This is a genomic window from Streptomyces uncialis (genome assembly GCF_001905345.1).
GTDB lineage: Bacteria > Actinomycetota > Actinomycetes > Streptomycetales > Streptomycetaceae > Streptomyces > Streptomyces uncialis.
On the sequence record NZ_LFBV01000002.1, the window covers coordinates 172,766 to 288,108 of the forward strand.

At 71.3% G+C, this 115,343-nt stretch carries 89 protein-coding genes and 4 pseudogenes (1 of these 93 cut by a window edge); 55 read left to right on the top strand and 38 right to left on the bottom strand.

The window, feature by feature from the left end; genetic code table 11:
* The 13 genes and pseudogenes from AB852_RS09150 to AB852_RS09210 form a co-directional block, all read left to right on the top strand.
* Positions 1–89 carry the final stretch of a MarR family winged helix-turn-helix transcriptional regulator gene (locus AB852_RS09150; protein WP_245876695.1) on the top strand. It extends 496 nt beyond the left edge of the window, so 89 of the gene's 585 nt are visible here — the last part of the coding sequence; its start codon lies beyond the left edge, outside the window; the stop codon is at positions 87–89.
* A 322-nt stretch (positions 90–411) separates the two neighbouring features.
* Positions 412–1,701, top strand: a complete 1,290-nt coding sequence (locus AB852_RS09155; RefSeq protein WP_073785913.1) for a M24 family metallopeptidase — start codon at positions 412–414, stop codon at positions 1,699–1,701.
* A gap of 491 nt (positions 1,702–2,192) precedes the next feature.
* On the top strand, positions 2,193–3,290 hold the full coding sequence (locus AB852_RS09160) for an ABC transporter substrate-binding protein (RefSeq protein ID WP_079184453.1): 1,098 nt from the start codon (positions 2,193–2,195) through the stop codon (positions 3,288–3,290).
* Positions 3,291–3,292: 2 nt separating this feature from the next.
* Positions 3,293–5,095, top strand: coding sequence for an ABC transporter permease (locus tag AB852_RS09165; protein WP_073785918.1), 1,803 nt, complete (start codon positions 3,293–3,295; stop codon positions 5,093–5,095).
* A gap of 8 nt (positions 5,096–5,103) precedes the next feature.
* A complete protein-coding gene (locus tag AB852_RS09170; RefSeq protein ID WP_073785920.1) occupies positions 5,104–6,210 on the top strand; it encodes an ABC transporter ATP-binding protein in 1,107 nt (368 codons plus the stop codon).
* A gap of 306 nt (positions 6,211–6,516) precedes the next feature.
* Positions 6,517–7,305, top strand: coding sequence for a CoA transferase subunit A (locus AB852_RS09175; protein WP_073785922.1), 789 nt, complete (start codon positions 6,517–6,519; stop codon positions 7,303–7,305).
* Positions 7,305–7,958 carry a 3-oxoacid CoA-transferase subunit B gene (locus AB852_RS09180; RefSeq protein WP_073785924.1) on the top strand — a complete coding sequence of 218 codons (654 nt, stop codon included), beginning with the start codon at positions 7,305–7,307 and terminating at the stop codon, positions 7,956–7,958. Before AB852_RS09175 ends, AB852_RS09180 begins: the two co-directional genes overlap by 1 nt.
* Before the next feature lie 13 nt (positions 7,959–7,971).
* Positions 7,972–8,499, top strand: a pseudogene (locus tag AB852_RS09185) (3-oxoadipyl-CoA thiolase); the annotation flags it as partial.
* 3 nt (positions 8,500–8,502) lie between these two features.
* Positions 8,503–9,267 carry a protocatechuate 3,4-dioxygenase subunit beta gene (pcaH, locus tag AB852_RS09190; RefSeq protein WP_079184455.1) on the top strand — a complete coding sequence of 255 codons (765 nt, stop codon included), beginning with the start codon at positions 8,503–8,505 and terminating at the stop codon, positions 9,265–9,267.
* Positions 9,264–9,812: a protocatechuate 3,4-dioxygenase subunit alpha gene (gene pcaG, locus AB852_RS09195; RefSeq protein ID WP_073785926.1), complete on the top strand. Its 549-nt coding sequence runs from the start codon at positions 9,264–9,266 to the stop codon at positions 9,810–9,812. Before pcaH ends, pcaG begins: the two co-directional genes overlap by 4 nt.
* Positions 9,793–11,316, top strand: a complete 1,524-nt coding sequence (gene pcaB, locus AB852_RS09200) for a 3-carboxy-cis,cis-muconate cycloisomerase (protein ID WP_073785929.1) — start codon at positions 9,793–9,795, stop codon at positions 11,314–11,316. Before pcaG ends, pcaB begins: the two co-directional genes overlap by 20 nt.
* Complete coding sequence (gene pcaDC, locus AB852_RS09205; RefSeq protein ID WP_073785931.1) at positions 11,313–12,482, top strand: bifunctional 3-oxoadipate enol-lactonase/4-carboxymuconolactone decarboxylase PcaDC; 1,170 nt, start codon at positions 11,313–11,315, stop codon at positions 12,480–12,482. Before pcaB ends, pcaDC begins: the two co-directional genes overlap by 4 nt.
* The gene (locus tag AB852_RS09210) at positions 12,482–13,666 is read left to right on the top strand and encodes a 4-hydroxybenzoate 3-monooxygenase (protein ID WP_073785933.1); all 1,185 of its coding nucleotides are present in this window, start codon (positions 12,482–12,484) and stop codon (positions 13,664–13,666) included. The genes pcaDC and AB852_RS09210 overlap by 1 nt, the downstream gene beginning before the upstream one ends.
* Before the next feature lie 45 nt (positions 13,667–13,711).
* On the opposite strand, the pseudogene AB852_RS09215 reads toward AB852_RS09210, so the two are convergent.
* Positions 13,712–13,885, bottom strand: a pseudogene (locus AB852_RS09215) (IS5/IS1182 family transposase); the annotation flags it as partial.
* Positions 13,886–15,178: 1,293 nt separating this feature from the next.
* Between AB852_RS09215 and AB852_RS09220 the strand changes: the two are divergent.
* From AB852_RS09220 to AB852_RS09300, 17 genes are all read left to right on the top strand, one after another.
* Positions 15,179–16,780: a nitroreductase family protein gene (locus AB852_RS09220; RefSeq protein WP_079184456.1), complete on the top strand. Its 1,602-nt coding sequence runs from the start codon at positions 15,179–15,181 to the stop codon at positions 16,778–16,780.
* Positions 16,781–16,813: 33 nt separating this feature from the next.
* Positions 16,814–18,010 (top strand): acyl-CoA dehydrogenase family protein, encoded by a 1,197-nt coding sequence (locus tag AB852_RS09225; protein ID WP_143201197.1) that lies wholly within the window; start codon positions 16,814–16,816, stop codon positions 18,008–18,010.
* Entirely contained in the window at positions 18,003–19,454 is a 1,452-nt protein-coding gene (locus AB852_RS09230; RefSeq protein ID WP_178390973.1) for a class I adenylate-forming enzyme family protein, read from the top strand. The genes AB852_RS09225 and AB852_RS09230 overlap by 8 nt, the downstream gene beginning before the upstream one ends.
* Before the next feature lie 37 nt (positions 19,455–19,491).
* Complete coding sequence (locus AB852_RS09235) at positions 19,492–19,752, top strand: phosphopantetheine-binding protein (RefSeq protein ID WP_073785939.1); 261 nt, start codon at positions 19,492–19,494, stop codon at positions 19,750–19,752.
* Positions 19,753–19,764: 12 nt separating this feature from the next.
* On the top strand, positions 19,765–20,748 hold the full coding sequence (locus AB852_RS09240) for a hypothetical protein (RefSeq protein ID WP_073785941.1): 984 nt from the start codon (positions 19,765–19,767) through the stop codon (positions 20,746–20,748).
* Positions 20,745–21,467, top strand: a complete 723-nt coding sequence (locus tag AB852_RS09245) for a 4-hydroxy-tetrahydrodipicolinate reductase (RefSeq protein ID WP_073785943.1) — start codon at positions 20,745–20,747, stop codon at positions 21,465–21,467. Before AB852_RS09240 ends, AB852_RS09245 begins: the two co-directional genes overlap by 4 nt.
* Positions 21,468–21,768: 301 nt before the next feature.
* Positions 21,769–23,682, top strand: a complete 1,914-nt coding sequence (locus tag AB852_RS09250; RefSeq protein WP_073785945.1) for a non-ribosomal peptide synthetase — start codon at positions 21,769–21,771, stop codon at positions 23,680–23,682.
* Positions 23,682–29,441: a type I polyketide synthase gene (locus AB852_RS09255; protein ID WP_079184458.1), complete on the top strand. Its 5,760-nt coding sequence runs from the start codon at positions 23,682–23,684 to the stop codon at positions 29,439–29,441. Before AB852_RS09250 ends, AB852_RS09255 begins: the two co-directional genes overlap by 1 nt.
* Positions 29,438–30,313 (top strand): 3-hydroxyacyl-CoA dehydrogenase family protein, encoded by an 876-nt coding sequence (locus AB852_RS09260; protein WP_073785947.1) that lies wholly within the window; start codon positions 29,438–29,440, stop codon positions 30,311–30,313. The genes AB852_RS09255 and AB852_RS09260 overlap by 4 nt, the downstream gene beginning before the upstream one ends.
* A gap of 63 nt (positions 30,314–30,376) precedes the next feature.
* Positions 30,377–30,646 (top strand): acyl carrier protein, encoded by a 270-nt coding sequence (locus AB852_RS09265; protein WP_218623243.1) that lies wholly within the window; start codon positions 30,377–30,379, stop codon positions 30,644–30,646.
* A gap of 26 nt (positions 30,647–30,672) precedes the next feature.
* Complete coding sequence (locus tag AB852_RS09270) at positions 30,673–31,887, top strand: acyl-CoA dehydrogenase family protein (protein WP_073787583.1); 1,215 nt, start codon at positions 30,673–30,675, stop codon at positions 31,885–31,887.
* Positions 31,884–32,957: an HAD-IIIC family phosphatase gene (locus tag AB852_RS09275; protein ID WP_073785949.1), complete on the top strand. Its 1,074-nt coding sequence runs from the start codon at positions 31,884–31,886 to the stop codon at positions 32,955–32,957. The genes AB852_RS09270 and AB852_RS09275 overlap by 4 nt, the downstream gene beginning before the upstream one ends.
* Positions 32,954–33,727 carry a thioesterase II family protein gene (locus tag AB852_RS09280; protein WP_073785951.1) on the top strand — a complete coding sequence of 258 codons (774 nt, stop codon included), beginning with the start codon at positions 32,954–32,956 and terminating at the stop codon, positions 33,725–33,727. Before AB852_RS09275 ends, AB852_RS09280 begins: the two co-directional genes overlap by 4 nt.
* Positions 33,724–34,461, top strand: coding sequence for a 4'-phosphopantetheinyl transferase family protein (locus tag AB852_RS09285; RefSeq protein ID WP_079184459.1), 738 nt, complete (start codon positions 33,724–33,726; stop codon positions 34,459–34,461). Before AB852_RS09280 ends, AB852_RS09285 begins: the two co-directional genes overlap by 4 nt.
* 6 nt (positions 34,462–34,467) lie before the next feature.
* A complete protein-coding gene (locus AB852_RS09290) occupies positions 34,468–35,106 on the top strand; it encodes a LysE family translocator (RefSeq protein ID WP_073785955.1) in 639 nt (212 codons plus the stop codon).
* A gap of 5 nt (positions 35,107–35,111) precedes the next feature.
* The gene (gene hisC / locus AB852_RS09295; RefSeq protein ID WP_073785957.1) at positions 35,112–36,221 is read left to right on the top strand and encodes a histidinol-phosphate transaminase; all 1,110 of its coding nucleotides are present in this window, start codon (positions 35,112–35,114) and stop codon (positions 36,219–36,221) included.
* A 149-nt stretch (positions 36,222–36,370) separates the two neighbouring features.
* A complete protein-coding gene (locus tag AB852_RS09300) occupies positions 36,371–36,985 on the top strand; it encodes a YbaK/EbsC family protein (protein WP_073785959.1) in 615 nt (204 codons plus the stop codon).
* A 279-nt stretch (positions 36,986–37,264) separates the two neighbouring features.
* Here AB852_RS09300 and AB852_RS09305 read toward each other — a convergent pair whose 3' ends face one another.
* The 4 genes from AB852_RS09305 to AB852_RS09325 all read right to left on the bottom strand — a co-directional run bounded on the left by AB852_RS09305 (position 37,265) and on the right by AB852_RS09325 (position 40,687).
* On the bottom strand, positions 37,265–38,155 hold the full coding sequence (locus tag AB852_RS09305; RefSeq protein ID WP_073785961.1) for a transporter substrate-binding domain-containing protein: 891 nt from the start codon (positions 38,153–38,155) through the stop codon (positions 37,265–37,267).
* A 24-nt stretch (positions 38,156–38,179) separates the two neighbouring features.
* Positions 38,180–38,977 carry a hypothetical protein gene (locus tag AB852_RS09310; protein ID WP_073785963.1) on the bottom strand — a complete coding sequence of 266 codons (798 nt, stop codon included), beginning with the start codon at positions 38,975–38,977 and terminating at the stop codon, positions 38,180–38,182.
* Complete coding sequence (locus AB852_RS09315) at positions 38,974–39,438, bottom strand: hypothetical protein (RefSeq protein ID WP_073785965.1); 465 nt, start codon at positions 39,436–39,438, stop codon at positions 38,974–38,976. Before AB852_RS09315 ends, AB852_RS09310 begins: the two co-directional genes overlap by 4 nt.
* 307 nt (positions 39,439–39,745) lie before the next feature.
* Positions 39,746–40,687 (bottom strand): erythromycin esterase family protein, encoded by a 942-nt coding sequence (locus AB852_RS09325; RefSeq protein WP_073785967.1) that lies wholly within the window; start codon positions 40,685–40,687, stop codon positions 39,746–39,748.
* 156 nt (positions 40,688–40,843) lie between these two features.
* Between AB852_RS09325 and AB852_RS09330 the strand changes: the two are divergent.
* The 3 genes and pseudogenes from AB852_RS09330 to AB852_RS09340 form a co-directional block, all read left to right on the top strand.
* Positions 40,844–41,095 (top strand): annotated as a pseudogene (locus AB852_RS09330) (cupin domain-containing protein); the annotation flags it as partial.
* A gap of 117 nt (positions 41,096–41,212) precedes the next feature.
* Positions 41,213–43,030: a protein kinase domain-containing protein gene (locus tag AB852_RS41485; protein WP_073785969.1), complete on the top strand. Its 1,818-nt coding sequence runs from the start codon at positions 41,213–41,215 to the stop codon at positions 43,028–43,030.
* Positions 43,031–43,262: 232 nt separating this feature from the next.
* The gene (locus AB852_RS09340) at positions 43,263–43,484 is read left to right on the top strand and encodes a DUF6480 family protein (protein ID WP_073785971.1); all 222 of its coding nucleotides are present in this window, start codon (positions 43,263–43,265) and stop codon (positions 43,482–43,484) included.
* Between the two features lie 839 nt (positions 43,485–44,323).
* On the opposite strand, the gene AB852_RS09350 is transcribed toward AB852_RS09340, so the two are convergent.
* From AB852_RS09350 to AB852_RS09360, 3 genes are all read right to left on the bottom strand, one after another.
* Complete coding sequence (locus tag AB852_RS09350) at positions 44,324–44,719, bottom strand: hypothetical protein (protein ID WP_143201198.1); 396 nt, start codon at positions 44,717–44,719, stop codon at positions 44,324–44,326.
* Between the two features lie 428 nt (positions 44,720–45,147).
* Positions 45,148–46,140, bottom strand: coding sequence for an endonuclease/exonuclease/phosphatase family protein (locus tag AB852_RS09355; protein ID WP_073785977.1), 993 nt, complete (start codon positions 46,138–46,140; stop codon positions 45,148–45,150).
* A gap of 187 nt (positions 46,141–46,327) precedes the next feature.
* Positions 46,328–46,732, bottom strand: coding sequence for a MerR family transcriptional regulator (locus AB852_RS09360; RefSeq protein ID WP_073785979.1), 405 nt, complete (start codon positions 46,730–46,732; stop codon positions 46,328–46,330).
* A gap of 93 nt (positions 46,733–46,825) precedes the next feature.
* Between AB852_RS09360 and AB852_RS09365 the strand changes: the two genes are divergently transcribed.
* Both AB852_RS09365 and AB852_RS09370 read left to right on the top strand, forming a co-directional pair.
* Positions 46,826–48,328, top strand: coding sequence for an amidase (locus tag AB852_RS09365; protein ID WP_218623244.1), 1,503 nt, complete (start codon positions 46,826–46,828; stop codon positions 48,326–48,328).
* Positions 48,325–48,582 (top strand): hypothetical protein, encoded by a 258-nt coding sequence (locus AB852_RS09370; protein WP_073785981.1) that lies wholly within the window; start codon positions 48,325–48,327, stop codon positions 48,580–48,582. The genes AB852_RS09365 and AB852_RS09370 overlap by 4 nt, the downstream gene beginning before the upstream one ends.
* Before the next feature lie 226 nt (positions 48,583–48,808).
* Here AB852_RS09370 and AB852_RS09375 read toward each other — a convergent pair whose 3' ends face one another.
* Entirely contained in the window at positions 48,809–49,414 is a 606-nt protein-coding gene (locus AB852_RS09375) for a GOLPH3/VPS74 family protein (protein WP_073785983.1), read from the bottom strand.
* 336 nt (positions 49,415–49,750) lie between these two features.
* On the opposite strand from AB852_RS09375, the gene AB852_RS09380 reads away from it, so the two are divergent.
* Positions 49,751–50,026 carry a hypothetical protein gene (locus AB852_RS09380; protein ID WP_073785985.1) on the top strand — a complete coding sequence of 92 codons (276 nt, stop codon included), beginning with the start codon at positions 49,751–49,753 and terminating at the stop codon, positions 50,024–50,026.
* A gap of 245 nt (positions 50,027–50,271) precedes the next feature.
* Positions 50,272–50,808 (top strand): hypothetical protein, encoded by a 537-nt coding sequence (locus AB852_RS09385; RefSeq protein WP_143201199.1) that lies wholly within the window; start codon positions 50,272–50,274, stop codon positions 50,806–50,808.
* Between the two features lie 106 nt (positions 50,809–50,914).
* Here the strand turns inward: AB852_RS09385 and AB852_RS37730 are convergent.
* From AB852_RS37730 to AB852_RS09395, 3 genes and pseudogenes are all read right to left on the bottom strand, one after another.
* A pseudogene (locus tag AB852_RS37730) lies at positions 50,915–51,222 on the bottom strand (transposase); the annotation flags it as partial.
* A 48-nt stretch (positions 51,223–51,270) separates the two neighbouring features.
* Positions 51,271–51,717: a hypothetical protein gene (locus AB852_RS09390; RefSeq protein ID WP_073785987.1), complete on the bottom strand. Its 447-nt coding sequence runs from the start codon at positions 51,715–51,717 to the stop codon at positions 51,271–51,273.
* Positions 51,718–52,173: 456 nt separating this feature from the next.
* Complete coding sequence (locus AB852_RS09395; RefSeq protein WP_073785989.1) at positions 52,174–53,142, bottom strand: helix-turn-helix transcriptional regulator; 969 nt, start codon at positions 53,140–53,142, stop codon at positions 52,174–52,176.
* Between the two features lie 157 nt (positions 53,143–53,299).
* On the opposite strand from AB852_RS09395, the gene AB852_RS41305 reads away from it, so the two are divergent.
* From AB852_RS41305 to AB852_RS09405, 3 genes are all read left to right on the top strand, one after another.
* Positions 53,300–53,431 (top strand): hypothetical protein, encoded by a 132-nt coding sequence (locus tag AB852_RS41305; protein WP_266504771.1) that lies wholly within the window; start codon positions 53,300–53,302, stop codon positions 53,429–53,431.
* An 89-nt stretch (positions 53,432–53,520) separates the two neighbouring features.
* Positions 53,521–54,786 carry a YcaO-like family protein gene (locus tag AB852_RS09400; protein WP_073785992.1) on the top strand — a complete coding sequence of 422 codons (1,266 nt, stop codon included), beginning with the start codon at positions 53,521–53,523 and terminating at the stop codon, positions 54,784–54,786.
* Positions 54,779–55,783, top strand: coding sequence for a GNAT family N-acetyltransferase (locus AB852_RS09405; RefSeq protein WP_143201200.1), 1,005 nt, complete (start codon positions 54,779–54,781; stop codon positions 55,781–55,783). Before AB852_RS09400 ends, AB852_RS09405 begins: the two co-directional genes overlap by 8 nt.
* A 267-nt stretch (positions 55,784–56,050) precedes the next feature.
* Here AB852_RS09405 and AB852_RS09410 read toward each other — a convergent pair whose 3' ends face one another.
* The 10 genes from AB852_RS09410 to AB852_RS37735 all read right to left on the bottom strand — a co-directional run bounded on the left by AB852_RS09410 (position 56,051) and on the right by AB852_RS37735 (position 72,468).
* Positions 56,051–57,307 (bottom strand): MFS transporter, encoded by a 1,257-nt coding sequence (locus tag AB852_RS09410; protein WP_073785996.1) that lies wholly within the window; start codon positions 57,305–57,307, stop codon positions 56,051–56,053.
* Positions 57,308–57,668: 361 nt separating this feature from the next.
* Positions 57,669–58,430, bottom strand: a complete 762-nt coding sequence (locus AB852_RS09415; protein ID WP_073785998.1) for an SDR family NAD(P)-dependent oxidoreductase — start codon at positions 58,428–58,430, stop codon at positions 57,669–57,671.
* 214 nt (positions 58,431–58,644) lie between these two features.
* Complete coding sequence (locus AB852_RS09420; protein WP_107499190.1) at positions 58,645–58,887, bottom strand: acyl carrier protein; 243 nt, start codon at positions 58,885–58,887, stop codon at positions 58,645–58,647.
* A gap of 45 nt (positions 58,888–58,932) precedes the next feature.
* Positions 58,933–60,180: an aminotransferase class I/II-fold pyridoxal phosphate-dependent enzyme gene (locus tag AB852_RS09425; protein ID WP_073786000.1), complete on the bottom strand. Its 1,248-nt coding sequence runs from the start codon at positions 60,178–60,180 to the stop codon at positions 58,933–58,935.
* Positions 60,177–62,147 (bottom strand): condensation domain-containing protein, encoded by a 1,971-nt coding sequence (locus AB852_RS09430; RefSeq protein WP_073786002.1) that lies wholly within the window; start codon positions 62,145–62,147, stop codon positions 60,177–60,179. The genes AB852_RS09425 and AB852_RS09430 overlap by 4 nt, the downstream gene beginning before the upstream one ends.
* Before the next feature lie 10 nt (positions 62,148–62,157).
* On the bottom strand, positions 62,158–63,435 hold the full coding sequence (fabF, locus tag AB852_RS09435) for a beta-ketoacyl-ACP synthase II (RefSeq protein WP_218623245.1): 1,278 nt from the start codon (positions 63,433–63,435) through the stop codon (positions 62,158–62,160).
* Positions 63,432–65,129 carry a thiamine pyrophosphate-binding protein gene (locus tag AB852_RS09440; RefSeq protein ID WP_073786004.1) on the bottom strand — a complete coding sequence of 566 codons (1,698 nt, stop codon included), beginning with the start codon at positions 65,127–65,129 and terminating at the stop codon, positions 63,432–63,434. Before AB852_RS09440 ends, fabF begins: the two co-directional genes overlap by 4 nt.
* A complete protein-coding gene (locus AB852_RS09445; protein ID WP_073786007.1) occupies positions 65,126–67,783 on the bottom strand; it encodes an aldehyde dehydrogenase family protein in 2,658 nt (885 codons plus the stop codon). The genes AB852_RS09440 and AB852_RS09445 overlap by 4 nt, the downstream gene beginning before the upstream one ends.
* A 574-nt stretch (positions 67,784–68,357) precedes the next feature.
* The gene (locus tag AB852_RS09450) at positions 68,358–70,121 is read right to left on the bottom strand and encodes an immunity 49 family protein (RefSeq protein ID WP_178390974.1); all 1,764 of its coding nucleotides are present in this window, start codon (positions 70,119–70,121) and stop codon (positions 68,358–68,360) included.
* 241 nt (positions 70,122–70,362) lie between these two features.
* Positions 70,363–72,468 (bottom strand): S8 family serine peptidase, encoded by a 2,106-nt coding sequence (locus AB852_RS37735; RefSeq protein ID WP_143201201.1) that lies wholly within the window; start codon positions 72,466–72,468, stop codon positions 70,363–70,365.
* A gap of 807 nt (positions 72,469–73,275) precedes the next feature.
* Here AB852_RS37735 and AB852_RS09465 point away from each other — a divergent pair.
* Positions 73,276–74,550 carry a glutaminase gene (locus tag AB852_RS09465; protein ID WP_073786011.1) on the top strand — a complete coding sequence of 425 codons (1,275 nt, stop codon included), beginning with the start codon at positions 73,276–73,278 and terminating at the stop codon, positions 74,548–74,550.
* Between the two features lie 72 nt (positions 74,551–74,622).
* Here AB852_RS09465 and AB852_RS09470 read toward each other — a convergent pair whose 3' ends face one another.
* From AB852_RS09470 to AB852_RS09495, 6 genes are read right to left on the bottom strand one after another with little or no spacing between them, the layout of a single operon-like run.
* On the bottom strand, positions 74,623–75,804 hold the full coding sequence (locus tag AB852_RS09470) for a cytochrome P450 family protein (protein ID WP_073786013.1): 1,182 nt from the start codon (positions 75,802–75,804) through the stop codon (positions 74,623–74,625).
* Positions 75,801–76,778 carry a class I SAM-dependent methyltransferase gene (locus AB852_RS09475; RefSeq protein WP_245876696.1) on the bottom strand — a complete coding sequence of 326 codons (978 nt, stop codon included), beginning with the start codon at positions 76,776–76,778 and terminating at the stop codon, positions 75,801–75,803. The genes AB852_RS09470 and AB852_RS09475 overlap by 4 nt, the downstream gene beginning before the upstream one ends.
* A gap of 2 nt (positions 76,779–76,780) precedes the next feature.
* A complete protein-coding gene (locus tag AB852_RS09480; protein ID WP_073786017.1) occupies positions 76,781–84,070 on the bottom strand; it encodes a non-ribosomal peptide synthetase in 7,290 nt (2,429 codons plus the stop codon).
* Positions 84,067–84,639 carry a DUF6875 domain-containing protein gene (locus AB852_RS39615; RefSeq protein ID WP_178390975.1) on the bottom strand — a complete coding sequence of 191 codons (573 nt, stop codon included), beginning with the start codon at positions 84,637–84,639 and terminating at the stop codon, positions 84,067–84,069. The genes AB852_RS09480 and AB852_RS39615 overlap by 4 nt, the downstream gene beginning before the upstream one ends.
* Positions 84,633–85,901: an FAD-dependent oxidoreductase gene (locus AB852_RS09490; protein WP_073786019.1), complete on the bottom strand. Its 1,269-nt coding sequence runs from the start codon at positions 85,899–85,901 to the stop codon at positions 84,633–84,635. Before AB852_RS09490 ends, AB852_RS39615 begins: the two co-directional genes overlap by 7 nt.
* Complete coding sequence (locus tag AB852_RS09495) at positions 85,898–87,550, bottom strand: non-ribosomal peptide synthetase (RefSeq protein WP_073786021.1); 1,653 nt, start codon at positions 87,548–87,550, stop codon at positions 85,898–85,900. The genes AB852_RS09490 and AB852_RS09495 overlap by 4 nt, the downstream gene beginning before the upstream one ends.
* Positions 87,551–87,945: 395 nt before the next feature.
* On the opposite strand from AB852_RS09495, the gene AB852_RS09500 reads away from it, so the two are divergent.
* The gene (locus tag AB852_RS09500) at positions 87,946–88,899 is read left to right on the top strand and encodes a ParB/RepB/Spo0J family partition protein (protein WP_245876697.1); all 954 of its coding nucleotides are present in this window, start codon (positions 87,946–87,948) and stop codon (positions 88,897–88,899) included.
* Here AB852_RS09500 and AB852_RS09505 read toward each other — a convergent pair.
* Both AB852_RS09505 and AB852_RS09510 read right to left on the bottom strand, forming a co-directional pair.
* Positions 88,807–90,162 carry an MFS transporter gene (locus AB852_RS09505; RefSeq protein ID WP_073786025.1) on the bottom strand — a complete coding sequence of 452 codons (1,356 nt, stop codon included), beginning with the start codon at positions 90,160–90,162 and terminating at the stop codon, positions 88,807–88,809. The genes AB852_RS09500 and AB852_RS09505 overlap by 93 nt on opposite strands.
* Positions 90,159–91,313 (bottom strand): sulfatase, encoded by a 1,155-nt coding sequence (locus AB852_RS09510; protein ID WP_073786027.1) that lies wholly within the window; start codon positions 91,311–91,313, stop codon positions 90,159–90,161. The genes AB852_RS09505 and AB852_RS09510 overlap by 4 nt, the downstream gene beginning before the upstream one ends.
* A 174-nt stretch (positions 91,314–91,487) precedes the next feature.
* Between AB852_RS09510 and AB852_RS09515 the strand changes: the two genes are divergently transcribed.
* From AB852_RS09515 to AB852_RS09545, 7 genes are read left to right on the top strand one after another with little or no spacing between them, the layout of a single operon-like run.
* Complete coding sequence (locus AB852_RS09515; RefSeq protein ID WP_073786029.1) at positions 91,488–93,152, top strand: B12-binding domain-containing radical SAM protein; 1,665 nt, start codon at positions 91,488–91,490, stop codon at positions 93,150–93,152.
* Positions 93,153–93,155: 3 nt separating this feature from the next.
* A complete protein-coding gene (locus AB852_RS09520) occupies positions 93,156–94,175 on the top strand; it encodes a sulfotransferase family protein (protein ID WP_073786032.1) in 1,020 nt (339 codons plus the stop codon).
* Positions 94,172–94,915 carry a class I SAM-dependent methyltransferase gene (locus tag AB852_RS09525; RefSeq protein ID WP_073786034.1) on the top strand — a complete coding sequence of 248 codons (744 nt, stop codon included), beginning with the start codon at positions 94,172–94,174 and terminating at the stop codon, positions 94,913–94,915. The genes AB852_RS09520 and AB852_RS09525 overlap by 4 nt, the downstream gene beginning before the upstream one ends.
* 2 nt (positions 94,916–94,917) lie before the next feature.
* Positions 94,918–95,370 carry a rubrerythrin family protein gene (locus AB852_RS09530; RefSeq protein WP_073786036.1) on the top strand — a complete coding sequence of 151 codons (453 nt, stop codon included), beginning with the start codon at positions 94,918–94,920 and terminating at the stop codon, positions 95,368–95,370.
* Positions 95,367–97,298 (top strand): methyltransferase domain-containing protein, encoded by a 1,932-nt coding sequence (locus AB852_RS09535; RefSeq protein ID WP_073786038.1) that lies wholly within the window; start codon positions 95,367–95,369, stop codon positions 97,296–97,298. The genes AB852_RS09530 and AB852_RS09535 overlap by 4 nt, the downstream gene beginning before the upstream one ends.
* The gene (locus AB852_RS09540; protein WP_073786040.1) at positions 97,291–98,544 is read left to right on the top strand and encodes a sulfotransferase family protein; all 1,254 of its coding nucleotides are present in this window, start codon (positions 97,291–97,293) and stop codon (positions 98,542–98,544) included. The genes AB852_RS09535 and AB852_RS09540 overlap by 8 nt, the downstream gene beginning before the upstream one ends.
* Positions 98,519–99,472 (top strand): dimethylarginine dimethylaminohydrolase family protein, encoded by a 954-nt coding sequence (locus tag AB852_RS09545; protein ID WP_245876699.1) that lies wholly within the window; start codon positions 98,519–98,521, stop codon positions 99,470–99,472. Before AB852_RS09540 ends, AB852_RS09545 begins: the two co-directional genes overlap by 26 nt.
* A gap of 19 nt (positions 99,473–99,491) precedes the next feature.
* On the opposite strand, the gene AB852_RS09550 is transcribed toward AB852_RS09545, so the two are convergent.
* On the bottom strand, positions 99,492–99,902 hold the full coding sequence (locus tag AB852_RS09550; protein ID WP_073786043.1) for a DUF6027 family protein: 411 nt from the start codon (positions 99,900–99,902) through the stop codon (positions 99,492–99,494).
* Between the two features lie 74 nt (positions 99,903–99,976).
* Between AB852_RS09550 and AB852_RS41310 the strand changes: the two genes are divergently transcribed.
* The 3 genes from AB852_RS41310 (at position 99,977) to AB852_RS09560 (ending at position 103,242) form a co-directional block, all read left to right on the top strand.
* Positions 99,977–100,108 (top strand): hypothetical protein, encoded by a 132-nt coding sequence (locus AB852_RS41310; protein WP_266504843.1) that lies wholly within the window; start codon positions 99,977–99,979, stop codon positions 100,106–100,108.
* A gap of 749 nt (positions 100,109–100,857) precedes the next feature.
* Positions 100,858–101,085, top strand: coding sequence for an MbtH family protein (locus AB852_RS09555; protein ID WP_073786045.1), 228 nt, complete (start codon positions 100,858–100,860; stop codon positions 101,083–101,085).
* A gap of 300 nt (positions 101,086–101,385) precedes the next feature.
* On the top strand, positions 101,386–103,242 hold the full coding sequence (locus AB852_RS09560; RefSeq protein ID WP_143201202.1) for a KedN5 family methylcobalamin-dependent radical SAM C-methyltransferase: 1,857 nt from the start codon (positions 101,386–101,388) through the stop codon (positions 103,240–103,242).
* A gap of 165 nt (positions 103,243–103,407) precedes the next feature.
* Here the strand turns inward: AB852_RS09560 and AB852_RS09565 are convergent, their stop codons facing one another.
* From AB852_RS09565 to AB852_RS09590, 6 genes are all read right to left on the bottom strand, one after another.
* Complete coding sequence (locus AB852_RS09565; RefSeq protein WP_073787593.1) at positions 103,408–104,112, bottom strand: TetR/AcrR family transcriptional regulator; 705 nt, start codon at positions 104,110–104,112, stop codon at positions 103,408–103,410.
* Complete coding sequence (locus AB852_RS09570) at positions 104,109–105,848, bottom strand: ABC transporter ATP-binding protein (protein ID WP_073786047.1); 1,740 nt, start codon at positions 105,846–105,848, stop codon at positions 104,109–104,111. The genes AB852_RS09565 and AB852_RS09570 overlap by 4 nt, the downstream gene beginning before the upstream one ends.
* Positions 105,845–107,662 (bottom strand): ABC transporter ATP-binding protein, encoded by a 1,818-nt coding sequence (locus AB852_RS09575; protein WP_073786049.1) that lies wholly within the window; start codon positions 107,660–107,662, stop codon positions 105,845–105,847. Before AB852_RS09575 ends, AB852_RS09570 begins: the two co-directional genes overlap by 4 nt.
* A 69-nt stretch (positions 107,663–107,731) precedes the next feature.
* Entirely contained in the window at positions 107,732–107,941 is a 210-nt protein-coding gene (locus AB852_RS09580) for a hypothetical protein (protein ID WP_143201203.1), read from the bottom strand.
* Between the two features lie 334 nt (positions 107,942–108,275).
* The gene (locus AB852_RS09585) at positions 108,276–109,085 is read right to left on the bottom strand and encodes a PIG-L family deacetylase (RefSeq protein ID WP_073786053.1); all 810 of its coding nucleotides are present in this window, start codon (positions 109,083–109,085) and stop codon (positions 108,276–108,278) included.
* A gap of 369 nt (positions 109,086–109,454) precedes the next feature.
* A complete protein-coding gene (locus tag AB852_RS09590; RefSeq protein ID WP_073786055.1) occupies positions 109,455–109,904 on the bottom strand; it encodes a hypothetical protein in 450 nt (149 codons plus the stop codon).
* Positions 109,905–110,030: 126 nt separating this feature from the next.
* Between AB852_RS09590 and AB852_RS09595 the strand changes: the two genes are divergently transcribed.
* A complete protein-coding gene (locus AB852_RS09595; RefSeq protein WP_073786057.1) occupies positions 110,031–110,672 on the top strand; it encodes a nucleotidyltransferase domain-containing protein in 642 nt (213 codons plus the stop codon).
* 159 nt (positions 110,673–110,831) lie between these two features.
* Here AB852_RS09595 and AB852_RS09600 read toward each other — a convergent pair whose 3' ends face one another.
* Positions 110,832–113,321 carry an XRE family transcriptional regulator gene (locus tag AB852_RS09600; RefSeq protein ID WP_342748470.1) on the bottom strand — a complete coding sequence of 830 codons (2,490 nt, stop codon included), beginning with the start codon at positions 113,319–113,321 and terminating at the stop codon, positions 110,832–110,834.
* A gap of 274 nt (positions 113,322–113,595) precedes the next feature.
* Between AB852_RS09600 and AB852_RS09605 the strand changes: the two genes are divergently transcribed.
* Together AB852_RS09605 and AB852_RS09610 are read left to right on the top strand one after the other, a co-directional pair.
* A complete protein-coding gene (locus tag AB852_RS09605) occupies positions 113,596–113,820 on the top strand; it encodes a hypothetical protein (protein ID WP_073786061.1) in 225 nt (74 codons plus the stop codon).
* 262 nt (positions 113,821–114,082) lie between these two features.
* Complete coding sequence (locus AB852_RS09610; protein WP_079184463.1) at positions 114,083–115,186, top strand: RICIN domain-containing protein; 1,104 nt, start codon at positions 114,083–114,085, stop codon at positions 115,184–115,186.
* Positions 115,187–115,343 lie beyond the last annotated feature (157 nt).

Below are 115,343 nucleotides of genomic sequence, written 5' to 3' on the forward strand. Positions count from 1 at the left end.
AGATGCTCCGGACGCTGGACCCCGACGAGCGGCGGCAGCTCGCCGGTCTGCTGAAGAAGCTGGAGACCCGGCTGCGCGACCTGGACTGACCGGCCTCCCGGGGCCGTCCGGCCCGGCCCCGGCCTGCGTGACGTGCGGCGATCCGTCGCGCCACGGAGGCCGGGCCGCACGGGATACACACGCAACAACTTAACTAAAAGCTTCTTTGACCTAAGCCTTGTGGGTCCCGGACGGCGGGGTCTATGGTCTCGGCAACGCAGATCAACCCTCCAGGTCATGAGCCCGCGACCGCCGCACACGACGGCATCGGCCGACCTGACGGACATCCGACCATGAGGGCTTGAGCCCATGCCCCGCCGTCCCCGCCGAGTGCGCGGGTGACCGTTCGAGGGGCTACGAAGGGAGCCATCCGTGCCGACTCCGACCATCGCCGGGACCACCCCGGGGACCGCACCCGCCACCGGGACCCCGGAAGGGGAACCGCACGACGAGCGGGCGTTCCGGATGCGCCGCACCCAGGAGTTCATGGACGCCCATGAGCTCGACGGCCTGCTCGTCTTCGGCGCCGACCGCAGCGACCGCTACGACGCCGGCCAGTACCTCTTCCGTGACCGCCGCTACCAGCACTTCGTCGTCCCCCGGCACGGCGAACCCACGATGGTGGCCTTCGCCGCCCAGGTCGCGGCGCAGCACCAGCTCACCCGGGAACGCGGTCTGGAGACCTGGATCGAGGACATCCGCGTGGGGTCCGCGCCGGAACTCCTGCCGCGGATCGCGCGGGAGAAGCAGCTCGGCGGCGGCCGGCTCGGCGTCATCGGCGCCGGGTACGGATCGCCGTTCTACCCGGGCGGCTGGGTCTCCCGGTCCGTCTGGGACGCGATCGGCGAGGGACTGCCCGACGCCACACTGCTCGACGTCACCCGTGACTACGGACTGGTGATGGCCCGGCGCAGCGACGAGGACCTGGAGCACATCGCCACCGCCGCCGCGGCCGGGGACGCGGCCGTCGAGGCCATGATGGCGCTGGCCGCGCCGGGCCTGGACGAGACGGAGCTGTACGCCGAGGGTGTGGCGACGATGCTGCGCAAGGGGATGCGTGTCACCTGGATGCTCTTCCAGACGGGCCTGGACAACTACGCCTGGGGGGAACCCACCTGGCTGACCCGCCCGGAGCGCGCCCGGCGGCTGGAACGCTCCGACATGGTGTGGGCCGAGATCTTCCCCAACTACGCCGAGCTGAACACCCACGTCAACATGAGCTTCACCCTCGGCACGCCCCCGGCCGAGACGCTGCGCTGCGCGGAGGTCGCCCGCGCGTCCTACGAGGCCGGTGTCGCCGCGGTACGGCCCGGCGCGTCCTTCGCCGAGGTGTGCGCGGCGATGGAGGTGCCGCTCACCGAGGCCGGGATGTGGCATCTGACCCCGCAGTTCGCCTCGCTGAACCCGCTGCTGTCCGGAGGAGGCTCGGCCCTCGGCATCCGGGACCACGTCGACTCCTTCGCCGGCGCCTACCCGCACGCGGACGGGCACCCGGGCCCCTTCTTCGACTTCGAGATCGAGCCCGGTATGACCTTCTCCCTCCAGCCGGACGCCCGGCTCGGCAGGCGCGGCGCGATCGTCGGCGGTGTGGTGGCCGCGACGGAGTCCGGCTGCCGTGAGTTCAACACCGTCTCCACCCGGCTCAACTCGGTCGAGGTGTAGGCACCGGCCACGGCGTCCGGTCCCCGCTCCAGCGCCTCGGCCGGCGTGCGGGCGTAGGTCACGGCGACCGGCCCCTTGGTGCGGCGCCCCCGACCGCGTGCCCGGGACCGTTCGGCCCGGGCGCGCGGAGCAGGACCGTCGCCCACCCGAACCCTGATGATCCGGCCTGGTTCAACCCGTTCCGGTCGGATACGATCCGCTTCGACCGGCCATACGGTCACCACCGCCACCCCGCGCACCACGCCACCGGCGCCGTCGATCCGGCGATCCGGCCCGGCTCTCCTCCGCGCCCCGGCCGTACGCGCGGCCCCTCCCGGCCGGGTCTGCACCGGCCGACCCCGCGCCCTGGGCCCCACGCCCGCACCCTCCGGCGGCCCCACGCCCCGGCCCCCCGCAGTCGGACCTCGTACAGCCGGGTATCCCCGCACCCCGGTCCTTCCTCCCTTCCGGCCGGACTGCCCGGCCATCCTCCCGGCAAGGTGGTATTGCTCATGACAAAGCGGCCTGTATCGCTCGATCGGCGCGCCCTTCTGCACGGCATGGCCGCGGTGGGGGCCGGCGGTCTGTTGGCTGCCTGCGGCGACGGCTCCGGCTCCCCTTCCAGCAAGGCCGGTTCCGGCGGGAACCTGCCCTCCTCCCTCAGACCGCTGGCCGACAAGGCGGCCAAGGAGGGCGAGATACGGCTCTTCATCAGCACCGACTCCCGTACCCCGGCCCACGCCAGGAAACTCTCCCAGGCGTTCCGCGCCGACACCGGCGTCGACCTCAGGATCAAGTTCGTCGGCGGCGAACCCGACCCCGCGTTCGCCAACAAGCTGGTGCAAGAGGCGAAGGCCCAGGTCACTCCGTCGATAGACGTGTTCGCGACCACCCCCTTGGTGGTCAAGCAGCTCAGCGGCGCGGGCCTGGTCCAGCCGGTCGACTGGGGCTCCATGGAAGGGGTCGCCGCCGACGATGTCTGGGCCGACCACCATGGCATCCACATCGCCGAGATCGCCCGGACGGTCCTCTACAACACCAAGGACGTACAGGCGGCGGACGTCCCGAAGTCCCTGGAGGAACTCCTCACCGACAAATGGCGCGGCAAGATCGTCACCGCCGGGCTGCCCGATGTCTTCAGCCCGCTGGCCGCCGGACTCGGCGTCGACAAGACCCTGGACTTCGTGCGCCGACTGCTGGAGGACGGCAGGGTGTCCCTCGCCTCGGTACCGACCGCCATCCGCACCCAGGTGAGCAGCGGGGAGTTCCCGATCGGCTACGGAGTACGCATAGGCGAGCGTCAGCGCGTCGCCAAGGCACCCGTCGACTACGCACCCGTCAAGGTGCCCGTGGTGCCGCGCGCCGGACTCGTCGTCAAGGGAGCGGAGAACCCCGCCGCCGCGCAGCTCTTCCTCTACTGGCTCAACGCCACCGAGCAGGGCCGCAAGAAGGCGTACGAGGTCCTCGACTGGCCCCGCCACACCACCCCCGGCACCGATCTGTATCTCCTGGCCGAGAAGGCCGGCGGGGTGATGACCGCGGGGACGGACTGGTGGATGAACGACTACGAGAAGGTCAACAAGCAGCTCGCACAGTTGCTGAGGAAGTAGGGATGGGGTCGGACAAGGTGCCGGAACTGACCACCTCGCGCCCCGCCCCCGAAGGCCGGCGCACCGCGGGAAAGGGCACCGCCTCGCGGCACGATCCACCACCGGGCCGCACCGCACGACGCCGGGTCGACGCCCCGCTGGTCGTGGTACGGGTGATGATCGCCCTGCTGTGCGTGGTGCTCGTCGTCCCGATGGCCGGACTGGTCTGGGCGGCGTTCGGCCCGGGAGAGGGATTCGGCGGCGGAGAGCTGTCGCTCGACAACTTCCGCACGGTACTCGGCTCCAGCGGACTGGCCGGGACGCTGCTGCGCACCCTGGTGCTCGGGGTGGGCAGCGTCATCGTGATGCTGCTCGTCGCCGTCCCGCTGGCCTGGCTCTACGCCAGGACGGATCTGCGCGGCAAGAGCGTCATCCTCTTCCTGGCCGCCGCGAAGATGGCGATCCCCGGCTTCCTCGTCGCCCTCGGCTACATCTTCATGTTCAACCCGAGCAACGGGATCATCAACACCTGGTGGGGGGAGCTGGGCGGCAGCGGCCCCCTCACGGATGTCTACAGCCTGAAGTGGATCATCCTGCTCCAGGGACTGGACTTCGCCGGCCCCGCATTCTTCATGCTCGTGCCCACCCTGCGGGTCATCGACGTCAACGTCGAGGAGGCCGCCGCGGTCCACGGCATCCCCCGACTGCGGGCCGCCCTCCAACTGCTCCTCCCGATCGCGGCACCGGCCATCGCCGGGGTGTCCATCTTCTTCTTCATCGTCGCCGTCGAGGTGTTCGACTACGCCGGGATGCTCGGGATGCCCGCCCGGATCACCGTCCTGTCCACCCTGATCTACCAGTACACCCAGGGCGCCACCGGCTCCCCCGAGTACGGCAACGCCGCCGCCGTCGGGCTCGGGATGGCACTCGGGATCGGCCTCATCATGCTCGGCTACTACCGGGCGATGCGCCGCGCCGGACAGATGGCCACGGTCACCGGCAAACGCGCCGCCCGTGAACCGATCAGACTCACCCGGCGGGGCCGGGTCGCCGGATACTGCCTCATCGGGCTGTACGCGCTGATCGGTGTGGTGCTGCCGGTGCTGACCCTCGTCTGGGCCTCGCTGGTGCCCTATCTGCGGCCCCCGTCGGCCGAGGCGTTCGGGGAGCTGTCCTTCGCCGCCTACACCGACGCCGCCTACGATCTGGGGGAGGTCCTGCCGACCACGCTCCTGCTGGTGGCGGTGGTACCGACGGCCGCGGTGGCGTTCGCCGCCTGCGCCGGATGGCTGGTCACCCGCACCACCGTACGGGGCCGGCGCGGACTCGACGCGCTCATCATGATGACCCTCGCCGTCCCGTCGATCGTCATGGCCGTGTCCTTCGTGTACGTCGGGCTCTCCGCCTACCGATGGCTCCCGCTCTACGGAACCGCGGCCTTCCTCGCCCTCGTGGTCGCCTGCCGGTTCGTGGCGACCGCGTACCGCACCCTCCACGGAACGATGCTCCAGGTCCACGGCGAACTGGAGGAGGCGGCGGCGGTCTCCGGCATCCGCCGGGGCCGGGCGTTCGTCTCCGTCGTCCTGCCCGTGGTGCGCGGCAGCCTGGCCTACGCCTGGTTCTGGATCGCCCTGCTGACCATCCGCGAACTGACCATCACCCTGATCCTCTCCAGCGACGGCACGGATGTGATGTCCACCCGGATCTTCGGCTACAGCTCGGCGGGCGAGACCGGCCTGTCCGCCGCCCTCGGGGTGATCCAGCTCGGACTGATCACGGTCCTGCTCATCGCCTTCTGCCGCGTCGCCCGCCGCCAGTCCCTCTAGGAGCTCCCATGATCGACCTCGAAGGCGTCTCGAAGTCCTTCGCCCAGGACCGCGACCAGGTGCCGGCGCTGCGCGATGTCTCGCTGTCCGTCGCCGAGGGCGAGTTCTACGTCCTGCTCGGCGCGTCCGGCTGCGGAAAGACGACCACGCTGCGCATCGTGGCCGGACTGGAACGACCCGACACCGGCACCGTGTCCATCGACGGCCGGCAGGTCTCAGGACACGCGCCCCCGGTCTGGGTGGGCCCCGAGGAAAGACCTCAGGCGATGGTCTTCCAGTCGTACGCCCTGTGGCCCCATATGACGATCCGGCAGAACATCGCCTTCCCCCTGCGCCGCGGTGTGCGGCGCCCGGACCGGGCGGAGGCGGCGGCCCGGGTGGAGGAGGCCCTGGAGATGTTCCGGCTGACCGAGCAGGCGGACCGCAAGGTGACACAGCTCTCGGGCGGCCAGCAGCAGCGGGTGGCACTCGCCCGGGCACTCGCGCTGCGCCCCAAGGTGCTGCTCATGGACGAACCGCTCTCCAACCTGGACGCGAGACTGCGGATGGACCTCCGTATCGAGCTCAAGGAGCTGTCCCGGCGGACGGGCATCACCTGTCTGCTCGTCACCCACGACCAGGAGGAGGCGATGATGCTCGCCGACCGGGTCGGCATCATGCAGGGCGGCGGGATCGTCCAGGAAGGCCCGCCGCACGAGCTGTACAACGCGCCCGCGACGGAGTTCGTCGCCAACTTCCTCGACCATATGAACCTCGTCCGCGCGGCCTCGGTCGTCTCGTCGGACGCGCACGGCCTGGAGGTCACGGCGGGCGGCCGGCACCTGCGCACGGGCCCCGGCGACCATGCCGTGGGCACCGCGCTCACCCTCGGTATCCGCCCCGACGACATCGTGTTCGACCTCGGCGACGGCACGGGTACGGAGCCCAACCAGGTGACCGGCACCCCCCTTGACCACCACTACGTGGGCGGACACTTCCTCCACCGGGTGCAGACCCCGCTGGGCCTGCTCACCGTCCGCTCCCCCACGGGCCCGGACGCGTTCACGTCCGGCACGGTACGTCTGCGGCTGCCCGCCGAGAAGCTGATCACCATGGCTCCCCCGGCCGGGGCGTGAGGTCCCGCGACCGGGCGGCGGCGGTCGGCCGGTGAGGGGCAGCCAGGTCCCTTCCGCGGACTGGGCGTTGAGGTGGCCCTGTTCCGGGCCGCAGGGCGCCGCCCTCCGCCCCTGACCCGAGCGCCATCCTCGCGGGCTGCTGCCCGGCCGGCCTGCGGGTCCTCCGGGTCGCCCGGCACCCCGCACTTCGGCGGTTCGCCACCGTTGAGGTCCCGGCCGGCGAACGCGCACTCGGGGCGCGTCAAGCGATGAACTCCAGTTCACCTGGCGAACACATGCCGTCGTCACCCCGTAAAGGAAGCTTCCGTGGACAAAGTCAGTCACAGCGCCGCCGCAGCGGTCGGCGACATCGGGGACGGAGCCTCGCTCGCCGTCGGCGGGTTCGGTCTCAGCGGTGTGCCGGGCACCCTGATCGCCGCCCTCCTCGCCCGCGGGACCGGTGGACTGCACGTGGTCTCGAACAACTGCGGGGTGGACGGCTCCGGGCTCGGCACCCTGCTCGCCGCGCGGCGCGTCACCCGCGTCACCGGCTCGTACATCGGGGAGAACAAGGAGTTCGCCCGTCAGTACCTCGCCGGTGAGCTGGAGGTCGAACTCGTGCCCCAGGGAACCCTCGCGGAACGGCTGCGCGCGGGCGGCTGCGGCATACCGGCCTTCTTCACCCCGGCCGGAGTCGGCACCCAGGTGGCGGAGGGAGGTCTGCCCCGCCGTTACGGAGCGGACCCGGAGCTGAGCCCCGCCAAGGAGATCCGTGACTTCGGCGGCCTCGATCACGTCCTGGAGACCGCCATCACCACGGACTTCGCCCTCGTACGGGCCGCCAGGGGCGACCGGCTGGGCAACCTCGTCTTCAGCAGGGCGGCCCGCAACTTCAACCCGCTCGCGGCGATGGCGGGCCGGATCACCATCGCCGAGGTCGAGGAACTGGTCGAGCCGGGCGAGCTGGACCCGGACGCCGTGCATCTGCCCGGCGTCTTCGTCCAGCGGGTGGTGCCCCTCACCCCCGCACAGGCCGCCGACAAGGCCATCGAGAAGCGAACGGTCCGGACCCGCGGGCCGGAAGCAGCCGCGCGGAACCGGACGGTGGACGCCTGATGCCCTGGACACGCGACGAAATGGCGGCCCGCGCCGCCGCCGAACTGACCGACGGGTCGTACGTCAACCTCGGCATCGGACTGCCCACCCGGGTCCCCGCCTTCCTCCCCACCGGGATCGACGTGGTCCTCCACTCGGAGAACGGCATCCTCGGAGTGGGCCCGTATCCGACCGAGGACGAGGTCGACCCCGACGTGATCAACGCGGGCAAGGAGACCGTCACCGTCCGGCCCGGAGCGGCCTGCTTCGACTCCTCCCTCTCCTTCGGCATGATCCGCGGCGGACACATCGACACCGCCGTCCTGGGAGCCATGCAGGTCTCCGCCGGCGGCGACCTCGCCAACTGGTCCGTCCCCGGACACCTGGTCAAGGGCATGGGAGGCGCGATGGACCTGGTCCACGGAGTGCGCCGGGTCATCGCCTTGACCACCCACACCGCCAAGGACGGTTCCCCGAAGATCGTGCGGGAATGCACCCTGCCGCTCACCGGCAGAGCCTGCGTGCGACGCGTCATCACCGATCTCGCCGTCCTCGACATCACCGACGACGGCCTGACGCTCGTCGAGACCGCACCCGGTGTCACCGCCGCCGAAGTACGCGCGAGAACCGCCGCCCCGATCCGCGTCGCCGCCACCATGACCGGAGGAGCCTGAGATGCCCGACCGCCTCCGTGAGGTCTACGTCGTCGACGCGGTCCGCACCCCCGTGGGCAACTCCTCACCCCGCAGCGACGGGGCATCCGCGCTGCTGCTCACCGACGAGGACGGGCTGCGCGCCCGCGGACGCGAGCCGCTCGCCCGCGTCAGCGTCACCGCCGTCACCGCCGTCACCGCCGTCACCGCCGTCACCGCCGTCACCGGCATCGAACCGCGGCCATTCGGAGCCGGCCCCGTCGAAGCCGTCCACCGCGCGCTGGAGAAGGCGGGCCGCAGGACGGCGCGGGTGGCCGTCCTCGAACTGAACGAGGCCTTCGCGGCCCAGGCCCTCGCCTGCGTCGGCCAGTGGCCCGACCTCGATCCCGCTGTCGTCAACCCGCGCGGCGGAGCCCTCGCCATCGGCCACCCACCGGGCGCCTCCGGAGCCCGTATCACCGGCGCGGTCGCCCATCAACTCGCCGCAGCGGGCTCGGGCACCGGGGTCGCGGCCCTGTGCATCGGCGTCGGCCAGGGTCTCGCCCTCGTACTGGAACGGTGACACGTGTCCCTCAGCGAACCGACCCAGCGGCAGATCAGCGCCGAGATCGCGGCGGCCCACGAAAGCGCCGCCACGACGCCCCGGCACCACCCGGCTCGTGACTTCGCGCCGTACCGCGGCACTCTGCTCCGTCATCCGCACCAGGTCCCGATCCCGCTGACCGACGACCCGGAGGCCGCGGAACGGACCGGGCCGGTCTTCGGGGTCACCGATGTCACCGGCCTCGACGCGGATCTGACCCGGCAGCACCCCGGGGAGCCGTTGGGCGAACGGATCACCGTCACCGGACGCGTCCTCGACCGGGTGGGCCGCCCGGTACGCGGCCAGCTCGTCGAGATATGGCAGGCCAACGCGTCCGGGCGGTACGCGCACCAGCGTGATCAGCACCCCGCCCCGCTCGACCCCTGCTTCACCGGCGCCGGACGCTGCCTCACCGACGACCAGGGCCGCTACCGCTTCATCACCATCAAGCCCGGCGCCTACCCCTGGCGCAACCACCTCAACGCCTGGCGGCCCGGCCATATCCACTTCTCCGTGTTCGGCACGCACTTCACCCAGCGGCTGATCACGCAGATGTACTTCCCCGGCGACCCGCTGCTCCCCTATGACCCGATCCTCCAGTCGGTCACCGACCCGGCCGCCCGCGCCCGGCTAGTCGCCGAGTACCGGCATGAGCTGTCCACCCCCGAACGGGCGCTCGGCTACCACTGGGACATCGTCCTCGACGGACCCACCGCCACCCTCCCCGACCCCGAGGACCACCGATGATCCTCCCCACACCGGCCCAGACCATCGGCCCCTTCTACGGATACGCGCTCCCGTTCCCGGGCGGTGCGGACATCGCCCCCCGCGGCCATTCCCAGGTCGTGACCGTCCACGGCTCCGTCCGTGACGGCGGCGGCGACCCGGTACCGGACGCGCTCCTGGAGAGCTGGCAGACCGTCCCGCGCCCGGGCCCCGGCTCCATGCGGCGCGATCCCGTCAACGGCGGGTTCGCGGGCCGCAACGGCGTCGACTTCACCGGATTCGGACGGGTGGCCACCGACGCGGACGGCCACTGGGCGATACGCACCCTCGCCCCACCCGCCACCGCGCCCTATCTCGCCCTGTGTGTCTTCGCCCGCGGACTGACCCACCACCTCTTCACCCGCGCCTATCTCGTGCGGCCGACGGAGGACCGCCTGCTGAGCACGCTGCCGCCGGATCGCGCGCGGACCCTGATGGCCACCGGGGACGGGGAGCGGACCTACCGCTTCGACATCCACCTCCAGGGGGAGAAGGAGACGGTCTTCCTTGACTTCCGACACCACTGATCCACAGGGCGCGTACCCGGACCACGGGCTGCTCGCACCCGCGTGGGCCGGTGTGCCCGCCGAGGCGACGACCGGGGACAGGGCCGTGCTCCAAGCCCTCCTCGACGCCGAGGCCGCACTCACCCGCGCCCAGTGCGTCACCGGTCAGGCTCCCTCGGCCGCCGGTCGCACGGTCACCGAAGCCGCCCGCGCCGACCGCTTCGAGGTCCGCTCGCTGGCACTGCGCGCCCGTGGTGGAGGCAACCCGGTCATCCCGCTCGTCGCCGATCTCACCCGGGCCGTCGCGGGCCTGGTCCCGGAGCACGCGGAGTATGTGCACCGGGGAGCCACCAGCCAGGACATCCTGGACACCGCCCTCGTCCTGGTCGCCGCCCGTACCCTCCGTCCGATCGTCCTGGACCTCCGGCGGACGGCCGACGCGCTCGCCCGGCTCGCCAGGGCCCATCGCGACACCCCGATGGCGGGCCGCACCCTCACCCAGCACGCCGTCCCGATCACCCTGGGGCTCAAGGCGGCGGGCTGGCGCTCCCTGGTCCTGGACGCGGCCGACCGGCTCACCCGGGTCCGCGCCTCGCTCCCCGTCCAGCTCGGCGGAGCGGCCGGCACGCTGGCCGCCTTCCACGCCTACGCGCCGGACGCCGGGAACGAGCAAGGCGGGAACGACCCCGGACTGGCGCTGATCACCGCGTACGCCGCCGAACTCGGCCTGGTGGCACCCGCATTGCCCTGGCACACCCTGCGCACCCCGATCGCCGACCTCGGCGGAGCCCTCGCCTTCGCCACCGGAGCGCTGGGCAAGATCGCGGCCGATGTGCTGGTGCTCTCCCGCACGGACATCGCGGAGGTCGCGGAGTCGGGGGGCGGCGGTTCCTCAGCCATGCCGCACAAACACAATCCCGTACGAGCGACCCTGATCGCTTCCACCGCCCGTCAGGTCCCGGCGCTGGCCGCCATCCTGTTCGGCTCACTCGTCGCGGAGGACGAACGGCCCGCCGGCGCCTGGCACGCCGAATGGGAGCCGCTGCGGACCGCTCTGCGACTCACCGGCGGGGCCGCGCACCACACTCATGAACTCATAGCGGGGCTGCGGGTCTTCCCCGACCGGATGCGCCTCAATCTCGAACAGACCGGGGGGCAGTTGCTCAGTGAACGGCTGAACGCGCACCTCGGCACGGTCATCGGCAGGGAGGCGGCACGAGAACTGCTGGAGCGGGCGTCGCGGCGCACCGCCCGGGACGGCGTCCCGCTGCTCGACGCACTGCGCCACGAAGCGGATGCCGAACACCCGCGGGCCGGTTCACCTCCCGGCCCGGCCCGCCCCACGCCCCGGGCGGAGCAGCACCCCTCGCCCGGTGAGCCGCCCTCGGGCCGTTCCCTGGTACCGGTGCGCCTGATGCTGGACACGCTGCCGCCCGATCTCACCGACCCGTCCGGCCATCTCGGCTCCGCCGCGCCCCTCACCGACCGTGCGCTGGAGCGCCGACTCCCCCAGGACCCCTCATGACACTCCACCATCGCGCCGAAGGCCCGGTCGACGGGCCACCGCTCTACCTCGGCCCCTCCCTGGGCACCTCGCTCGCCGTCTGGGACCGGCAGGCAGCCGCCCTCGCCCGTCGTCACCGGGTGATCCGCTGGGATCTCCCGGGCCATGGCGGGTCATCCGCCCGGCCGCTCCCCGCCACCCTCGCCGACCTCGGACACGGGGTGCTCGATCTCGCCGACTCACTGGGTCACGACACCTTCGCCTGCGCGGGGATCTCCCTCGGCGGGGCCGTCGGCGCCTGGCTGGCGGCCCACGCGCCCGAGCGCGTCACCGCGCTCGCCCTCGTCTGCGCGTCGGCCCGGTTCGGCGAGCCGGGGCCCTGGCGGGAGCGGGCCCGGCTGATCCGGGCCGAGGGGCCCGGGTCCTTGGCGGCGACAGCACCCGCCCGGTGGTTCACCCCCGCCTTCGCCGCCTCGGGCGATCCGGCCGTCGCCGCGCTGAGCGCCGACCAGGGCGGCGTCGACCCCGAGGCGTACGCGGCCTGTTGCGATGTCCTGGCCGAAGCCGACCTACGGCCCGACCTCGCCCGGATCACCGCCCCCACACTCGTCGTCGCCGGTCGCGACGACCGGGCCACCCCACCGGCTCACGCCCGTGCCCTCACCGACGCGATCGCCGGCTCCCGTCTCGTCGAACTGCCCCGGACCGCGCATCTCGCCCCGGTGGAGCAGCCACGGATCGTCCTCGCCCTCCTGCTGGACCACTTCACCACCGGTGAGCCCGCGGCCGGAACCCGGGCGGACACCACGGCCGCTGCGACGGCCGTACGCCGAGCCGTGCTCGGTGACGCACACGTCGACCGGGCCGTCGCCGGGACCACGCCCTTCACCGCCCGGTTCCAGGACCTCATCACCCGCTACGCCTGGGGCGAGATCTGGAGCGGCGGCACACTGGACCGGCGCACCCGCAGCTGTATCACCCTCACCGCACTCGTCGCGGGAGGCCACCACGACGAGCTGGCGATGCATGTCCGCGCCGCCCTCCGCAACGGGCTCACCCCGGAGGAGATCGGTGAGGTCCTGCTCCAGACCGCGGTCTACTGCGGTGTCCCCGCCGCCAACTCCGCTTTCGCCGTCGCCGACAGGGTGTTGCGCGAAACCACCGAGCCCCTGGGAGAGAACCACTGATGCGCACCACCGTCGCCATCATCGGAGGTGGCCCGGCCGGGCTGCTGCTCGCCCGGCTGCTGCACAACGCGGGCATCGACACCGTGACTCTCGAAGCCCGTGACCGTGTCCACGTGGAGAACCGCCAGCGCGCCGGCATCCTCGAACAGGGCACCGTCGACGCTCTCCGGTCGGCCGGCGCGGGCGCGCGAATGGACCGTGAGGGCCTGGTGCACCACGGTGTCGAACTGCGCTTCGACGGCCAGGGTCACCGACTCGACTTCCCCGCCCTGACGAACGGGCGCTCGGTCATGGTCTACGCGCAGACGGAGATCGTGAAGGACCTCATCGCGCTCCATACGGAGGAGGGCGGGCCTCTCCTCTTCGAGGCGACGGTCCGTGAGGTGGAGGGTGCCGCGACGGACCGCCCGATCGTCCACTACACCCATCAGGGAAAGGACCAGAGGCTCACCTGCGACTACGTCATCGGCTGTGACGGCTTCCACGGAGTGGCACGCCGCGCGATCCCCGAGTCCGTCCGTGTGACGTTCGAACGGACCTATCCCTACTCCTGGCTGGGCATTCTCGCCGACACGCCACCGGTCTACGACGAGCTGATCTACGCCCACTCCGCGCGCGGTTTCGCCCTCGCCAGCATGCGCACCCCCACCGTGAGCCGCCTCTACCTCCAGGTTCCCAACGGCACCGACCCCGCTGACTGGCCCGACGAGCGGATCTGGGACGAACTCGACAGCCGCCTCGCCCTCACCGACGATCCCGGCTGGAAACTGGCACGCGGCAGGATATCCGCCAAGTCCGTTCTCCCGATGCGCAGTTCGGTCACCGAGCCCATGCGCTACGGCCGGGTGTTCCTGGCAGGTGACGCCGCCCATATCGTCCCCCCGACGGGTGCCAAGGGCCTCAATCTGGCGGCGTCCGACGTGATCACCCTCGCCCGCGCCCTGGAGCACGCACGGGACACCGGCTCGGCGGAGCTCCTCGACGCCTACTCCGACACCTGTCTGCGCAGGGTCTGGGGTGCGGAACACTTCTCGTCCACCATGACGACCGCCCTGCACCAGGACCCTGCCCACTCCCCCTTCGACGCCCGTCTCCAACTCTCCCGACTTCGCCGACTCGCGACATCGCCACATGCCGCCGCCGAACTCGCCGAGAACTACACGGGGCTGCCGATCAGCGCCTGAGCGGCCCGCCTGCGCAGCGTCCGCGCCCGGACCGCGCCCACGCCCTCCTTCTGCGGGCAGGGCCGGGGCGTCGCGCCGGCGCAGGTGCACCGGGCCGACCGGCGCACGCTGGTGGGGCGGCGGTTCGCAGCGGCGGTCACCCTCGCGGGTGACGATGAGGGTGATGACCCACTCGACCTGGTCGTGAGGCAGGACGAGTGCGGCAGGACAGGGGACCAACGCGGCTCCTGTGCGAGTGGGTTGAGACTTCGAACACCTTCCCCGACAGCCCGGGAGCCTCGTGCGCTGCGCACCTCGTCGGCGTCACGGCAATCCGAGTCCGCGCTGAAAGAGCTCAGCCATCGGTCCGACGGCCGGAAGGGGAGCAGTTCCGGCCACGTGGAATCCGCCTTTCCGCAGCGTCATGCGAGAACCCGTCTCGCAGATCACAGGAAGATTACGAGTCGATCACCAAGGTGATCAGCGAGTGTGCCGGGCCGGCGAATCAAGGTGGAGGACGCGCCCTTCGGCCGGGTCGGCGAGCGCCGCATCGTTCTGACCTGCGACACGACCGCCTATTCCAGTTTCAAACCGCGCGCCGTCCAGCGTCCGTCGGCGAAAGAATCTTCAGCCCCACAGTCAACCCGCAGCGAATTAACCGTTCACCGATTTCCGAACACAGGCGAGCGCTATCCGATTCGCAGCTTTGGCGAGTAAGTGCGCTGCCGTTCATGGCCTGGACGTTAGGGTGATGAACGACTTTACAAACGATCGACCCAGCACCTTCCGGCGCCCGACCGTGCCTGATCCGCCGAATCATCTCGAAATGTGAGATCTCTCTTGGCGACGGCCCGGCGGTGCCGCAGGATGGATCATCGCATTCCTGGACCGCCTAGGGGGACGAGCAGTTCATGATTCGGGGCAGTTGTCGCGTGAGCCGATCACGGTAGGGATGTCCAGCCATCACCCTGTCGTCCTCACATGCCTTTCCTGGCACCGCTGCCTGCGGCCGGAGAGCACAGGGACCATCAAGGGAAACGACACCGTGGAGCCGTCGGGAAGATCCAATCGGGCCTAGTTCTCGTGCCGAAACGGTGCATACACGCATGCCGCCCTGCCCTGTGCGGCTTCCTTGACAGCCCTTCCTGCCGTCGAACTCTCATGCTTCATCGACTGTTGACCAACACTCACGCCGCTTATAGAAATCACCAAAAGCGAGCAAAGGTAAGGCCTCGCCATGCCCAAAAAGCGGACAAGGTACTGAGATCCGCATGCGGCAGAACGACCAGATCGACATCCGAATATTTCTGCGCACAATGTTTGGGCGTGCTCGACAGGGTCCAGTTACTCAGTGATCAAGCGGAGTGGCCGCAGTCGATGTGTTACGCCCTGCGGACGTGAATTCCAGCGGATATTGCGGAGGGAACTGACGATGCCTTTCAAGGGAAACCGTCGGCTGCCGGGATCACCGGCGGGACACACAGCGGCCACACACGACGCGACAGCCCATCGCGGCGCCGGCCATAGGGGGGTATGAGTACTGTGGAAACGAGGAGCGGCACGGACGTCAATGAACGTCTCGACCCGCTTTTAGCACGGTTCTGGGACGAGACACGACTACGCGCGGAACCGCTGACCGCCGGGGACACGGCCGTCACCGGGACCGTCCAGGCAGCACTGCCGGAAATCCCCTCGTCGTGGATCGCGGTCTCCAAAGTGCTCGGGCTCGGATACGGCGAACGCGCCGGTGCTGTGATCACCAAGGGCCGGACTCTGATGCGGGCGCGCACCACACCCTCCGCCGGAGCGCTCTATCCCTTCGAGTTACTCGTCGCCTTTCGTGGCGCAACGACCTACGAGTTGTACGAATACGAGGTCGCCGGCTGCTGTCTGCGCCAGATCGGGGCGATCGAGCAGGGCGTACTGGCCGGGCTGCTGGCCCTTCCGGAGGCTCCGGCCCCGCAACCGGACGCCGTGGTCGCCCTCGTCGGCAGGCCGTGGACCTCCATGCGCAAGTACGGGCGCAGGGGGTATCTCTACACCCATCTCGACGGTGCGCACGCGGCGACCAACATCACGATGGCCGCCGAGAGCGCCGGGTTCCGGCCGGTCACGTATCTGCGATTCGACCGGGACACGGCAGCCGAGGTGCTCGGACTCACCGGTCTGTGCCGTGAGCCGCAAGCCCTCATCACGCTGACCGCCACGCCGACGGCGGATCCCGTCGAGTCCAGCGCCGTCGCCAACCCCTTCGCCGTACCGATCTGGCGCCACGGCGACGGCACACGCCGCGAGGAACCGGGGACGGCCGAGCAGGAGGCATGGCATTCGGTGCGGTCCATCAGCACCTTCCACCGCCAGGACGACACGCCCCGCCGGTACGGCAGTTCGCGTACGGTGGCCGCCATCCCACAGGCGCCCGCCGCCGCGCCCGCCGCGCACGGTGCGCCGGGGACACCGGGCGGATCCGTTACGGCGGCGATCAGGCTCGCCGGGGCGGACGGCTTCCGCTCGGACGGCCACCGTGCCGCCTTCGCGCACCTGGCGCTGACCCGCGCTTCCGCGAAGGGATTCCTGCCGACGTCCCTCGGCGAGGAGGCCTTCGGCCATGTCCTGGCCGAGCTCCGTCAGGAGACCGGGACGGACTCCGCGGACGGGCCGCGGGCCGGCCTGCGTGTCCTCGTCCGCTCCGTCGAGGGCATCGCGCCGGGGAGCTACGCGTACACGCCCGACCGGCATGTCCTGTACCCCCTGCACGGCGACGGGGGTACGGAGGAGGCTGTCGTCGCGTCCTGCATGAACCAGGACGTGGTGCGCTCCGCGGCGCTGCTTCTCGTACTGCACGCACCCATGGGCCCACTGCTCGGGACACGGGGCCGCCAGGCCCTCGCCGAGCTTCACCACCACGCCGCGAGCGCCGCGCAGCGCCTCTGTCTCGCCGCCGCGGGGCAGAGTGTCGGCATCACCTGCCTGGGCGGGTTCGACACCGATCTGGTCTCCCGGCTGGTGGGACTCGACGGACACGAAGAAGTCATCTACGTCCTGGCGTGCGGCCGACCCGACGAAACCGCGGTCAAGTGGGACCGTGCGCCGATCGCCTACAGCCACGGCCTCAGCCCGGCACTGCACAGCTGATCCCCGCCGTTCACCACGATCACAGAGAGCAGCGTGTCCATCTCCATGGTGAGCAACAGCATCCTGACCCCACGGCTGACCGAGGCACACCGGGACCTGTCCCGGCGGGCGTCGGACTGCCTCACCCCGCAATGGCTGGAACAGTGGCGGACCGCCCCCGGCGGGCACATCCGCAAGGACGCCTGGCGCGAGCTGGCCCGTCGCGGCCTCATGGGGGTGTCCCTCCCCGTCGAGTACTCCGGCCAGGGGCTCGGCCTGCTCGGAGCGCTGGTGCTCGGCGAGGCCCTGGCGGGGGTCGGCGACGGCGGACTCGCCCTCGGCATGCACGTACAGAACGAGATCGCCTGCGACTGGCTGGTCTCCGCCCAGGACGACGAACTGCGCGACCGGTTCCTCCCGGGGCTGGTCTCGGGCGAGCTGGTGGCCTGCCAGTGCGACACCGACCCCTCGGCACAGGAACCGGCTACGGCGGTCATCGTAGGTGACGAGGTGGTGGTGACCGGCCGCAAGAAGTTCGTGGTCAACGGCGCTAATGCCGACCTGTGCTTCGTCAGCGTCCAGTTGGAGGGCGAACCGGCCATCGTGCTGGTCGAGAAGGCCACGTCCGGCGTGCGGGTGACCGAGGTCTACGACAAGTTCGGCACCCGTTCCGTGGACTCCGCGCTGGTGGAGTTCGACTCGGCCAGGGTGCCGGTCCGCCAGGTGATCTCACGGCGCGGGATCAGCCAACTGATGCGCTGGAACCGGGTGATGTCACGGATGCGGTTCCTCATCGCCGCCGATGCCTTCTTCACCCACCGCATGCTGCTGGAGCACATCGTCCGCCACACCACCACACGTGAACTCGGAGGCCGGCCGCTGGCGCAATGGCCGGTCAACCAGCACGCCCTGGCCCGCGCCCGCGCCGACCAGGAGTTGATGGAAGCCGGTCTCACCGAGTGCTTCCTGCGGCTGACGGACGGTGGCAGCACCGTACCGGAGATCGCCGAACTCAAATGGTTCTGCGTGGAGAAGGCCACCGAACTCGCCTCCCTGTCCACGGACCTGGAGGGCGGCGCGGGATACATGTGGGGCAGCACGGCGCTGCACGCCCACGCCCAGCTGCGCGGCTTGCGGATGTCCGGCGGCAGCCAGACCACCATGCTCACCATCGCCAACCACTCCATGGCCTGCCGTGCCGAACTCGACGCGCCCGCCCTCGCCGCCGCTCCGGGGAGGCGCCGTGGCTGAGCAGCCGCCGCTGGGCGAGGTCTTCCTCGCCGCCTGCGCCGAGCACGCCGGGCGGCGGGCAGTCGTCGACGCCGACCAGGAACTGAGCTACGGTCAGCTCGCCGAGCGGGTGAAGGACCGGGCCCGCACCCTGGTGGATCTGCTCGGCCCCGACGAGCACCGGATCGCCCTGTACGCCGCCAACAGCGCCGACTATCTCGTCTCGTACTACGCCCTGCTCATCGCCGGACGCCTGCCGTTCCTCGTGGACTCCCAGTTCGGCGCCTCGGAACTCCAGGGCATCAGGGACAGCTGCGGCGTCGACACCTTCCTCACCGACAAGGCCGAGCACTTCCCGCTTCCCTCCGGCCTCGTGCCGGTGCCCGGCAGCCGCCACGTCCTGGCGCGGCCGACAGGTCCCGGCCCCGGCGTCGAGGCGCCCGAGCCCCGGCGGACCACCGCCACCTGCCGGTTCACCTCGGGCACCACCGGTGCCCCCAAGTGCCTGGAGTTCTCGCACACGGCCGTGCACAGCGCGGCACTCAACTGGACGACAGGCACCGGACTCGGGGCCGGCGACCGGGTGCTCTGCCTGGCGGCGTTCACCAACGGGCTGGCCTTCAACACCTCACTGCTGCCCGTCTTCCTCGTCGGCGCCGAACTCCACGTCTACCGCGGTCTCCCCACGTCCAGCGGCATCACGAAAGCCCTGCGCCGCTCGGCCGCCACCCGGCTGGTGGCCTTCCCGCTCGCCTACCGGCTGCTGGCCGAGGCACCTGCCCCCGACCTCGACGCGTTCTCGGACCTGCGTCTGGCCGTGTCCGCCGCCGCGGTGCTCGATCCCGCCGTCCGGGAAAGCTTCGAGTCCCGCTACCGCGTGCGGATCGCCGACTACTACGGCATCGCCGAGACCGGCCCCTGCACCTTCGAGCGGGACCCCGGATACACCGAGGGCCTCGGTACCGCACTGCCCGGTGTGTCCCTGCGGATCCTTCCGCGCGAGGACGGCGAGTCCGAGGTACGGGTGCGCACCGCGTCGATGGCCACCTGCTACCTCAACGTCCCCGACGGCCTGGAGGAACGGCTGGACACCGAGGGCTACTACCGCACCGGTGACCGTGGCCTGATCCACCAGGACCGGCTGTACGTCACCGGGCGGCTCGGCGGACCCGTCAACCTCGCCGGACGCAAGGTCGATCCCGCCGAGATCGAGCGGGTGGTGCTCGGCATCGACGGAGTGCGCGACACCGCGGTCTTCGCCGACCAGGACGCGCGGGGCGAGACCGTACTGCACGCCGTGGTCTGCGGCAGCCTCGCCCGCGCCGATGTCGTCAACGTCTGCCGGACGAAGCTCGCGCCGTACAAGGTGCCCGGCCGGATCACCTTTCTGCCGGCCATCCCCAGGTCGTCCGCCGGCAAGGTCCGGCTGACCGAACTGCGCGATCTCGTCACCCGAACGCCGTAGCACGCACGCCGCGTGCCCCGTACAGGAACGGACACACATGACCGACGAAGGCATCGACACCGGTCTGCGCGAACAGATCGAGAAACTTGTGGAAGTGGCCACCGGACGGGTGGTGACCGTCGCCGACCTGCGGGCAGCGGACGGATCGCTGGACATGGCCGGAGTCAACTCCATCGGCTACATCAACCTCATGGAGGCGCTGGCACAGCGCTTCGACGCGGTCATCGACCCCGAGGCCGACCCCCAGCACCTCATGTCCGTCGACTCCATCGCGCGGTTCGTCCGCGCCCACGCCTGAGCGAGGAGAGCTGTGAGCGTTGCACACGAGAGCGCACCCGCGGCCGGCCCGCCTCCGGACGCGGCAGACGCGCACCGGCAGGAACTCGACGACATCTGGGCAGCCGGACCGTTCGCCGAGGCCGCCGCACGGACCGAGCATCTCCTGGCCGTCCTGCCGCTGCTCGACCTGTTCCCGCACGATCCCGACGGCCACGTCTCCCGCGTACGTTCCGGTGAACGACGGGCGGCATTGGGCCTGTTCACACCCAACAGCGAGTTCGCGCTGCCCGTCCCCGCTGTCCACGCCGAGCGGTCCGGCGACGGCCGGCTGACGCTCACGGGACGCTTTCGGTACGCCTCCAGGGACGCGGACCTCTCCCTCCTGTGGCTCCGGGTCGTGGACGAGGACGCCACACGGCTCGCGCTGCTGCCGCACACCCACGAAGGGCTGCGGCGGTACGGCGCCGGGCGCGCCGAGGGCTGGGGATGGATCGAGCTGGACGGCGTGACCGTGGAGGAAGGCGCCTTGTCCCACCCGGTGTCCTGGGCGCCCGAGGGCCCCCTGTCCGCGGTGTTCGACGGCTACGCCTGGGAGTTCTCCCGCCGCTCGCTCACCTGGAGCGCCGGGGTCGTGGCCGATCTGCGGCGTGAACTCGCGCTCACCGGCAGCGGCACCGAAGCACTCAGCACCTCGCAGTACCTCGCGCACGAGCTGAGCAAGCTGGAGATCGAGGTGTCGCTGGCGGTGGCCCTCGCCAGCTTCGGGGCGGAGTTCAAGGCGGAGGAACCCGGCGGTACGTCCGTCGGCGCCGCCTTGCTCGCCTCGACCGACCTGCTGAGCCGCACCGTACAGGTCGCCGAGGACATGAGCACCGAGCTCGGGCTGGCGGACAGCGCGGTCGGCGCCGCGGGCTGGCCGACCCGCACCGTCCAGGCGTGGTTCGGCGGCCGGCGCATGGCCAGCGGCGAACTGGCGCGCCGGATGGGCCTGGTGCCGAAGGACGTGCGGTCGTGACGATTCCCACCGTGGTCTGCGGACGCGACGGCCGTATGGCGAACCTGATCGCCGACGCGGTCGAGCGCGCTCCCGGAATGCGCCTCACGGCCCGGCACACCGTCCGGGGCGCCGCCACCGGCCCGGTGCCGGTGGTCGCCGACCTCGCCGACCTGCCCGGGACGCGGCCGGTCGTGGTGGACTTCACGGCACGCGAGGCCACCGCCACGCTGCTGCGGCAGGCGCTCACCACCCCCTGTCCCCTGGTCATCGGCACCAGTGGTCTCGGTGAGGCCGAGTACGCGCTGGCCGCCGAGGCGGCTCGCGGCCGTGCCGTGGTCATCGCCGCCAACTTCAGCCTCGCGCTGCTGGCCATGGCCCGGTTCGTACGGAACCTCTCCGAACAGGTCGACGAGAGCTGGGACGCGGGCGTCGTGGACGTCCACTTCGCGGGCAAGCGCGACCGTCCCAGCAACACCGCCCGTTTTCTCGCCGACCAGTGGCGCCCGGGACAGCCGGACCGCCGGGAGCCCGAGATCGGCGCGTTCCGGATGGGCGACGCGGTCAGCGAACACCGGGTGCTGGCCGCGGGCGCCGGAGAACACATCGAGGTACTGCACCGCGTCGCCGACCGGACGGCGTTCCTGCCGGGCATCCTGCGCGCGGTGCGGTTCGCCGCCGACGCGCCGACCGGGGTGTACTCCCTGGAGGATGTCGCGTGCTCGGCCGCGCCCGGGTGAACCCGGCCGCCCGCGAAGCACCGGTCCCACGGGAGCGGGTCGCGGGCGGGGAACCAGCCGCCCCCGGGCAAGCGCCGCACGGGGCGGGCGCACACCGGGCGGGCCGCCTCCCGGCCGGCCCCGGCGGCGAATCCATGGATGGACACGATAGTGCCGCCTGTGTCCTCCACCGGTTCGGCACCTCCGACCGGCCACGGACCGTGTCGGTGCGGGTCGGCTCCCGCGGGTTCCGGCCGCCGGCCGCCCGGTCCGACGCCGAACTCCTTGCGCGGGGCACCGCACACGAAGGAAGTGAGCACTCATGACCGGTACACCGCATCAGCCCTTCACCCATCTCGGGCAGCTGCTCGACCGCCAGGCGGAGCTGCGCCCCGACTCCGCCGCCCTCCACGCGCCGGGGCGGGAGCCGACCGGCTACCGACGGCTGCGGGACCGCGTCGCATCGACCGGCGCGGCCCTGGCCGCTCTCGGCGTGGGCCGCGGCAGCCGGGTCGCCCTCGTCCTGCCCAACGGCCCCGACCTGGCGCTCGCGTTCCTCGCGGTGGCCGCCCACGCCACCGCCGCCCCGCTCAACCCGGCCTACCGGGAGCAGGAGTTCGCGTTCTACCTCGACGACATGGGCACGGACGCGCTGCTCGTCGAGGAGGGCAGCGACTCGGCGGCGATCGCCGTGGCCAAGGACCGCGGCATCCGGATCGTCGAGCTCGTACCCGAGGCTTCCGGCCCGGCCGGTACCTTCGGCCTGCGCTCCTCGGCCGAAGCGGTGCCCGCCTCCCGCACCGGATGGGCGGCACCGGACGAGACCGCGCTCCTGCTGCACACGTCGGGCACCACGGCACAGCCGAAACTCGTCCCCCTCACCCATGCCAACCTGGGCGCGGCGGCCGGCAACACCCGGGCGGCCTTCGCCCTCGGCGACAACGACCTGTGCCTGAACGTCATGCCGCTCTTCCACGCGCACGGCCTGACCAGCACCCTGATCGCCGCGCTGGCCGGCGGCGGCGGCATCGTGTGCACCCCCGGATTCTCCGACACCCTCTTCTTCGACTGGCTCACCGAGTTCCGGCCCACCTGGTACACCGCCGTGCCCACCATGCACCAGGCGCTGCTGGCGGTGGCGGGTGAGCACGCCGCCGAACTCGCCTCAAGCGCCCTGCGGTTCATCCGCTCCGCGTCGGCCCCGCTGCCGGGCCCCGTCCTGAACGCGCTGGAGGACGTCTTCCGGGCGCCGGTCATCGAGGCGTACGGGATGACCGAGGCCGGCTCGCTGGTCACCAGCAACCCCCTGCCCCCGGGCAACCGCAAACTCCGTTCCGTGGGAATCCCGGTCGGCGAACCCGTCACCGTACTGGACAAGGCCGGACGTCCGCTCGGCCCCGGGCAGTCGGGCGAGATCGCCATCCGGGGTGCGAATGTGACAGCCGGCTACGAGCACAACCCGGAGGCCAACCGGGTGGCCTTCACCGACGGCTGGTTCCGCACCGGCGACGAGGGCCGGCTCGACGAGGACGGCTACCTCCACATCGTCGGGCGCAGCAAGGAGATCATCAACCGGGGCGGCTCCAAGGTGTCCCCGGCCGAGGTCGACGACGTACTCACGGGTCACCCCGCCGTCAAGATCGCGGTGGCGTTCGGGTTGCCGCACCCCACGCTCGGCGAGGACCTTGCCGTGGCGATCGTGCCCCACACCGGGACAACCGTCACCGAGCGTGAGATCCGCGAGTTCGCCGCGGAGCGCGTCGCCGACCACAAGGTCCCCAGCCGGGTGTTCCTCATGGCCGAGGTCCCCAAGAGCCCGGCCGGCAAGGTGCAGCGGCTCAAGCTCGCCGAGATCGTCGCCACGGCCACCGCCGGGCCGACGCGGGAGCCGCGAGGTCCCCTGGAGCGGCGGATCGCCGCACTGTGGGCGGAGGTGCTGGAGCGCGACCGGGTCGCCCCGGACGAGAACTTCTTCGACCTCGGCGGCAACTCCCTGCTGCTCGCCAGGCTCTCGGCCAGGCTGCACGACACCTTGGGCCGCGAACTGCCTGTGGTGGTCCTGACGATGTACCCCACCGTCAGCTCGCTCGCCGCTCATCTGGCCGGCGACGGCAACGCCGAGGTGACGCCCGAGATCACCGGGTCCCGCAGGGAAGGAGCGGCGGACCGCGGCAAGGACCGGCTGCTGCGCAAGCGCGGCCTCAGGAAGCGGACCGTGACCGAGGAGAGCAACTGATGGAGCACACCGTGGCCGCGCACGACCCTGAGGCTTCGGCCGCCCCGCCTGCGACGCCTCCGCGGGACGCCCGCGCACACGACACGAGCGGACCGGACGGCTCCGAAGCACGCGGGCCCGTCAAGGACGGGGGCACCCTGACCGGTCTGGAGATCGCCGTCATCGGTCTGTCGTGCCGCTTCCCCGGGGCACCCGACGCCGCGGCCTTCTGGCGCAACCTCAGTTCGGGCACCGAGTCCATCACCGTGTTCACCCCTGAGGAGTTGGCGGCAGCCGGCGTCCCCCAGGAGCAGATCGACGACCCCGACTACGTACCCGCGCAAGGGGTACTGGAGGATGCCGAGCTGTTCGACGCGGAGTTCTTCGGGTTCAACCCGAAGGAGGCCGGACTTCTGGACCCCCAGCACCGGGTGCTGCTCGAATGCGCCTGGGCGGCCCTGGAGGACGCCGGGTACGACCCCAAGTCGGTGCCGGGTCCGGTCGGCGTCTACGCGGGCTCCTACTACGGCAGTTATCTCGCCCGGCTCGCCGCGGACGCCGACCCCACCGACGCGGCCGAGGAGTTCGCCCGCAACCTGGCCAACGAGAAGGACTACCTCGCGACGCGGATCGCCTACAAGTTCGGTCTCACCGGCCCCGCCCTCACGGTCCAGACCGCCTGCTCGACCTCGCTCGTCGCCGTTCACCTCGCCTGCCAGTCGCTGCTCAGCGGCGACTGCGACACGGCACTGGCGGGCGGCGCGACCGTCCGTGCCCGGCAGGCCGGCTATGTCTTCCAGCCCGGCGGTATCTTCTCCTCCGACGGGCACTGCCGCCCGTTCGACGCCGCGGCGGAGGGCACCGTCGCCTCCAACGGCGCCGGTGTGGTCGTCCTCAAACGCCTGGAGGACGCTCTCGCCGACGGCGATCCGATCCGCGCCGTCATCAAGGGCTCGGCCGTGGGCAACGACGGTGCCGAGCGGGTCGGGTTCACCGCGCCCGGCGCGGCAGGCCAGGCCCGCATCATCGCCGCCGCGCTGGAGACCGCCGGGACCGACCCGGCCACCGTCGGTTACGTCGAGACCCACGGCAGTGGCACGCCTGTCGGCGACCCGATCGAGATCGAGGCCCTCGTCCGGGTCTTCCGCCGGGGCGGCGCGGCCCGTGGCGGCTGCGCGATCGGCGCGGTCAAGGGCAACATCGGGCACACCCATGTGGCCTCCGGCATCGCGGGACTCATCAAGACGGTCCTCGCGCTGGAGCACCGGCAGATCCCGCCCAGCCTGCATTTCGACAAGCCCAACCCGGACATCGACTTCGACGCGACCCCGTTCTACGTCAACACCCGTCTCGCCCCGTGGCGCGACGACCACGGGCCGCGCAGGGCGGGCGTCAGTTCCTTCGGTATGGGTGGCACCGGCGCCCACGTGGTCCTGGAGGAGGCGTCCTCGTACACGGCGGGCGGCGCCTCCCCGGCGGGGACCGGAGCTCAGGCGGCCGACGGGGGCCGACCGCAGCTCCTCGTGCTGTCCGCCCGCACCCCGGTCGCCCTGGACGAGGCCACCGACCGGCTCGCGGACCGTCTGGAGACCGCCACCGACCTCCCGCTCCCCGCCGTCGCGCACACGTTGCAGAGCGGACGCCGGGCCTTCCCCCACCGCCGCTTCCTCGTCGCCGGAAGTCTGCCGGAGGCCGCTGCCGCGCTGCGCGCCCACGATCCCCGTAGCCTGCGCGGCGGCCACCACGAGGGCCCGGCACCCTCGGTCGCCTTCCTGCTGCCCGGCCTCGGTGAGCAGCGCCCCGGCATGGGACGCGAACTCTACGACCAGGAGCCGGTCTTCCGGGCGGCCGTCGACCGCTGCGCCGAGATCCTGCGCCCCCACCTGGGGCTCGACCTGCGCACCCTGATCCATCCGGCGCCCGAGCCCGCGACCGCCGCCGACGGCCGCCCCGACCTGCGCCGACTGCTGGGCCGGGGCGCCACGGGCGGCGCCACCCCGCGCACCGAACTCGACCGCACGCTCTACGCGCAGCCGGCCGTCTTCGTCCTGGAGTACGCCCTCGGCCTTCTGTGGCAGTCCTGGGGAGTACGGCCCGACGCGCTGATCGGGTACAGCATCGGCGAGTACGCGGCCGCCTGTCTGGCCGGGGTGCTCTCCCTCGACGACGCCCTGTTGCTCGTCGCGTCCCGGGCCCGTCTCATCGAGGAGCTGCCCGGCGGCGCCATGCTCGCGGTGCCCCTGTCCGAGCGGCGGGTGCTCTCCCTGCTCGGCGAGGGCCTGTCGCTCGCGGCCGTCAACGGTGCCGAGCTGTGTGTCGTCGCCGGGGAGACCGAGCGGATCGACGCGCTGGCGGAACGGCTCGCCGGCGAGGACGTCGCCGTCCGCGCACTGCGGACCTCCCACGCGTTCCACTCGCACATGATGCAACCGGTCGTTGAACGGTTCACCGAACTCGTCGCCGGTATCCGGCTCGCCCCGCCCCGCATCCCCTACGTCTCGAACGTCACCGGCGACTGGATCACCCCGGACCAGGCCACCGACCCCGTCTTCTGGGGCCGCCATCTGCGCCACCCGGTGCGCTTCGCGGACGGCGTCGCCCGGCTGTGGGGCGATACGGGGCGGCTCCTGCTGGAGATCGGTCCCGGGCAGTCCCTGAGCAGCCTCGCCCTCCAGGCCCGGCCCGCGGGCCAGGACGAAGCCCGTCGGCCCGCGGCCTTCGCCTCGCTGCCCGGCGAGTACGACCGGCAGAGCGAGGAGGGCTTCCTGCTCTCCACCGCCGGCAAGCTCTGGTCGGCGGGCGTCGACCTGGACTGGCCGGCTCTGCGCGGCGGCGGCGCTCCGAAGGTGTCGCTGCCGGCCTACCCGTTCGAACGCCGCAGGCATTGGGTCGATCCCGGCCCGGCGCGGTGGACCGGGGCACCCGCGCCGTCCCTGGTGAAGAAGCCGGACATCACCGACTGGTTCCAGGTGCCCGTCTGGGAACCGCTGCCCCCGCACCCCACGGGGACCCGCTCCGGCGGACCGACGGAGACAGGAGCCGACTGGCTGCTCTTCCTCGACGACCACGGCACGGGCGACTCGCTCGCCGAGGGACTCACCGCGGCGGGCCACCGGGTCACGACCGTGCGGGCGGGTGACAGATGGCGGCAGGTGTCGGACGGCGCGTACGAGATCGCCCCGGGCGACGGCGAGGACTACCGGCGCCTGGCAGCCGACCTGGACGCACGCGGCAGATTCCCCGGGCACCTGGTCCACCTGTGGACGGTCGGGCCACGCCTCCCGCTCGGCATCACGCTGGAACGCGGGTTCTCCAGCCTGCTGCGGCTCAACCACGCGACGGCGGGCCGCGACGGCGCGGCGACCCTGGACATCGCCGTGGTCACCAGCAACGCTCACGCGGCGCCCGGCACCGGGGATCTCGCACCGGAGAAGGCCACCGTCCTCGGTCCGTGCCTGGTGTTGCCGCTGGAGCAGCCGCAGACCGCGTGCCGTGCCATCGACATCACGCTGCCCGAGGGGCAGGCCGACGCCGAACGCCTCCTCGCCGAGCTGCTGCGTCCGTCCGGACGCACGCTGACCGTGCTGCGCGGCCGCGAGCGCTGGGCCCCCGGCCACCGACCGGTCCGGCTGACCGCCGACGACTCCGCGGCGGGCCGTCCCCGTCCCGGCGGCGTCCACCTGATCACCGGTGGCTTCGGCGGGGTGGGCCTGACCCTCGCCCGCCACCTGGCACGGACCCCGGGCACCCGGCTCGTGCTCGTCGGCCGCAGCCCCCTGCCGCCTCGCGAGACCTGGGACGACTGGCTCGCCGGACGCCCCGCCGACGACCCTGCCGCACAGCGTGTCCTCGCCGTACGCGAACTGGAGGCGCTGGGAGCCGAGGTGCTCCCCGTCGCGGCCGACGTCACCGACGAGGCCCGGATGCGGGCGGTCGCCGACGAGGCGGTCCGCAGGTTCGGCGCGGTCCACGGCCTGGTGCATGCCGCAGGCGTACCCGCCATGGGTCTCGCCCAGCTCAAGGACGTGGACACGGCGCTGCGCGTGCTCGCCCCCAAGGTGGCGGGCGGACTCGTCATCGACGCCCTCTCCCGGGAACTGAAACCGGAATACACCGTGCTGTGCTCCTCCACGCTGGCGCTGACCGGCGGTGTCGGTCAGGTCGACTACGTCGCGGCCAACGCCTTCCTCGACGTCCTCGCCCACTGCGGCGACCGGGCCGGAAGCCCACGGATCGTGTCCGTCAACTGGGACGGCTGGCAGGACGTCGGTATGGCGGCCCGCCTGATCGGCGAGCCCGGCACGGGTGGCGGACGCACCGGTCCGGTCGACCATCCGCTGATCGACGAGTGCCTGGCCGACGACGACAACCGGGCGGTCTACGCCGTCTCCCTGTCCACCGCCACCTCCTGGCTGATCGACGAGCACCGCATGGCGGGCAGCGCCGTCGTACCGGGCACCGGTCACCTGGAACTGGTCAGGGCCGCCCACGAGCACCAGCGCGGCGGCACCGGTGTGGAGCTGCGCGAGGTCACCTTCCTCTCGCCGGTCGTCGTCGGCGAGGACCGGCGCCACGAGTTGCGCGTGGTCCTGGACAAGGCCGAGCGGCCGATGCGGTTCTCCGTGGTGAGCCGCGTCGTTCCGGACGCCCCGGGAGCCGACGGCGACGGGTGGCACGTCCATGTGACCGGCGAGGTCGGACCGCTCGACGACCCGGGACCCGCGCGGCGGCACGACGTCGCCGCGCTGATCGCGGACGCGGACATGCGGGACCTGGGCGCCGTCGAGCACACCGGACCGATGGGGTTCGGGCCCCGCTCGCACTGCCTGCGCCGGGTGTACCTGGGAGAGCGGGAGGCACTCGCCGAACTCGAACTGCCCGAGGAGTTCGCCGACGACCTCCAGCACATCAGGCTGCACCCCTCGCTGCTGGACCTGGCCGCCGGTTTCCACGGTATGAACCTGGCCCGCGAGTTCCGTATCCCGCTCTCCTACGGGCGGCTGCGCCTCCTCTCCCCGCTGCCTCGCCGGATCTTCAGCCACCATCGCTTCCACGGGCCCGACGAAGCGGGCAAGGAGGTCTTCACGGCGGACTTCAGGCTGCTCGACGCGGACGGCCGGGAGGTCGCCGTCATCGAGGACTTCGTCCTCAAACGCGTCGCCGACCTGACCACCCGGATCGGCGCGCTGCGCGACGGCACCTCGGCCGAGGTCGCCCCGTACCGCTTCCCTCCGGCGGCCCGCTCCTCCCTGGCCAACAGCGCGGCGGGCGGTCTGCGGGACCACCTCGACCAGGGCATCCGGCCCGAGGAGGGGGTCGAGGCGCTGCTGCGCGTGCTCGGCTCCGACGTGGGGCCCCAGGTCGTCGTGGTCACCAAGGACCTGGACGCCGTCCGCGCGGACATCCTGCGTACCAGCGCCGGCACAGCGGCCCCGGCGGCCGGAGCGGACACCGGGGCGCACCCGCGGCCCCATGTAGGCACCGCCTACGCGGCGCCCGCCGACTCCGTGCAGGCACGACTCGCCGCGCTCTGGGCGGAGTTGCTCGGACTTCGCGAGATCGGGATACACGACGACTTCTTCGAACTGGGGGGTCATTCCCTGCTCGGCCTCCAGCTGGTCGCCCGGGTCCGGCGCGCGTTCGGCGTGGACATCCCGCTGAGCACCCTCTTCGAGGCGCTGACCGTCGCGGAGTTCGCCGACGTGCTCCGCCCCCAGCTCGGGGAGAGCCCTCACCAACCGATCCAAATGAGCCCAGCCGAAAAGGAGTTGTCCCAATGACGGAAACCCTGCGTACGGTCGGTGTCGTCGGTGCCGGAGTCATGGGTACCGGTCTCGCGCAGTCCCTGGCGCAGAGCGGCCACGAGGTGATCCTCGTCGACCGTACCGACGAAATTCTCGACCGGGCCCGCCAGGAGATCGCCCAGGGGCTGCGGTTCAGCAGGGTCCTCGGCGCGAAGGGACCCACCGAGGACCGGCAGGTCGTCGCCAAGCGCATCGCGTACACCACCCGGTACGAGGGCTTCGACACCGTCGACTTCGTGATCGAGAACATCACCGAGGACTGGGATCTCAAGCGCGGGGTGTACGAACGCATCGACCCGCTCTGCCCCCCGCACGCCGTCTTCGCCGCCAACACCTCGGTCATCCCGATCACCAGGATCGGCGCGTCCGTCACCCGCTCCGACCGGGTCCTCGGCATGCATTTCATGAACCCCGTGCCCCTGAAGCCGACCGTCGAGATGATCCGGGGCCACCACACCACCGACGCCACCCTGGACACCGCCCACCGGCTGCTCGCCCAGATGGGCAAGGAGGGTGTGGTGGTCCAGGACTCCCCGGGGTTCGTCTCCAACCGGGTTCTGATGCTCACCGTGAACGAGGCCGTCTACCTCGTGCACGAGGGTGTCGCCACCGCGGAGGAGGTCGACCGGATCTTCCGGAGCTGCTTCGGCCACCCGATGGGCCCGCTGGCGACCGCCGACCTCATCGGCCTGGACACCATCCTCCAGTCCGTGCAGGGTCTGCACACCGCGTTCGCCGACAGCAAGTACCGGCCGTGCCCGCTGCTGGTCCGGATGGTCGACGCCGGCCTCCTCGGCCGCAAGAGCGGACGCGGCTTCTTCGACTACGCCACGGCGCGGACCACGTAAGCCGACGCGTCCCGTACCCCCGATTCCCGTCTTCGTGCCCCACCCGAGAGAAACGGTCAGGCCATGCCCCACGACACGACCATCGAAGAGGCCAAGCCGAAGATCCGCGAGTTCCTCGCCCGGTTCTTCGGCGATCACCGGATCGCCGACGACGAGGACATCTTCGCGACCGGCTTCGTGAACTCCCTCTTCATCATGCAGCTGGTCCTCTTCGTCGAGAGCGAGTTCGCGCTCACCGTCGAGGACGAGGACCTGGAGATCGAGAACTTCAGCACGGTCGACGCGGTCGCGGCCCTGGTGACCCGTAAGTGCTCCGCGCCCGTCAGCAGCTGACCGCCCGCCCCGGTACGGAGATCATCATGGCCACACGCGTACAACTGACCCCCGAACAGGCCGCGGCGCGCGAGGAGTACGAATCCTTCGCCCGCGACCACATCGCCCCGCACGCGGATGCCTGGGACCGGAGCGCGGCAGTTCCCGAGGAGTTCATCACCACGATCGCCGCCACCGGGTATCTCGGCGCTTGCGTCCCGGCCGCGTACGGCGGCAGCGCTCTCGACGCGATCGGCTTCGGCCTGCTCAACGAGGAGACAGGACGGGCCTGTTCCTCCGTGCGCAGCCTGCTGACCGTGCACGGCATGGCCTCGCAGGCCATCGGGCGCTGGGGCACCGCGGCCCAGCGCGAGAGCTGGCTGCCCCGGCTGGCCACCGGAGCCGCCATCGGCGCCTTCGCCCTCACCGAACCCGGCGCGGGCAGTGATGTGAAGGGGCTCGTCACCACCGCCCGCCGCACCGAGGACGGGTTCGTCCTCGACGGCGCCAAGCGGTGGATCACCTTCGGCCAGCGGGCCGACATCTATCTCCTGTTCGCCCGCCTCGACGGCCGCGAGACCGCCTTCCTGGTGGAGCGCGGCGCACCCGGCCTCCATGTCACCCCCGTCCGGGGCATCCTGGGCACGCGCGCGTCCATGCTCGCCGAACTGGAGCTGCGGGACTGCCGCGTGCCGGCCGAGGCCCTGCTGGGCAAGCCGGGCTTCGGACTGACCGCGGTCGCCGCGACCGCCCTGGAACTCGGCCGCTACAGCGTCGCCTGGGGCTGTGTGGGCCTGATCCAGGCATGCCTGGACGCCTCTTTGTCCTACGCCGACCGGCGCGAGCAGTTCGGCAAGCGGCTGCGCGACCACCAGCTCGTCCAGCGCATGCTCGCCGACATGGCCACCGGCGCCGCGGCGGCCCGGCTGCTGTGCCAGCAGGCCGGCTGGCTGCGCGAGGCGGGTGACGCGCAGAGCGTGCACGCCACCTGGCTCGCCAAGTACTTCGCGTCCACCACCGCCTTCCGCAGCGCCGCGGACGCCGTCCAGGTGCACGGCGCGCACGGCTGCGGCGAGGAGTACCCCGTACAGCGCTACATGCGGGACGCGAAGGTGATGGAGCTCATCGAGGGCACCACCGAGTTGCAGCAGACGACCATCGCCCAGTCCGCGTACGTCGGACACGCGCCGGCCCGCCCCGCGACCACCCCGGCGGCGACATCGAATGCGGCTTTGGCCGACGACGAGAAGGTGACGGCATGAGCAGCGAGAGCACGGGCGCGCGCCCCGCGAGGACCGTGAAGTGCGTGGTGTGGGATCTGGACAACACCGTCTGGGACGGCATCCTCCTGGAGGACGGTGACGTACCGCTGCGCCCCGGCATCAGGGAGGTCATCACGGAACTCGACCGGCGCGGCATCCTCCAGTCCGTGGCCAGTCGCAACGACCACGAGGCCGCGTCCGCGGCGCTGGAACGCCACGGCCTGCTCGACTACTTCCTGTATCCGCAGATCACCTGGTCCGCGAAGTCGGAGTCCGTACGCGCCATCGCCGCCTCCCTCAACCTGGGCCTCGACGCGTTCGCCTTCGTCGACGACGACCCCTTCGAACGGGCCGAAGTGGCTTACGCGGTGCCCGAACTGCTCTGCGTGGACGCCACCGACGCCGCCGCACTGACCGGCCGGCCGGAGTTCACCCCCCGCTTCATCACGGACGACTCCGCCAAACGCCGGACCATGTACCGCGCGGACCAGGTACGGGCCGAGGTGGAGCGCGAGTACAGCGGGCCGACGGAGGACTTCCTCGCCACCCTGGACATGCGCTTCACCATCGCCCGGGCCACCGAGGAGGACCTTCAGCGCGCCGCGGAACTCACCGTCCGCACCAACCAGCTCAACACCACCGGCTACACCTACTCCTACGAGGAACTCGACGCGTTCCGCACGTCGCCCGACCACGAGCTGCTCGTCGCGCGGCTGGTGGACCGGCACGGCCCGTACGGCACCATCGGTCTCGTCCTGATCGAACGCGGCTCCGGTGCCTGGCGGATCAAGCTGCTGCTGATGTCGTGCCGGGTCATGGCCCGGGGGGTGGGCGGCGTCCTCATCACCTATCTGCGGGAGCGCGCCAAGGACGCCGGGGTGCGGCTGCTGTCGGAGTTCCTGCCCAACGGCCGCAACCGCATGATGTTCGTGACGTACAAGTTCTCCCGCTTCCGCGAGGTCGCCCGGGACGGCGAACTCGTCACCCTGGAGGCCGATCTCACCGACATCCCGGCCTACCCCGACTATATGAAGATCACCGTGCCGGACACCCTGGACGGTGCGCTGTGAGCGCGGCGCCGGCGCCGCGGAGCTGGCTCGTCACCCCCCGGCCCCGCCCCGAGGCCCGGCTGCGAGTGCTCTGCTTCGCCTACGCGGGCGGTGGCAGTGCCGCCTTCACCGGCTGGGCCGACGCGCTTCCCTCGGACGTCGAGTTGAGCGCGGTACGCCTGCCGGGCCGCGAGTCCCGCATCCTCCAACGGCCCTACACCGATATCGACGAGCTCCTGCCCGACCTGGTGCAGGCCGTGTCGTCCTACTGCCGGGAGCCATTCGTGCTGTTCGGCCACAGCATGGGCGCGCTCATCGCCTACGCGTACGCCCGCCGGCTGCGCGACGCCGGGCTGCGCGGCCCCGAGCACCTGGTCGTCTCCGGGCGGCGCGCGCCCCAGCTCACCCACAACCGACCCCTCGTCCACGACCTGCCGGACGAGGAACTGCTCGATCGGCTGCGGGAGTTCGGCGGCACCACCGCCGAGGTCCTCTCCGATCCGCGGACGATGCGCCTGGTCATGCCCGGCCTACGGGCCGACTTCCAGCTCAACGACACCTACCGCTACACGCCGGAGCCCCGGCTCGACTGCCCGGTCACGGCCTTCGGCGGACGGCAGGACAGCCACGTCGACGAGGACGGAATCGCCGCCTGGGCCGACCGGACCACGGGCCCCTTCACCATGCGGATGCTCGATGGCGGGCACTTCTTCCTCCATTCCTCCCAGGCTGAACTGCTGCGCGCGATCAAGGTCGTGCTGCACCGCACGACGGGCAGCACCGTTGCATGAGCGGCCTCAGGAACACCTGGCCGCCCAGCCCCGACCGGGTGGACGTGGACACCTCGTGCGTGCACGTGTGGCGCATCGGGCTGGACGTGTCGCAGGACCGGCTCACCGAGCTGCGCTCCCGGCTCTCCCCGGCGGAGGAGGCCCGCGCCCGCCGGTGCCGGCTGCCGGTCGAACGGGACCGGTTCGTGGTCGGCCGGGCCGCGCTCCGCGACATACTGTCCCGTTGCACGGGGGTGAGCCCGGGGCGGCTGCTTCTGGTGCGCAGCGCGCGCGGCCGTCCCCGGCTGGCGGGCCCGACCACCCAGGGCCTCGACTTCAACCTCTCGCACTCCGCGGCCACCGCGCTGCTCGCGGTGGCCCGCGACGGCCAGGTGGGGATCGACGTCGAGGTCGTCGACCCGGCGCTTGACCACCGGGCCATGGCGACCCGCTTTCTCGGCGCCGACGAGGCGGCGGCCGTCCGTGCGCTGCCGGACGCCGAGGGGCGTCGGGCGTTCTTCACCGGCTGGACCCGGCGTGAGGCGTACGCGAAGGCGAACGACTGCCGTGTACCGGTGGAGTTGGAGGATACCGGGGCGTGGAATGTGTGGGATCTTACGGTGGGATACGGCGTGCGCGCCGCACTGGTGGCGCCCGCCCCCGTGAGCACTGTCCGCTGCTGGACCTGGCAGGGCACCGGGGTGCCGGGGCGCGCCGCGATCCCGAACGGCCGAACCCGTCAGAACCAGGAGTAGATCCACATGCCCGCACCATCGACTCTCTGGTGGTTCTTCACCGCCTCAGTGGTCCTGTTACTCATTCCCGGCCCGTCCGTGCTGTACGTGAGCGGACGCACCCTTGACCAGGGCTCGCGCGCCGGACTGCTGTCCACCCTCGGCCTGGCCTGCGGGGACTTCATCCAGGTACTCGCGGCCGTCGTCGGGCTCTCCGCTCTGGTGGCCTCGTCCGAGACCGCCTTCCAGGTGGTCAAGTACGCCGGCGCCCTCTATCTCGTCTATCTGGGCATCCGCCGGCTGCGTACCCCCGTCGAGGTCGCCGCTCCGGCCGGGGAGAAGCGGACGGAGGTCCCGGGCGGCCGGATCGTCCTCGAAGGACTGGTGGTCAACGCGCTCAACCCGAAGAGCACCATGTTCTTCCTCGCCTTCCTGCCGGCCTTCGTCGACAGGGACGCCGGCGCCGTGTGGCTCCAGACCTTCGTACTCGGCCTGATCTTCGTACTCGTCGGCATGGTCACCAACAGCGGCTGGGGACTGCTGACCAACCTTGTCCGCGGCCGTGCCCAGCAGAGCAAGGGTTTCCTGAACGTCCAGCGCTACGTCGGCGGAGGCGTCTTCCTGGCCCTCGCCGGGGTCGTCCTCAGTACCGGGTCCAGCGAGTAGTCGACATGGGTGCGCAGCCGCGCGCCACGGAAGGAGCACCCCGGATGACCGGTCAGCGATCGGCACCACGCGTCCCCGCCGGCCCCGGCGAGGACGCACCGGCTTGGAAGCTGTCCGCGAACGAGAACCCCTTCCCACCGCTGCCAGGCGTCCTGGACAGCGCCGTGGCCGCGGCCGGCAGCCTCAACCGCTATCCGGACCCCGCCTGCCGGCGCCTGACCGCGGAACTCGCCGGCCACCTGGGCGTCCCGCCGGAGCACATCGCGGTCGGCATCGGCTCCGTCGGTGTCACCCAGCAGCTCCTCCAGGCGACCGCGGGCCCCGGTGACGAGGTGCTCTTCGCGTGGCGCTCCTTCGAGGCGTATCCGGAGCTGACCGCGGTCGTCGGGGCGACCCCGGTCCAGGTGCCGCTCACCCCGGGCGCGGTGCACGACCTCGACGCCATGCTGGACGCGGTCACCCCGCGCACCCGCGTGGTCTTCGTCTGCAACCCCAACAATCCCACCGGCACGGTGGTGCACCGGGCAGCCCTGGAGCGCTTCCTCGACCGGATACCGCCCACCGCGCTGGTGGTGCTCGACGAGGCGTACCTCGAATTCGTCCGCGACGACGACGTCCCGGACGGCATCGACCTCTACCGGGAGCGTCCGCGCGTCTGCGTCCTGCGCACCTTCTCCAAGGCGTACGGGCTGGCCGGCCTGCGCGTGGGGTACGCCGTCGCGCACGAGCCGGTCGCGACGGCCCTGCGCGCGACCGCGCTGCCGTACGGTGTCACCCTGCTCGCGCAGGACGCGGCAGCGGCCTCGCTGCGTGAAGGACCGGCGATGCGCGAACGCGTCGAGGCACTCGTCGTCGAACGTGAACGGCTGCACGCCGCACTCACGGCCCAGGGCTGGGACGTGCCCTCGTCGCAGGCGAACTTCGTATGGCTGCCCACCGCGGAACGCACCACGGAGTTCACCGCGGCCTGCGCGCGCGACGGCGTACTCGTCCGGGGCTTCCCGAACGAGGGGGTCCGCGTCAGTGTCGGTACCAGCGTGGCCAACGACCAGTTCCTCCAGCTCGCCGCATACCACCGCAAGACGTGGAGTCGGCGAAACGCCCGAATCGGATGATTCGCCCACGTAGACATCAGGGGACGGGCGTTCGCCCCGCGTGCGAGCACGCACGGGCAGGGGCGAGGCCCGCCGAAGTCCCGCGGGACGGCCACGAAGTTCCCGTCCCGCGGCGGCCCGCGCCGCTCGGCGGGCTAGAGTGCGGGCGCATGAGCGACTTTCCGACCCTCACGACCCCGCCCTTCGGGCGCTTCGACTCCGCGTCTCCCGCGCTGGACCGACCCGACCTGACGCCGCCCGCGGTCACCGAGGCGCTGCGCGGCTGGGAGCACCGCACGGCGGCCGAGTCCGTGCTCTATGTGGACACCGACCCGGAGAAGGCGGACACCGCCGTGTTCTCCGAGGTGTACGACGTGCCCCTGGAGGTGGGCGCGAACTGTGTGGTGGTCGCCGCCAAGCGCGGGCAGGAGCAGATCCTGGTCGGATGCGTGGTGCTGGCCACCACCCGCCTGGACGTCAACAGGACGGTGCGCAAGCGCCTCGGTGCCCGCAAGGCGTCCTTCGCGTCGATGGACACCGCGGTCGCCGAGACGGGTATGGAATACGGCGGCATCACTCCGATCGGGCTCCCCGCCGCCTGGCCGCTGCTGATCGACGAGGCCGTCGCGGCCACCCCCTACGTCCTGATCGGCAGCGGACGGCGACGCGGGAAGCTGATCCTCCCCGGGGCCGCCCTCGCTCAGCTCCCGAGTGCGGAGGTGGTCTCCGGGCTGGCGGTCCCGGTCGCCTCGGAGCCCTCCGCGGAGGGCCCGCCCGTCCGGTAGCGGATCAGTACCCGAAGCTCGCCTGACCGTGTCCTGTCACGGGCAGGGAGTCGCGTCAAGGAGTTCTTGTGGAAGGCCCGTGAGTACACGGGCCTTCGCAGGACGTGCGGGTGGCGGTGGACGGCTCCGGGCTCCACCAGGGCGGGGGTGAATCGTCGGCGAGGGTGCGGCGGGTGTTGCCCGGGGTCCGGTCCCAGCGCTGTTCGATGCGTTCCCGCGCCAAGGCGGGGCCTGTGACGAAGAGGTCGCCAGGGCAATGACCTGCTGTGATCCGGCTGTCTACGCGTTGCCCGGCTTGTCGCGGCAGGAGTAGCGGTCGATATCGGCTTCCTGAGGTCTGGCGTTCTCGCGGACTTGTTGAGGGACACCGGAAAGGTTGATCTCGAAGTCACGGTCCCAGTCATTGCCGCGCGCGTACTCGATGAGGGCCTGCTTGAGCTTCTCGCAGTCGCCGCGGTGGCCCTTGAGCATGGCGATGCCGTAGTCGTTGAACGGGCCGAACGTCACGTCTTCCTGGACGGTGAAGCTGGGGTCGTCCGCCGCGAATCCGTAGAGGATCAGCTGGTCGGTGGAGACGGCGTCGCTCTGCCCCTTGCGCAGTCTTTTGATGCAGTCGCGCGCGTCTGTCACCGAGATGGTGCGGATCTTCTCGTGCGCGGGTCTGGCGAGCTCCCTCTCGGAGGTAGTGCCTTTCCAGACGCAGACTTCCTTCCCGTGGAGATCGTCGAGGCTCTGGTAGCGCCCGGCGTCCCCGGTGCGCACGAGGATGCCCTGGTGGGTGGATGCGTAGGGGCCCACGAAGTCGAGCCCATCGCCCTTCTCCGACTTCGGCGCCATCCGCTGCGTCGTGATCGAATAGGTGGCCGCGACGAGCTGGACGTCACCCTTGTGCAGGTCGCGGGCCCGGTTCTCGGACAGCACGCCTTCGAAATCCACCGACTCGACCCCCACCGCGCGGAGCACCTCCGTGGCGACCGTGATGTCGAAACCCGCGAACTGGCCGTCGTGGGGGGAGTGGCTCGTGCCCGGCTGATCGCTCTTGGCGCCGACCTCGATCCTCCCCTCGGCGAACAGCGACGGGGGTTCCGAGGAGCACCCGGAGAGGGCGGCTCCCGTAAGTGCCGCCGCGGCGGCACCGGCGCGGATGGCGCGGGAACGGCGTCTGTCCATGAACGGCCCTCACATTCATCTGATTCAGTGGTTGTGCAGCGTTCCACCGGCCTGAGCGAGGCGCATGGAACAGCCTTTCTCCGGCCGTACCTCGACCACCCATCGGACCGCGCCCTGGCCCCCTCCGAGGTGGAAGTCGACGGTCGATTCCGCGGCCAACTCCTCCGTGTGCGGTGTGACACCCGAGGTGACGGCGGTGATCGTGGCCGTCGTCCTGCCGACGCAGGTGGGCGTGCGGGGGTCGTCGTCGATGATGATCAGCGTCAGACGCAGCTTGTCCCGTACGTCGCCGGCCGCCGGCCGCGCCATCTCCACCGTGAGAATGCCGCCCTTCTCGTCCACGGGCTGTGTGCCGCGGACGGTCATCTCCGCGCCGACCTCGCCGGTGCGATCGACGTCCACCCAGGCGAGCGCGCCTCCACCGCAGCAGAACATGGCGGCACCGACGAGGAGGGCGCGGGCCGTTCTCCGCCGCCGCGTGCCGGCGCCCGGCCGCACGACGTCACCGGCCTGCCCGCCCCGGTCCGAAGAGAGCGCGGCCGCACCGGCGAACAGCAGGGCGAGGGCCGTGAAGGCGTAGAACCACACGTACTGGCCCCGCGGGCCACCAGGCCACTCGATGACAGCGAAGAAGGCGAAGCCGACGGTCACGGCGATGACGAGAAAGATGGACACGGGGAGCCAGGCGACGTGCGTCAACGGCCGCTTGAGCTCCCACCTGAACGTGGCGTGGTCACCGACGGAACCGAACGACGACGAGCCGACGCCCCTGGAGCTGACATGGGCGGACCCGGGGCCCCCGTCCGGGTCGGCCGAACTCACGCTCCGTCCCCGAGACGACCGCCGCCGCCGAAGTGGAAGGTGGCACCGTCCCCTACGGAGCCGACAGCGGCGGAGTTCGGGCCGTGAGCCGTGACGTGGTACGTGCGGGTGGGCGCCTTCGCGTCCACCAGGAGTTCCGCCAGACGCGCCTCTTCCAAACGGTGGTCCCGCTGTTCGCCGACCCATGCCGTCAGGGCCTCGGCCAGCCGCTCCCTGTCCTCGGGGGAGAGCGAACCGAGCAACTGGTCGGCACGCTGTTCGCTGTGCCCGGCGGGCAGCGCGACCACGGCCTCCTCGCCGCTGCCGCCGCGAAACAGCCTGCGGAAGCAGCCCTGGCCCGCCTCGATCGAGCCGTCCGTGATGCGCTGTGCGGCACTCGCCACCATGGCGGCGCCCAAGGTCCCTGCCGCCAGTGAGAAATAGGTGGCAAGCTCGGCGGAGATCTCAGGAAGACTGGTCATGGACGCCTCATCACTGGCCCGTAGCACGCAACACTGTCAACTCGCTTATGATAAAGGGCTGGTGGTGCTTCACGAAGGCGTTCCAGGCGTGTTCGAGCTGGACCTGGGAGACGAACCGCGAACGCGGAGCCCGCGACCTCCCGCACGGCGCACCGACTGCTTCACCGCGGAGTACACGACGAGGCCGGGGAAGATCTGATCGTTGGAGACGGTGCGAACACGATCGCCCCACCCTCGGACATCAGGGTCGCCAGTCGCTGAACGGTGAAGAAGGCTCCCTCGGCGTTCACGTCGAAGACGCGGTCCCCTAGGAGAGGGCGCGGACCGGGGTGACCTCTTGCGTGTGGAGGATGGCGTCGAACCAGTCTGCGAGCGATCCACCGGAAAGATGGTAGGCGGCATTGTCGTCGGGGTCGTAGTCCGGACCGATCAGGCGCGTCCTGGTCGGCGTGTCGAGCCAGGTCCGCACTGGGGGTGGGCCATCGGCGCGCAGGTCCAGAAGATAGGCATCCAGCCCAGTTCCTCCGAGGGCCGCGTCAGCGAACTCCGCCGGAGGGGGCAGGACCTGGTAGGGAGCCGTGCCGTGATGGAAGGTCAGGCCGATGGAGACATAGCCGGCCCCGAAGTACTCGCGGAGGTAGCTGCCCGCGTTCCGGTGCGTCATCGGCGGGGAAGAGGGAGAGACGGTCCGCGGATCGCCGTTGACGGTGTGTGCGATGCCGCCCCAGTAGACGATCCTGTCCGAGGTGTTTTCATGCCACTGGATGATGCCCTCGGCCAGACTCCGCTCGATGCCGGCCAAGCCGTCGAGCGGGGCGGCCTGGCCCTGGGGAGAGCGGGCGGTCCCGGCGAACCGAACCGGGTCATCGGGGTGCCGGCGGTTGAAGGAGCGCATCCAGTGGATGACGTCGAGGATCTCCTCGGTCTGCCAGAAGGACCGGGCCTCGGACAGCATCACGCGCGGGTCCCCCGTTCCGGTCCTGATGTACTCGTCGAGTCCGAGCCGTGACGCGTCGTCGCCTTCCAGCGCGAGTGAGCGGAATCCCAGTTCCTCGACCAGCAACCGGACGAGCCTGTGCGAGAGGGCGGACAGTTCGTGGGCCCCGCGGGTCGCGGCGCCGACGGCTACGACCTGGGCATCTCGCACGCTGTCGGCCACTGGTAGAAGATCGGTCAGCGGGGCTCGGGAATCGAGCGTGGTGAGGCGATGGGCGTGCTGCCCGATCCACTCGATCACTGTCTCGGACATGGCCGGTCCTCCGGTTCAGAGCAATCGGTTCCGGGATGCGTCCCCGGTCGCGGCGGGCGCCGCACGAACAGCCTCAAACGTGAACCAAGGCTTAGGTCAAGTCGACGCGGACAGTGATATGGGCCCAAACGGCCAACCGCCACACCCGCGACCGGGCCGACCCCGCAGACACACGAGGGCTTCGCATGGCTCTACGTGCTCAACGGACGCCTGCGGCTCGTGATCGGCGAGCGCGACCTGACGCTGCCGCCCGGTGAGGCAGCCGAGTTCGACACGTCCCTGCCCCACTGGCTGGGCAGCGCCGACGACGGCGTGGTTGAGCTTCTCGTCCTGTTCGGCCTGCAAGGGGTGCGTGCGCACGTACGCACCGACCCTCATCGGTCGCCGCAGACCGGGAGCCGACGGTGAACTCGGCGCGAGATTGTGTACGCGCGTCGCGGAATCCCGAACGCCGGTGGCGGGCAGCCGCGTTGACAATGGACGCTGTCGGCCGGGATCGTGCCGTCAGACATGAGGAGGGCGGCCGTGACCGGGGAACGCATCGGTGACTACACGGTCGAGCGACGGCTCGGCAGCGGCGGCATGGGCGCCGTCTATCTGGGGCGCTCGCCGTCCGGACGGGCCGTCGCCATCAAGGTCGTCCGGCCGGAGTACGCCGCCGACCCGGAGTTCCGCGCCCGCTTCAGAACCGAGGTGGAGGCGGCCCGCAGAGTCGGCGGCTTCCACACCGCCGCCGTGGTGGACGCCGACCCCGACGCGGAACGGCCCTGGATGGCGAGCGCCTACATCAAGGGCCCGACGCTCAGCGAGGCCGTCGCCCGGCACGGGCCGATGGACGATCGGGCCCTGCGGGCGCTCGGGGCCGGACTCGCCGAGGCGCTCAAGGCGATCCACGCCTGCGGACTGGTCCACCGGGACCTCAAGCCCGGGAACATCGTGCTGACCGATGACGGGCCGCGCGTCCTGGACTTCGGGATCGCCTACGCCCTGGAGGGGTCCCAGCTGACCGCGCCCGGGGTCGTCGTCGGCACCCCGGGGTTCACCGCGCCCGAGCAGTTGGTGACGGGCGAGCGGGTCCACGGGGCCTGCGATGTCTTCGCTCTGGGGGCGGTGCTGGTGGCCGCCTCGGGCGGCAGCGCCTTCGGCGTCGGGCAGGCGCTCGCGCTGGCGTACCGGGTGGTGGCGGAGGAGCCGGATGTGTCGGCCGTCCCCGGGGCACTGCGCCCGGCCGTGCGCGCCTGTCTCCACCGGGACCCGGACCGCCGTCCCTCCCCGGCCCGGCTGCTGGAGGTATTCACCGCCACCGGTGCCGACGCCCCCCGTACCGCCCCACCCCACCGGTCGGAATTCCCCGCACCCGCACCCGACTTCCCGGATTCGACCCCCGGACCCGCGCCCGACTCCCTGGGTTCGACCCCCGTGCCCGCCCCCGAGGGCGGGTACGCCGCGCTTCCGCTCCCGGGCGCGGCCCCGCTCCCTTCGGGCCCGGGTGATGCGGCCCCGGTGGCCCCGCTCCAGGGTGCGGCGCCCGTACCTCCGCCGTCGGGCCCCCCGTCCCCCGGCGGCCTACGCTCGCCCACCCGGGTGGACGGACCGCCTCCACCGAGGCCGCGCGGCCCGGACCGGGAGCTGGTCGCCGACACCCCCACCGCCACCGCTCCCACCACCGACACCCCGGTGGGAGCCCCCCGAGCCGCTCCCGTGCCGCCGCCGCCCACAGTGCCGCCCCGGCCCACCCCGCCGCCCGGACGCGGGCGCGCGCACCGGCCCGCGACCCCGCCGACGCCTCGGACCGCGCCCCGACGCGCGGCACCGGCGACCGGCCACGGCGTGCCGCCGTCCCCGGGCCGCTTCCGGGGCCGTCCGGGCCGCCGGATCTTCCTGCCGGTGGCCGCCGTGCCCGTGGTGACGGGCGTCGCGCTCAGCGGCTCGCCCACGGCATTTTTCGACATCATCTTCGTCACGCCGTTCGTCGCCCTGGTGCCGCTCGTCCTGGCGCTCGTCCAGTACTTCAGAAGCCATGGCCTCGACATCGCCGCCGACGGAGTCACCCTGATCGTCGCCGACTCCGTGAGCCGCTGGCACTGGGACGACATCGACTCCCTGGAACTCGTCTCGCGGAACGCGGGTGACTGGCTCGTGGTCCGGCCGGCCGAGGGGCGGCACACGCCCCGCTTCCCCGTCTGGCTGGGGTGGATACGGCGGGCCGGCGACCGGTCGATGTGGATACGGCTGAACGGGCTCCGCCCGCGCGACGGGGCCCGGACCCTCGCGGAGACCCTGGCCGCCCACGCCGACCGGCAGAACGTCCGGCTGACCCTGACCCGCACCCCCGCCCACTGACACCCCGGCCGCACCTCCCGCTCCCGCCGACTGCGCCCAGACGCGAGCCGGACTGACGGTCAGAGGCCGGTGACGCGTACGGCGGTGGCTTTGCGGACGGTGAGGCTCACTTCGTAGCGGATGACCGCGATGCCGCCGATCGGGCCGGGCCGACCCAGCGATCGGCCGTCACGTTTGCCCCATTTTCGGCGAACATCCGCTCGGACGGTTCCTCGCGGGGTATGTGAGGGTCATGAGCTTCGACAACACTGATCCCGGGCCTGATCCGGGAGAGCCCGGCGGCGGGGTCCCGCCCGGAGAGACTCCGCCGGCCGAATCGAGTACGTCGTCCGGGACGGGACCCCGTCAGGACACGAGCCGCGGTTGGGCCAAGGTGCCACTGGCGATCATTCTGCTCATCGGGGTCGTCTTCGCCGCGTTCTTCCTTGTCTACGCCATCACCCTCATGCGCTGAGCCGATACCGCCGGAGGGGCCTGGAGCTGCTCCCCGGGGCGCACGGAGCGGAGCGATGAACGCCTCCTGCCGCTTCCTGGCGTGCCGTGCCCCCAGGTACCGCGGGGCCATTGCGGGGAATCCGCCGCCCATGGCGGCCGGATCGTCGGCCGTGGACTCGGTCCCGCCGGAGTGGAGAGCGATCCCGGCCCGGTCCTGCACGGCCCGGGTCAGGACACCGGCATACGCCCCGCGCTCGCCGGGGGACGCACTGATCGGCGGGAGGGCTCCGCAGCGGGAGAAGGAACCCGGGATCTCTCTCGCTTCGACCACGGGGGACGCCCCAGGCTCTCAGCAACGACGGCAGACTTGCTCGCCTTCATGGACTCCGATCCGACAAGGAACCCTCGACGAGTGCGTACGACATCGTCGTCCACGACGTCCGGGAGGGCCACGAGATCCTGCGGCAGAGCCGGGACACCGGTCGGTCTCCCGTCACCCGTCCGTATCGGCGGCCCGTCCGGGGCCTTGGGGTCGGTGAGGAGCAGCGGGCCGCAGGTGCGGCGGCCGGTCAGGTGGGGCCGCGCCGACCGGTCGGGGTCCGGAAGCCCGGATCTCAGCGCCCGGACTCAGGGGCCCGGACCATGCGCTGCTCCACAACGGTCGGCATCGCGGTGCCCAGGGTCGCGCTCGCGTGAGCCAGGAATCGGGCGTGCGTCTCCCTGGTCCGGCGCACGACCCGATCCCATTCCCCGGGGAAGAGGGCAGAGAGCGGGAGGCCGCAGGACCGGTCCGGCTCCGACCCCGCGGCGGTGGCCTTCGCCAGATCCCTGGTGTGCTCCCAGCAGCATGCGAGAGCGTCATCCGTGGCGGACGCCACCTCCTCCGGCCCCCCCTTCGAGCAAGAGGACGTTGGAGGCGTCACCCAGCTGCCACACCATCACATACAGCGCATCCACGACCGTCCGGTGGTCCGGGGGCAGCGGACGGGTCCAGATCTCCCACAGGGCGCGATTGACGGTGTCGAGCTGACCGAGGAAGCTCACGTAGGCGTCACGGCGCCGCTGTCTGCGACAGGCCGCCGTCTGATCATCGATGCTCTGCTGGGCCAGCCGCTCCTGGGCCGCCAGTTGCCTGCTGGTGGTCCTCGCAGCCACCAGGGCGGTCAGTCCGCCGCCCAGCAGCGTGGAAGACGCCGTGATCAGTGCGACAGCAACCGTCTCCTTCACCGCGTACCGGCCAAGAGACCCACCCACTCCGCCATGCGCCCATCCTCAATCAGGAACCAGCGACCGACATCAAGGCGTCAGCGAGTTCACTCATCCGGGTTCGGAGGCCACTGCGGAAAAACACCCCCTGACGGCCTGGACGTGCATAGGTGCCAGGAAGGCGGCGTGCAACCGCTGCTCGAAGGCGCTGAAGAACGGAAGGCTCGCGATGCGGCACTGGACCCCGGCCCATGGGCTGCGGGCCGGTCCGTACCGGCCCGCAGCCCATGGCCGTCCCACACAGAAACCGAAGGTGACCCACGATGACGCGGTCGACCACCCCACCACGGCGGGCACTCGGCACCGCCAACCGCCTTTCGTGTTCGCGTCATCGGCACGGCGGCGGTGATCATTACGAGGGCGATCGGGCAGTTCCTCCGGGCTCATGAGGCCGTGCGGACCGAGGAGCCGGGACGTCAGGGAGTGGAGACGGTGACGGTGGCATCGACGATGCGGTGGTCCGAGCAGGGGTTGTTGTTGCAGGCGGTCTGGCTGATCGGATGGGCGTCCTCCTGGTAGGAGACCAGCTTGCTCTCCGCGGCGAAGATGTGGTCCACCTTGGCCGGTTGTCCGCACCTGCCCGCCAACAGGCCCTCGGTGGTCTGCTCGCCCCAGCCGGAGCAGATCGGGTCCAGGTCGTCCAGTTCGCGGAACATCCCGGTGTTGCAGTGGTTGCCCTGGGCGTCGCAGCCGTTGTCCGGGGTGTTCACCGAAGGCGCGTACCAGGTGTTCATCAGGGGGTCATGGGGCTGGACGTTGAAGTCACCGGCGGCGATCACCGTGTCGCCCGCAGCCGTCCACTGCTCCATCCGCGTGCGCACGGTGTCGAGCTGGGCCTGCTTGGTCGCGGCCTGGTAGGTGACGTGCGTGGTGCAGAAGCGCGGATGGCCGGGCTTCGACGCGATGGGCACGCAGAGCAGCTTGCGGGCCCTCTGCCCGTCGGGGGGCAGGGTGATCCGGTCGGTGCCGCTCGGTGCGAACCGGCTGAACACGGCGACGCCGTACGGGTCCTGGTCCGGGCTTCCCGGGGTCTTGGCACACAGGTCGGCGGTGGCGTGCGGCATGGGCTCGAAGCGGGCGAAGTTGGCCGGGTTCTGCGGCCAGCCCGCGTTCTGGAGTCCCTTGAGGATGGCCTGGTACTGGGCCGGACAGACCTCGTTGACCGAGATGAAGTCCGGGTTGCGGAAACTCAGCGACCCCAGGACCGTACTGACGATGTGGTCCGGCTTTCCGAGGTGTTTGTCGTGACCGGAGATGTTCCAGTGCCAGACCTTGTAGGTGGCGGTACCGGCCTGTGCCGCGGTGGCCCTCGGTACCGCGCCTGCCGAGAGGGCACCGGCCGGTACCGCCCCGGCCAGCAGGCCGAGCAGCGCCGCGGCCAACGGGGCGAAGGTGCGAAGTACGCGCATGGATCTCCCTCTGTTCGACGATCCTGATCTCCAACTCGCGATTCTCAGGAGCCAAGATCATGCCGTCAACAGGGCGTGCACGGCCGCTCATGGCCGTACTCTGCGGCCCGTACCACCTGGCAGCGGGAGGGCCGGTATTGCGCGGTGGCGATCCGGTTCTCGCCGGGCTTCTCGTTGTCCCGCACCATCACGACGGTGAAGGGGGGACGGGGGTGCGGGAGCGGAAGCCGGGGCAGCGGTCCAATGCCTCATCGTGCGGGCAGGTGAGCAGATGACTCAGATAGGTCTGGGCAGCGCCGAGCCGGGTTCGCTGGGCCTCGATGGCGGCGATCCGGTCGACGACGGTCCGCCGCCACAGGCCGTCGGCGGCCGGCCCCGCCAGGAGCGAGGCGATCTCGTCCAGCGACATCGTTCCGGTGCCGCGCCATAATCGGATCAGTGCGATGCGGTACAGCTGGTCGGTGTCGTAGCAGCGCATTCCCGCTCGGCGGTGAGGTGTGACGAGCCCCCGGCGCTCCCAGTAGTGCAGGGTGGAGAGCGGAAGTCCGAAGTGGTCGGCGACTTTCCGGATGGGCACGGAATCGTCCGTCATCCCTCCATTGAACTCAACCCGGATCGAGCGGGCAAGGTGGGCACCGGACCATCCCTGAGAAGGGCACGGACCACTATCCGCGAGGGGATTCCCATGCCTCGTCACGCCATGTCCGGAACCTCGTCACCGTCACCGTCCCGGTCCTCCGCGGCGTCCCGTGAAGCCGTTCGCACGCTGAGCGGTGCGGCGCGCGCGCTGCGGGCGGGAGAGATCAGCAGTGTCGCGCTCACGGAGGACGCCATCCGTTCGGCCGACCTGTACGACCCGTTGCTCGGGTCCTGTCTGGCGCGGTTCGACGAGACCGCGCTCCTCGCCGCGGAGCAGGCCGACCGGGAACTCGCCGCCGGGCTGGACCGGGGCCCGCTGCACGGCATCCCCTTCGGGATCAAGGACCTGATCGCGGCTGCGGAGGGGCCCACGACCGCCCAGAGCCTGGTCCCGAATCCGTTCCGGGACACCCGTCACGACGCCACTGTCACCGCCCGGTTGAGAGCCGCGGGAGCCGTCGTCATGGGTAAGACGACCACGATGGAGTTCGGCTGCGGCATACCGGACCCGGCCAAGCCGTTCCCGGTCCCCCGCAATCCCTACGATCCGTCCGCCTGGGCGGGAGGGTCGAGTTCGGGTACCGCCAGCGGTGTCGCCGCCGGTCTGTTCCTGGCCGGCCTCGGTTCGGACACGGGCGGCAGTATCCGGATGCCGGCCGCCTTCTGCGGGGTGACCGGGCTGATGCCCACGTACGGCCTGGTGCCCCGGGACGGTTGCGTACCGCTGGCGCCGAGCCTGGACCGGATCGGGCCGCTGGCGCGGAGCGCACGGGACTGTGCCGCGGTCCTGGACGTGCTGGCGGGCCCTCCCCATGACGGACGGGCCCGCTGGGACAGTGGTTCCGGGTGGGACGACGCCGCCGACCGGCCGCCCGATCTCAGCGGACTGCGGATGGGGGTCGTGCACGAGGGGCATTTCCCGCCGGGTGGGGACCCCGCGGTCCCCACCGCCTTCGAGGCGGCGGTCGGCCGGCTCACCGGTCTGGGTGCCAGGGCCTGCGCTGTCGTCCTGCCGTACCGGGCCCAGACGGTCCAGGCCACCCTCGCCACGGCGATCAGTGAGGGCCTGGCCCACCACCGAGGCGATCTGATCGAGCGCTGGAACGACTACTTCGCCGCCACCCGGGGCCTGCTGGCGCGGGCGGCCTTCGTCTCCGGGGCGGACTACGTCCAGGCCCAGCGCGTACGGCGAGCGGCTCAGCGGGCGCTCGACGCGCTCTTCGAGGAGGTCGACATCGTCGTCTGTCCCACCGCGTCGATCGGCGCACCGGACCTTGCCGTCCTCTCCGACGCACACGGCCATCAGAACGACGAACAGGTCTTCTCCATGATCCACACCCCGTACTGGAACGCCGTGGGCAATCCGGTGCTGGCCCTCCCCATCGGCCGGACCGGCCGTGGGCTGCCGCTCTCGCTCCAGATCGCCGGCCCCGTCGGCGGGGACCACCGTGTCCTGTGTGTCGGGGACGCCTTGCAGCGGCTTACCGGCTGGCATCTGCGGGTCCCGGACCTGGCCGGCACCGGCCCGGGAGCGGGGAGGTCCGGATGACCGAGCCGCGCGCGGAGGGATCAGCAGAAGGACCGCAGGAACCCGCCCAGGCGGCCTCCGACCCGGCCTCGGTCGCACGAGCTCTGCTGGCCGCCGCCCGACTGCCCGCCCACGAGGCGGAGGTGGCCGCCCTCGTTCTGGCCTACCCGGCCCAGCGTGCCGCGCTGGACACGCTGTACGGGATCGGGCCCGCGCCACGAACGGACCCGGCGGTTCGGGCCGCGCCGAGCCACGTCGGGAGGGAGGACCGGTAGGAGCCGGTCGCGGCGCTGGGGTCGTCACTCGCCCCGCGCGCCGAGGCACGCCACGCTTACCGGCGAGGGAACGCCGAGAACCATGCGGGCCTGTCCCTCGGCGTCGCTCCCCCCTGATCACACGGGGACAACGGCCCGGCGCCAGCGGCTTCCGATGAAGCCGCGGGCACCGGGCTCCACGGCGCGTCCATGACCGGGGTCTACGGCGCCTGCATCACCGGCCGGCTCACACGCCGCGCCACAGATTGGCGAAGGCCGAGCTCTCGATGGACCGCCTCTGACGCACGGCCTCCAGCTCCATCACCGCGTCGTGGACAGCGGCCACCACTGCCGTCACCGCCTCGTCGGCGAGGCCGGGCTCGTCGCCGGACCGTTCCTCGCCGATGCCGACGGCCGAGGCGAGAGCGCCCAGGACGGGTTCGTTCTCCTCCCAGCGCGCGACTGCCCGGCGGCGCGCGGGCGAATCGACCGGTCCCACGTGCCGCGGGCCGAAGGGCGAGGCCCCGCTCCGCCTGCTGGTCAGCTCGCCGTCCTCCTCCAGGGCAGCCTGGTACGCGGCCGTCAGGTCCCGGCCCCGACGCCACAGCCAGTCCTCGATCCGCTCGTAGGGCGCCTGCCGGGTGAGCCCTGCCGCAGCCTCGGCCACAAGCCGGTCGTCCGGCACCGGCGGCCCATCCGGCACCACACGGTCACCGTCCACGGCAACCGTCCCGGCACCGATGAGATCGATCAGCTCGGCTCCCGCGAGTGCGAGCGACAGGTCGCCCTGGCCGACGGACCGCTCCGCCCCCCGGTCCAGACTGATGATGAACAGGTCTTTCGCCGTGGTCATGAACGGCTCCCCTCACAAGCATCGGCACCGGTCCGTCCTCGCTGCCCGGTCCGTGTCCGGGCCCGACCGGCAGCGAACACCGGCCCTCATATCCAGTATCACCCTCCTCCCCCGCGGCAGGAGCCCCGTCACGGTGCTGCGGGCGATTCCGCAGCCACCGCAACGGGGGGCTGTGCCGGATTCCGGCCGCCCGGGAAGCCGAAGCCCTCGACACCGTCCTCGACAGCCACCACCGCACCACTGCCGCGGCGCCCTCCCTAAGCGCCGTACGGCCTCCCCCGACGCCTCACGCGGCCGATGGGATTCTCCGGGGGAAGGGCTTGCAGGAAGCAGTGCGTGGTCGGGCGACAGCGGACCTGCGCGGGGGCGGCCCTGTTCCTGATCCCCGTCCGCTCGGCCCCGCTCCTGTGGTTCCTCTCGGCCGCGATCGGATTCCTGTTCCGCTTCAGCTTCCCCGCATGGCTGTGCGTCCCCTCCGGCGTCTCCCGTGTCGACGCCGAGCACATCGGCACCGCGGTGGGCCTCATGCTGACCCTCGCAGCGGTCGGCGGCTTCGTGGTCCCCCTGGTCTTCGAGAAGATCGTCCCCGCCGCGGGCTACGGCGCCGGCTGAATCACACTGGGCGCCCTCTCCGACCTCTCCGCGCTGATCGGCCTCCTCGGCCGCCCCGGGCCGACATCGCTCTCACTGCGGAGCCTGGGCAGGCATTCTGCCTGTACGGGATGCGTGCGAGTGAAAGCGGCGGCGGCCTCGGCAGTGCGCGGGCTTCGTCACGGCGCCGGGAGGGGAGGGTGGGCGCTGGACCGCCGGGAATGAACTGAGGAGTACCCCCTGTGACGCGCGCGACCATTCAGTGGATGATCGACAACGACGAGGCCCGGGCCGCGGCGGTTGCGGGTCTCGGCCTCAAGAAGGCGGTTCCCGACGCGCTCGTGACGGATCGCTGGTTCCTTCCGGACTACATGAAGGCGTTGGTGATCGAGGCGGTCCGGCGTGACGCTCCGGACGGTGTGGCCGAGGAGCTGATGCGGGTCCAGCGGCGTATGAGGAGGAACGCCGAGGAGATCGATGACTACGGGGCCGAGGTGCTGGCCCGGCTTGAGGGGCTGCGCGACGCGGACGAGGTCGTTCCGGTGCTTGAGCGGGCACGGGACGAGGCTCCCGACCAGCTGAGGCGAGACCGGATCGAACGGGTTCTCGAACGGGTGCGGCAGCCCCGAAATGGCCTTGAAGACCTGCTGGCCCTGAGCGACGAGCAGTTGGGCGCAATCCTGGCCGACCCGTGCGACCACTGTTGTGTCTACGGCTGCGGGCTGTGCCCCCTGCACTGCGTCATCTGCTGTGCAGGAACGTGTTACTGCTGCGCCGGCTGCCAGGCCGTGTCTGGCGAATGAGCACCTGGCTGGTTCGCGGAGCCAGAGGATCAGGGAGGCCAGGACGATTCCGGCGCGGTGACGATCGGGGAGTTGTCGCATCTGGTCGGGATCGCGCGGAACGGTCGGCAGCGTGCTGGTGGGCACGGTTGACCGTGGAGCCGACCCGGACGGTGCACTCCACCCGGCCCCTGTTCCGGCAGCCCTGCCCACGTGCCGTCCGCCTCCCGGCGGGCGAAACGGCCGTAGACGGTCTGCCACGGCCCCTACCGCCCGAGCAGGTCGCGCCATGGGCCCCGGTCCGCAGCAGCCACAACACACCGTCGGTCACCCGCAGGTGATCACGCCACGGACGGCCACACCCGCCCACCTGCGGCAACAGGAGATCAATGTCGCTCCCCCCGCCGCGTCCGTCAACCCGCCTCGACCTGCCACAAGATCAATCATCGGACAAGCCTTGGGGATCCGGCCAACGGCTTCGGGTCAGGTCCGCTTGCGGCTCGCGATCCCGTCGGAGAGCTGCCGCACGTGAGCGGGGTCCGCGTCCCGGGCCAGGGCGACGTAGTGGTCCATGACGGCCGGCCGATAGCGCACGGGCAACGTCTGTCCTGGGGCGAGTCGGGTGAGCTCGGTGATCGTGAGGTCTTCGTCCGCGATACCGCGGAACGAGATGCCGCCAGCGGTCTCCACGTCGAACATCAGGACCACGCGTGGACTGCTGTTGACCTCCCGCCAGTCGACGAGAACGCCGAGCGCAAGCGCCCCCGTACGCAGTTCCGCATTGCGCTTCCGCGCATCACCGCTCAGCAGCGGGTTCGGGGCGACACCCGGGAAGTCGGGCCCGACGCCGAGCGATTCCCGACTCAAATCGGGCCTGAGCTGCGCCATCAGATCGTCGAGCTTCTTCTTCGAATTCTTCGAACGGAACATCCTGACCCCTCCCTCACGCCGGGGCCGGAATCCCGGCCTGGCGCTTCGCCCTCAGCGCGAGTGTATGTCGCGGCCCTTCCCGGGCTCCGCCGTATCGCCCCGTCCTGATGGGGTCGCCGTCTGCGGTCGCGGACGGGCTCGGTCGGTGCACCTACCTGTGTATCCGCGTTAGACGGTCACGCCGAAGACCTCGTTGACCGCCGCCTTCTGCTGACCGACGCTCTCTTGCGCTGCACGGTCCTGGCCGCGGCAGCCGTTCCGTCCGGTCTGCGGCACAGGGCGTGTAGCGCGCGGCGAACGACGTCAGGGTCCCTCCGGTCCGCCGACGGGGCAGGGAGTTCCGTTAGGCCGGTGCCTCCTGCCGCTCCTCCGTGGGCTCGGCTCTCCAGGAGCCCTTCCCGTCCGGGGAAGCCCGCCTGGTCGACCCGGGCCTCCGTAGCGCGAGAAGTGGTCGGCTCAGCTCGCCCGTACGGCCTCCCGGTAGCGGCGGGGGGCCATGCCCGTGCTGCGCTTGAAGGCGTTGCTGAAGGCGCTCTCCGAGCTGTAGCCCAAGGAGGAGGCGATCGCCGACACGGGCGTGTCCTCCAGCCACAGGGTGTGCTGCGCCAGGCGCATCCGCCAGGCCCGCAGATAGGTCAGGGGCGGAACGCCCACGACCTCCTTGAAGCGCAGGGTGAAGCTGGTGCGGGACATGGCCGCGGCGCGGGCGAGCTGGGCCAGGCTCCAGGGAAGGGCCGGGCTTCCGTGCATGAGGCGCAGGGCGGGGGCGATGCGGTCGTCGGCGAGGGCGCGCAGCCAGCCTGTCTGGTGGGTTTCGGCATTCACACGGGTCAGGAAGATGCGCAGGACCTGTACGAGGAGCAGCTGAGCGAGGTGCTGTGCCGCGAAGGCGGCCCCCGGGGCGTCCGACCGGGATTCGCGCAGTGTCTGGTTCATGAGCCAGCAGGCCGTGGCGGCCTCTGTCGTGGTGGCGCTGGCGTGTATCAGCGGCGGGAGCACGGTCAGCAGCAGGTCCTTGCCAGCGGTGTTGAGGTCGATGTGGCCGCCGATGACGACGGTCTCCCGGCCTTCGCCTCCGATGTGCAGGAAGGTCTCGGTGGTCGCCTGGAGCAGGGGCAGCGCGTCGATCGGCGGCACCGCGGGGTCGCTCGCCAGGGTGTACCGACGGTCTCCGCTGAAGACGGTGACATCGCCCTCCTCCAGTCGGACGGGGTGGTCGATGCCCTGCATCACCAGCCAGATGACGCCTTGGAGCACGACTTGGACACCGAGTCGGCCCGGCGCCGGAAAGGCCAGGGCCCAGTCCCCCGCGGCGGTGAGGCCACGGGACAGGGCGCAGTGCGCGCCGGTGAGTTCGAGGGTCCTGGTGAGGGGATCGCGCAGGGCTGGGGAACCGAGTGGGGGCGCGGACAGCGGTGCGGCCATGTGCGGACTCTCGCGCAAGTCGCACGAACGGACAAGCATTCACATGGCGTTGCCCGGACCCCACGATGAGTGACAGGACGTCTCCCGGCCAGGGCCGCGTCCCGGATCGCGGCCGCTGGCCAGGCGGCCGGTTCCTCAGTCTCAGGAGGTTGTACGCATGGGCGGATTCCAGGACCGTGTCAAGTTCCACCCGGACGAGGTAGTGCTGGCCCCGGCCGAGGAGCAGACCCTCGCTGAACTCGCGGACCAGTGCCAGGGCCAGGTGAACGAGTCGGCGGACGAGAGCTGACGCGGTCCACAGCCAGCAGATTCGCGGGCTGCGGGCCGCGGCGGGGGTACCTGCCGCGGCCCGCAGTCACCCAGCAGACGGGATGAACCGTGACCACCTCCGCGTACACCGCGGCTCCCCGGTCGGGAGAGCGCAGCCTGCCCTTGAGCGAGGCGTTCGACCGCGCGCGGTCCGCTGCCGCCGCTCTCTCGGTGGAGGCCGATCTGGAACCCATTCTCGACGGCAGCCCCGGCACCTGGCGGTGCATCCTGCGCCGCGACGGCGAGGATCTCCGCACGGGGCTCGGTCTGGGCAAGGGGAGCCGGGACGAGGCCCGGACGGGAGCCCTGTTCGAGGCGCTGGAGCACTACCTCTGCGGTGTGGACGGACTGGACCCGGCGGAGATCCGGTTGGCGCGCGGCCACACCCTCGCCAAGGGCCCGCTGTCCCGCGATATCGCAGTCGGGCTGCTGGGCCGGGTGCCCGACCAGTCGCTGGGTTGTCTGCCGTACCGGTCGCTCGCCGGTGCGCCGGACGTGCTCGTCCCCCTCTTCCTGTCCATGCCCGAGTATCTGGGGGCGGCCGGAGCGCGGGCCCGCCGGGTCGCGGGTGACAGCTACGACTACCGCGCGGTCGGCCGCTACTCGGTCAACAACGGCTGGGCCGCCGGCGCGGACCCGGTGGAAGCCGCCGTGCACGCGATCAACGAGCTGATCGAGCGGGACGCGCTCTCCCTGTTGCTGATCGGCCAGTTCCTCCGCGAGCGACCCGAGCGGCTGGCCGTCGTGGATCCGGCGACGCTGCCGGACGAGGTGGCCGCGCTGCTCGCCTTCGCCGAGGCGCACACGGGGCGTCGGGTCCACTTGATCGACATGACCAGCGACCTCGGTGTCCCGGCGTACACGGCCTACCTGCCGGCCCCGCATGGGCAGCCGGCCCGGATCTGCGGGTGGGGAGCATCGCTGTCGCGCCGGTACGCCGTCACCCGAGCAGTGAGTGAACTCATCCAGCTCCACAGCACGATGCACCTGCGCGAGCAGTACGCTCACCTGCTGCCCGAGCAGCGTGACGACACCGGGCCGTACCCCGAGCTGCACGCCTGCTATCTGTCGGACTTCACCACCGCCCTGGCTTCGGCCGAACTCAGGGCGTACGAGGACACGGTGGCGCCGGACACGCCCCAGGGTCACCTCGACCGGCTCCTCACCGTCCTACGAGGGCACGGCTTCGCCGTCTACCAACGCGACCACCATGTCACCGCGGACCTCGCCGTCGTCAATGTGCTCGTGCCGGGATTGGAGCGGTTCATGCTCGTCACCGACGGGCAGGTCGTCGTACCCGGTGCCCGCGGGATGGCGGCCCGCGGACGTGGCTGAAGCACGATGGCGCCCGCTCGCCGTCACCGACGCCGCCTCGGTGGCGGCGCTGCTCACCGTCTGCGAAGCGGCCGACGGGGTCGGGGTCGCGGTCCGGGGCGCGGACGGCGTCCACGAGAACCTGAACGCCTCGGGCATCGACCTGGACGGTGGTACCGCATCCGTCTGGTGCGGCGGTGAGCCGGTCGCCTACGCGACCACGTGCATCCGGGAAGGCGCCGGTCCTGTCCGCCAACTGACCCTCGACATCGCGGTGCACCCCGCGCACCGCGCTCCAGCGATGGTCCATCGACTCCTGGAGTGGTGCCGTGATACCGGTGTCCGGCGCCACCGTGAGCTGTCCGACGGCACCCTGTTGGAGCTTCACGTCCGTACCCACCACGGCCAAGTGTGGCTCGCCGAGGCGTTGGACACCGCGGGGTACCGGCGCGAGCGCATCCACTGGGGCATGCGGCTGGACCTGGGCACCCCACAGCCCATCGCCGCACCGGCGATGCCGCTCGGCACCGCGATCGTGCCCTTCGACGACGCGTTCGACGCGCAGCTCCTGGCGGCCCGCAACGTGATCTTCGCCGATCACTGGGGCAGCGTTCCGATGACGACACGGACGTGGCGCCACACCATCACCGGGAGCCCGCACTTCAGGCCCGGGTCCTCGTTCCTCCTCCTCTCGGAGCACGAGCAGGAGATCCTCTGCTACCTGATGTGCACCGAGTTGACGGACACCCGCACCGACCGCGAGCTCTACCTCGCCAACGCCGGTACACAACCCGCGCTCCATGGCAAAGGCCTGTACCGCGCCGTGTTCACCCACACCCTCGCCCGGGCGAGGGCCCAGGGCTACCGGTGGGCCGTCCTGGACGTCGACTCGAAGAACCCCATGGCCGCCGGAGGCTTCTACGAGCGCATGGGCCTGCGAAGGTTCCGGACCTGGACCACGCATGTGCACGCACCGTCCGGGACGGCACCGCCGACGGTGCCCTCCGCCAGCCCGTAGGTCCCTCCCCCGCTGTCGAGGGACCCATGGCCGCCGTACTCGGGCCCGGCCCCATCACGGTGACCGACTCCGCCCGCCCTCCCGGGCCGACCCCGGAATGCCACCGAGGCACGAGGAGCGGCCGCCGCGCGGACCGGCCTCCCGGGTCGGGCCGCGCATGGCTGTCCGGCCCACGCAGAGCCCCTTCGCAGAGCCCTTTCGCAGAGCCCTTTCGCGGAGCCCCTTCGCCGGGCCCGGTGGTCGGCAGGTGACCGGCGGTCGACAGGGTCAACGCAGGGAGCGGATCGCCGGGCTCGCGGCGACCAGGGCGGCGCCTGCCAGGACTGCGCTCCCGCAGACCAGGAACAGCGTCGTCGTGCCGTACGGGAGCAGGACACCGGCGATCAGGTAGGAGAGCGGGTCGAACGCCACCGTGGCCAGCACCACGAGGCTGAGTACTCGGCCCAGCAGGTGCTTGGGCACTCGCTCCTGCAGGGTGGCCACGACGACCACTCCGAGGAACCCGGACCCGAGGCCGACCAGTGAGACGACCGCCGTCGCGGCAACGACGTGGGTGACGGCGGCGAGTCCGGCCACCCCCGCCCCGATCGCCGCGACCCCGCCGGCCACGGCCCAGCCACGCCGGGCAGGCGGCCGCCCCCCCGCCGACAGTGAGCCGGCCAGTGAGCCGGCGCCGAATCCGGAGAGCACGACGCCCAGGGATCCCGCGCCGCCCAGGCGTTGATCGGCAAGCACCGCGCCGCCCACGATCACGGGGCCCACGACAGCGATGTTGATCAGGGCGACGGCTGCCAGCATCCCTCGCACCAGCGGTTCACGCCAGGCGTATCCCAAGCCCGCGCCGAGAGCACGTGCACTGCTGGGCTGCTCACCGTCGATGCCGTCCGGACCAGCGGCGTGCCCGGCGTCTTCATCGCGCCGTACCGCGCGGACGAACGTATCGAGGGCGACGGCGGCCAGCGCGGCCATGGCCGCGATCCCACCGAGCGTCGCGTCGAAGCCGACCGCGGCGATGACTCCGGCGGCCACCGCCGGGCCGACCAGGTCTCCCCCCGACTCCGCCCCCTGCACCAGCGCGTTGACCCGGGGGAGCTTCTCGGTCGGTACGACGGCGGGCAACAAGGCCAGGGCAGCGGGGAAGTAGGCGGCGTCGGCGACGCCGAGCAGCGCGGCGAGCAGCGCGACCGCCGTCACCGATGGCGAGGTGAAGGTCACCAGGGCGCAGAGAGCGAGCAGGACGGCGAACCGGAGCCAGGAGGCTCCGGTCACGACATGGGCAGGACCGAGGCGGTCGACCAGTACTCCCGCAGGAAGCAGGAGTGCCGCCCGCGGCAGTGCCGCCGCCACGAGCACGAGCCCTGTGGCGATCCCGGGTTCCGACAGTTCGAGCACGAAGAGCGTGAGCCAGATCAGGAACAGGGCGTCGACCAAGCCCGCCAGCCCCTGGCCCGCGACCAGGCGGAGCAGGCGCGGATCACCGAGCGGCTCGCGCGGAAGGGCACCTGCGGTCGGCTCCGTCGTCATCGCTGGCTCCCTGGGGTGCTCGGTGGACCGGTCCCGCAGGAAGGGCGTGCCGGAATCGATCCGCCCGCGCGCCCCGGACCACGGACCGGGTGACCGCGTCGGGACAGCCGCGGCGCTTGCGAGCCCGCGCCCGCGCCCGGCAAGGAGAGGCACGTCCGCGGTACCGGTGGAGCGAAGGTGCTCGCGCCGTTGAGGCGCAGTGGGGTCCGGCGGTTCGTCGTCGATGCTGGCATGACCCGTGACGTGCCCCTCCTGCGGATGGCCGGGAACAGCCGCGGCACCGTGCTGGACACCGGCCGGACGGCGGCGTTCCGCCTGGTGCGGCGCGCATCCACGGCGATGCCGCGCGCGGTGGGGTCGCCTAGGCGATGTGCGTGCCCCCGTCGACCGTCAGGGTGGTGCCGGTGATGTAGGACGCCGCGTCGGAGACGAGGAAGACCAAAGCCGCGGCGAGTTCCTCGGGCTCTCCGATGCGGCCTGAGAGCACCCTCGGCATCATCGCCTCTACATAGCCGTCGGCGTAGCCGTCGGTCATCGCGGAGGTGAAGAGACCCGGTGCGAGGGCGTTCACACGGATGCCCTTGCTGGGGGTCCACTGCTGGGCGAGATCGCGGGTGAGCCCGAGGATTCCGGCTTTCGACGCCGAGTAGGCGGCCTGCGGCAGACCACCTGTGACCATCGCGAGGATGCTGGAGACGTTGACGATGGCACTGCCGGGGAGCATCACCGCGCCCGCGGCCTGCGCCATCCAGTAGGAGCCGTTGAGATTGATGTCGATGACCTCGCGGAACTGCTCAGGTGTCTCCTCCTCCGCAGGTCGTTCACCGCTGATCCCGGCGTTGTTGACAAGAATGTCCACCCGCCCGAACGCGTGCACCGCCGCGTCGATCAGCGCGCGGCAGTCCTCCGGCTTGGCGACGTCGGTGCGCACGGTGACGGCACGGCGGCCGAGCGCCTCGACGGCCCTGCGCACCGGCTCCAGTCTCTCGGCGCGCCGGGCCCCGAGCGCGACATCGGCGCCGGCCTCGGCCACCGCGGTGGCGAAGGCGGTACCCAGCCCGGAGGAGGCGCCGGTGATCACGGCGACGCGGCCGTCGAGCCGGAAGCGATCGAGCAGGCTCATGGCCGCCTGGCCTGCTGGGAAACCGTTGTGTGCGCGGCACCTCTCCCGAAGCGGGTCCTGTTCGGCGCCGGGGGACGACCCCGTGCGCGTCCGAACCCTTGCCGGTCAACGACGCGCCGCGCGCGTCGGGTTCCGCGGAGGGAAGGGGCGGGTGACCGGGCGACGACGAACGGCACGAGCCGAACGGGGCCACGGCCAGGCCATCCGGCAGCGGTCACCGGTGGCCGTCGATGTAGTTCACGACACCGCCGACGGTCCTCAGCTCCGCTACCTGGTCGTCGGGAATCCTCACCTCGAACCTGTCCTCGACCGCCACGGTGATCTCCACCATCGACAGGGAGTCGACGCCGAGATCGTCGGTGAACGACTTCTCGGCGGTCACCTCGGCGGGGTCCACCCCGGCGACCTCGTGGACGATGTCGGCGACGGCGTGGAGGATGTCGGTGTTGCTCACCACGGATTTCTCCTTCTTCGGTCGGTGTGACGAACCTCGGCGGGGACGTCAGAGCCCGAGGCGCCGTCGGTAGGTGCGGAGGGTGCGCAGGAAGCCGTCCATCTGCTCCTCGGTGTGGCCGGCGTGCGGGAACAAGCGCAGCAGCGCCTGATTGCGTGCGACGGCCGGGTAGGAGAAGACGGGTACGAGGTAGCCGTCCTCGACGAACCACTCCCGCATCTGCAAGGCGGCGGCGTCGCTCCCGATCGGGACCGAGAGCATGTAGGACTCGGTCGGCGTCGTCGGGGTGTCGGCCTCGTGCATCTGTCGGCGAAGGCGGGCGGCGTGCGCCAAGTAGTCGTCGACGATCCCCGGATCGCCGGCGAGGACGTCGATCGTGCGCTTGGCGGTGTAAGCGGTGGGCGGCTGGATGGCGGCCGTGAACATGGAGGTGCCGGAGAGCAGTTCGAAGGCGTCGATGGCCGCCGCCGGTCCGGCGATCGCGCCGCCCTCCAGACCGATGGCCTTGGAGAGCGACACCATGACGAAGTCCGCGCGTTCCCGGATCGCGGCCGCTTCCCGGGCGTACGGACGATTCTCGGGCCCGTAGACCATGAAGCCGTTCGCGTCGTCGATCATGCTGACGGCGCCGTGGTGGTCGCACTCGTCGAGAATCTCCACGATCGGCCCCATGGTGCCGTCCGCCGAGTAGATGCTCTCGGCGATCACCACGGTCTTGCGGGCCCGGACCCGGTTCAGGACGCGTGCCAGGTCGGAGACGTCGTTGTGCCGGAACGCGTGGACGTTGCGTCCGTAGTCGAGGCCCTCCAGGCCCTTCCAGACACTCCAGTGGACGTCACGGTCGACGATGAAGACGGTGTCGCGGTTGCGCACCTCGATCCCGGCGTCGAAGTGCGCGGAACTGCTCATGGCGTGGATGAACCCGATGTTGGCCAGCAGCCCCGTGGCGAAGCTGATGGCCCGCTCCTTGCCGGTGTGGCGGGCGATCGTCTCCTCCAGCGTCTGGTGCGGGCGGCAGATTCCCTGGGTCATCCTGGATCCGCTGGTGCTCAGGCCGTGGGCGAGCGCCCCTTCCGCGAAGTGATGTCGCACCGGGATGTGGCGCGGCAGATCGAGGAAGCTGATGCTGGCGAAGTTCACCAGCTCCCGGCCGGCGCGGACGATGGTCGGTCCGACGGGACCGTCCACCACCGGCGGGCGGTACGCCGTGTCGTGCGTGTTCGCCTCGACGAAGGCCGCGAAGGCCCATGGGGCCAGGCGGTCCACGGAGGGAGCGGGGGCGGGGGACGCGGTCATGGTGTGGTTTCTCCTCCACAAGGGGCGCGGGGCGGCAAGGGCTCCAGGGCCGCGGCGAGGTGGCCGAGTGAGGCCGTTCCGGCCAGTTCGTCCGACGCGATCCCGGTGAAGCCGAACCGGTGAAGGAGCGTCAGCAGACGAGGGACGGCGACCAGGGTGACTCCGTGGTCGGCGAGGCAACGGTTCATGTCCACGGCATCAGGGCTGCCGAACGAGCCGACCGGCGGTCCGCCGGGGCCGACAGCGGCCACGGCTGCGGCCAGCGCCCGTTCGGCGCCTGTCACGGGCGGACGCGTGGGGACCCGCGGGGTTCCCGTGCCGACGGTGGCGGTGCGGGACCGGCCGGACGGGCCGCCGGATCCGGGTGCCGCCGGGGACAGGACATAGCGGCCCGGCGCCACGAGACCGGGCACTTCGCCGAGGTGGTCCAGGACGTGGCGGTGCAAGTCGCCGGGAGTGACCTCAGGAGCGGTGCGGGCGCGCGCCACGAGGTGCGGCTCCTTGCCCTCCCCCGCGGCGTTCCCACCGGGCGTCACCGTCGCGTCGAGCACTCCGGGGTGGCCGCGCAGGACGTCCTCGACCTTGGCCAGGCACACCCAGCCCTCCGGGGCGCGCCACCATCCGGAGGCGGCCGGTGCGAGCGGGTGCGCCGGAACCGGGCACGTGGCACCGTCGGCGAGCGCCCGCAGGAGACGGCACAGGCGGACGGGCAGCGCCTGGGCCTGCGCGGCGTCGAGCAGATGGTCTCCGACGGTGACATCGAGGGTGACGCCCCCGATGTCACGGCCGAGGTCCACGTAGAGCGTCTCGCAGGGCTCGTCAGGGGCGCTGCTGATCCAGGTGGCCGGCCCGTTCGACGGGGTGTCCGGCGCGGGGACCAGATGGTCCCGTGGCCACGAGTAGCAGTTGTACTCGATCGAGGGGACGGTCACGACACCGCGGCGGCGGTCCATGCGCGCCTGGGCGGCGACCAGCTCCGCGGGGCGGTACTGACCGTGCCGGTAGGCCGCGGCGGACGCGGCGGCGACCGAGGCGACGACCTCGCCGAACGCCGCGCCCGGGCGGAGATCGATCTGCACCGGGACCGTCAGCGCCCGGACGCCGATGCTGTGCCGCAGAGCGGCCCGGGTCCGGTTGGAGACCACCACCGACGCGAGGAACCGGTGTTCGCCGGTGCGGGTGACGACCTCGTGGGCCAGTGCCGCCAGCACCACGGCCTCCGGGCTGACCCGATATCGCCGGGCGACGCGGTCGAGGTCGTCGTGGGCGTCCACCGAGCGGTACTGGAGACGGTGGCGCCCGGTGCCGTCGCCGCTCCCGCCGAACGGGGCCAGCACTCCGGTCGGGTTGTCCGCGAGACGCGTGAGCCACTCACGCTCCGCCGCGCGGGCGCGTTCCAGGGGCTGGGCGGCGACCATGTCCAGCGGATGCGTGGACGCCTGCGCCGATGTGTCGGCGCCGCTCAGCTCATCGTGCAGTTGGTCGATCAGTACCGCGAGCCCCCAACCGTCGATCATGACGTGGTGGGCGGCCAGCAGGACCGCGCGCGGCCGTCCCGCCTCCAGCAGCACCCGCGCGAGCCAGGGCGGATCCCGCTCGGGATCGATCGGGCGGGCGGCCAGCTCCGCTGTGGCGGCCGCCACGGTGTCGGCGTCGACGGCGGGAACATCGACGAGGTCGGCCGGCAGCGGGGCCCAGCCCTCGCGGTGGACGTGCTGTACGGGGCGGATCGGGTCGACGGTGGTGCGCAGCGCCTCGTGGCGGGCGGTGAGGGACGCGAGCGCCCGGTGGACATCGGCGACGGTCGCCTGGGGCGGAACGTGGCAGTGGTCGGCGAGCGGCGTCGGGTTGACCCGCCGTGGTGAGGGAATGGTGCGTTCGAACCAGTGCCACTGCTGGACCCAGGTCAGCGGCCCGCTGCGGGTGACGGTGGCGGGGCGCGGAGTCGGTTCCGGAAGGTGGTTCACGGCCGGGACCTCATACCGCTCGGACCACGAGAGCGGCGTTGTGGCCGCCGAAGCCGAACGAGTTGCTGAGCGCGGTCCGCAGACCGTCGTGGTGCTGCGCCCGGTGCGGAACGAAGTTGATGTCCGGGTCGATCGGCTCGTCGCAGTTGATGGTCGGGGGGACGTCACCCGTGCGGAGGACCTGGATCGAGGCCACGAGTTCGACCGCTCCGGCGGCACCGATCATGTGCCCGGTCATCGATTTGGTGGAGCTGACGGGGATCCGGGTGACACGATCACCCAGCACTTTGTGCAGGACGGCCGTCTCGGTGGCGTCGTTCAGCAGCGTTCCGGTGCCGTGCGCGTTGACGTAGTCCACGTCCGCGCCCGATATCCCCGCGTCACGCAGCGCCGCCTCGACGGCGAGGCACGCGCCGCGTCCCTCGGGATGCGGGGCCGTCCAGTGATGGGCGTCGGAACTGGCCCCGTAGCCGGTGAGTTCGGCCAAGGGCGTCGCCCCTCGGCTGTCGGCCACCTCGGCGGCCTCCAGCACCAGCACGGCGGCTCCCTCGCTCATCACGAACCCGTCGCGATGCGTGTCGAACGGCCGGCATGCCGCGGTCGGGTCGTCGTTGCGTCTGGACAGCGCGCGGGCGTTGCCGCTGCCCGCGAGGTCGACGGTGGTGACACAGGCGTCGGCGCCGCCGACGATGACGATGTCGGCCTCCCCATGGCTGATCATGCGCATCCCCGCTCCTACCGCGTCCGCGCCACTGGCGCACGCCGTGCTCTGGGCACGGCTGGGCCCCTGAATGCCGAGACGCATGCTGATCTCGCCCGCGGCGCTGTCCATGGCAGTCGTGACCTGGGTGAAGGGGCTGATGGCCCGTGGCCCTCTGTCCCGCAGGGTGTTCGCGGCACGGTAGATCGAGCCCACCGGGCCGTAGCCGCTGCCGATGATCACGGCGACCCGCGGCGCCAGGCGGTCGTCGACGACGAGCCGGGCGTGCTCGCAGGCCTCCAGTGCCGCGGCGAGGGCGTACCGCGCGTACGGGTCGGCGCGACGACTGACCGTCGGGGGCATGTAGCGGCCGGGGGTGAATCCCTTCACCTGGCCGCCGATCCGGACGTCGAGACCGGTCACGTCCATCCCGTCCACGGTGTCGATACCGCTGCGCCCGGCCAGCATCGCCGTCCACGTCTCGTCGGCGCTGTGGCCCAGCGGCGTCACCGCCCCGTACCCGGTGACCAGCACCCGGCGTCGGGCCCGGCCCCGTCCGGCGTCGTCCCGCTCTGCCGCGGGTGTCACTGGGGAATCACCCCGGCGTCGTGGAGGGCCGGGAGGATGTCGTCGGGGGCGACCGGCACCATGAGCACGGCGGTGCCTCCCCGGGAGCAGAACCGTCGCGCGGCAAGGACCTCATCGGTCAGCGCGGCCTTGTCGCACAGCACTCGGCAGTGGATGTCCGACCCGTCCAGCACGGGCGGCGGGGCGCCCGGGCGGGTGAACGGGTAGAGCTCGGCGTCGAGGCCGAGTCGGGCGCGTTGGGCGTCCAGCCAGCCGTAGCCGCCGTTGCACAGCACCACGTAGAGGACGCCGCCATGGGCCGGAGCGGTGACGGCGATGTCCGCGCGGGCCGCGAGGAACGCTCCGTCTCCGATGAACGCGGTGACCTCATGGCCCGGGGCGGCCCGCTTGACCCCGATGGCCGCGGCCGCCCCGAAACCCAAGGGGGTCTGCTCCGACGGCACGATGGACCCGCCACCGACGCGGAAGGGGAAGCCGTAGGACCACATGTCCTGCAACCCGTTCTCCTGGACCAGCACACGGGGCCCGTCGGCGGTGGCGTCGAGCGCGGCGAGCAGCTCAGCGACGCGGATCCCCGGAAGCGTCGCCGCGCGGGCCAGTTCCGCTTCCACCTCCAGCGCCATGGCCTTGCGGGCGACGGCGACCTCGCCTGCCCACGCCTCGGTCGCGTCCGCGTGCTCGGCGTCGCGGTCCTCGTCCAGCGCCCGCGACCAGCTGAGCACGGCGTGCCGGGCGTCCGCGAGCACACGCGGGCCGGAGAACTCGGCGGACAGCCCGCCCGGATCGAGGTTGACCTGCACCACCGGGACCGGGGGCCACGGCGTTCCGCCTTCGACGACCGTCTCCTCAAGTCGCCCGGCGAGCGACACCACCAGGTCGCAGGACGACCACAGCTCACGGGCGGGGGCCGCCGCGTAGAGCCCCGCGACACCGCAGAACAGCGGGTGGCGCTCGTCGACGGCACCGCGGCCGGACGCGGTGGTGAAGACTGCCGCGCCGAGGCGTCCGGCGAAGCGCTCGACGACACCGTCGGCGTTGCGGTGCCGCATCCCGCCGCCCACCAGCACCACCGGACGCCGGCTCGCGCGGATCGCCGCCAGTGCTGGTCCTGGTACTACCGGGCCGGACTCGACGACCAGTGGTTCGGGCAGCGTCGGACACGTTCCGGTGACGACGATCTCCGCCGTGCGGACATCATCGGGTACCTCCAGGAACACGGGTCCGGCCGGCGGCCCCATGGCCCGGGTCAGCGCCGTCACCGTGGCGGGGACGACCCGGTCGGGATGCCCCACCCGGTGCGCCCACCGCACGAGGGGCGTTGTCACGGCGACCTGGTCGAGTTCCTGGAAGCCGCCACTCCCCCGGCGCCGTTCGGGCACGCCGGCGGCGAGCACGAGGACGGCCGCACCGGACTCCCGCGCCTCCAGCAGCCCGGTGGCCGCGTGGGTGACGGCCGGGCCCTTGCCGAGCGCGCATACGGCGAGCCTCCCCGACTGGAGGGCGTAGCCGGTCGCCATGTACATCGCGTTGCGCTGGTCACGGCACGGCACGAGGTCCAGGCCCGCGGCGTCGAGGGCGCGGAGCAACTCCAGATCATCGCCGGGCAGCCCGAAGCAGGTGTCCACCCCGTTCGCCACCAGCAGGTCGACGATCGCGGACCACGCGTCGGTGTACCGTCGGCCGGCCCGGGTCACTTCCCACCCACCGTGGTGGGGGCGGCCGTCGGGATGTTCCGCGCCACGGCCTGCGAGGTGAGCAGTGGTTCGGCGTGCCGCTCGCCGCCGTAGGAGAGGTAGTTCGCCCTCATCCCGAATCCGCCGAACGGGCGGTTGCCGTCCTCCGCGTCGAGCAGCGTGTGGTTGACACAGGTGTGGTGACGCTTGGACAGGACCTTCACGGTCTCCGGATCGCTCCCGTAGACCATCGCCCCCAGCGCGCGTTCGCTGAAGTAGGGGCTCGACAACCGATCACGCAGCAGCCTCGCGCTGGGATAGGCCACGACGTTGAAGACCGGTGCGAACATCTCCTCCAGCGGGATCTTGTCGTCGAAGCCCCACAGCAGCACGGTCGGCTCGATCCTGCGGGACCGCAGATCGATGCGCCCGCCGTACCGGATGCGGCGCGCGTGACGCACCAGATAGTCCGAGCAGTTCACCAGCGCCGAGTCGTAGCAGATCGGACCGTAGTCGACGTCAGGGTCGTCGTTCCGCCCGAAACGCAGCGAAGCCAGCCCCTCGGACAACAGGTCGACGAAGTCGTCGGTGCGGCCCTCGGGCACGAACAGGACGTCGGGACCGAAACAGTCCTGGCCTGAGTTGTGGAGCCGGATTCTCGTGACATCTTCCGCGGCGCGCGCGAGATCGGCGTCGGGTGCGATCACGAAGGGATTGATGCCGTTGCCGAAGAACAGGAAGAGCTGGTCCTCCGCCAGCCCTTCGCGGATGGTCTCGGCATTGGAGTAGCGGCCGGTGAAGACGATGAGGTCCGCTTCGCGTACCGGACCGGTCACGAACTTGCGCTGGCTGAGTTCGAAGAGCTTGATGGGTAAGCGGTGGACCGGTGCCAGCAGGGTGTGCAATCGCTGCATCTGGCTCTTGTTCTCCGAGGACGGCCGAAAGGTGATGACGTCGCTGTACAGGGATGCCACGAGCACGTGAAGCGCGTAGGAATAGAGCGGGATGTTGGAGGGGACGAAGACCGCGGCGCGAGGCACACAGCCGGGCCGGACACGGCGGATCTCCTCCTCCGCCCCGTCGAGAGTGGCGAGGAACGAACGAATCTCCGCGCGCGCGGTCCGGTGGGGCGAGAACTCGGTGAGAACTCTCATCACCGTGTCCTCGTTGTCGGCCACATACCGGCGCACCGCGCCCAGCGCGTCGACACGGTCGGCGAAGGGGATGCGGTATTCGGCCGCACCGATGGCCGAGCCGGACACGGTGACGTCCGTGGCCGTGGGGTGCGAAGCGGACAGCGAGTTCATGGCGATCTTCTCCAGAGCGGCCTTGTTGGGCTTTCCCGTGTTCGTGAGGGGCAGCGCGGGAAGCACGATGACGTGGTCGGGCTGCTCGTAGCGGGCGAGCACGGAGCGCAGCAGCCGTTTCCAGTGCGCGGGCTCGCGGGCGTCCGGGTCCGTGATCACGAACACCAGGCGGCAGCCCAGACGCGCGTCGGGCACGGCGACGACCTCCGTCCGCGCACCGGCCGACCCGGCCCGCGCGGCGAGGTGGTCGGGATAGAGCGTGTGGCCGTCACGGTGCACGGCGTGCTTGCGTCCGACCGGGAAGACACGGCCGGCGCCGTCGAGCAGGCCGATGTCGCCGGTGCGGTGCACCGGACCCGAGAGCGGAACGATCTCACCGTCATCGCCCAGGTGGCCGGTCATCAGGCCGTCACTGCGTACGACGAGCTCGCCGATTCGGCCGTCGGGAAGCGGCTTCCCTTGCTCGTCGTGGACCTCGACGACCACGCCGGGCAACGGTGTGCCGCACCCGATCGGATCGGTGGGAGGCGCCAGCGCGATGTTTCCCACTTCGGTCGCGCCGTAGCCGTCGAGGAGGCGTCGGCCCGTGCGGGCGTGGAACCGGGCCGCCAGGTCGGGTCCCAGCGGCGCGCCGCCCACGCACCAGGCCCGTACCGCCGTCAGCGCGTTCGCGAGAGCGGGACGACGGTCGAGCAGGTTGAGCAGGCTGTAGTAGGTCGACGGGGCCCCGTCCACGATGGAGAGGCCGTGCTCCACGCCGACCGCGAACGCCCGGTCCAGCCGGGTGGCCGACCCGTAGACCACGAGCGTGCCTCCGCCCAGCCACCAGGTCAGGACCAGCGACAGACCGTATTGGTGGGAGTACGGCAGGACGGGCAGGAAGACGTCGTCAGGCCGGTACCCCATACGTTCCGCGCTGAGCGCGAGGTTGTCCAGGATCGAACGACCGGAGCGCACAATGCCTTTGGGGTCGCCTGTCGTACCCGACGACCATGAGATCGCGGCATCCTGGCGCTGTGCCCAGGCCGCCGCGTCGGGCACGGCCGCCGTGTCCGGAGCGGGCCGTGGCGCCGCGGCGTGGCCCGTGGTGTCGCTGATTTCGGCCACCACGCGCGCTTGAGTGCGAATCCGCGATCGCTGTGACGGCGTGGCTCGATGGTCGGCCAGGACCACCGAGGTATCGAGGTGGATGAGCGCCAGCAGATCGACGACCCATTCCGGGGAATTGGCCCCGCTCATCATCACCCGCGAACCGGGCCCGAGGCCGCGGCGTGCAAAACGTTCGGTGGCATCGAATATGCGGGCCGCGACTTCGTCTGTCTCCCAGACGTGCCCCTTGGGCGATATCAGGCGCCTGGAAATGGGCAACTCGTGCTCCTTAGCGCCAGGCGTGGGCTCAACTTCCTGGATGTGCAGGTGTGTAGAACCACAATCCCGCGATACGCCTGATCCTGTTCAACAGGAAACATCTGAAGCGACTATCGCATACCCGCAGAACGGTGTCGAGTGCTGAAACGGCGCTCCGTTGCATGTGGGGGTCGTTGAGTATGCAGTGACGAAACAGATGTGACGAGCAGCCAGTTATGATCGTGAATGCGTGGCGCGGCTGTTGTCCGAGTGCATGTAAACGTCGCCCTCGGATCGAATACGGACCTCCCACTCCACCAAGTACCGGAATTCATATTCAGTCGTCTGTTCGAGCTTTTCGTGTTCCAATCATCGACGCCAACATATCCGGGGTGTGCACGGACCTGTGCGGCGTGGGCGCCGGGGGTCCTGTGCACCCCCGGCGCCGCGGACCATGTCGGCGAGCGCGGGAGCATCGGGCGTTGCCGCTCTCGGCCTCCCGGAGGAGGCACACCAGAACTCGACTGCTTCCGGCGGAGAGTGCTCACCTGCCGGCGGCTACGGAACCGGGTGTTCCCCGGTTCCGTAGCTCCCCTCAGGCGGGGCCGGTGTCGCCCGGCAGGGGCGCGGTGTGGTGCAGGAGTCGGGGCGGCAGGTAAGGGCTGTCGACCAGGGTGTTCCAGCCGCGTCGGCGGGCGTGGCAGGTGAGAGCCAGGATGTCGAGGTTGAGTGCGCGGTCGGGATCGTCGGCGCGGTCGCCGACCCGGTAGTAATCGCGGTGTTCCTCCAGTGCGTCGAGGAGGGCGAGGTTGAAGCTCTGCTCGTCCCCGTCGACCAACTGGGACAGCAGCACGGCCGGGGGCATGAGGAAACCCCAGTTCCTGGCCCGGTGGTGGGCTTCCAGGGCCGCGTCCATGGCGGGTCGGGGGTCGTCGGCGTGCAGGTAGGCGAGGAGCGCCAGCCGGTAGGCCGCGAACGCCGACGGGTCGTTCCGGAGGAAGCGGGTGCCGCTGAGGACGAGTGGTGCGAGGTCGTCGCGTGCCCCGCTGATCAGGGCGAGGCCGACCGCCTTCTGCCAAGGCGCGGGCCCGGCGTCCACGCCCGTGTAGGCGGCGACGGGGATCTTCTCGCCCTCGACGGTCACGTCGACGGTGGTTCCGGGTTCGGCGACCGCGGCCCGGAAGAAGGCGGCCCCGGCCCTCGACGCGCGGCGCACGTCGCGGATCTGCCGGTCCGAGGCGTCGTCGCTGGTCAGGGCCCGGGCCCTGACCAGGATGACCAGGTCGGACATGGCCATGCCCAGGCGCCATGCCTTCCCGGCGTCCGCCAGTTCGTCGCGGATGTCGCACCCGAGGGCGTCCTCGTGGTCGGGGTCCAGGGGTTCGGCCGTGCCGGGGCGTTCCACGGTGACGGGTCCGGCGCCGAGTTCGGCGACGGCGTCGGGGCGCCGGGTCGCGCCGTACGGTCCCACCCGTGGTCCCGCGGTCTCGAAGCCGGTGACGAGGGTGCGCGGGAGGTAGTCGGTGCTGAAGGGGAGCCACCAGCCTTCACGGCGGTAGGCGAGTGCGGCCAGGGCGAGCGGCAGCAGGGGCAGCAGCGATCCGGGGACGGTGCTGGGCCGCGTGGGCGCGCTGTGCCGGCGCAGGAGAGTGGCCATCCCGTCCGTGAAGGTGTCCCGGTCGCCGCAGGCCAGGGCGCGCAGGGCGTCGAGCGCCGTGCTGTGGAGGTGGTCCGGCCTGCCCTGGTGGGTCTCGTGGTGGGTGCGGATCCGTGCGATCGCGGTGTCCAGCGCGGCGATCGTGTGTTCCTTCGTGGGCGGGTAGGGGGCGTCGTCGTCCTCAAGTGTGCCCAGGGTGTAGGCCAGCAGGCCGTGGATCAGTTCGGTCGACGGCTGCCCTTGCGTGCCGTGCTGGGGGTCCTGGCGGGCGAAGTGGAAGGCTTCCCCGTGCCGTTCGGCGCCACCGGTGAGGACCGCGAGGCAGAACGCGTCGATCCAGGTCTGCGTGCTGATGCTCTGCGGGATGCCTTCCCCGGCGTCGTAGCCGATCCCGAAGTTGACGTAGTCGAGGTGGATGTGGAAGGCGATGTGGGGGCAGTACGCGGCGTACTGGACGGCGCCCACGGTCGCCGCGGCCGCGTCGTTCAGCACGGCCCGGGCTTCCGGTGTGTCCAGGCCGGGGTCCGCGACCGACAGCGCCCCGAGGTGGTCCAGGTACGCGTCCCCGATGTACAACCACTCCGAAGCGGCCATGGGGCCGCCCTTCGACGTGGAGATGACCAGACGTGAGATCCGGTTGGTGAAATCGTCCAGGGCTTCGGCGATCGACGCTTCGGCCACGGGGTGTCGCTCTATTCGCATGCCCGTCAGTCTCTCCCCGCTGGTCCGCCGACGGCCAGTCGGCGCGCTCCCGCCCGCACCGGCGTAAGGCGGTTCGCCGCTGCTATGCGGAACGGCGCCTGAGGCGAGGCCCGTTCATTGCGGACGGGCCCGCGGGGCCGGAAGCAGGCACCGAGAGCTCGGGGCGGCCTCCCGCACCGTGAGGGCGCCGGCGGGGAGCAAGTACCGGACAGCGCCCTCGTGTCGGCTCAACGGTTGGGCGTCACCAGCCATTGCCGATCTCGATGGCTCCGGTGAGGTAGCCGGTCCCGCCGGTTCCGGTGTAGATGTACAGATTCCCGTTGCCGTCGTTTCGGGTGATCACATCGGGATGCCCGTCACCGGTGTAGTCCGCGACACCAACAAAAGTGAAGTTCTGCCAACCGATACCGATCGGAGCACCCCCCGTCAGATAACCGGTCCCGCCGACCCCGCTGTAGACATACAGATTCCCGTTACCGTCATTACGGGCAACCACATCAGGATGCCCGTCACCGGTGTAGTCCGCGACACCAACAAAAGTGAAGTTCTGCCAACCGATACCGATCGGAGCACCCCCCGTCAGATAACCGGTCCCGCCGACCCCGCTGTAGACATACAGATTCCCGTTACCGTCATTACGGGCAACCACATCAGGATGCCCGTCACCCGTGTAATCAGCGACACCAACAAAAGTGAAGTTCTGCCAACCGATACCGATCGGAGCACCCCCGGTGAGGTAACCCGTTCCACCAGTGCCCGAATAGACGTACAGATTCCCGTTGCCGTTGTTACGGGCGACCACATCAGGGTGACCATCACCCGTGTAATCGGCGACACCGACGAAGGTGAAGTTCTGCCAGCCGATGCCGATCGGGGCACGTGTCCGAGTGCTGTGGCCGGCGCCCGCGCCGGGAAAGAGGTAGAGGATTCCGGTGGCATCGTCTCGCGCGATGGTGTCGAAGTGGCTGTCGCCGTCGTAGTCGGCGGTCCCCGCGAAGGTCCATCCGGTACCGGGGGTGTAGGGAGGTACCGCCCTGCCGACGTCGAGACGCGGCGTGCTCGCCCCGGTGTAGACGATCGGGGTGCCGCTGGTGACGAGGCGCGAGACCAGGCCGTCGATGCCCTCGGTGGGGTAGGCGTGCTTCAGCACGGCGAGGGCGCCGGCCACGTGCGGGGCGGCCATCGAGGTGCCGTTCTTGCCGGCGTAGGTGTTGCCGGGCACGGACGAGACGATGGAGGTGCCCGGTGCCAGCAGGTCGAGCAGCGGGCCGCGGTTGCTGAATGTGGAGAGCTGGTCGTCGTCGGTACTGGACCCCACCGTGACGGCCGAGGAAACGCACCCGGGGGCGTTGACCGCGTCGGGATAACCGTTGTTCCCCGCCGCGACGACCGTGGCGACGCCTGCGGTGAGCAGGCTGTCAATGATCATCTTGCGGGGGTCCGCAGCACAGGCGGTGGTCCAACGTCCGCTGCCGAGGGACATGTTCGCGGCGATGACGTCGGTTCCGGCCTGTTTCAGCGCCAAGACCTTCTCCAGTGCCTTGATCTGCGAGCTGGTGAAGCTCAGCACGCACGGGCCGGCCCCGGGTCCGCAGTACTCGTCGGAGTTGAACTTGGAGAACACCTGGATGGCGATGATGTCCGCCCCGGGGGCGACGCCGCGCGCGGGGGCTCCACTGATGCCGGTTCCGTTGCCCGCGGCGATGCCGGCGACATGGGTTCCGTGGGAGCAGGCGCCGTTCAGTGTGGCGCATGTGCCTGTGTCGGCGTCGGCGCTGCCGGGGCCGTCCTGCTGGGCGGTGCCGTTGGGGCAGAGGCTGGTGGAACCGTATGCGTTGTCGTTGACGGAGAAGCACGACTCGGTCTTGACGCGGTTGGTGAGGAAGGGGTGGTTGGTGGCGACGCCGGTGTCGAGGATGGCGATCGCGGTACCGGCGCCGGTCTTCCCTGCCGCGGCAGCCCTGTTGCTGCCGATCTTGACGGTGGATTCGTCCAGCGTCGCCGGGACCGGGATGTCTTCGCTGACACCGATCACCCCCGGCTTGGAGTTCAGCTGCTGCAAGCCCGCGTGGTTCGTGCGGAGGGTGACCATCGGCACGGTGTCGTAGGAGACGAGGGTCTCGCCTGCTGCGGAGGCGGAGGCCAGGTCCGCGCGCCGGTTGGTGACGACGTTGACGCGGACGGTGCCCCCGCCTTGGGTCTTGTCGAACAGCGGCGGGTCGACCGGACCGTTCACCGCGGCGAAGGCCGGACCGATGCCGAGCAAGGGGTCGGTATCCAGCGGTATCGCGGTGAACAGCATGGCCGCTGCCATGGCGGCGATCATGACCCGTGCAGGTCTCTTCACGTATTGCTCCATCGGAAGGTATTGCGCGGGAGGTCGGCACAGGTGTTTCGAGTGGGAAAGGGGATCGGCAGCGGACGACCCAGTGGCCGGTGGGCAGTTTCTTCCAGCTCGGGGCGCGCGCCGGGAGTGGCGGTGAATGCCCCTGTCGGCCGCAAGGGGAGCAGCGCAATGGTCAAGGCGGCGGCGATGGGGATCGTCCTTTCACGCAAGACTCTCCAATGGGATAACGGGAGTTGGATCACGTGGACGATAGATCAATGGGCCTTGCTCCACAAGAGAGATTTTCGGCGCCGCCCCCTCCATCAGAATCGGAACCTGGCTATCCGCTTGCGCGGTGAGCGCGAATGGACGTCCGCCTTTGATTCAAACATTTCTGACGGCCCATCCGGCTTCCGCCGTGAGAAATCACGGTGAGTGGTGCGCGGCAGGATGTTTCCGCACAACTATTGATCAGGAACTCCAAGGTTCTCGTTGATCGTCGAGGTGGAAATCACCGCCGCTGCCGGAAGCATCGCCTGAGGCTCCAGCTCGCGGAGCCGGCAGTCGGATGCCCGCCCCTGCGACACGCCTGCCTCAACTCCCGCCGAGCCCTGCTTACCGGCTCAGCGGGGGTTCGTCCTACCCGAAGCAGCTACGCCACTCGGCTGAGCGGAGGAGGGCCGAGCAGGAGGGTTGCGGCTACGGTTCACGCGTCGGCGTGGTGATGCGGTGAGGCGCCGACGAGTGTCGGGAAGGCACACGCAGCACGGCGGCCTCAGCGCTGACGCCGCAGCACATTCATCGCCCCAGCGGTATGGAGGAGAACACATGCGGTCGGTCATTCCCGACTATCTGGCCGAGGCTCTCGGAGATGTCGAGCCGGACACTGCTGGACAGCTGGCGGACTACATTCCTGAGCTTGCGGCAGCGGACCCTGAGCGCCTCGGCGCGGTCTTCGCCACGCCTGACGGGGAGGTCTACGGTGCCGGCGACATCGATACCGAGTTCACGATCCAATCGATCTCCAAGCCGTTCGCGTACGCGCTGGCACTGGCTGATCGTGATTTCGGCCCTGTGCTCGCCAAAGTCGGTGTCGAGCCGTCGGGAGAGGCGTTCAACCAGATCTCCCTCGAAAGTGATACCGGGCGCCCTTTCAATCCGATGATCAACGCCGGTGCGATCACCACCCACTCGCTGGCCGGTTCGGAGGGCATGAATCCGGCGGAGCGCGTGGAACGCGTGGTCCGCGGCCTTTCGGCATTCGCCGGTCGTCCGCTGAGGATCGATGAGGCGGTGTGCGTGTCGGAGATGGAGCACGCGCACCGCAACCTCGCCATCGCGTACATGCTCCGTGGCTACGGCATCCTCACCGAGGACCCCAGGGCCGTTGTCGAGGGCTACATCCGTCAGTGCTCCGTGCTGGTCACCGCGCGAGATCTGGCCATGATGGCCGCCACGTTGGCCAATCGCGGCGTCAATCCCCTCTCGGGTGAGCGAGTGGTACGCGAACCGGTGGTGCGTCAGGTGCTGAGTGTCATGTCCACCTGTGGGATGTATGACGCGGCCGGTGACTGGGCGACCCAGGTCGGCATCCCGGCGAAGAGTGGCGTGGCCGGGGGCCTGATCGGGGCGCTCCCCGGCCAGATCGGCATCGCCACGTTCTCACCACGACTGGACGCCCACGGGAACAGCGTTCGCGGGGTTTCGCTGTTCGAGCGGTTCTCCTCCGACATGGGTCTGCATGTGATGGAGGTGCCGGCCGCCGCGCGTGCCATCGTGCGGTCCAACCACGTCACCGGCATCGGACCGAATGCGGTCCGGGTCCTCCAACTGCAAGGCGGGATCGGCTTCGCCGGAGCCGAGAGAGTCGTCCGGGAAGCCGTGAGCACCGCCCCCGCGGAAGTCAGGGTGGTTCTGGACCTCACGATGGTCTATTCGATCGATGACGTGGCACGGCGCATGTTGCTGGAGGTCGTGCGTCGGCTCACGCTGGACGGTCACGAGGTCTACCTCGTCGACCCGGAATCGATCATGCCCGATCCCGACCCCGGCGACGGCGGCAAGGTCACCGTCGTAGGAGATATGGGGCAAGCCATGATCTGACCGCACCAGGTGGTCCGGCGCGGGAGCCGTCCGGCGAACCGTCCAGCCCCGTCCGGACAGACGTTGAGGGCCCTACCGCTTGGTCAAGTTCCCGCGATCCGTCGTGTCCCCCAGCGGAGACGAGGTCATCGGCTCCTGGGGGGTGAAGGTGACCGGGAGGGCCTGGGGGCCGCGGAAGGTCGGGGCGTAGCCCCAGTCGACCTCGTCGCCCGGGATGTCCAGGGTCAGGTCCGGCAGGCGGTCGAAGAGCGTGGTGATCGCGATCTCCGTCTCCAGCTTCACCAGATGGCTGCCCAGGCAGGTGTGCACGCCGTGGCCGAACGCCAGGTGCGGGCGGGCATCGCGGGTGAGGTCCAGGGCGTCGGGGTCGGGGAACCGGTCCGGGTCGCGGTTCGCCGCCGCCAGCGACAGCAGCACCACGTCGCCCTCTCCCACGCGGGCGTCCGCGATCGTCATGTCCTCGCCCGCGTACCGGTACTCCGCCACGTGCGACGGCGAGTCCAGGCGCAGCAGCTCGTTGATCGCCTGGGACCAGTCGATGTCGCCGCCGAGCAGGGCGGCTCGCCGGCCAGGGTGGCCGAGCAGGCGCAGGACGGTGGTGCCGAGGAACTGGATCGTGGTGATGTGACCGGCGCCGATCAGCGTCATGACCATCACCTCCAGCTCGTCCCCGGTCAGCGCGCCCGACTCGATCAGCCGGGTCGGCAGGTCGTCCCCCGGGTGCGCGCGTTTGTAGGCCACCAGCTTCCGGACGTAGCCGAGCAGCTCGGCCAGCTTCGCCTCGTCACGCGGCTGCTGGAACTTCGCGCGGTACCACATGTCGAGCACGTCGGCGGCGGGCGCGCGCTCGGCTTCCGGGACGCCGAGCAGGTCGTGCATGACGGCGACCGGGATCTGCCGGGTGTACTCGGCGACGAGGTCCGCGTGCCCCCGCCCGGCGAACGACTCGACGGCGTGCGCGCAGGTCCGGGCGGTGCGATCGCGCAGGCGGGACACCGCGGCGGGGGTGAACGCCGCGGCGATGAGCCGGCGCAGCCTGGCGTGTCCGGGCTCGTCCAGATTGGACAGACCGGGCGGGTGCGGGTCGGGGTTGACCGGGGCGCCGCTGCCCAGGCGGCGGTCCGCCAGGCAGGCGCGGACGTCGTCGTACCGGGTCACCAGCCACATCCGGCCCTGGACGTGCGGGCCGTCGACGGGGCAGACCGGGTCGTGCTCGCGCAACCAGTCGTAGCCCGGGTACGGGTCGGCGGTCACGACGGCCGACCGGCGATCAGCAGTTTCTCCAGCGGGGACGCGGCGAGCGGCACGACCCGCGACTCGGTGAGCCCTGCCTCGCCCAGCCATACCGCGAGGTCGGTGTAGCGGTGCACGCCGCCGCCGTGGCCCTGCCACAGGGTCAGGTCGAACATGGCGAGGAACCCGGCCGCGGCCGGGCCCAGCCCGGCCGGTGGTTCCCGGTCGTGGTCGAGGATGACGATGCTTCCCGTGGGGGACAACGATTTCGCCGCGCGCTGGAACAGCTCGCGGCATTCCTCGGGGCGGTGGCCGTGCAGGACGTTGAACAGCAGCACCAGGTCGTGCCCGGAACCCAGGTCGTCGGTGAGGTAGTCCCCTGCCTGCGCCGTCACCCGGTCCCGCGGGGCGTCTTCGCGCAGGGCGGTGATCGTCTCGGGCAGGTCGAACACGGTGACCCGGACGTCCGGACGACGGCGGCACAGTTCGACGGTGTGGTCGCCGTGGCCGCCCCCGATGTCCAGGACGGTCGCCGCGGGAGGCAGCGCGGCGGCGATGTCATCGGCAAGGGCCACGGCGGCGCCGGCGAGCATCCGGCGCAGGCGGCCCGCGAGGGCGGGGCGCTCGCTCAGCCAGGTGTAGAAGCCGCGGCGGGGTGTGCCGGTGCGGATGGTGTCCTCGATGTCGGCCCACTGCTCGAACAGGGTCTCGTACCAGAACAGTTCGGCGTCCTCCGAGCCGGGCTTCGCGGCGGTCGTGACCCCGTCCTCGTCGTGGCGCAGGTAGCCGAAGGCCACCAGGATGTTCACCAGGCTGCGCGTCCCGGCCGGGGTCCCGCCGATCCTGGTGGCCAGCTCCTCGACGGACAGCGGGCCGGCTTCCAGCGCGGTGAACACCCCGAGCCGGACACCGGCGATCATGGCCCGGTACCCGGCCGCGCCGAGCCGGTCCAGTACCGGGGCCGGGACACCAGAGGATTGTTCGGGCAATGGCATGATCATCCACTTCCGGAAAGCGCGCCGGCACCGGTGAGGAAGTCCAGGTGCCTGCGCAGCATTCGCTCGTTGGCCGGGGGGAACCCCACCCCCGCCCCGGCCGCGGCGGCCCAGGTGCGGGAGCAGTCGAACCGCGGGTGCGGGCGGGGGCGTTCGGGCAGGGAGAAGGCGAGCGGGGCGAAGGGCCCGGCCGGGTCGGCGAGCATCCGCTCCCGCCATCGGTGGTACGGCACCACCTCGGTCGGGTGACCGGCCGAGGTGAGGGTGGCGGCGAGGGCGGCACGGGTGAGGCCGCCGTCGCCGTGGTAGTGGTGGTTCCGACCGAGGTGGTCCGGGACCTGTGAGAGCGCGACGACCGCCGCGGCCACCGTGTCCACGGGGACCATGTCCAGCACCTCGGCGGTGTCCGGGACGGCGCCCGCGGCGACGCATCCGGTGATCCAGCGGCTGAACGCGGAGCGCGGGTCGGCGGCGCCGGTGGCGGTGTCGCCGACGATGGCCGCGATGCGGTGGATCGAGACGGACAGGCCGTGGCCGCGGGCGGCGGCGGCCATGGCGTCGGCCACCCATTTGCTGAGGTCGTAGCCGCTGGTGAGACCGCTCGGGTCGGTGGGGGCGTCGTCCTCGGTGACGACACGGCCGTCGTAGGCGTCCCCGAGGAAGACACCGAGGGTGGAGATCAGGTGCAGCGGGGCCCCGCTGTCACCGGCCAGGCGCAGGATCGCGGCGGTGGCGTCGACGTGGGCGGTTTTGAGGGCGTTGTAGGGCGCGGCGAAGTGCGGCACGGCGGCGTTGTGGTAGATCGCGTCCACGGTCGTGAGGGTGTCGTGGTCCTCCGTGGACAGGCCGAGGCCGGGTTCGGACAGGTCGCCGGGGACCGGGATCACGCGGTCGGTGACCGGCAGCCGGCCGATCGAGCCCTGGCGGACGAGGCAGTGGATCCGGGCGTCGGTCCGGGCCAGGAGCTGGCCGAGGAGGTGGCGGCCGAGGAAGCCGGTGGCGCCGGTGAGCAGGATCCGGCGCGGCGTGCCGGCCGAGGGGGCGCCGGGTGGTTGGACGGCGCGGAGACGGATCTCGGGTGGGGGGACGGCGTCGGCGCGCAACCGGTCGAGCGTGGGCAGGTCCGCCGAGGCACCGTCGTCGATGGCTGCCGCGAACGCCGCCACGGTGGGGGCGGTGAACAGTGTGCGCATCGGCACCGTGACGCCGAGGCGGTCGCGGACGGCGGCGAGGACGTGGGCGGCGATGAGCGAGTGCCCGCCGATGGCGAAGAAATCCGCGGTGCGGTCCACGTCGGACCGGTCGAGGACGGTGGCCCAGATGGCGGCGACGGCCCGCTCGGTGGCGGTCCGGGGCGGATCCGCCGGGGCGGAGGGGGTGGTGGGGGGTTCGGGGAGGGCGGTGTTGTCGACCTTGCCGGTGCTTGTGGTGGGCAGGGCGTCGAGGACGACGACGGTGTCCGGCACGAGATGCGCGGGCAGGCGGTCGGCGCAGAAGGCGCGCAGGCCGGGAACGTCCGGGACGGCGACCCGCGTGTCGGGGGTGGTCGGATCGGGTGCGTTCCGGGTGGGTGCGGTCGAGGCCGGGGCGCCGACATAGCCGATGAGGCGGTCGCCCCTGGCCACCACCACGGCCTCCGCGACGGCCGGGTGCGCGGCGAGCACGGCCGCCACCTCCCCCGGCTCCATCCGGTTGCCGCGGATCTTGACCTGGTCGTCGGCCCGGCCGACGAACTCGAACGTGCCGTGCGGGTTCAGCCTCGCGAGGTCGCCGGTCCGGTACATGCGGGCGCCGGGGTGGGCGCCGTACGGGTCGGCGAAGAACGCCGCGGCGGTCGCGGCCGGGTTTCCCCGGTACCCCCGGGCGGGCGCCAGCCCTCCGATGTAGACCTCACCGACCACGCCGACGGGCACCCGGCGCAGAGCCCGGTCGAGAAGGTGGACGCGGATGTTCGGCAGCGGGCGGCCGATCGGTAGCCGGGTAGGGTGCTCGCGGCCGTCGACGGTGCGATGGCTGGTCGCGCAGACGGTGGCTTCCGTCGGGCCGTAGTGGTTGTGGAGGGGAATGCCGTGCTTCGCCCACGCGCGGACGGTCGCCGCCGGGACGATGTCGCCGCCGACCATCATGAGCTCCAACGGGAGGCGTTCCCCGGCGAGATCGGCCACCCAGCGCTGCCAGAGGGGAGCCGCCGTGTCCACCGCGGACAGTCGGTGCTCGACGCAGAGCCCGAGGAGGTCCGGTCCGGTGAGGCTGCCCGGGTCGGGGTGGATGACCAGGGTGGCCCCGGCCGCGAGGACCGGGAAGATGTCGCCGAACGCGGCGTCGAAGTGCGGGGGCGGGACCATGAGGAGGCGGTGCGCGGCGGTGAGGCCGTGTTCGGCGATGAACGCGGTGGTGAGGTTGAGGAGGGTGTCGTGCTGTACTTCGACGCCCTTGGGTTCGCCGGTGGAGCCGGAGGTGTGGACGACGTAGGCGAGTTGGGACGGGTGGATGGGCGTGGGTTCGTGGTGGCCGGTGGCGGGGAGCGCGTCGCGGGTCAGCACGGTCCTCGCGCCGCTGGCGGTGATCAGGGCCTGTCGGCGGGAGGGCGGCTGGGCGGGGTCGACGGGGACGAAGCATCCGCCCGCCTTGAGCACGCCGAGGATCGCGACGATCGCGTCGGCGCTGGACGGGATGGCGACCGCGACCGGGTCCTCGCTCCGGATGCCTGCCTCGCGCAGGTGGCGGGCGACGGCTGAGGATCGGCGGTCCAGGTCGCGGTAGGTGAGGGGCGCGGCGGCGAGGTCGAGGACGGCGGTGGCGTCAGGGGTCCGGGCGGTGCGGGCCGCGATCAGGTCCACCACGGTCGTGGCGGCCGGTCGGGCGCGGACGGCCGGTCCGGTGGACGGTGTGTCCGGTCCGCCGGGGGAGGCGGGATCGGACCGGGTGTCGAGGGCGGTGTGGACGGCGTTGTCAGCCGGGGACAACAGGTCCAGCTGCGCCAGCGGAAGGCCGGGGTGGCGGACCACGGCCTCCATGACCGCCAGCACCTGGTCGGCGATCCTGGTGATCGTGTCCGCCTCGTACCGGTCGGTGCGGTAGTCGATGAGGGCGGGCCAGTCGCCCTCGCGTTCCCTGATGTGCAGGGTGAGGTCGAACCGGCTGGTGGCGCGGTCGATCGGCACCGGGGTGGCGGTCAGACCGGTGAAGGTGACGGGCGCCGTCTCGCGGTTGAGGACCAGCATCGTCCGGAACAGGGGGTGGTCCTGCCGTGGGGTGGGGACCGTGGTGAGGATGTCGGCCAGGGAGATGTCGGCGTGGTCCATCGCGTCGGCCACCACCCCGGTGGCGTCGGCGAGCAGGTCGCGGGGGGTGGCTCCACGGTTCGTGCGGAGCCGGAGCGGGAGGGTCGTGACGAACATGCCGATCACGTCGTCCCACCCGGGCGGACGGGTGCTGACCGGAGCCCCGACGACGAGGTCGTCACCACCGTCCCGGGTGGAGGAGACGAGGGCGAGAACAGCGAGGAGACCGGCGAAGGTGGTGGCCCGCTCGCCCCGGCACCAGGTGGCGAAGCGGCGGGCGAGCCCGGCCGGGACGGTGAACCGGTGGGTGGCACCGGGGGCGGCGCCCACGTGGCGGGGGTGAGCCGGGGCCCGGCCGGATGCCGGGTGCGGCGAACTGTCCGACGCGGGGGTCCGGGCCGCGCCGTACGGGTGGTCCGGCGAGGGTCCGGAGACAGCCGGGGCGTCGCGGAGTGTCTCGGCCCAGAACGCGGTGGTGCGCGGCCGTGGCCCCACGGCTGGCGGCGCGGGGATCGGTGGTCCCGGTGCGCTGGGCCTCGTGCTGAGCGCCGTCTTCGTCTCCTGGACGTCCGTGGCACCGGACAGGGGCGTGGAGTTCGGATCCACGGTGGTCAGGGTCTTCAGCAGGATCGACATCGAGGTGTCGTCGCAGATGAGGTGGTGAGCGGTGATCGTCAGAAGATGGGTCGTGGGAGAGGTTCTGATCAGGTGGGCCCGCACCAAGGGGCGCCGGGTCAGGTCGAAGGGGTGGTCGGCGTCCCGGGCGGCCAGGCGTTCGGCCTCCGGCCACGGGTCCGTGTGAGCGCTCAGGTCGGTGGCGCGCCAGGCGCTCGCCGCCAACTCGTCCGAGTAGGGCGCCGCGTTCAGCCACGGGATGTCGTCATGGACGACGATCGCCGATCGCAGGACGGGATGGGTGGCCAGGGTGCGGGCGAACCTGGCGCGCAGGTCCGCCTCGTCGAGCGCACCCTCCAACCGGAGCGCGGCGTGCACGACGTAGGCGCCGTCGTCCTGGCCCGCCTGGTGGATGATCCACAGTCCGTGCTGCGGGCCGGACAGCTGCCCTGGTGGAGCGGGCGCCGGCCCCGCGATGTGCGGGATCTCCGGAGTACCGGGTTCGGCCTGGCCCGGATCGATCGCGGCGGCCAGGGCGGCGACGGTGGGGTGGGCGAACAGGGTTCTGATCGTCACCTCCACGCCGAGGGACGCCCGGATCTTGGCGACGGCCTTCACCGCCGCCAGGGAATGGCCGCCGGACAGGAAGAAGTCGTCGTCGCGGTTGACCGGGCGGGCCAGCAGGCCCGCGAAGATCTCCGCGATCGTGGTCTCCGGACCCGGGTGGGGGGCAGCGGCGACGGCGTCCTCCGACGGCGGGGGCAGGGCGCGTACGTTCAGCTTTCCGGAGCTGGTCAGCGGGAACGCGTCCACGGACACCATCGCCGAGGGCACCAGGTAGGCGGGAAGGACACGGCTCAGCCGTTCCCGCACCCTCGGCCAGCGGGGCCGCCCGGCGGCCGGGATCACATAGGCCACCAGGCGGTCACCGTCACCGGCCACGCGGGCGTCGGCGACCTCCGGGTCCGCCCGCAGCGCGGCCTCCACCTCGGCCGGTTCCACCCGGTGGCCGCGCACCTTGAGCTGCGCGTCCACCCGCCCGACGAACTCCACGACGCCGTCCGGGCGGCGCCGCGCCAGGTCGCCCGTCGCGTACATGCGCGCGCCGGGGACCGGCGAGAAGGGGTCGGCGACGAACCTCGTCGCCGTCCGGCCGGGCGCCCCGAGATAGCCGCGCGCCAGCGGGAATCCGCCCAGGTACACCTCGCCGACCACGTCGTCGTCGACCGGTCGCAGGCCCGCGTTCAGCAGACGCAGGGCCACGCCGTCGAGGGGGTCGCCAATGCCGAACCGGCTGTCTTGGCGCACCCGCTCGGCGGTCGACCAGATCGTCGTCTCGGTCGGGCCGTACGTGTTCCACAGCTCGGCCCCGCCCAGCGACCCGGCCAGCTCCGGCGTCAGCACCTCCCCGATCGACACCCGGACCCGCACGCACTCCGGCACGCCTCCGGCCGCCACCAGCACCGCCCACACCGACGGGGTGACCTGGACGACGGTGACCCCCTCGGCCGTCAGACGCCGCGCCAGCGCGGGCCCGTCCACCACGATCTCCGGCGGTACCGGCGCCACCCGGGCGCCCACCGTCAGCGGCGCCACCAGTTCCCACACCGAGATGTCGAACGCCGGGGAGATCATGGCCGCCACCACGTCCCCGGCGCCCAGCCCCACCAACGCCGTCGACCGGGCCAGCATCCCGGCCACCGCGCGGTGCGGCACGCCCACGGCCTTCGGGCGGCCGGTCGACCCGGACGTGTGGAACACATACGCCAGTGACTCGGGGCCGATTCCGGGATCGACGCGCTCGAACTCCTCCGGCAGGTCAGGGATCTCGGTCAGCACGACGCGGGCGGCCCCGGTGACGGCCCGGCGCCTCGGCTCGGGCCACGACGGTTCCACCGGCACGTACACCGCGCCCGCCCGCCAGATCCCGAGGACGGCCACCACCAGGTCCGTGCCGCGCGGCAGGTCCACCGCGACCCACGCCTCCGGCCCGGCGCCCTTCGCCCGCAGCACCGAGGCCAGCGCCGCCGAACGGCGCTCCAGCTCGGCGTAGGACAACTCACCCACCGCGAGGCCGTCCGCGCCGAACCGGATCAGCTCCAGCACGGTCGACGGCGCCGGAGCACCGGCGCGCCCGGCCACCGGCGCGGCCATCACCGAGGACCCCGCCGTCAACGCCGACAACCGGCGGTCGGGGTCGGCGCACGCGCGGTCCAGCAAGGCCAGCAGCCGCCCGGCGACACCGTCGACCGTCGCACCGTCGAACAGGTCCGTGTCGTGTTCGGTGACCACCGCCATCTCCGCGCCGCCGGACTCCACCATCACGGTGAGGTCGACGTCGGCCGTGCCCGTGTCCGGCGGCATCCGGTCGGCCCGCACTCCGGGGAGCACCACCTCGGGTGGGTCCTGCATCACGAGGTGTGCCTGGCACAGCGGTGCGTGGCTCGGGTCGCGGGAGGCGCCGACCGCCTCGACGATCCGGTCGAACGGGACCGCCGCGCCGCCCAGTCCCGCCGCGACCGCGCGGCGGGCCCTGGCCACCAGCTCGCGGAACGTCGGATCGCCGCCGATCCCCATCCGCAACGGCACCGGGTTCACGAACATTCCGACGACGCCGGCGAACTCCGGTCCCGGCCGCCCGGACACCAGGGTGGCGACCACCACGTCATCCTGACCGGCCGTCGTGCCCAATGTGGCGGCGTACGCGGCCTGCAACACGACGAACCGGGTGGCGCGGGTGGCGCGGGCGAGCGCGTCGACCCGCGCGGTGAGACCCTCCGGGACGGTGTGGCGGCGCAGCTCCCCCCGGAAGGCGCGCATCCTCGGGCGGGGCCGGTCGGTGGGCAGGGTGAGCAGGTCCGGCACACCGTCGAGCTCGGACACCCGGCGGGACGGGTCGTGGTCGACGGTGTCCGGCGGCGCCCCGGGATCCGGCAGTGGCCGGGCCGGGTCGGCGTACAGGGCGCTGATCTCCTCGCACAGCACCGACAGTGATCTACCGTCGACGGCCGCGTGATGCGTGTTGATCACCAGTACGTGGTCGGTCGGTGTGATCCGGCCCAGCCGGATCCGGAACAACGGCCCGGTGCGCAGGTCGAACGGCTCCCGTGCGGCCTGCGCCGCGAACGCCTCCGCGTCCGGCACCGTTCGCACCACGACGTCCGCGGCGCCCACCGGACCCACCCGGCCGACCGGCTCGCCGTCGACCTCGTCGAAGGTGGTGCGCAGCACCGGGTGCCGGGCCACCACGAGATCCGCCGCGCGCTGGAGCGCGTCCACCGACACGGGGCCGGCCAGCCGGAACACCGCCGGGTTGTTGTGCAGGGGTGCCCCTTCGGCGAACGCCTCAAGGAACCACAGTCGTCTGGCCCCGGGCGGGAGCGGGACCGTCATCGGTACGCTCCCCGGTCCCCGAACCGGCGCCGGTACGCCGCCAGATGCTCCGGGTCCGCCCGCAGGAACGGCGCGTCGGCGGCCACCATGTGCCGCACCGCCAGCAGCGGCAGCGGGCTGCGCAGCGGCCGGAAGTCCGGGTTCCACAGACCGGGCGCGGACGGCGGTCCCGGGTGGAACTCACCGATCATCAGACCGCGTTCCACGAATCCGGGCTTCAGCTCTCGCTGTATGCGGTCGATCTCGCCGGGCGTGATGTCCGGCAGCACCACCAGGACCGTCCGGTATCTGGCCTGCGGCCCGTCACGCGGCGGCAGGTCCGGGAACCAGTCGCGGTAGGCGGTCATCACCGCCCGCAGGTCCGGCCGTCCGGGGTGTTCGGCGAGGAAGAGCCCGCCCCGTTCCAGCGAGACGGCCGTGTACGGGCAGACGTCGCCGCTCCGCCCCAGATCGGGGTGCGGCCGGCACAGGTAGGACCGCGCCCACGCCAGCACCACCTCGGCGGCGGCAGGCAGGTCCGGGTGGTCCGGCTCGAACAGCGCGACGTCACCCGACGGGTGGCTCAGCATCTCCCGCTCCGCTTCCGCCGTGCCGCAGCGAGCAACGTGACCGCGCCGAGCCCGGCGAGTCCGCCGAGGAGGCGGTCCTGGCGGCGGGCCCGGGCGAGCGCGTCGCCGTACGGGAGGCTGCTGTGGCTGATCATCGCGTACAGCGTCCGCCACCCCGGTAACAGGCGGCCGAGCGTGAAGTCGATCCGTTTGCGGGCCAGGAACACCGGTGACCGCACCCGGTCGCGCAGCTCCACGAAGTTGCGCGCGGACAGCTCGGCGAGCACATCGGTGTGCGGACGGCGGCGGGCCTCGAACGCGGCGAGCGCGTCGCCCGGGGCGTGCTCGGCGAGACAGGCGTCGAGCACCGCGCAGTCCTCGAACGCGGCGTTCATCCCCTGGCCGTAGAACGGGTACACGGCGTGCGCGGCGTCGCCGACGAGGACGACACGGTCGTGCTGCCACGGCGCGGTGCGCACCGTCACCAGGCTGCCCGGCTCGTGCGCGAGGAACTGGGTGACCAGGTCCGGCACCAGTTCGGTCAGGTCGCCGAACTCCTCGGCCAGGAACGCCCCGGCCCGCGCCTTGTCGCGCAGCCCCGCGAATCCGGTGTCGCCGTCGAACGGCAGGAACACGGTGCCGGTCAGCGATCCGTCCGGGTTGGGGTGTGCCACCACCAGTCCCCGCCTGCCCGGCCACACGTGCAGCGCCTCCGGCCGGTCGACGGCCGGGATGGTGAACTCCCGGTAGCCCCAGTCCAGATGCGTCTGGTGGAACTCGGCGCGCACCTGGCGGTGCAGGTGCGCGCGCACGGTCGAGTACGCGCCGTCCGCGCCGACGACGAGATCCGCCGGGAACGTCCGGGCCGCGGTCCGCACCTCGGTTCCGGCCAGGCCGGTGACGCGGTGCCCGAACCACAGCCGCACCCGGGGGACCGCTTCGGCGGCGTCGAGCAGGGCGATGTTGAGGTCGTGGCGGCGGACCGAGTGCAGCACCTCGGTGTCGTCCGAGCCGTAGGGCTGGTAGGTGGTCCGGCCGCTGTGGTGGACGATCCGCCCGCGCATGGGAACCGCTTTGGCCAGGGCCTCCTCCAGGAGGCCGATGTCGCGCAACGCCGCCCGCCCGCGTTCGGACAGCCCGACGCTGATCGACGCGGCGTCCGGGCCGTCCGTGCCGCGCGGGTCGCCGCGCCGCTCCACCACGTCCACCCGGTGGCCGCGGCGGGCCAGCCGGATCGCCAGCATGGTTCCGGCCATACCCGCCCCGACGATGACGACGTTCATGTCCGGCCCCTGGCCGGGTCGACCGGGTCCATCGCGACCAGCGCTTCGACGAGATCGGCGGGTGTGGAGGCGTCGAACACGGTGGCCACGGACGCGTCCACGGCCAGTTCGACCCGGATCCGGCTGACCAGCGCGGTGGCCATGAGCGAGGTGCCGCCGAGGGCGAAGAAGTCGTCGTCCGGCGCGACCGCGTCCACCGACAGCACCTCGGCGAACAATCGGGCGAGGTCGTCGGCGAGCGAGCCCGACGCCCGCGGCGCGGGCTCGGCGAACGCGGCCCGGTCCAGTTTTCCGTTGGGGGTCAACGGGAAGTGCCCGACCACCTCGATCATGTCCGGGACGAGGTGGGCCGGCAGCCGCTCGGCGAGGTGCGCGCGCAGGTCCGGCACGCTCGCGCCGCGCGGCAGCACGTAGCCCACCAGGTAGGCGCCGAGCGGTCCGGAGCGGGCGACGACGGCGGCCCGCGCCACCGCCGGGTGAGCGCCGAGCGCGGCCTCCACCTCGGCCGGTTCGACCCGGTGGCCGCGGATCTTCACCTGATCGTCGGCCCGGCCGAGGAACAGCAGGTCACCGTTCGGCAGCACGCGGACCAGATCGCCGGTGCGGAACATACGCGACCCGGGCGGACCCCACGGATCGGCGACGAACCGCTGCGCGGTCGTCCCGGGGCAACCCAGATAGCCGCGCGCGACCCCGGCGCCGCCGATGTACAGTTCGCCCTCGTCGACCGGGGCGCACTTCTCGTCCAGCACCCGCAGTTCGGTGCCGGGGATCGCCGCCCCGATCGGCACCACCGGGCCGCCGGCGAGCGGCGCGCTCATGGTGGCGCACGCGGTCGTCTCGGTCGGGCCGTAGGCATTGATCATCCGGCGGCCGGCGGACCACCGGGCGACGAGGTCCGGGCCCAGCGCCTCCCCCGCGACGATCAGGCACGCGACCGACGGCAGCGCCATGTCCGGCTGGGTGGCGAGCGCGCTCGGTGGCATGCACACATGGGTGACGCCGTGCTCGGCGACGAACCGGGCGAACGGTTCGCCGGGCGGCAGTCCCTCGGGCGGCGCGAGAACGAGTGCGGCCCCGGTGAGCAGCGCCATGCACAGGTCGGCGACGGCCACGTCGAAGCCGACCGACGCGTACTGCAACACCCGGGCACCCGGTCCGGCACCGAAGCGTTCCCGTTGCGCCGCGACGAGTTGAGCGATCCCCGTATGGGGAACGACCACGCCCTTGGGCCTTCCGGTCGAGCCGGAGGTGTAGATGACGTAGGCGGCGCTCGCCGGATCGGGATCCGTCACCGGGGCGGCGGACACCGGCGCGGCCTCCAGCGCCCGCAGCTCTCCCGGCGTCAGCACCAGGGCGGGACGGGCGTCGGCGAGCACGGCGGCCACCCGGTCCGGCGGCTGGGCGGGGTCGACCGGCAGATACGCGGCTCCCGCGGCGAGGACGGCGACGACGGCGACGACCATGTCCGCGCCGCGTGGGATCGCGACGGCGACGATGTCGTCCGGCCCGACTCCGCGGTCCCGCAGCCCGCCCGCCACCGCGAAGGCGCGGGCGTCGAGCTCACCGTAGGAGAGCGTGCCGCCGGCGGCGACAACCGCGATCGACTCCGGGCTCCGGGCGACCTGGCGCCGGAACATCCCCACCATCGTCTCGGCCGGTATGGAATTCACCGTATCTATTCGCGCGTCCACTGCGGTTTCACACTCCGTGTTCCACGGAAATCCATTAGGGGAACGAGGGGAACTCTGTCTTATGACGCGGATCGGTGTCAACGAGGTCGACAAGGTGCTTAGTTCGGCGCTCACCCGATGCGCTGACCACGATGGCAATGATGAGAACTTGCTCATGGAAAGCTTGTCCCGCCGGTCTGTTCGGCGCCATAACCTGGCCAGTATCTTGTAGCCGCTTCCCCGAGACCTGATCAGTTGCGCGCTGCCGAGCGTGACCGAGTCGTACTCGGAAATGGGTTGGCCCATCTGGAGGGGTTCGGATGAGCGGGACATCGCTGGATACGCAACCAAGGGACACGCCGCCTACGTCCGTGCCGGTCGACCAGTTGACGGAAACGGGGCTCGTGCGGGTCGCCGGCTCCAGTCCGGACCACGTCAGCGCGCTCGCGCAGTGTCCGGACGACCTCCCGCCGATCCTCGTGCACCGGCCGACCATGCGGGTGATCGACGGCGTGCACCGCTTGCGCGCGGCCAAGCTGCGCGGGGACGCCACCATCGGCGTGCGGTTCGTCGACGGCACCGAGGAGGACGCGTTCGTCCTGGCCGTGAGCGCCAACGTGAACCAGGGTTTACCGCTGACGCTGGCCGACCGCACCGCCGCCGCCTCCCGGATCCTCTCGTCGCATCCGCACCTGTCGGACCGGCTGATCGCGTCGACAGCCGGTTTGTCCACCAAGACGGTGGCCGCGATCCGGCAGCGTGCAACCGGCGAAATGACTCAGTTGCACACCCGCCTCGGCCGCGACGGGAAAGTGCGGCCACTCGACGCCTCCCGTGGACGCACGATTGCGAGTCAGGCGATTTCGAACAATCCAGATCTTTCGTTGCGGGCGATCGCCCGAATCGCCGGAATATCGGTCGGCACCGCCCGGGATGTCCGGGAAAGAATGCGGCGCGGCGAGAATCCTATTCCGCCGCGGCATCGCCTTTCCGCCGAAAACTGTACGGATAACGACGCACCGGAGAACAACGCACCGGGCAACAGCACCGGCGGTGGCAACGGCACCAACGGCACGCCGCGCGCCGAACGGGACCGGTTGCTGCGCTCGCTGCGCACCGATCCGTCGTTGCGGTTCTGCGAGACCGGCCGCGCGCTCCTGCGGCTGCTCGACGCCAACACCCTCGACGCCGCGCAGTGGGACCGCCTCGCGGCGGCCGTCCCCCCGCACTGGTCACCGGTCGTCGCCGACCTCGCCTTGGACTGCGCGGCCGACTGGTCGGCGCTCGCCTGCCGGATCCGCGGCCAGGTCCGCGTCAGCGCGTGAGTCCGGCGCGCACGCCACGGCGATCGCCGCCGCCAGCTGGACCACCGCGAACAGCGCGACCACCGGAAGCAGCGCCGACGCGTCGCCGACGATCGCGACCGCGACCAGCGGCCAGAAGCTGGAGATCGTGACGCCCACCTGGTAGGTCACGGCGATCGCGGAGAACCGCACCATCGTCGGGAACAGGTCCACCAGGAACGCGGCCAGGCCACCGTAGATGGCGCCGTGCGCGAGGGTCAGCGCGGGGATGAACACCAGGGCGACCAGCGTCGGATCGCCGGAGGACAGCCAGGCGCCCGCCGGGATCAGCGCCCCCACCGACACCACGTAGCCGAAGATCATGACCGGCCGGCGGCCGAACCGGTCGGACAGCGCGCCGAACAGCGGCAGTGTCACGCACTCCCCCAGGGCCGCGATCATCAGCCAGGTCAGCACGGTCGAGCGCACCTCCGGCCCGGACTTCGCCGCGTGCGCCACCAGGAACACGGTGAACATCGCGATCACCGATCCGGTGCCGAGCGAAGCGAGGATGCCGATCACCACGCGGCGCGGCCACCGCCGCAGCACCATGATCACCGGTACCCGGGCGGGGCGGTTCTCCGCCCGGCCACGCACGAACTCCGGTGTCTCCTCGATCCCCAGCCGGACCCAGATACCGATGCCGACCAGGACGATCGACGCCAGGAACGGCAGCCGCCACCCCCAGGTCAGGAAGTCCTCCTCGGGCAGCTGGGAGAGCAGCACGAAGGTCAGGTTGCTGGCGAACAACGCCAGCGCGAAGCCCATCGCGGGCCAGCTGCTGAAGAAGCCCCGGCGGCCGGGCGGGCCGTGTTCGGTGCTGAGCAGCACCGCGCTTCCCCATTCGCCGCCGATGCCGATGCCCTGCGCGACACGCAATGTCACCAGCAGGACCGGCGCGAGGACACCGGCCGTGTCATAGGTGGGCAGCAGGCCGACGCCGAACGTGGCGATGCCCATGACGAGCAACGTCCACACCATCATCGACTTGCGGCCCACCCGGTCGCCGAAGTGGCCGAACAGCAGGCCGCCCAGCGGGCGCGCGACGAACCCGGCCGCGTAGGTGGCGAACGACGCGAGCACACCGCCGGCGGTCGACGACCCCGGGAAGAACAGCGGGCCGAACACCAGCGCGGACGCCGTCGCGTACAGATAGAAGTCGTACCACTCGATGGCGGTGCCGATCGTGCTCGCGATCAGCACCCGGCGGACCGAACGAGGATCCGAGGTCGCCCCGGGTTTCACGCGTCCTCATCGGACACGAGGGCCCGCCCGCCGAGCTCGTGGGGATCGGCGGCGAGGTCGTAGGCCCACACCTGCTGCCCGTCCGCCTCCCAGATCACCTTCCGCCCGTCCGCCCGCACCGAGTGCAGCGCCTTCAGGTCCGGGTAGTCGTCCGAGGCGGCGGCCCGCTCCTGCGGGAAGTAGGTCTCCGAGTAGGCCTCGCGGGACGCCCCGGTGCCGGCCGCGAAGAACTCGGTCAGCGAGGCACCGTCCGACGACCGCGGGTCCAGACCGAGCTGGTCGAGCACCGTCGGCATGATGTCGACCAGCCGCACCTGACTGTCCACGCTCATCCCCGCCGGCACCCCGGGGCCGCTGATGATCAGCGGCACGTGCTGGGTCGCGTCGAACAGCAGGCAGCCGTGGCCCTCCTCGTACGGGTGACCGAGGTCGCCGGCGTGGTCGTTGGGGTACCACCCGGCCAGGTCCTCGCCGTGATCGGAGAAGCACACCACCAGCATCGATTCGATGTCGTGGCCCATCTCGGCGATGCGGCGCAGCAGGAGCTGGACGTAGTGGTCGGTGTAGGCGACCTCGCCTTCGTACGGGTTCGCCACCTCGACGCCGACATCCTCCGGCGGCTCGTAGGGCCAGTGCGCGTCGAAGAAGTGCGCGAACAGGAAGAACGGGCCGTCGCCGTCCAGCGACTCAAGCCAGCGGGTGGCCCGGTCGACCACCACCGGGGCGCGCTTGAGCGCCAGCCCGCGCAGCTTCACGTCGCCGACCGACAGCGGGTCCCGGCCGTCCGGCAGCAGCGGGATCTCGTCGTCGTAGAAGTCGAACCCGCGGTCGATCCCGTACCACTTGTTCAGGCCGGGGCAGGACACCACCGCGCCGCTCGTGTACCCGGCCGCCGACAGGCATTCCGCGAGCGTCGGCACCCGCTTGTCGAGCGATTCGCGGAACAGATGCCTGACCCCGTGGCGGGGCGGCTGGAGCCCGGTGAACACCGTGGCGTGGCTGACCGGCGTGAGGGGGCACGACGAGATCGCCTGCGTGAAGCTGACCCCGTTCGCGCGCAGCCGTTCCACCCCGGGGTACTTCCCCGAATAGGCCACGTCGGCGCGCACGGTGTCCAAGGAGATGAACAGGATGTTCGGCTGTGTGGTCACCGGGGTTCCTCTGTATTCCTCTGTCGACGGCCAGCGGCCCCGAAGGCTAGCAACGGGCTCCCCGCGTACGACAACGGCGAACAGCGCGGCATGAACACCTGTGCCGAACAGCACATCCCGCCCCTACAGTTGGCCAGCGGAGCGTCCACGACATCGACGCGAGGGAGAATTCATATGGCGCGCAAGTTGTCCCTGGCCCTGGAGCTGTATGCCGACGCGAACGGCAGCGTCGACCAGCGCTATATCGATCAGATGCGCAACCAGGACGCCGAACCGGTGCCTGTCGATCCCACGCTGCCGAGGTTCACCCTCGTCGTGGGGCCCTCGCCCTTCACCATGCCGCGCGGGTGGGAGTTCTTCCTCACCTCACCCTACGAGGGTGCGACGTACATCTCGACCGTGCTGCACAACGCCGGGTACCCGGTGCGCATCATCGACGTCCGCTACACCCCGAACCCCCTCCAGGCGGCGTACGACCAGATCGTCGAAGGCACCGACGTGCTCGGTGTGTGCACGTTCGAGGACAACTTCCCGTTCTGTCGCGAGCTGATGGCGATGGTCCGTGAGTCGCACCCGGAGATACCGATCATCTGCGGCGGCTCGCTGGTCACTTCCGTTCCGGCAATATTCATGTCGGACACCGACTGCGACGTCGCGGTGATCAGCGAGGGCGAGATCACCATCCTGGAGCTGATGGAGAGTTACGCCCGCGGCGCGTGGAAGCAGGATCTCCCGACCATCAAGGGCATCTGCTACCGGGACGAGAAGGGCAAGGCGCGCCGCACGCCACCGCGCGGCCAGATGATGGATCTCGACGCGCTGCCCAGGATGCGGCTCGACCTGTGGCCTCAGGCGCGCTCGCCGCTCGGCATGCAGCCGCAGGTGATCTCGTCCTACAGCCGCGGCTGCAAGATGGACTGCTCGTTCTGCTATCGCACCACCCCGCAGGTGCGGGCGAAGTCGCCGGAGAAGATGGACCGGGACCTCGACTGGCTGAAAACCCAGTACGGCGTGGACTTCTGCTTCTTCGTCGACCTCACGTTCAGCTCGCACCGCGGCCAGACCATCGAGATGTGCGACGTGATCTCCCAGCACGATCTGCGGTGGACCTGTCTGACCCGGTGCGCCGACATGGACGTACCGCGCATCGACGCGATGCGGGAGGCGGGCGCGGACATCATCCTGTACGGCGTCGAGTCGCTGGGCCGCGAGGTGTTGCGCGAGGCCCGCAAGGGCAGCAGCGAGAACCTGACCGTCCGCGCGATGCGCACCACGTTCGACGGCGGCGTGCGGTTCGGCTCGCTGCTCATCGTCGGTCTGCCGAACGAGACCGAGGAGTCACTGTCGGACATGGTGCAGTTCGCCGAGCAGTACAACCATGTGACCCGGGTGAAGTATCTGTCGGCCATGCCCGGTACGACGGTGTACCAGAACGCGCGGCAGAACAAGATGATTCGCTCCGAGATCGACCACCTGAACTGGCTGTCGGTCGAACAGGCGCTGCACGAGGACGAGTTCCTCAACGTGAGCGGGCTGCCCGAGCAGGTCTGCCGGGACGCGTACAAGCGTGTGTACGACGCCTATCAGCCCGGCCCGGTGATGGACTTCCAGCACTGGCCGGAGCACTTCCAGTACTTCCACCCGCAGCCGGCCGACGGCACCGAGCGGTCGACGTCGTACGCCGGGAACGGCTGGCGCACGGAGTGGAGTTCCGCCGCCGCGCCACTGGTCCCCGGTTCCGAGCTGTACACATTGGACAAGGTGGCCGACCCGGAGGTGGCCGCGGTCGGGAGCACCCTGATGGACTGCGGCGCGAAGAAGCTCGCGGTCGGGGGCTGACGGGTGCCCACTCAGGACGGCCCGATCCTGATCATCGGGACCGAGCGCTCCGGGTCGAACCTGCTGCGGCTGGTGCTCGACGCGCACTCGCGGATCGCGGTACCGCATCCTCCGCACTTCATGCGGTACCTGTCCGGCATCCCGTACCACGGTGATGTCGACGCGATGGTGGGCGACGCGATGTGGTTGCTGCGCGACCACATCCACCCGTGGCCGCACGTGATCGACCGGGGCGCGGTGGCCGGGGCGGCCGGCCCGTCGCTGTTCGGGGTGGTGTCGGCGATCTACGACCAGTACCGCGTCGCGGAGGGCGCGGCCCGGTGGGGGTGCAAGAGCACGTTCATGGTCGAGCACGTCGACGAGGTGCTCGCCGAACTCCCGGACGCGCGGTTCCTGTGGCTGGTGCGCGATCCCCGCGATGTGGCCGCGTCCGCGAAGCGGGCCGTGTTCGGCTACTGCCACCCGTACCGGATGGCGCAGCGGTGGGCGGCCGAGCAGGAGCTCGCCCGCGCGGCCCTGGAGCGGTGGGGGCCGGCCGTGGTGCACCTGGTGCGGTACGAGGACCTGGTGTCCGCGCCCGACCGGGAGATCCGGGCGATCTGCGACTTCATCGGTGAGGCGTTCGAGCCCGCGATGCTGGCGCACCACCTCGGTGGCAACGCCCGGGTGACCGCGTCGCTGTCGGCGTCCTGGCGCACGGCGGGCGACCCGATCACCACGGCCCGGATCGGCGCCCACCGGCGGGAGCTGTCCGACCGGGAGCGGCGTCAGGTGGAGAGCGTGGCCGCGCGGGCGATGGAGACACTTCGCTACCCGTTCGACGGGGCCTCGCTGGGCGAACCGGCTCCCGGGCCCTTCGGCGTCGCGCTGCGCGGCTTCGCGGTGCGGCTGGCGGTGGAGGCGCGATCGCTGCGCACCGACCGCAACCACTTCCGGCGCTGGCGGCGCGACGCCACCGTCCGCCGGCTGCGCCGCCGCGCGAGGCCGGGCCGTCCCCTGGTTCCGGCAGGAGAGAGCAGATGAACGAGACAGGAAGCGTCCGCACGCACTTCGCGGACCGCGCGAGCACCTACGACCGGTCCAGTTCGTGGTGCACCGACGACACGCTCGGCGAGCTGATGCTGTCCACGGCCGCGCCCCGGCCGGGCGACGCGGTCCTGGACGTGGCGTGCGGCACCGGCCTGGTGTCAAGGTTGTTCGCCGGGCGGGTACGGCGGCTGGTCGGCGTGGACATCACGCCGGAGATGGCCGAGCAGACGGGCGACGTGCTCGACGAACTGGTCATCGCCCCGGCCGAGGAACTGCCATTCGAGGACGGCACGTTCGACATCGTGGTGTGCCGTCAGGGGATCCAGTTCATGAGCCTGCCGGACGCGGTGCGGGAGATGGTGCGGGTGACCCGGCCGGGCGGGCGGGTCGTGCTGACCCACCTGTGCGCCTACGGGGACGACGACCGCGACGAGTACTTCGAGATCCTGCGGCTGCGCAACCCGGCCCGGCGGCACTTCTTCCGGCCCGGCGATGTCGAGGCCCTGCTCACCGGCGCCGGGTGCGATCAGGTGAGCTCGCAGCGGTACGTGTCGGTGGAGGACGTGGACGTGTGGTCGGACAACGGCGCGATCGGCGAAGACGCGCGGGAGGCCATCCGGGACCGCTACCGGAAGGCGTCACCCGCGTTCCGCGCACGGCACGCGGTGGCCGAGGCGGACGGGCGGATCACCGATCACATGCTGTTCGTCGTCGCCTCGGGAACGAGGGTCTGATCATGGAACCGGACCAGTCCCTTGCCGACGGCGTGCGGGCCGCGTTCCTCGCCGAGGCGGCCACCGCGGCGCGGTACACCTACTTCGCACAGGTCGCCGGGATCGAGGGCCACACCGAGGCGGCCCGGGTGTTCGGCGAGCTCGCCGAGAGTGTGGCCTGCGCCGCCCACGGGCACCTGGACGTGCTGCGCGACCTGCTGGGCGGCGGCGATCCGGGCACCGGCCTCGCCATCGGCGACACCCGCCGCAACCTCGCCGCGGCGATCAGCGGCGACCTCGGGGAGGCCACCGAACGCTACCCCGGCCTGGCGGCGCGGGCGCACACGGAGGGCGTGGCCGATCTGGCGAGCTGGCTGGAGACACTGTGCACATTGAAGAAGTCGCACGTGGACCGGCTGGAGCAGGCCCTCACCGGGCTGACCGAGCCGCGGTTCGCCGGGAACGGAGCGCCATGACCACCGACTACAACGCCGAGGCGATCACCGTCTACTCCGGGCTGGAGGCGGTGCGCCGCAACCCGTCGATGTACGTCGGGTCGACCGGCTCGGACGGCGCCCACCACCTGGTGCTCGAACTGGTCGACAACGCCGTGGACGAGGCCGCCGCCGGGCACTGCGGCGCGATCTCGGTGGAGCTGCACGACGACGGCTCCTGCTCGGTCACCGACGACGGCCGGGGCATCCCCACCGACCCGCACCCGGAGGCCGGGATCCCGGCGTGCGAGCTCGTGCTCACCACGCTGCACTCGGGGGGCAAGTTCGACCACTCCTCGTACGCGACCTCGGCCGGGCTGCACGGCGTCGGCCTGGCCTGCGTGAACGCGTTGTCGCAGTGGTTGCGGCTGGATGTATGGCGCGACGGCGCGCACCACAGCGAGTCGTTCGCCCGAGGCTCCATCGAGACCCCGCTCAAGCGGGTCGGCGACAGCGACCGCCGCGGCACCCGGGTGTGGTTCCGCCCGGACCCGGAGATCTTCTCCTCGTGCGAGCTCGACGCGGAGCTGCTGCACGCCCGGCTGCTCGACATCGCGTATCTGCACCCGGGCCTGCGGGTCGATCTCATCGACCACCGCACCGGGCGGCACGAGTCGCTGTGCGAGATGACCGGGGTGCGGGGCCTGCTCGCGTACCGCGCCCGCGACGCCGAGAAGGTGCACGCCGAGCCGACGACCATCACCTGGGCCGGGGACGGGTGCGTGATCGACGCCGCCGTCCAGTGGACCGAGGGGTACGCGGAGCAGATCTTCAGCTACGTCAACACCATCCGCACCGACCTGGGCGGGTCGCACGTGGACGCGCTGCGCGGCGCGCTGGCCGGGGTGGTGGCCGAGCACCTCGGCCCGGCCGCGGACAAGATGACCGTGGTCGACATCCTGGAGGGGCTGACCGCGGTGATCGCGATCCGGATCCCGGACGCGCGGTTCGACGGCCAGACCAAACGCACCCTGCGCAACGACGACGCGGGCGCCCGCGTGTTCGACGTCGTCACCGAGCAGGCGCGGCGCGCGCTGGCGGCCGACCCGGAGCTGGCCCGCCGCATCGCCGAACGGGCCGTCGACGCGAGCCGGGCGCGGCTCGCCGCGCGGCTGGCCGGGCGGACGGCCCGCTCCCGGACCAAGGCCGTCGAGGTCGACTACGCGGTCTACCAGCGGCAGTTCGGGATCCGTTCGAAGGACTGGCACGACTCGTGCGCCTGGCTCACCGACGACGACCTGCTCGGCAAGCACGCGGAGCTGTGCGCGGTTCCGCAGGACGCCCGGATGCTGGACGTGTGCTGCGGCAGCGGCGTCGTCGGCGGCGCGTTCCGCGGCCGGGTCGGCGAGATGGTCGGGCTGGACCTCACCCCGGAGATGGCCGCGCTCGCCGCCACCCGGCTGGACGTCGTGCACCAGGGCACCGTCTACGACCTGCCCTTCCCTGACGCCAGTTTCGACCTCGTGGTCACCCGGGAGGTACTGCATCTGCTGCCCCAGCCGGAGCGCCCGGTGTCGGAGATCTTCCGTGTGCTGCGGCCGGGCGGGCAGTTCATCGTCGGGCAGATCGTGCCGTACTCGGACGTGGACGCGTTCTGGATGTTCCGCGTGTTCAAGAAGAAGCAGCCACTGCTGTACCAGATGTTCCGCGAGGAGGACTTCCGGGGGTTGCTCACCGGCGGCGGGTTCACCGACGTGCGGATGGAGGAGTACTTCCTGTGGGAGTCGATCGACCGGTGGATCGACACCCACGAGACGACACCGGCGAGCCGGCAGGAGATCTACCGCCTCTACTACGACGCGCCGCGCGAGGTGCGCGCCGTACACCCGTTCGAGGTACTGCCGGACGGCTCGGTGCGTGACCGGTGGCGGTGGTGTGTGTACTCGGTGCGGAAACCCGACCATGCCTAGCCGCACCGTGGTTCGCCCGGTCGCCGAGGTCGTGCGCGGGCTGGAGGCGCTGCGGCCGCTGCGGGGCACGCCGGTGCCGCACTTCCGCGCGAAGGTGCGCGATCTCGTCGTCGTCGCGTCGAGTTCGCGGGGCGGGTCGAGCATGCTCGCCGAACTGCTCCGGTCCTCGCCGCACCTGCTGCACCTGCGCGCCGAACTGAATCCGCTGCTGCGGCTGGTCGGCCTCGACCACCCGCACAACGGCACCGGATCCGACGTGCTGGACGCGGCGCACTGGCACGGGCTCCCGCCCCGGTCCCGGGCGTTGTTCGAGGCGGAACTGGCACTGGACGCGGGTTCTCCCGGCACCGGCGTGGAGAACCTGGCGGTGGACGCGGCGTGGCGCCTGGTCATGCAGTGGCCGGGGCTGGACCTCGATCCCGTCGACCTGGTGCGGACCGCCGAGGGGGTACTGGACCGGGATCTCCCCCGGTTCGCGCGGGCGCTGATCGACATGGCCGGCGTGAACCCCTGGTACTACGACCTTCCCGGGCGGTCACCGGGACCACGGCCGGCCGGGCCGCCCGGTGATGTGCTGCTCGAAGAGCCGCCCTTCGTCCTCCCCCGCCCGTGGCGGCCCGCGGACGAACACGAGGTCGCCACGAAGCCACTGGTGATCAAGACGCCCGGCAACGCCTACCGGCTCGGCTTCCTGCGGGCGGCGTTCCCCAACGCCCGCCTGCGGGTGCTGCACCTGACCAGGAACCCGGCCGCGTCGGTCAACGGCCTGGTCGACGGGTGGCTGCACCACGGATTCCACGCGTACCGGCTGGACGAGCCGCTGCGCATCACCGGATACGCAGACGTGCGGCCGGCCGACCGGCACTGGTGGAAGTTCGACCTGCCACCGAGCTGGCCCGAGTACACCGCCGCCCCCCTGCCCCGGGTCTGCGCCCACCAATGGCTGTCGAGCCACCGCGCGGTGCTCGCGCACGGGGCGGATCACACGGTGCGGTTCGAGGACATGATCAGTGGTCCGCACGCCCGCACGGACGCCGTCGAACGGATCGCGGACTGGCTGGGGATCCCGTTCGACGGGCCGCTGAAACGGGCCGCGACCGACGGCATCGCCGCCACTGTGGCCACCGCCGCACCACGCCCCGGCCGGTGGCGGGCGCGGGAGGAGGAGATCCGGTCCGCGCTCGGTCCCGACGTACTCGCGATGGCGGAAAGGCTTGGCTATGCCCGTGACGACCACTGGATCTGAGCTGAGCACCCACGGCGGCCAGGGATGGGTCCCCCGGACGGCGTCGCACATGGACGAGGTCGCGGCCGGGGAGGTGTGGGCGCCGTGCGGGTACCGGTCGGAGACGGCCGCGCTGCGGTCGGTGCTGCTGGTCCGCCCGCCGGACAGCCTCGCCGAGGTGCGACGGCCCGGGGCCTCGCTCATGCTCGGGCCGGTGGACCTCCCGGCGATGCGGGCGCAGTACGACGCGCTGGCGGACCGCCTGCGGGAGCACGGCGTCGAGGTACACCTGACGTCCCCCGCGGCGACGCCGAACGTGGTGTTCGCGCGGGACCTGTTCTGGATGACCCCGGCCGGGGCGGTGCTGGCGCGGATGGCGTCGGCGCAGCGGGCCGGCGAGGAACGGCATGCCGCGCTCGCGCTGGCCGAGGCCGGGTTCCCGATCCTGCGCACGGTGTCCGGCACAGCCGTGTTCGAGGGCGCCGACGCGCTGTGGATCGACCCGTCGACGGTGCTCGTCGGTACCGGGTTCCGCACGAACGCGGCCGGCGCGGCCGAGGTCGCCTCGGCGGTCGCGGGACTGGGGGCGCGGGTGGTGACGGTACCGCTGGCACCGGGCGTACAGCACCTGCTGGGGACGGTGGTGTTCCTCGACCCGTCCACCGCCGTCGTCCACCGGGCGGCGAGCCCACCGGAGTTGACGGCGCTGCTCGCCGAGTACGGCTACCGGGTGATCGCGCTGCCGCCGGACGAGGAACTGCTGGTGCGGCGCGGGATGAACCTGCTGGTGCTCGCGCCGGGGCGGGTGCTGATGCCCGCGGGCTGCCCGGGAATCCGGCGGACGCTGGAGCGGGCGGGTGTGGCCGTCGACGAGATCGACATCGGCGAGTATCTGCGGGCGGCCGGCGGGATCGGCTGTGTGACCGGGGTGGTGCGCCGTGAGCACTGAGAGCCGGGCACGTGGCCGATCACTGGGGCGGGTACACCGTGGGGTCGTCCAGCGGCACCTTCAGCCAGGAGATCATCTGCCGGAGCTGGTGGTACGCCGCGAGCCGCTGCTCGTCGGAATCGGCCTCCTCCGCGGCCGCGATCGGCTCCCACATGCGCGGCACCATCACCGGCCCGAGTTCGAGCAGGCCGCCGCTGCCGCCGGTGGCCCACTTGGCCAGCACGTACCGGACGATCGCACCGACCGGGATGTCCAGGTTCCGGGACATGCCGCGCACGGTCTCCAGCGGATCGAGGAGCCCGTAGTCGACCACCTCGGCCTTGAAGTTGGCATGCGGGTCGTCCGGTGGCCAGCACCGCTCCCACTGGCGCAGCCGAACCGCCGGCGTACCGGTCGCGTCGTAGGCCAGGTCGTCCATGTCACCATCCATGCCGCCACCCTAAGGGCGGCACCGAGCTTGTCCGACCGGACAGGATGAACACCGAAGCAGGGGAAGGAGAACCAGTGAACGAGAACCTTCGTGAGGAGCAAGTCGCCCTCGTGCGGACCGACTCGGGCGCCGCGATCAGCGGCACCGCCACGGCCGACGACGAGGCGATCCGTCAGCAGCTGCGCAGCCTCGGCTACCGCATCTGACCCAACCGCCCCGGCCCGCCCGCTCGGGCGGGCCGGGGCAACCCCGCGAAGGAGACCGAGCAGGCCCGCCGCGCACTCACCGAGGCCGTGGCGGCCGTACGCAGCAGCAGCCGGGTGCCTCGGCCGGCTCGTACGGGTTGTCCGCCCCAGCCGTCCCGGCCCTTCCGGCCCTTCCGGTCGTCCCGGTTGTCCCGGTGATCCGACGGGCGTTCGCGTTGGCGTCCGGTCCACCGGGTATCCCGGTGCTCCGACCGGCGTTCGCCTTGGCCTGCGGTCCCTTCGCGCCGCGCCGCACGCACACCTCCAGCGGCGGTGCACCCAGACTTCCCGGGAGCCGATCCCGGCCGCCGCGCGGGCGGCGCACCACTCGTCGCGGGCTGCCCGGTACAGCCGCGATCACCGGTACCGGCACGAGGGTTGCCGTGCCGGGCCGCATCATCTCCGACGCCCCGGCCCGCCGGACGTCCCCGCTCCGGTCGCGTGCGCCGGAACCCCGGGGTCCGGGGAACAGATCGCGTCGCGGAGCATCCCCGTCCAGGCAGTGTCCGACCATTCACTCCCGGTCGGCCCGCGGCGTCCGGTGCCTGCCGCGGACCTACCCGGGCTGGGCAGACCGGTGAACCGGACGGTCCTCCCCCACGCGGATGGCCCGGCACCCGGACCCCTTTCGTCGGGGGTCAACGTGCTGAGAGGGCTGGAGTGTTGACCACCCGGCGGCGCGTTGTAGGGTGCGGCGACCGGGAGGCGAAATGGCTGAGACGACCAACCCGTTCGACGACGAGAACGGGGTGTTCTGGGTGCTGCGCAACGACGAGGAACAGCACTCGCTGTGGCCGGAGTTCGCTCCGGTGCCCGCCGGGTGGCAAGTGGTGCACGGCCCGGACGGCCGGGCGGCGTGCCTGGCCTACGTCGAGGAGAACTGGACCGACCTGCGTCCGGCCTCCCTGCGCCGCGCCATGGACAACTCGACCGGTTGAGCCACCGGATCGACGCACGGTCCTCACACTGGCGCGGCGGTGGACCGCTTCGTCACCTTCATCGCACTCCACGTCCGCCCGCCGTCGAGGGACGACTCGACGGTGAGCGCGCGCCGCGCTGATCCCCGCGGTGGAACGTCGGAGCCGGTCGGACAACCACAACGCACACGATGCACGGCGTGAATCGCCCGCGGGAACCTGGCGGCCTGGCGGCATAGGGGCAGAACAGTGAGTCGGTCCACACTTCCGTTCCCACGACCACGACCACGTTCACGGGAAAAGCGCGGGTGCGCGCTGATCGTGCAACAGGGCGCCTGGGACATGCCCAAGGAGTCGATGCCGCTCGCCGCCGGCTACCTCACAGCCGCGGCACAGGCCGATCCCGTGGTGGGACCCGAGTTCGACGTGGGAATACAGAACTTCCGCGGTGGAGAATCGCTCGGCTCGATGGCGCGCACGATCTTCTCCGGGGTCGTGCCGGACGTGCTGGCGTTCTCGGTCCTCGGCTGGAACCTCAACCAGTTCGGCGCACTCGCCGAGACCTACAAGTCGGTGCGCCCGGACGGCTGGGTCGTCTTCGGCGGAACGCACGTCGCCCACCAAGCGGAACGCGTCTTCCGACGCTTCCCCGAGGTCGACGTCGTCGCCAACGGCGAGGGCGAGTTCACCTTCCGCGATCTGCTGCTCGCCGTCCTTGAGGAGAAGTCGCCGCACGACCTCGCGCAGGTGCCGGGAATCTCCTACCGCGACGAGGAAGGCACGATCCACACCACAGCCGAGGCACCGCGCATCGACGACCTGGACATCATTCCGTCGCCGTTCCTCACCGGGGCCATCCCGCTGCTCGACCACAACGGCCGGTTCCCCTACGACGTCGCGCTGATGGAGACCAACCGCGGCTGTCCGTACAAGTGCTCGTTCTGCTACTGGGGTGGCGCGGTCGGCCAGCGGATGCGCGACTTCTCCCGTGAGCGGCTGCGCGCGGAACTCGACCTCTTCGGCTATCACCAGATTCCGACGGTGGTGTTGTGCGACTCGAACTTCGGCATGCGGCAGCCGGACGCGGAGTTCGTCGAGGACCTCGTCAGAACGCGCGAGAAATACGGGTTCCCGCGGTCGTTGGAGACGTCGTGGGCGAAGAACAAGTCCAAGACGTTCCACAACATCATCCGCCGGATGAAGGCCGAGGGGTTCCAGAGCTCGTTCACCGTGGCGCTTCAGACCCTGGACGACACGGCGTTGCGTGACATGGGCAGAAGCAATATGCGGCTGAACCAGTGGAAGGATCTGGCGGCATGGCTCGCGGCGGAGGGGCTCGACGCCTATGCCGAGCTGATCTGGGGCGCGCCGGGTGAGACGGTCGACTCGTTCCTGACGGGCTACGACCGGCTGTCCGAACATGTGTCCCGTATCGCCGTCTACCCCCTGTTGCTGCTGCCCAACACGAACTACACGGAGAACCGCGAGGAGCACGGCTTCGTCACCGTGCGCGGCGACAACGACGACTTCGAGTACGTTCTCGCCAACCGCACCGTCACGGTCGCGGAGAACACGATGATGCAGCGGTTCATGTTCTGGGCCCGGATGATGAGCGAGAACATGTACTTCCGGCACATCTGGGTGCCGCTGCGGGAGCTCGCCGGGCTCACCCAGAGCGCCGCACTGCTGATGCTGTCGGACTGGTTCCAGGACTCGGCCGATCCGGCCGTCGCCGAGTTACTCGGCCACGGCCGCGAGTTCACCGACTCCGGCCTGGTCGTCGAGTCGCTGCACAAGCTCTACGCCGACCCGCGGTTCGCGCCGATCTTCCAGCGGTGGTGGGACGAGGCGATCCTGCCGAAGGTGCCCGAGCGGCACAGACCGCTGCTGAACGAGATCTTCCGCTACGACAACACGACCCGTCCGATCTACGCCGGAGCGGGTGCCGAGGACGCCGAGGTGCGCAGCATCGACGGCCTGCCGCACTACGTCCGCAGCGGCCTGCGGTTCCAGTACGCGATGCCGCAGGTCCTCGACGCCATCCGCGCGAGCCGGCCGTTCGACGACGAACCCTCGCCGGTCGAACTGACGCTCGCGTACCGCATCGGGTTCGACGACTACCTCGACAACCACGAACTCGCGACCTACTACGCCGGTCGTTGCCTCGATATCCGGTAGCGGACAGCACAGCGGGCGAACACTCCGTATCGCCACCGGGCCCCGTGGTCCGGGAGGCGTCGCCGCTGGACGGGTCGGCCCACGGCGGAGCGCGGTTCGCACGCGGGATCCGTCCGGCACAGGAGCGGCAGGTTCCGGGAACCGTCCGGCAGGCGGGCCGCGGGCTCAGTCGTGCGGGCCGCCGGTGCCGGTCCGCGAGTCGATCCGGTGGGCCAGTCCGTCGAGATAGATGCCGAGCTTGTCGGTGAACCAGCCGCGCCCGTGCCAGGTGTCCTCGGCGGTGAACACCTCCAGGAACGGGGTGTCGACCGACCAGCTGCTGCGGTACTCCTCCCGTACGGTCCGGCCGCCACCGGCCGCCGTCTCCCCGTCGAGATGGCGCATCGCGATCCAGGAGGTGAGGGTCAGTTCGGCGACGAAGTCCACCGACACCACCGCGTCACGGTCACTGAGCCCGGCCGCCACCAGCGAACGGCCGTAGCGGACCAGTCGCTCGATGATGGCCGGCGGGGTGCCCGGGGTGGTGAGCACGGCCTGGGCGATACCCGGATGGGTGTCGCAGAGCTCCCAGAGCCGGTCGGCGAGCCGCCCCAGCAGCTCGCGCCAGGGCAGCTCCTCGGACGGCCACTCGACCCGGTCCACGGCCACCCCGATCGCGGTGCGCAGCAGATCGTCGCGGTCCTGCACATAGCGGTAGAGCGTGGAGTGGCTGACGCCGAGCCGGGCCGCGACGCTGGGCATGCTGAACGTCGCCAGCCCCTCGGCGAGCGCGGCCTCGGCGACGGCCCGGGTGGTGAGCGACCGCGACGGGCCGGGGCGGCGGCCCGGCCGGACCCCGCGGGGGGTCCGGCCGGGAGTGCCGTCGGTCATGAGCCCGCCGCGGTGATCCGCCACCCGGCCGCCCGGCTCCGCTCGTGCCAGAACCGTGCGTAATGCCCGTCGAGGGCGAGGAGCTCGGTATGGGTGCCGCGTTCCGCCACCCGTCCTTCGTGGAGCACCACGATCTGGTCCGCTGTTGTCACGGTGCTCAGCCTATGGGCGATGACCAGCAGGGTGCTGTTTCTGCGCAGTTCCTCCATGGAGCGCCGCACCGCCGCCTCGTTCTCCGGGTCGAGTGCGGCGGTGGCCTCGTCGAGCAGCACCACGGGCGCGTTCTTGAGCAGGGCGCGGGCGACCGACACCCGCTGGCGCTCGCCGCCCGAGAGCGCACTGCCGCCCTCGCCGACCCGGGCCTCCCAGCCGTCCGGGAGCCGGGCGACGATCTCGTCCACCCCGGCGAGCGAGGCCGCGCGGCGGATCTCGTCGTCGTCGGCGTCCGGACGGCCGATCCGGATGTTGCCGATCAGCGTGTCGTCGAAGAGATACACATCCTGGAAGACCAGGGCCAGCTGGGCCATCAGATCCTCGGTGCGCTGTTCCCGGACGTCCACCCCGCCGACCCGTACGGTGCCCTCGCGGACGTCGAAGAAGCGGGCGATCAGCCGGGTCAGGGTGGTCTTGCCGGAGCCGGAGGCCCCGACCAGGGCGGTCATGGTGCGCGGCGGCACGGTGAAGCCGACTCCGTCGAGCACGGCCGGGCCGTCCCCGTACCCGAATCGCACCCCGGTCAGCTCGATCTCGCCCGGGGCGCGCACCGGGGCGGAGTGCTCGGGGGCGGGCAGCGACCGTTCGTCCAGCACCGCGCGTACCCGGCGCAGGTCGTTGCCGGCCATCCGCAGCACCCCGGCGAGCTCGCCCACCTCCGCCAGCGGTCCGGTGAAGCGGGCCACCAGGGCGAGCAGTGTGACGAGTTCGACCGGGTCGACGCTGTCCCGGAGCGCGAGCAGGGCGCCTACCGCGATCAGCGCGGAGAAGCAGAACTGTACGGCGAAACCGCTCAGCAGCATGCCGGGCATCGAGAGCAGCACCTGCCTGCGGGAGGCGGTCCGCTGCTCCTCCAGGGCGTCCTCCAACGGCCGGTAGTTGCCGGTGGTGCGCCCGAAGGCACGCAGCACGGCCTGGTTGCGGGCGAATTCGAGGACCCGGTTGGCGGCCTCCACCCCGGCCCGGTCGTTCTCCTCGTCGGCCCGCCCGAGCAGCCGTATCGACAGCCGCGCGGCCAGCAGGATCAGTGGCGAGCAGACCAGCACGGCGAGTCCGAGCCGCCACTCGTGCCAGAACATCACCACGACCACGGTGGCCGGGGCGAGGACTCCGGTGACCAGCGGCTGGAGCAGATGGGCGCAGCTGCCCGCGATCGACAGCACCGACTTGGTGCCGATGCGGCTCAGCCGTCCCACCGTGGTGCTGTCGAACCAGCCCAGCGGCAGGGTCACCGCATGGTCGCCGAGCCGGTGGTGGAGCGTGGTCAGGATGACCAGGGCGAGCCGGAATCCCAGCATGGCCTGGGCGTAGTGGGTGACGAGCGAGAGCGCCACCGCTCCCGCCATCCAGGGGAGCCAGGCGGCGGCGCCGTCGGTGTCGCCCGCCAGCAGCCGTCCCACCACGGGCACGAGGAAGGCGACCGCCGCGCCCTGCGCGACGCCGTTGAGGGTGAGGGTGCCCAGATAGCGGCCGAGGTCCCGGCGGTGGTCCGGGCCGAGGGTGGCCGCGAGGTCGCGGATCATGCGCTGGTCCTCTCATGGGTCGCCCACAGCCGGGCGTAGCGGCCGTCGGCGGCCAGCAGTGCGTCATGGGTCCCGCTCTCCACCAGCCGCCCGTGATCGAGTACGGCGATGGTGTCGGCGGTGACGATGGTGGAGAGCCGGTGGGCGATGACCAGTACGGTCCGGCCCGCGACCAGGGGCGCTATCGCGTCCTGGATCTCGGCCTCCGGCCCGGGGTCGGCGAAGGCGGTGGCCTCGTCGAGGACGAGTACGGGGGTGTCCGCGAGGAGCGCGCGGGCGATGGAGATCCGCTGTGCCTCGCCGCCGGAGAGGGCGAGCCCCTCGCCGACCACCGTGTCGTAGCCGTCCGGGAGCGCCAGTATCCGCTCATGGACCCGGGCCGCCTCGGCCGCCGCCCGGACCTCGTCGTCACCGGCCTCCGGTCTGCCGAGCCGGATGTTGTCGCGGAGCGTGCCGCGGACCAGCTGGACGTCCTGGAGCACGAAGCCGACATTGCGGTAGAGCTCGGCGGTGCTCAGCTCGCGGACGTCCACCCCGCCCACGGTGACCCGGCCGGCCGTCACGTCGTGGAAGCGGGTGACGAGGGAGGCGAGGGTGGATTTCCCGGCGCCGGACGGGCCGACCAGCGCGGTCAGGGTGCCGGGGGCCAGCCGCAGGCTCACCCCGTCCAGGATCCGCCGTTCGCCGTCATAGCTGAAGGAGACGTCCTCCAGCGCGACCTCGTGCCCCTCGGGGACACGCGGGTGTTCGGGTTCGGGCAGTACGGGGAGGGTGAGCACGGAGTCGATGCGCAGCGCCGCCGCTTCCGCCTCCCGCCGGGCCTGCGCGCCGAAGCCGAGGGTGACCAGGAAGGAGGGGAGGATCATCGCGACCAGCGAGGCGGTCAGCACATCGACCGGTGCCACCCAGCCGTGCGAGACGAACCAGACGCCGCCGCCGAGATTGATGAGCAGGACCACCGGCGGCGAGATCGCCATCGAGGCCAGTGCCTCCAGCTTGAGCATCGGCCGCACCCAGTCGCTGTAGTTCCGGCCGAAGCCGGTCGCCGCCTCCCGGTAGCTCGTATGGGCCCGGCCGGTGCGGCCGAAGGTCTTGACCACCGCGATGCCCTGGACGAACTCCACGATGCTGCGGTTGACCGCCGCGATCCCGGCGTCCATCGCGGCCATTTGCGGGCCGAAGTCCCGCATCATCCAGCCGTACGCGCCGGCGTAGACGGGGATCGTGGCGACGGCGAGCAGCGCGAGCCGCCAGTCCAGCCAGAGCAGATAGCCGAAACCGGCGACCGGGACGGTGATCGCGCCGACCGTCTCGACCGCGCTGTGCGCGACGAGATGGTGCAGATCGTGGACGTCGTTCTGGGCCGCCTTCCGCACCGAGGCGGAGGAGTTGGTGTCGAACCAGCCGAGCGGGGCCCGGCCCAGCCGGGCCACGATCCGGCGCCGCAGTGACGCCTGGAGTCCGACATCGGCGAAGTGGGTGACGGCCAGGGCCGCCGCGCCGAAGAGGCCGCGCGCGGACAGTCCGATCAGGGCGATCATCACGGCCCGGCGCACCGAGTCCTCGTCCGTCGGGCCTGCCGCGAGCAGGGTGCGGGCGAGTTCGGCGAGGGCGATGAAGGGGACGACCGCGGCGGCGGCACCGATCATCTGGAGCGCCATGCCGATCCGGATGCGGACGCGGACGGGGGCGAGCAGTCCCTTCAGGACGGCACGGGCCCGTTCCACGCCGTTCTCCGGCGTGATCCGTCCGGCGGGAGCGGGCGGGTCGCCGGTCTCCTGTCGGGGTGCCGCCGGGGTATCGGTCAGGGCCATGCCGCCTCCTTCACAGACAGACTGTCTGGATTAAGTGAGGCTAACCTAAGTAAGGATGTGGGTAAAGGCTCAGGGTGGGGCGGAGGCGATCAGCCTCGGCGGGCTCCAGCGCGGCTTCGTGCCGTACACGGGCGCGTCGGGCGCGACATCCAAGCGGCCGTTGTCCGCGTCGAAACCCACGGCCGTCACATGCCCGGCGAGTGCGCGCGCGGCCGCAGCGAGGATGTCGTCGAACCGGGCGAGGGTGCCGCCGACGGCCGCCGGGACGGCCATTGCCACGCTCGGGCATCATCCGGCTGATCGCCGCGCCGGACAGTCAGAAGCTGCTCAGCCCACTGCTCAGGGCCGGGACGTCGGCGTCGCCCACCATGACGTGCGGTCCGGCTCCGCCGACGGTTGGGTAGGTCGACACGGATATACGTGGGGGCATCGGCGATCCGCCCGCGCGGGCGAGGCCGGCGTCGGCCCCACCCGCGCGACCAGGGCTGACGCCGCGATTCCCCCACCGGTGGGCGGAGCCGAGGAGCTACCCCCGCGCGGGCGGGGACGGCGAAGCGCTCGATCGCGCCGTGCGGCCGATGAGCTTCCCCGGGCTCCGCTCCGGACAGGTGGGTCAGCGCAGTCCGGCGAAGAGATCGTTCTCGGGTACGGCCGTGCCGGTGGCGTCCTGGACGCGTACGAAGGTCTCCATGCCCATCAACTCGCCGAACCTCTCCTTGCCCATCTTGAGGAAGAAGATGTTCTCGCCCTGACTGGCGTGCGCGGCCAGCGCGTCGAACTTCTGGCCGCTGAACGCGGTGGTGTCCACCCACGTGGTGATCTCATCGTCGGGCAGCCCGATCTCGGCCATCGCGGCGGCCTCGGCGGGATCCGGCTCCGGCATGTCCGGATGGAACTCGCGCATGAGCTCCCCGAACCGCCGCATCCCCGAGCGGGGCATCGTGGTCCAGTACACCTTCGGCGCCTGCTCGGTCATCTTCAGCGCCGCCATCGTGATGCGGTGGGCCTGGATGTGATCGGGGTGGCCGTAGAAGCCGTTCTCGTCGTAGGTGACGACCACGTCAGGCCGGTAGTGCCGCATGAGTTCCGCGAGCCGGGCCGCGCCTTCCTCCACGGGGGTCCGCCAGAAGGATCCCGGGGCGTCGTTGGTCGGCCAGCCCATCATCCCGGAGTCGGCGTAGTCCAGCATCTCCAGATCGCTGACCTTCAGCACCTCACAGCTCGCCTCAAGTTCTTCACGGCGCATCAAGGCGACCGCCGCCGGATCGTGCCCGGGATCGCCCGGCTTGACACCCCCCGGTCCGTCACCGCAACCGCCGTCGGTACATGTCACGAGAACCGTGCGGATGCCTTCCGCCGCGTACCGCGCGAGGACCCCTCCGGTTCCGGTGGCCTCGTCGTCGGGATGGGCGTGCACTGCCATCAGCGTCAAAGGTCGGTCAGTCGTCATGAAAAGTCCTCCTGCGAAATAAACGTCTTGGTCCGACCGCGCGACGGGCGTACCGCGATCCTGGGGCCCGGACCCCGGTGAGGCGGACAACCCCTCTGGCCTCCGTGTTCCCGCCCGTGCGGCACCGGTCCCCCGGTCGGTACAACCGTGCCGGCCGGACCCCCTGTTCCCAGGGCGGCCGTCTGGCCTTCCGAACGTCGGCGTTCCCACGCGAACGAGGTACCGGCGCGACCCGCACCATCCTGTCGCACCAGGTAAGGGGAGTGTGGTCGGTACTCCGGAGAGCGATGCGCCCGCCTCCGCGGTGGAGATGCCGGAGGGGCGGGCGCCTGTGCCGGGGGCTCAGCCCTGGAGCTTCATGCCCCTGGGCGAGGTGAGGCCCTTCTCCGGGTGGGCACGGAACGTCGCCGTCCAGGCACTGGGCGAGCAGGACGCGCCGTTGGGGTGCTGCTCTGTCAGCCTGGCCCGGACGCTGTCCTTGACGATCGTGTCACCGCTCCTGGCTGACGTGACGGTGAGCCGTACCGGCACGGTGGACGCACCGATGCCGTCGGGGAGCCGGACCGAGATGGTGGCGAACGGGTCGTCGGCACCGCCCGATGTCCGCTCCTTGCAGGCGCCGTCCACGCACAGCCGGATCCGCGCCGCGTCACGGCCGCCGAAGTCGGCGGGCCGCCACATGGCGGAGACCTGCGAGTCCGCGTCGGCCTGGGTGCACAAGGTTTCCTGACCGAGGAACGAGCATCCGGTCAGGGCCGCCATCAGCAAGGGGGTGAGAAGGATGTATCGCATGCCAGTACCTCGCCACTGTCCGGGGCAAGGCGCTGTTGACCAGCCCGATGTCAGCAAAATACAGCCAGCTGGGGTCCAGCTCGGCCGCGGCCAGGGACCGTCGGGTCCGCTGATAGGTTCGCAACGGTGAGCGAGCAACTGCCGAGCGGTGGCGTCGAGCTGTCACCCGACGAGATCGAAGCCCTCCAGGGCAGGTGGGCGTCCTGCTGGACCCCGAGTGAGGTCGCGCGGCGGCTGGCCGGGATCGGCTCGCCCTGGTACGTGGCCGCGGGCTGGGCGCTGGACTTGTTCCTCGGCAGACAGACGCGCTCCCATGGAGACATCGAGATCGCTATTCCGGCCGCGAGCTTTCCCGAGATCCGCCACCGCTTTCCCGGTCATGTCTTCGACGCGGCGGGCAGCGGCCGGATCTGGGAGGACGCCACACCGGAGGTGCTGGCCGCCGTACATCAGACATGGCTCCGCGATCCGGCCACCGGGGACTACCTGCTCGACGTGTTCCGCGAACCGCACGACCGTGACACCTGGATCTGCCGACGCGACGAGGGAATCCGGCTTCCCTACAGCGACATCGTCCATCGCACCCAGGACGGCATCCCGTATCTGGCACCCGAACTGGTGCTGCTGTTCAAGGCCAAGCACACCCGCCGCAAGGACCGGAGGGACTTCGACGTGACCGTCCCGCACATGACCCGGGCCCAGCGCGAGACCCTGGCCGGGCTGCTCGTCCGCGTACACCCGGGACATCCCTGGCTCGCGGATCTGTAGTCGGTGCCTCAGGACCACATGTGGGATCGGCGGTTCCGATCCGCGAGGAGCGCGCCCGGTGACCGCCGTCCCGTCGGCCTGCCGTCCGCCCGTACCCCCACCGGTCTGCCGCCGGTCCGGCGGCCGACCGGATCACGGGGTGTCGGTCTGTGTGACGGCTCAGTCCTCCCGCTTCCGTGCGGCATCGGCGCGGTGTGCTGCCCCGCCGGGGTACGTGGGCGGCGGTGCGGTGAACTTGGCGGGTGTGTAGCCGCGGTGGTGCCGGCGGAACGAGTCGGCGAGGTGGTGCTGGAGTCGGCTGTGGCGGAACTGGTAGACGGCGCCGGTCTGGCGCAGGACTCCTCGCCGGTAGGCGTCGTCGAGGAAGGCGGCGGTGTTCCAGGGGAGTTCGCCGGTCAGCGGTAGCCAGACGCGGGTGAGGACGATCCACTGGCCCCAGGCGGTGAACGCGAGGGCGTAGGAGAACGCGCCGCCGAGTCCGCCCACGGCTCCGATGAAGAGCCCGGCGGACGGGGTCCAGTTCAGCGGTCCGAGAATGTTCCGCAGCAGACCGGTGACGACGTGCCCGCCGAGCGCGATCGTGAGAGTGAGCGCCGGTACGAGTACAAGGACCTGTCGGCCCACCGCCTGGCGGTTGACGGCGAGCAGACCGGCCGGTGTGGCCGCGGTGGCGATGTCCAGGGGCGTCTCAAGCGCGGCGATGAGTCCGAAGACGAGTGCGGTGGCCGAGCCGAAGATCAGCCCGAAGGCCAGCATGTTGACGAGCGTGCCTTCGATCACCGTACCGCTGGTGAGCGGGGTCCCTTTGACCAGTGCGTGTTCCAGTGCGACGGCGAGCGCGAATCCGGCGCCCATCACGGATCCGCCCAGCAGCACGGGTCCGAACCGGGAGGTGAAGGTGCGCATCGGTCGGCCGCCGACGCGGGCGCGGGTGCGGCGGACACCGGGCAGTCGCAGTCGTACGTGGGCCGGGGTGAAGGCCGTTGTGCCGAATCTCGACATGAGCCAGTACACGGACCCGAAGGCGAGGCCGGCGGCCGGTCCGAACAGTGCCCCTTCCAGGATGACCGTGCCGATTCCCGCCGCGCTGTCGCCCGACCCGAGTCCGAGGGCGATCACGGCGATGAGCCAGAGGGGCACCGTGACGGACAGCGTGCAGGTCAGCACGACGGCGATGATGCGGGTCGAGCGCCGCAGCGCGTCGCCGATCCGCCACCAGGCGAGGTCCCGCTGATCGAGGTCCTCCAGCCGGGCCATGTGATGGGCCAGGTAGCCGAGCCAGTACTGGACCCGGTCAGGGTCGTGATCGTCCCGTCGGCCACGGCCGCCGCTGACGGCCCGTACGGGGGTGCGGCGGTAGACCGTCGGCACGAAGGATGCCAGCAGGTGTTCCTCAAGGGCGTGTTCGGTGGGGAAGCGGGTGGTGTTCAGCAGTTCTTTCGGACTTGTGCCGGATGTCTCGCTGTAGATCGTCCGCGCGAGGACGACCATCAGGGGGGTGTTCAGGACTCTGGTGAGGTTCCTGCTCGCCACGGTGTCCTGGGTGCGCAGCGTCTCCAGGACAAGGTCCCATACGTTGGCGTTCCGGTCCCGGCTGCTCCCCCGGGCGGTGACGGGCCGGGAGGTGCGGGGCAGGTAGTCGGTGAGGTCGCCGGGGGTGAGGTCGGCGAGTTCGACACCGGCGGCCCAGGTCAGGGGGGTGCCTGCCGCCCGGACCGCTTCGGCGTACTCCCGGCGGCGGCTGGTCAGCACGAGCGGCAGCGAGGTGGTGTTGAGCGCCGCGAGTACGGTGGGCCGCAGGGCTTCCGCGATCTCGTCGAATCCGTCCAGTACGGGCAGGATGAGGCCGGCGTCGAGGAGCGCGGCGGCCAGTGTCGCTCCGCTCGGGACCCGCTGGACCAGGTGGGGGTGGTCGCGCAGCAGCCGGTCGGTCAGCCAGTCGTGCAGCACGGTGGCCGTCGGGTCCCAGGAGCCGAGGCTGAAGATCACGGGCACCCGCTTGAGGGGGGCGGGGTCGGCCAGGAGGTCGAGGACGAACCTGATCGTCAGGATCGACTTGCCCGAACCGGCCCGGCCGAGGAAGACCATCCGGCCGGACGGGACGCGTCCGTAGACCTCGGCGACGTGCGGCAGATCGCTGTCCAGATCCATGGGGCTCGGCGCGGTCCCCGGTGGAAGGCGCTGAATGTTCTCGGGATGGTCCATCAGATCGGTCGGTGCCTGATGCCATCGCACCGGGAGCGGATAGGGATCGTGGACCCGGCGCCGCTCTTCTTCGAGTTGCCAGCGGCTTCTGATCTCCTCCGCCAATTCTCCGGCCGCACCGGCGAATTGGCTCGACAACCGAGACGGTAAGGGGCTGGAAGTCGAGGGTGATTCGGAAATTGATTCGAGAGCTGGTTCGGTTTCCTCTTTCGCGAGGACGGCCGCCAGCCGCCGACGGTCCTCCGGCCCGGCCTTCAGAGCGTCCGCCAGCAGATTGACCGTTCCCACGCGGTGGTCGGCGGATCTGCCGGTCTCCAGTCTGCGGATGGTGCTGACGCTCACTCCCGACCGCTCCGCCAGCTGTTCCTGTGTCAGACCCGACTGTTTGCGCAGCCGGCGTAAGAGCGTGCCGAGTCGATCCGCCACTACGTGCGTCCTCTCCACCTGCGTCTACAGCCTGCGGGGAGCCTACCGTGACGACCGGTCATGGATGACCGGTGCGGTGACCTGTCCATCCGAGCGGCACGAACGCCAGCATCGGAGGTGCACAGCCACAAGCCGCCCCCGGGGGCTGCGCCCGCTCGGGTCGTGGTCGTACTTACCGGCACCGCGGCACGGGGAAACGGCGGCGCCCGATCCGTCCGAGTGCCCGAGCACCCGGCGGCGTTGAAGGCGCATCGACCGAACCGTCCGGCACAGGTACGTGTGAGGAGTTGATATGGCGTACCGGCACTGGTGCGGAGAATGCGGTTACAGGACCGGCTGGCTCAGTGAGTCGCAGGGCGAGTTCCAGCAGATCCAGCACTACGCCAGGCAGCACCCCGGAATTCCCCCGGGCGGCAGCGTGGAGATCAACCGGAAGAATCCGAACAGTCTCGGCTGCCTTCCGGTCCTGGGAATTCTCTTCCTGCTGCTGATCCTCGCGGCGTCATGCCGGCGATAGCGCGCGCCGGGACGCGCCGAGGGCACTCGTCCACTCGGACACGCGGCCGGAAGGAACAGCCGTCCTGACGGGCGTGGCCCCGCGGGGGACGACGGCGAGCGGTGGTCACGGCTGCGCAACTCAGGCCCTCGCGTACCGCGTTCCGCGCTCGGAGGCGGCGTTCGCTCGCGACTGATCCCCGTCCGGACGCGTGCTCCTGGTACTACCCACCCATATGAACCGAACAAGACCGACACACAGATGAAAGAGGAAGTGACCCATCATGTCGCTACTTTTCGTCCCGAGGCGCTCGTCTCCCGGCCGGCGTGTGCTCGCCGCCGCGCTGGTGACCTGTTTGATGGTCCTGGGCATCGTGGCATCCCCGTTCCGGACGGCCGAGGCCCACGCGGAAACGGCCGGGGACCGCACCACGGAGAACTGCGGACCCCCGCTCCAGTGCCTGGACTTCACCTCGCTCAGCAATGGCCGCCTGCTCGACGTGCAGAACGGCTCACTCGGTGACGGGGCTTTCCTCGTCACCAACACGGCACCCGGCCACCACCAGTCCTGGCGTCTGAACGTCGATCCGTCCGACTCGTCCTTCGCCATCGTGAACAACACGACAGGCAAGTGCGTCGACATCGCGTGGCCCGCCCTGCGCCAGCAGACCTGCCGGGGCCAGAAGACCCAGCAGTGGTACTTCCAGCCGGTACGGGGGACCGCCAACGCGTTCATGATCCGCAACGAGGACAACAACGCGTGTCTCGACCTCACCGCCGACGCCCAGTACGACGACGCGTGGACGGGACAGTCAAGCTGCCACGGCCGGGCCAACCAGCGGTGGTCCACCGTCCCCGAAGCACGGAAACTGGCGGTGGAGTACGCCGCCAAGCAGTGCCAGAAGGACACCTCCACCTGCTCCTGGGCAGCGCGGAGTGAAACCGCCGCGGCTCCGCTGCCGACCGTCTGCGCGTCGTCGGTGTGGCTCAACAACACCAGCGGACCCATCACGCAGACCTTCGCGGTGAACAAGACCACCGGCTGGCAGAACACCGTCTCGACCAAGATGTCGACCGGCTTCACCACCGGCGACCTCCCGAACCTGGCGGTGAAGGTCACCACGACCCTCGAAAACCAGTTCTCCCATGTCTGGAGCGGCTCGGAGACCGTCGGCAACCAGGTCGCGGTGCCCGTCCCCGCCGGACAGTACGGCTGGGTGACCCTGTCCGTGCTGGCCACGAAGGTGACCGGGACCTGGACCTTCGACGCGCGCGGACTGCCCTGGACCGCTGAGGACACCGTCACCGTCCCCCTCAAGGACGACCCGGCCGGCGGCGCGACCCACTACATCGCGAACACCAACCCGGTCTTCACCTCCTGCGCCTGAGCCCGGTCCTGTGCCGCCCTCGCGCATGCCAGGGCGGCACAGGAGCGCACGAGCCCGGCCCCGCACCCACCGCGGCCACGCGCTCCGGCGAAGGCCGGCAGCCGGACAGAGCCGTCACATCCCCTGCCCCCCACGTCCCCAGAGATCGGCGTGTTCG

Coding starts and splice junctions, on each gene's coding strand:
- AB852_RS09160 (WP_079184453.1), top strand. CDS start 2,193: ATGACAAAGCGGCCTGTATCGCTCGATCGGCGCGCCCTTCTGCACGGC.
- AB852_RS09165 (WP_073785918.1), top strand. CDS start 3,293: ATGGGGTCGGACAAGGTGCCGGAACTGACCACCTCGCGCCCCGCCCCC.
- AB852_RS09170 (WP_073785920.1), top strand. CDS start 5,104: ATGATCGACCTCGAAGGCGTCTCGAAGTCCTTCGCCCAGGACCGCGAC.
- AB852_RS09180 (WP_073785924.1), top strand. CDS start 7,305: ATGCCCTGGACACGCGACGAAATGGCGGCCCGCGCCGCCGCCGAACTG.
- pcaG (WP_073785926.1), top strand. CDS start 9,264: ATGATCCTCCCCACACCGGCCCAGACCATCGGCCCCTTCTACGGATAC.
- pcaDC (WP_073785931.1), top strand. CDS start 11,313: ATGACACTCCACCATCGCGCCGAAGGCCCGGTCGACGGGCCACCGCTC.
- AB852_RS09210 (WP_073785933.1), top strand. CDS start 12,482: ATGCGCACCACCGTCGCCATCATCGGAGGTGGCCCGGCCGGGCTGCTG.
- AB852_RS09220 (WP_079184456.1), top strand. CDS start 15,179: ATGAGTACTGTGGAAACGAGGAGCGGCACGGACGTCAATGAACGTCTC.
- AB852_RS09235 (WP_073785939.1), top strand. CDS start 19,492: ATGACCGACGAAGGCATCGACACCGGTCTGCGCGAACAGATCGAGAAA.
- AB852_RS09250 (WP_073785945.1), top strand. CDS start 21,769: ATGACCGGTACACCGCATCAGCCCTTCACCCATCTCGGGCAGCTGCTC.
- AB852_RS09255 (WP_079184458.1), top strand. CDS start 23,682: ATGGAGCACACCGTGGCCGCGCACGACCCTGAGGCTTCGGCCGCCCCG.
- AB852_RS09260 (WP_073785947.1), top strand. CDS start 29,438: ATGACGGAAACCCTGCGTACGGTCGGTGTCGTCGGTGCCGGAGTCATG.
- AB852_RS09265 (WP_218623243.1), top strand. CDS start 30,377: ATGCCCCACGACACGACCATCGAAGAGGCCAAGCCGAAGATCCGCGAG.
- AB852_RS09270 (WP_073787583.1), top strand. CDS start 30,673: ATGGCCACACGCGTACAACTGACCCCCGAACAGGCCGCGGCGCGCGAG.
- AB852_RS09275 (WP_073785949.1), top strand. CDS start 31,884: ATGAGCAGCGAGAGCACGGGCGCGCGCCCCGCGAGGACCGTGAAGTGC.
- AB852_RS09285 (WP_079184459.1), top strand. CDS start 33,724: ATGAGCGGCCTCAGGAACACCTGGCCGCCCAGCCCCGACCGGGTGGAC.
- AB852_RS09290 (WP_073785955.1), top strand. CDS start 34,468: ATGCCCGCACCATCGACTCTCTGGTGGTTCTTCACCGCCTCAGTGGTC.
- hisC (WP_073785957.1), top strand. CDS start 35,112: ATGGGTGCGCAGCCGCGCGCCACGGAAGGAGCACCCCGGATGACCGGT.
- AB852_RS09300 (WP_073785959.1), top strand. CDS start 36,371: ATGAGCGACTTTCCGACCCTCACGACCCCGCCCTTCGGGCGCTTCGAC.
- AB852_RS09305 (WP_073785961.1), bottom strand. CDS start 38,155: ATGGACAGACGCCGTTCCCGCGCCATCCGCGCCGGTGCCGCCGCGGCG.
- AB852_RS09315 (WP_073785965.1), bottom strand. CDS start 39,438: ATGACCAGTCTTCCTGAGATCTCCGCCGAGCTTGCCACCTATTTCTCA.
- AB852_RS09325 (WP_073785967.1), bottom strand. CDS start 40,687: ATGTCCGAGACAGTGATCGAGTGGATCGGGCAGCACGCCCATCGCCTC.
- AB852_RS09340 (WP_073785971.1), top strand. CDS start 43,263: ATGAGCTTCGACAACACTGATCCCGGGCCTGATCCGGGAGAGCCCGGC.
- AB852_RS09355 (WP_073785977.1), bottom strand. CDS start 46,140: ATGCGCGTACTTCGCACCTTCGCCCCGTTGGCCGCGGCGCTGCTCGGC.
- AB852_RS09360 (WP_073785979.1), bottom strand. CDS start 46,732: ATGACGGACGATTCCGTGCCCATCCGGAAAGTCGCCGACCACTTCGGA.
- AB852_RS09365 (WP_218623244.1), top strand. CDS start 46,826: ATGCCTCGTCACGCCATGTCCGGAACCTCGTCACCGTCACCGTCCCGG.
- AB852_RS09370 (WP_073785981.1), top strand. CDS start 48,325: ATGACCGAGCCGCGCGCGGAGGGATCAGCAGAAGGACCGCAGGAACCC.
- AB852_RS09375 (WP_073785983.1), bottom strand. CDS start 49,414: ATGACCACGGCGAAAGACCTGTTCATCATCAGTCTGGACCGGGGGGCG.
- AB852_RS09385 (WP_143201199.1), top strand. CDS start 50,272: ATGATCGACAACGACGAGGCCCGGGCCGCGGCGGTTGCGGGTCTCGGC.
- AB852_RS09390 (WP_073785987.1), bottom strand. CDS start 51,717: ATGTTCCGTTCGAAGAATTCGAAGAAGAAGCTCGACGATCTGATGGCG.
- AB852_RS09395 (WP_073785989.1), bottom strand. CDS start 53,142: ATGGCCGCACCGCTGTCCGCGCCCCCACTCGGTTCCCCAGCCCTGCGC.
- AB852_RS41305 (WP_266504771.1), top strand. CDS start 53,300: ATGGGCGGATTCCAGGACCGTGTCAAGTTCCACCCGGACGAGGTAGTG.
- AB852_RS09410 (WP_073785996.1), bottom strand. CDS start 57,307: ATGACGACGGAGCCGACCGCAGGTGCCCTTCCGCGCGAGCCGCTCGGT.
- AB852_RS09415 (WP_073785998.1), bottom strand. CDS start 58,430: ATGAGCCTGCTCGATCGCTTCCGGCTCGACGGCCGCGTCGCCGTGATC.
- AB852_RS09425 (WP_073786000.1), bottom strand. CDS start 60,180: ATGACCGCGTCCCCCGCCCCCGCTCCCTCCGTGGACCGCCTGGCCCCA.
- AB852_RS09450 (WP_178390974.1), bottom strand. CDS start 70,121: ATGCGAATAGAGCGACACCCCGTGGCCGAAGCGTCGATCGCCGAAGCC.
- AB852_RS09465 (WP_073786011.1), top strand. CDS start 73,276: ATGCGGTCGGTCATTCCCGACTATCTGGCCGAGGCTCTCGGAGATGTC.
- AB852_RS09475 (WP_245876696.1), bottom strand. CDS start 76,778: ATGCCATTGCCCGAACAATCCTCTGGTGTCCCGGCCCCGGTACTGGAC.
- AB852_RS09480 (WP_073786017.1), bottom strand. CDS start 84,070: ATGACGGTCCCGCTCCCGCCCGGGGCCAGACGACTGTGGTTCCTTGAG.
- AB852_RS39615 (WP_178390975.1), bottom strand. CDS start 84,639: ATGCTGAGCCACCCGTCGGGTGACGTCGCGCTGTTCGAGCCGGACCAC.
- AB852_RS09490 (WP_073786019.1), bottom strand. CDS start 85,901: ATGAACGTCGTCATCGTCGGGGCGGGTATGGCCGGAACCATGCTGGCG.
- AB852_RS09495 (WP_073786021.1), bottom strand. CDS start 87,550: ATGGTGGGGATGTTCCGGCGCCAGGTCGCCCGGAGCCCGGAGTCGATC.
- AB852_RS09515 (WP_073786029.1), top strand. CDS start 91,488: ATGGCGCGCAAGTTGTCCCTGGCCCTGGAGCTGTATGCCGACGCGAAC.
- AB852_RS09525 (WP_073786034.1), top strand. CDS start 94,172: ATGAACGAGACAGGAAGCGTCCGCACGCACTTCGCGGACCGCGCGAGC.
- AB852_RS09530 (WP_073786036.1), top strand. CDS start 94,918: ATGGAACCGGACCAGTCCCTTGCCGACGGCGTGCGGGCCGCGTTCCTC.
- AB852_RS09535 (WP_073786038.1), top strand. CDS start 95,367: ATGACCACCGACTACAACGCCGAGGCGATCACCGTCTACTCCGGGCTG.
- AB852_RS09540 (WP_073786040.1), top strand. CDS start 97,291: ATGCCTAGCCGCACCGTGGTTCGCCCGGTCGCCGAGGTCGTGCGCGGG.
- AB852_RS09545 (WP_245876699.1), top strand. CDS start 98,519: ATGCCCGTGACGACCACTGGATCTGAGCTGAGCACCCACGGCGGCCAG.
- AB852_RS09550 (WP_073786043.1), bottom strand. CDS start 99,902: ATGGATGGTGACATGGACGACCTGGCCTACGACGCGACCGGTACGCCG.
- AB852_RS09555 (WP_073786045.1), top strand. CDS start 100,858: ATGGCTGAGACGACCAACCCGTTCGACGACGAGAACGGGGTGTTCTGG.
- AB852_RS09565 (WP_073787593.1), bottom strand. CDS start 104,112: ATGACCGACGGCACTCCCGGCCGGACCCCCCGCGGGGTCCGGCCGGGC.
- AB852_RS09570 (WP_073786047.1), bottom strand. CDS start 105,848: ATGATCCGCGACCTCGCGGCCACCCTCGGCCCGGACCACCGCCGGGAC.
- AB852_RS09575 (WP_073786049.1), bottom strand. CDS start 107,662: ATGGCCCTGACCGATACCCCGGCGGCACCCCGACAGGAGACCGGCGAC.
- AB852_RS09585 (WP_073786053.1), bottom strand. CDS start 109,085: ATGGCAGTGCACGCCCATCCCGACGACGAGGCCACCGGAACCGGAGGG.
- AB852_RS09590 (WP_073786055.1), bottom strand. CDS start 109,904: ATGCGATACATCCTTCTCACCCCCTTGCTGATGGCGGCCCTGACCGGA.
- AB852_RS09605 (WP_073786061.1), top strand. CDS start 113,596: ATGGCGTACCGGCACTGGTGCGGAGAATGCGGTTACAGGACCGGCTGG.
- AB852_RS09610 (WP_079184463.1), top strand. CDS start 114,083: ATGTCGCTACTTTTCGTCCCGAGGCGCTCGTCTCCCGGCCGGCGTGTG.